Source organism: Clostridium oceanicum (assembly GCF_039521385.1).
Taxonomy (GTDB): domain Bacteria; phylum Bacillota; class Clostridia; order Clostridiales; family Clostridiaceae; genus Clostridium_F; species Clostridium_F oceanicum.
The window spans coordinates 1-115,343 of record NZ_BAAACG010000019.1; the positions used below are offsets into that span (position 1 = coordinate 1).

Here is a 115,343-nt window from a genome sequence, read left to right on the forward strand (position 1 = left end):
AAAAGAAAAAGCACCTATTATGTTAGTTAAAAATGGTATGAACACTGAAAAACAAAACCAATTAATAAATGCACATAAATATAATAATTTAATTGTATTTGGTGGCGAAGGTGTTGTATCTTCTGACTTACTAAAAAACTTAACTAAATAAAAATTATTTTAATTGTAAAATATATCTTAAAAGCTGTTGATTTTATCAACAGCTTTTATTATTTATAAGCTGGCTTTACTTTTTAAAAAATGTATATTATATATAGTGTATATGATAATTATTTTACCTCTAACAGCAATTCATAAAAATATCTATATTATCTTTAGATTATTATTTTCATGTGCTTTAACAACCTATCAAAGGAAAAGACATCTTCTTAATTAAAGAAGATGTCTTTATTAAAATATATTACTTATTTTCCATGAACATGTTCGTGGATTGTCTCTGAATGATTTTTAATTGCCCATTCATCTAATCCTTTTGATTTTCTATAGTCATTTATAGCTTTGTGTATAGCTTCTTCTGCAAGAACTGAACAATGCATTTTTACAGGTGGAAGTCCTTCTAAAGCATCTGCTACTGCTTTATTAGTTAAGTCCCAAGCTTCTTTTACAGTTTTACCTTTTATAAGTTCTGTAGCCATACTAGATGATGCTATAGCTGACGCACATCCAAAAGTTTTAAATTTAGCATCTTTTATTGTGTTATCTTCAACATCTATATAAACTTTCATTATATCTCCACATTGAGGATTACCAACTTGCCCTACTCCGCTTGCATTTTCTATTTCTCCAACATTTCTAGGATTTCTGAAATGATCCATAACTTTTTCACTGTACATCATATTATTTTTCCCCCTTGCTATTTAAGTAATCTTCCCATAAAGGTGACATTTCTCTTCTATTTTTAATTATTTTTGGAAGAACATCTAAAACATAATCTATATCTTCTTCAGAATTTTCAGCACCTAAGCTTAATCTAAGTGACCCATGAGCCACTTCATGGGCAAGCCCAATTGCTAAAAGAACATGAGATGGATCTAGGGATGCTGAAGCGCAAGCACTTCCTGTAGATGCATATATCCCTTCCATATCTAAATCTAAAAGTAAAGTTTCACCTTCTATTCCTATAAAACTAAAGTTTACATTACTAGGTAATCTTTTACTTCCATCTTTAGGTCCATTTAATTTAGTATCTGGAATTCTTTTAGGAATTTCTCTTATTAATTTATCTCTTAAATAAGTAAGCTTATCACTTTCTTCTTTCATATTAGAAATAGATAGTTCTAAAGCTTTTCCAAGACCTACTATACCAGCTATATTTTCTGTACTAGATCTTTTTCCTCTTTCTTGTCCTCCACCATGGATTAAGTTTTCTATTCTTATTCCATTTCTTATATATAAAACTCCTACACCTTTAGGTCCATAAAACTTATGAGCTGACATTGATAATAAATCTATATTCATATCTTTTACGTCTATTGGAACATGACCTACTGCTTGAACTGCATCAGTATGGAATAATATTTTATTTTCTCTACAGACTTTTCCGATTTCTTTTATAGGCTGAATACTTCCTACTTCATTATTAGCAAACATAATAGAAACTAATATTGTTTTATCAGTTATAGCATTTTTAACATCTTCTGCACTAACTAATCCTTCTTCATTTACAGGCAAATAGGTAACTTCAAAGCCGTTTTTCTCAAGAAATTGTGCAGTATGTAATATAGCATGGTGTTCTATATTAGTAGTTATTATATGGTTACCTTTATTTTTATTTGCAAAGGCTATTCCTTTTAAAGCCCAGTTATCTGATTCAGAACCACCACTTGTAAAAAATATCTCGTTTTTGTTTGAATTTATAGCTTTAGATACTCTTTCTCTACTCAAATCAATAGCTTTTTTAGTTTCATCTGATATTCTATATAAAGATGATGGATTACCAAAATAATCTTTAAAATATGGCATCATTTCATCTATGACTTCTTGTTTAGTATAAGTAGTTGCTGAATAATCCATGTAAATTTTATTACTCATCTTTTACACCCCTTTTATTTTGTTTATTCATTTTTTTATAATCAGCTAACATATCCTCTAATGTAGTTGTTTCCATAATATTATCTAAACTTTCTTTAATTCGCATCCATAATACTCTAGTTGGACAGGCTCCTTTATTGCTACAAAAACCTTCTTCTTCAACACAATCTGAGATTTCTATAGGTCCTTCTAAAACTCCCATTATGTCTGCAACAGTTATATCCTTTGGTGATTTATTTAAAACATAGCCGCCTTGTGCTCCTCTTATGCTTTTTATTAATTTAGCTTTTCTAAGAGATGCAAATAGTTGCTCTAAATAACACTCTGATATCTTCTGCCTCTCAGCTATACTTTTTATAGATATAGGGTCTTCTCCATAGTGTATAGCTAAATCTACCATAGCTTTAACTCCGTATCTACCTTTAGTTGAAAGCTTCAATTAATCACATCCTTTTAAAGTTGACTACTTTACTATGATTTATTTTTATAATAGCAAATCCGAGTAAACCTGTCAACTATAAATTCTAAAAAAAAGAATACTACTTGTAAATAGTATTCTTTTTTACTAATACATATGATTATCCTCTATTATTTTTTATAGATTCTATATAATTATACATTGATTTTTCCATTTTATTATTTGAAGGTTTATAATAAACTGCTGTCTTTATATTATCTGGTAAATATTGTTGATCAACATAATTATTATTATAATTATAAGGATACTTGTAAGAAACCATTCTTCCAAGTTTTTTTGCACCACTATAATGACCATCTCTTATATGATTTGGAATTTCTCCTACATTCTTGTTTTCTATATCTTCTAAAGCTTTCTTTATTCCTACATAAGCTGAATTAGACTTAGGTGAATTACATAAAAGAATTACTGCCTGAGAAAGTGGTATTTTAGCTTCTGGAAACCCAAGTTGCATAGCAGAATCCACACAACTTTTAACTATTGTAATAGCATTAGGGTATGCAAGTCCTATGTCTTCTGAAGCTATTACTAAAAGTCTTCTACATATAGTTATTAAGTCTCCACCTTTTATTAGTCTTGCCAAATAGTGAAGTCCTGCATTAACATCACTTCCTCTTATAGACTTTTGGAAGGCACTTATAGTATCATAATGACTATCTCCAAATTTATCATAGTTTATGTTATCTCCAATAGAGCATTCATTTATAGTCTCTTTTTTCACAACTATATTACCATCTTTATCTTTATAACTATTTAAAATTACAACTTCAAGTATATTAATAGCTTTTCTTAAATCTCCACTACTATTTTCTGATATATATTTCAAATCCATTTCATCTATTATTATATCTGTAGAATTAAGCTCTTTTTTTAATGATATTATAGCTTTTTTTAACCCTAGTATAATATCTTCTACATTTAAAGGTTTAAACTCAAATATCATACATCTACTTAAAAGTGCTTTATAAATATAAAAATTAGGATTTTCTGTAGTACTAGCAATTAATGTAATCCTACCATTTTCAGTATATTCAAGTAGTGCTTGTTGTTGTTTTTTATTAAAATTTTGTATCTCATCTAAGTATAAGAGTATACCTTTTATTCCAAGAAGGCTATTTGAATTTTCTACAATATTTTTTATATCTGAAACTGAAGCACTAGTAGCATTCAATTTATAAAGTTTTTTTTCTGTTTTTTTAGATATAATATTAGCTATTGTAGTTTTTCCAACTCCAGGAGGCCCATAAAATATCATATTGGGAACCCTTCCATTATTTACTATACTATAAAGAATCTTACCTTTACCAATTAAATGCTTCTGACCTACTACATCCTCTATAATCCTAGGTCGAATTCTTTCTGCTAATGGTTTATTCAAACTAATACACCGTCCTATAAATCTTTGATTAACCTATATTATTTGTCGTAATATATTTTTCTATTTTTATGATAAACTACTTTCAAATTACATGAATCTGCTATATATTTTGCTTTATCAAAATTTTTACCTATAGACTTCAAATCATGAGAGTCAGATCCTATTGTTACTATCTTTCCTCCTAATTCATTAAACCTTTTATATATTTTTAGTAAATTTTTAAAAGCTTTATCATCATCTAATCTTCTAGTATTTATCTCCATAGCAATTTCTCTATTTGATATAAGTTTTAATATCTCATCAATTCTTTCATAATAATCTTCATAATATAACTCTTTATCATCATAATATGCATATCTAGATATATAATCTATATGACCTAAACTATCTACAAAATCAAACTTTTTTAAAGTTTCAAACATAACTTCTAAATATCTATTAAATGCTTCTTTTTTACTTTTATCTTTATAAAAATCTTTATAATACAAATCATTTCCATCTACTAAATGAATTGATCCTAATGCATAATCAAAGGGATTATTATTTATTATTTTTCTTGCTTCTTCTAAATGCTCTTTTTCTAATCCTATTTCTATACCTAACAAAACTTTATTAATTTTATACTTATTATATTCACTAAAATATTCATCTACATCAAAACAAAAGTTTTTTTCTTCACCTTTAAGTCCTAAATCCATATGCTCTGTTACAATGATTCCTAAATTAGATTTTTGAGAAGCTTTTATTGCCTCTTCTATCTTCATTTTAGAATCTGTTGAAAATTCAGTATGTAAATGTGTATCAAACATATATAATTCTCCCCTTTTTAAAATATTTTATTAAATTCCCCTTATATGTATAATCATATAATAGATACTATTAAAGGTATAGTAAAAATAGAAATAACTGTAGTTATAAAAACACATTTCGATGCTAAGATAGGATTAGAATCATGTTGTTCTGCTAATACAGAACATAAAACAGCCACAGGCATTGCTTCTAACACAACACATATTTTAAGCAATAATCCATCTGCATGTACAACTTTTAACAAAAGATAAACTAAAAAAGGAGCTATTATAAGTCTAACAAAAGAGCAATAATAAGTAGAAAAATCAGAAAACACACTTTTAATATCAATTTCAGCTAACATTGATCCTACAATTATCATAGATAAAGGTGTAGTCATACTACCTACAGAACTTAAAGCCATATTTAAAGAACTAGGTATTTTTATTGAAAATACAAATACTATTATTCCTAAAATAGTAGCTATAACCCCCGGTTGAATAATAGCCTTTTTTAAAGTTTTAACATCTCTTTTGCCAGTATAAATCATTGTTCCAACAGAAAACATAAAGATATTATAAGGTATACCAAAAATAGATGCATAAAATATTCCAATTTTACCGTACAACGCTTCAATTATAGGGTACCCCATAAATCCATTATTAGAAAATATGGTTCCATATCTTAAAACACTTTTAACCTTACCCTCATATTTAAAATAAAGAATCTTACTTAAAATTATTAGCACTATATGTATTATTAAAGAATAAAAAATCATTAATTTTATGTTATTTAATATTTTAGGATCAAATTTATAATTAAATGAAGAAAAAATAAGACAAGGAAGTGTTACTTTAACTAATAAATCTGATAACCTTTTATTTGTTTCTTTATTTAAAATATTGGTTTTCCTAGTTATAACTCCTACAATCATTATAAAAAAAAGTACTAACACTTGATTAACAATATTACTGCTACCCAATACAAATCTCCCCCTAATTTTAAAATCTAGATTATTATATCATAAAATTATGTTTACAATAAAAAAAGTACCTATTACTAAAAAACTACTAACTTTACTAAAAACTATAAATCTAATAGCTGATTTTTATATAAAACTATTATTTAAGGCACTTATTTTTAGATCAATGAATTTATAAAAAAATTTACAATTTCCTAAACAATAAAAAAGCCTTATCTAGATCATAACTAAACAAGACTTTTATATGCTTTATATTAAATATTTTATATAATAACTATAATAATAAAAAATAATTTCTAAACTACTTACATTTTCCTATAAAACATAAAGCTAACATGCCATTACCACAATGTGTTCCCATACCAATACCTAAATCACTTATTATAAAATTTTTAACACCAAATTCTTCTTGTAGTTTATCTTTTAATTTATTTGCCTCTTCTAAAGATTGAGCATGTGTTATTGCCGCTATAGTCTCACTATGATTTACAGCGTTATCTTTAAATTTTTCTAAAAGATAATTCATAGCTTTCTTTTTACCTCTAATATTGGTAACATTTTTTAGTTTCCCATCTTCTTCTATATGAATTATAGGGCGTATATTTAATAAAGTACCAATGGTTGCACTAGTTGAAGATATTCTACCACCTTTTCTTAAATGCTTTAAATCTTCTACTATAAACCAGTGATTAACTTTATTCATCTTATCTTTTACCCAATTTATTATTTCCTCTTTAGATAATCCCTCTTTTGCCATTTTAACTGAATAATATACTAACAATCCAAGTCCAATGGATGAACACTTAGTATCTATAACTGTTATATCAGCATCTTTATTTTCTAATAATATTTCTTCTTTTGCAAGTTTAGCACTATTTACAGTACCGCTTAATCCTGATGACATACCAATATATATAATAGGTCTATTTTCTTTTAAAAGTTCTTTAAACTTTTCTATAAACCTATATTCGTTTATTTGTGATGTAGCAGCATCTTCTCCATTTTTTAATCCTTCATAAAACTCCTTATATTCTAATGTTTTTCCAAAATCATCTTCATAATCTTTCCCCTTAAAATTACACATAAGACCTAAATAAGGAACATTGTTTTCTTCTATAAAAGAACGTGGTAAATCACAACTTGCATCAGTAAATATTATAGGTTGCATTGTATCACTCCTCTATTGTGTTATATTAATAATTGCTTTGTCTTTTGTTATGTATATTATTATGTTAATAAACAACGTTATATTATAATTCTATATAATATGTATTTTTCCTCTTAAATATTTTTTTAATTACTAATTGTAACACCAAATATTATAAAAAATCAACAAATTTATTTATTACATTAATTTACTAATAACTATTATACTATAAATTTATTATAATTGATAAGTTATTATGTCACAATTAAATATTTAAAATAAAAGCTTGGATATATATGAAATTATTTACTTTTAAAAAAGTAAAATATTAATATTATTCTATACCAGTTCTTATAGTATTTATAGATTTATGAGGAAATTCTTTTTTCTCCATCATATGGCAAACTTTCTCGTAATCATATTTTACTTTAACAAAATCAAAACTAACTTTATCTTGTAAAAAATTCACTATAACATAACTACATTCTGGTGTACCCATTTTAGATTTTCCAACACTTCCTACATTAATTAATATTTTTTCATCATATTCTTTTTTATAAGGTATATGAGTATGTCCGCAAAATAATATATCTCCATCAAATTCTTTCATAGTATCCTTAGCTTCATGAGAATTTTCTTTTAAATACTCATTTATACTTCTTGTACTTCCATGAACAAATACTAATTTTTTATTTTTTATTTTTAGTTCTATGTTATCTGGTAAACTCTTTAAATAATTAATATTCTCTTCTTTTAATTCTTTTCTAGTCCAGGGAACAAAAAACTCATTTATCTCATTATGTCTTATATATTTAAAATCATCATATATAACTGCTGAATCGTAATTTCCTACAATATTTAATACTTTTTTGTTTCTTATAAATTCCACTACTCCATTTGGAGAAGGACCATATCCAACTAAATCACCTAAAGATATAACAGAATCTATATTCCTTTTTTCCATATCTTCAAAAACTGCTTTTAAAGCATCTAAATTTCCATGTACATCACTTATTACTGCTAAATTCATACTATTCATACCTCTCCTACTTAATTTTTCTATTTCTATAATTATATTTTATAAGAATATAAGACAAATAACAATCATTAGTAATACAAATAGATAAGCATTTTTGTATTACTAATCCTTATAAGTCACAATTAGTATTTATGATATAATTTAAATTGTGAATATTATAAAAAATAAGTTTAATTTAGGAGGCTATACATATGACTAAATTAATTGATTGCAAAGGATTAAAATGCCCTGCACCAGTTATAAACACAAAAAAATACTTTGATTCAATAGATAAAGGTGATGCTAATATTATAGTAGACAACGAAGTTGCTAAAAACAACATTTGTAAATTAGCTGAAAAAAGTAACCTTTTAGTAAAAGATATTAAAGAAGAGAATAATTTATTTAACATAGAACTAATAAAAGAAGACAGCTGTTCTTGCCTTGAAGAAGATTCCTCTAAAAATAAATTAGCTGTAGTTGTTTCTAAAAATGTTTTAGGTTCTGGGGATGATAAATTAGGAACTGCTTTAATGAAAAGCTATTTATACGCTTTATCTGAAAGTGATAAATTGCCAACAGATGTTGTATTTTTAAACGGTGGCGTTAAACTTACTACTGAAGGTTCTAACTGCATAGAAAGCATTCAGGCGTTAAAAGATAAAGGTGTTAACATAGTAAACTGTGGTACATGCTTAGACTTCTATGGATTAAAAGATAAACTTAAAATAGGAGAAATTTCTAATATGTATTCCATAGTAGAAATAATGAATTCTGCTGACAACACTATTTTTATATAAATTAACTCATGTATAACTTAAAGTTTAAAACCACTTAAAGATTATTTTTCTTCAATAATTTTTGACCATAAGTTTAAAAAGAGTATCTAATAGCTTAAAAGCTATTAGATACTCTTTTTATTCTATAATTCTATATTTTGTCCTATACCTTTTTCCAATGCTCTTTTATATATTTTATAAGCAGTAACTACATCTTGCACTGCTATTCCAACAGATTTAAAAAGTGTTATTTCTTCATCTGTTTCTCTTCCCTTTAAAACTTTTCCTATAACTTCTCCTAGCTCTCCATTAACTTTCTCTTTAGATATTAATCCTTTTTTAATTGGTATTATAAAATCTCCTGATTCATTAAGAACTGCTTCTTTAGAATCTACAAAAGCTTTATCACAATTAATTATTGTATGCTCATCTATCTCTTGCATATGTTCCATAAAAGATCCTACTCCATTTATATGCGCACCTTTTTTTATTTTTCTTCCATCAAATACAGGTTTAGTTGAAGTAGTAACTACTGTTATAACATCTGCATCCTCTATAGCTTCATCTGAAGTTTCTGCAGCTACTATCTTTGTATTATAAGAGGATAACTTAGCATTTGCGTTTTTAACAAAATTTAAAACTTTTTCTCTATTTCTACTATATACTTTTACAACATCTAAATCTCTAGTAACAAGTAATGCTTCTAATTGACAAAAGGCTTGTCCTCCAGTTCCTATAAGAGCTCCTATTTTAGAATCTTTTCTAGCTAGTACATCTGTAGCCGCTCCTGCAGATGCTCCTGTTCTTAGCTTAGTTAAATATGTACCATCCATTATAGAACATACATCACCAGTTTTACCATCTAATAATATCATTTTTGCTGGAACTGCCGGAAGACCTTTTTTAATATTTTCTGGAAAAACAGATACTATCTTTATTCCCAAAGAATCTATTTGTTTTACATACCCAGGCATAAAAAGACTTGAGCCATTATATTTTTCTACCTTTATATTTGTTCTAAGGGGCACCTCTGATTGACCCTTAGAATAAATTTCAAAAGCTTCTTTATCTGCCTCTATGGCATCTTTCATATTAAATACTTTTTTTATATCTTCTGCTGTTAAAATAAGCATAAAATTACCCCCATAAAATAATAATATATACAATTAATTATATATTATTAAATCATTAGGAGCAATGTAATAACAAAGATACCTGTTTTTAAAAACTATTCCCTTCACTAAGAAATCCATATTTATTTTTTAACATGTATACAAAAATATATTAACCACAAAGATTAAAAATATATTTTAAAACCATATAAAATAAATATAGATTTCTACTTTTTTTTATTTTTATGAAATATACACTTTTGAAATTTAAAATATAAAATCATATATTTTAAAAATTTATAATTCTAACTAACTTTCTTATCATCTTCTAGAAAATTTTCATTATAATCTCTTAATTCTCTTTTTACTAATTTATATAAACCTAAGATAGCTATAATATTTGGTATAACCATTATTCCATTAAAAGTATCTGCTAATTGCCATACTAAAGGTACATCTATAACAGATCCTATAACTAAAAATATTAAAAATAATATTTTATAAAAATTAACTCCTTTATCTCCAAATATAAATTTAACATTTAATTCTCCAAAGAAATACCATCCTATAATTGTTGAAAAAGCAAAGAAAAACAAACTTATAGAAATAAAAGTACTTCCAAAACCTCCAAAACCGTTTACAAAGGCTTTTTGTGTTAATTCAATACCTGTAATTTTTCCATCTAAAGCTCCAGTTGTAAGTATTACTAAAGCTGTACATGTTAAAACTATAAAAGTATCTATAAAAACACCTAACATAGCTACTAATCCTTGCTGTACTGGATGATCAACATTAGCTACTGCATGAGCATGAGGAGTTGATCCCATACCAGCCTCATTAGAAAATAGTCCTCTTGATATACCATATCTCATAGCTTCCTTTATTGTAACACCTATAACTCCACCTGTAGCTGCTCTAGGATTAAATGCTCCTTTAAATATCATTTTAAAAGCAGGGATTATATTTTGATAATTAGAAATTACTATAACTAAACTACCTATTATAAAAAACAAAGCCATAATAGGTACTATTTTTTCTGTAACAGATGCTATACGTTTTACTCCCCCTACAATAACTAGTCCTGTTAAAAGTGAAATAATAATTCCTATTGCAAATCCTGATATATGATATGACTTACTAATAGATATAGCTACAGAGTTTGTTTGAACCATATTTCCTGTAAGCCATGATGAACAAATTAATGCAAGTGCAAAAAATACACCTAATTTTCTACTTCCAAATCCTCTTTCTATATAATAAGCAGGTCCACCTAAAATTTCTCCATTTTTCTTCTCTACCCTAAATTTTTGTGCAAGAACTGCTTCTGAGAATATAGTTCCCATACCAAAAAAAGCACTTATCCACATCCAAAATATAGCTCCTGGACCTCCTGCTACTATTGCCGTTGCGGCTCCTGCTAGATTTCCTGTTCCAACTTGTGCTGCAACTGCTGTAGCTAATGCTTGAAAAGAAGTGATCCCTGAATCTTTCTTTTTAGTTTTTCTTGAAAAAGTTTGCTTAAACATAAGTTTAAATTTTTTTATCTGAACAAAACCTAATTTAATAGTTAAAAATATTCCTGCACCACACAAAAGGAAAATTAATAAATAACTCCAAAGAATATTATTTATGCCTTCTACTAAATTTAATAAATTCACCACTTTCCCCCCTTTATTTAGATGAAGCTTAACACCTATAAGAAAATTAAAACCTTACAAAAGATTATTGTATTTTACTATATATTATCACTTTTGTTTTTATTAGTAAAAACACTTTTCACCATATAATTTACATCTATAGCTTATTTTGTAATACTATTTTGAATATACTGTATATTGATATTTATTCCTTCTATTTATGCATATTATTATAATTTTTAACAATATCTTGTTAAAAATTATACACTTTTGAAATTTCACAAGAAGGATTCTTTCAACTAAATCTTTTGTAGAATTTAATTATATTTGATTTTAAAATACTAATTGATTTTAATATTAATACACATATAAGTATAATTATACATACTAAATAATACTTTTGTAACATTTTAAACCTTAACTATATATATTAATATTGTAAAAACTTTTAGAGAGGTTGTATTATGTTTAATTTGCCTTCATTTGATGAAAATCATGTTCAATTTAGAAACTTTAATGAAAAATCTTACGTAAGAATACTTCATGCTTCACCAGACGCTCCTCCAGTTGATATATATATAAATGATAAACTAGCTGTAAAAAACCTTAGTTATAAATCTTTTACTGAATATGTACCTTTAAAATCTTCGGTATATAACATAAAAGTTTTTCCTGCTAACTCTACCTCTAACCCTGTTATAAATAAGAATTTATTTATTCCACCAAATTCAATATTTACTATAGCAGCTTCTGGATTATTAGAAGATATAGAGCTTCTTCCTATTCTAGATAAAAAAGTAGATAATAAAGACCCTAGTAAAGCCTACTTAAGATTTGTTCACCTATCTCCTGATGCTCCAGCTGTAGATTTTTATATTGACGATAAACTAATTTTTAAAAACATTGCTTTTGAAGATATAACAAATTATATACCTTTAGCACCTGAAAATTATACTATAAAACTTAAGGTAGCAGGAACAGATAATACTGTTTTAATTTCTCCTAATATGAAATTAAATCCTAACAAATACTATACTGTATATGCTGTTGGTTTAGTTTCATCTGATCCACCACTTCAAGTTTTAATACCTTTAGATGGTAATAGTTATTTAGGAATGGAAAATAAATAAAAAAAGCTGTTGGCTTATAAAAGCTAACAGCTTTTTTTATTTTAAAACTATTTCACCTGTAGTTTCATCTAAATTTATATTAACATCAAAAATATCTTTTATATAACTTTCTGGTAGCATAAGTTCATCATTTATAACTCTTATATTTTCTCTTAATTTTATTGAAGTATTTGAAGATTTGTTTTCTATAGTTATATCATTTTCAAAATTTATTTTTATATTTTTATCTAGTAATTTCAATATAACTTTATGAGAAGAATCACTGCGGAAACGTTTAAAGCCTAATGAAAAAGCAACATATTTAAATGGTAAGTATATATTTTCTTCTTTATCTAGGAAAGGGGTAACATTCATATCAAATTCTTTTTTAGATTTTTTATTTTTCTTAAACTTATTATAATTTATTTTAAAAACCGCTTTACCATGTTTATTAATATAAAACATTTTAGCTATAGTTAGTACACTTCCTACAAAAGTAAAAAGTATAAATATTATAAATACATGTATTAATAACTCCAATAATATCACCTCATTATAAATATAAAATATAATTCTGGTAATCCCTTTAAAAAGTTTTTAATGCTATTTATCTTACTTAAATTATATTATTTTAGTTATTATTTTGTCAATTTTTTACCGTTGTAAATTTTAGAAATATTTTTCTTTTTTTGCATTAGATAGTTAACATATTGTTAATAAATTATTAAACTATTCAATAAAATCTAAATTTAATAACAATAATCTAATAATAGCTACATCCAATTACATTATTATGAAATGTAAATTTATACTAATAATTTTCTAATTCCTTATTCATTTCATTATAAAAAGCCAGTATGATTAATCACACTGACTTTTTAATACTATATATTATTAGTTTTAACTAATTTAAAATATAAACTTTTATTTAAAATATTGTACACCGGATTCAAATATTTTTTGATCCATATTACCTTCTATATTTTTTAATGTACCTTCTCCTATTCTTTCAGAGTGAGCCATTTTACCAAGTACTCTTCCATCAATGCTACAAATACCTTCTACAGCATAGGAAGATCCATTAGGATTATAATCTATATCAAAGGTAGGATTTCCATTTTCATCAACATATTGAGTTGCTATCTGACCATTTTTTATTAATTTTTTCATAACATCATCTTTAGCATAAAATCTACCTTCTCCATGTGATATAGGAATTGAATGAATATCTCCTAAAGAAACATTATTAAACCATGGAGACAATTTTGAAACTATTTTAGTTTTAACTATTTTAGATTGATGTCTTCCAATATTATTATAAGTTAAAGTAGGAGCATTTTCATCAATATCTCTTATTTCTCCAAAAGGTACTAATCCTAATTTTATTAGAGCTTGAAATCCGTTGCATATACCAAGCATTAATCCATCTTTATTATTTAAAAGTTCCATAACAGCTTCTTTAATTTTAGGATTTCTAAAAATAGTTGCTATAAATTTACCGGATCCTTCCGGTTCATCTCCTGCACTAAATCCACCTGGAAGCATAACTATGTTTGACTTTTTTATCTTACTTGCTAAAAGATCTATAGATTCTTTTATACTATTAGATGACATATTGTTTATAACCATAATATCTGCTTTAGCACCAGCTTTTTCAAAGGCTTTTTTAGAATCATATTCACAATTAGTCCCAGGAAATACTGGTATAATTACTCTAGGTTTAGCAATATTTATATTACTACTTTTTTTATTATTAGATGTATATAGTGGTATATTTATATTTTCACTTTTCTTTTCTTCATGGTAAACTTTAGTTTTAAATACACTTTCAAGAGGCTCTTCAAAAGCTTCAAAACATTTTTCTAAGGAGATTTCTTTTTCATTTAAATTGATTGAATATTTTTCTTGTGTTTCACCTATAACTTTATATTGAGCATTTTTCAATATATTAAAATCAAAGTCCTTTGATACTTCTAAAATTATAGATCCATAGTCTGGAGAAAAAATTTCTTTATCCTCTATATTATTTAAATTAACTCCTATCTTATTTCCAAAACACATTTTTGAAACTGCTTCTGCTATTCCTCCATGTTTAACTGTAGAACTTGATAATACTTTATGAGATTTTATAGAAGAATGTACTGCTTCAAAATTATTTCTTAATTTATGAAAGTCTGGAATGTCATTTTCATCTCTTAAACATTTTACATAAACTATTTTACTCTCTACTTTTTTAAATTCTGATGATACTACATCTTCAGTATCTATAACTCCTACTGCAAAAGAAACTAGTGTAGGGGGAACATGTATATCTTTAAATGTTCCAGACATACTATCCTTTCCACCTATTGCACCTATTTTAAATTCTCTTTGTGCTCTTAAAGCTCCAAGGAGGGCTGACATAGGTTTTCCCCACTTTTCAGGGTCTTTACCTAATTTTTCAAAATATTCTTGCATAGTAAGCTTTATATTTTTATAATCCACTCCTATTGAAACTTCTTTAGCAACAGATTCAACTACTGCATAAAGTGCTCCATGGAAAGGACTCCATTTTGATATTTTAGGATTAAATCCATATGTCATAGCTGTAGCAGTATTAGTATTACCTTCTAATACTGGTAATTTAGCAACCATTCCTTCTTGCGGTGATGATTGGTATTTTCCACCTAGTGGCATAAGAACAGTTCCAGCTCCTATAGTACTATCAAACATTTCTGTTAATCCTCTTTTACTACATACATTTAAATCTTTCATAGTTTTTATAAAAGATTCCTTTAAGTTATCTATAGAAATTTCTTTATTAAAATAATTTGCTTTTGTTGGACTTTTTATTAAAACTTTATTTTTTTGTCTCTCTCCATTAGTATCTAAAAATGCTCTACTTAAATCTACTATATTAGAATCTTTCCATTTCATTTTTAATCTTTTATTATCAGTAACTTCAGCTACTATAGTAGCTTCTAAATTTTCTTTTTTAGCATAAGCTATAAAATCTTTAGCTAACTCTTTAGAAACAACTACAGCCATACGTTCTTGGGATTCAGAAATAGCAAGTTCTGTTCCATCTAAGCCTTCGTATTTTTTAGGAACTTTATTTAAATCTATTGAAAGACCATCTGTTAACTCTCCTATAGCAACAGATACACCACCTGCTCCAAAATCATTACATCTTTTTATCATAGTACTAACTTTTTTATTTCTAAATAATCTTTGAATTTTTCTTTCTGTTGGAGCATTTCCCTTTTGAACTTCTGATCCACAAGTTTCAATAGATGTTTCTGTATGTTCCTTTGAAGAACCTGTGGCACCACCTATACCATCTCTTCCTGTTCTTCCACCAAGTAGTATAATTAAATCTCCTGGGATTGGTTCTTTTCTTACTACATTTTCCATAGGAGCTGCCCCTATAACTGCACCTATTTCCATTCTCTTTGCTACATAATCATCATCATACACTTCTGATACTTGACCTGTTGCAAGTCCTATTTGATTTCCATAAGAACTATATCCATGAGCTGCTTCTGTTGTTATTTTCTTTTGTGGAAGTTTACCTTCTATTGTATCTTCTATTTTATGAGTAGGATCTTTAGATCCTGTAACTCTCATAGCTTGATAAACATAAACTCTACCTGAAAGTGGATCTCTTATAGCTCCTCCAAGACAAGTTGCAGCCCCACCAAAAGGTTCTATTTCTGTAGGATGGTTATGGGTTTCATTTTTAAACATAACAAGCCATTTTTCAGTGTTTCCATCAATATTTGCATTTACAACTATGCTACAGGCATTTATCTCTTTAGATACATCTAAATCATCTAAAAGTCCTTTTTTTCTAAGTTCTTTAGCTGCTATAGTTGCTATATCCATAAGACATACTGGTTTATTTTCTCTTCCTATATCTTTTCTTAAATTTATATAATCATCATAAGCACTTTTTATAACATCAGAATACTTACTTTTTTCAATATCTACATCAGTTATCTCAGTCATAAAAGTGGTATGTCTACAATGATCTGACCAATATGTATCTATAACTTTTATTTCAGTAATAGTTGGATTTCTCTTTTCTTCATTTTTAAAATAATTTTGGCAAAGTTTTAAATCTTCAAAACTCATTGCAAGTCCATTTTTATTTAAAAATTCTTTTAATTCATTTTCTTTAAAATCTATAAAACCACCTAATATCTCAATATCATTAGGTTCTAATTGTTTTTCAAACAAACTATTTGATTTTTCTAAAAGTGCTTCTCTTGAATCTACAGTATTAATAGAATATTTTTTTATTTCATCTATTTCTTTTTTATTTAAATCCCCATTTATAACATATACTTTAGCAAATTTAATTAAAGATTTTTTACCTTCTGTAAGTATTTCTATACACTGCTCCGCTGAATCAGCTCTTTGATCGTATTGTCCTGGGAGATACTCCACTGCAAAAACTATTTCATTATCATCTAAAGGAAGTTTTTCTTCATAAATTTTGTCTACAGTTTTTTCAGAAAATATTATATGTTTAGCTGCCTTAAAATCTTTACAATCTATGCCTTCAATATCATACCTATTGATAATTCTTAAGTTATGTATACCATCAATATTTAAACTTAATTTTAAATCATTTAACATCTTTTTAGATTCTACAGCAAAATCTCCTTTTTTTTCTACGAATATTCTTTTTATACCGTTCCCCATTCAGACCCCTCATTTCCGAATATTTTTGTTCTTTATTAAATAATAGTTCGTATTTATATTATATCATAGATAATTATAAAATTGTACCATGAAATAAAAAAACTGCCTCACCTTATATTAATGGTGAGACAGCTTTTTATAAAATTTTATATTCTATTGATTTCCTAATGTAGCAACCATAACAGCTTTTATAGTATGCATTCTGTTTTCAGCTTCATCAAATACGATTGAATATTTGCTTTCAAATAATTCATGAGAAACTTCCATTTCTGTTAAACCATATTTTTCTTTTATTTCTTTACCAACTTTAGTTTCTTCATCATGGAATGCTGGTAAACAGTGCATAAATTTAGCTTCTGGATTTCCAGTCATTTTCATCATCTTCATATCAACTCTATATGGAGTTAATAATTTTATTTTTTCTTCCCATACTGAATCTGGTTCTCCCATTGATACCCAAACGTCTGTATATAAAACGTCACAACCTTTAACACCTTCTTCAATGTTATCAGTTATTGTAACTTTAGCTCCTGTTTCAGCTGCTATTTCTTTGCATTTAGCAACTAATGCAGCATCTGTTGGTATTTCTTTTGGTGATACTATTCTAAAGTCCATTCCCATTTTAACAGCACCTATCATAAGTGCATTTGCCATGTTATTAGCACCGTCTCCAACATAAGCAAATTTAATTTCATTTAATGGTTTATTGAAATGTTCTCTTATAGTTAAAAAGTCAGCTAAAATTTGAGTTGGATGATCTTCATCTGTTAATCCGTTCCAAACTGGTACTCCAGCATATTTAGCTAAAGTTTCAACGATTTCTTGACCAAATCCTCTATATTCTATTCCATCATACATTCTTCCTAAAACTCTTGCAGTATCTGCAGCAGATTCTTTTTTACCTATATGACTTCCTGTAGGTCCTAAATAAGTTACATGAGCACCTTGATCTTTTGCTCCTACTTCAAATGCGCATCTTGTTCTAGTTGAAGCTTTTTCAAATATCAAAGCAATATTTTTGCCTTTCATTCTTTGTACTTCAGTTCCTGTATATTTAGCTCTTTTTAAATCTCTAGCTAAGTCTAGAAAATAGTTTATTTCCTTTGGTGAAAAGTCCATTAATGTTAAAAAGTTTCTGTTTTTTAAGTTATACATAATCTCTTCCTCCTAAAACCTATTTTATATTTAAAAGATTACATTTTTAAATGTTATCCTTTGCCATCTAAATATTTTTATTCTTATAATAACACAAATTTCTAGTATTTTATTATATTAAATCATTATTTATTTACTATTCTAGTTCCTGATTCACCTTTTATAGCTTCTTTTGCTTTTGAAAGAGATGCTATTATAGAAGTTTTGTTTTTATCAAATAAAACAAATTTTTTACAAGCCTCTACTTTTGGAAGCATACTTCCTGGTGCAAATTGACCTTCTTTTATATATTCATCTAACTCTTTTACATTAACTTTATCTAAATCCTTTTGGTTAGGTTTATTAAAGTTTACAGCAACCTTATCAACAGCTGTAAGTATTAAAAGCATATCTGCATCTATAATTTCTGCTAATTTTTCTGCGGCAAAATCTTTATCTATAACTGCAGGAACTCCTTTAACCATTCCATCTTCTTCTACTACAGGTATTCCACCTCCACCACAAGAAATTACTATATTTTCACTTTCTACTAAGTGTTTTATTAAGCCTTTTTCTATTACGTCTATAGGTTTTGGTGATGCAACAACTCTTCTATATCCTCTACCTGCATCTTCTTTCATTACATAACCTTTTTCTTTTTCTAATTTTTTAGCTTGATCTTCTGAATAAAAAGAACCTATTGGCTTAGTTGGATTTTGGAATCCTTTATCATCTTTAGAAACTAAAACTTGAGTAACTATTGTACCTACTGGTCTTTCTATTTTTCTTTTTTTAAGCTCTCCTTCTATAGCATTTTGAAGATGATATCCTATATAGCCTTGAGAAAAAGATCCACAAACATCAAATGGAAATAATACATTTGAATTATTTTCCTTATATCCCCCTTCTACAGAAGCTAATATTTGACCTACTTGTGGTCCATTACCATGGACTATTGATACTGTATGACCTTCTTCTATTAAATCTACTATAGATTTTGCTGTATCTTTACAAGTTTTAAGTTGACTTCCTGGAGTTTTATCTTTTGGATCTGCTTGTAGTGCATTTCCTCCTAAAGCTAATACTATTTTCATAAAAGCACCTCCGGTATTATTCTAATTATTATTAAATTTAATATATTTTTACAATTTAAAAGCCAAGTATACGTTAACATAAGTTAAAAGAATAACAAAAACTACACATCTTTTTACATTAGATGCATAATTATTAATCTTTTTTTATATTTATTTATTTCAATAATATTCACGAATGCTAATTTATCCTCCGTTTTATACTATTCTACATATAACCAGGAAATCCTTTTGAATTTAGTTAATTTTTTTACATTCTACTAAAAAAAATTAACATATCCTTAAATACTACATCTTTATATATTTTTATCCAAAATTATTTTAACTATTAGAGAAAATTTTGTCTATACATATAATAAAAAAATGTAAAACATCATATAATAGTATATGTTGTTTTACATTTCTATAATATTTTATAGTATTTTTTTAATAGTTTAATACCTAAAACTTTTTGTATAAAGGATGTTTCTTACATAAATTTTTAACATCTTCTTTAATATTATCTAAATTTTCTTCTCTATGTTCTATAGCATAGTTTATAAAATAAGCTATTTTTTTCATTTCTTCTTCTTTAAATCCTCTTGTAGTAACAGCTGGAGTTCCTATTCTTATTCCACTTGTAACAAAGGGACTTAATTTTTCAGAAGGTATTGTATTTTTATTAACTGTTATTCCTATAGTATCTAATAATTTTTCTGCTTCTTTACCAGTTATATCTTTATTAGTTAAATCTATTAATATAAGATGGTTATCAGTTCCTCCTGATACTAATCTAAAGCCATAATTTTGAAGTTCTTCTGCTAAAACTTTAGCATTTTTAACTACACTTTTCATATAATCTTTAAAGTCATCTTTTAAAGCTTCTCCAAAACAAACAGCTTTTCCAGCTATGATATGCATCAAAGGACCCCCTTGCATACCTGGGAATATAGATTTATCTAATCCTTTAGCATATTTTTCTTTACAAATTATAGCTCCACCTCTTGGTCCTCTTAAAGTTTTATGAGTAGTAGTTGTTACAAAATCTGCATAAGGAACTGGTGATGGATGATCTCCTGTAGCTACAAGGCCTGCTATATGAGCCATATCTACCATCATATAGGCACCTACTTCATCACAAATCTCTCTTATCTTTTTAAAATCTATAATTCTAGGATAAGCACTTGCTCCTGATACTATCATTTTAGGTTTATTTTCTATTGCAAGTTCTCTAAGTTTATCATAATCAATTACTTCTTCTTCTTTGCTTACACCATAAGCTATAAAATTGTACAGCTTTCCAGAAAAATTAACTGGACTTCCATGTGTTAAATGTCCTCCTTCTGTTAAATTCATACCTAAAACTGTATCTCCCGGTTCTAATACTGTCATATATACTGCCATATTAGCTTGTGATCCAGAATGAGGTTGTACATTAACATGATCCCCACCAAATAATTTTTTCATTCTCTCTCTAGCTAAATCCTCTACTTTATCTACTACATAGCAGCCCCCATAATATCTTTTGCCAGGATATCCTTCTGCATATTTGTTAGTTAAAAGTGATCCCATAGCTTCCATAACTGATTCGCTTGTAAAATTTTCAGAAGCTATAAGTTCTATATTATATTCTTGTCTGTCCCCTTCTTCTTTTATAATGTCAAATACATCACTATCACTAACCTTTAAATTTGTAAAATTCATTTAAACACCCCTTTTATTAATGTCTCGTTTGTTAACTATTATAAATTCAAATTCTATATTAATCAATATAATATAAGATTTTACTTTACAAATGTTTATATGGTGTTATAATACTTTTGTTAAAGTTAAATACTACTTTTTTGTACAAAAAATTCAGAAATTTATTAATAATAAAAATGGTGATAGAAATGAATACAAATAGAGTGATACGTGTAGCTTTAGAAGCTGGAAAACTAATATTAGAAAACGGCGGTGAAACCTACAGAGCAGAAGAAACTATGTCAAGAATTTGCAGTGCCTATGATATACCAAATTCTGAAAATTATGTTTCTCCTACAGTAATTATAACCTCTGTTATAACTAATAAAGGCAAACCAATTTCATTAACTAAAAGAATTAAATATAGAACTGTAAACCTAGATAAAATAGATAAAATAAATAATTTATCAAGGAATATAAAAATAAACAACTTAACCTTAGATGAAGTTGAAGAATATCTTGAATATATTAACAATGAAAATAAAACCTATAGTTTTAATCTTAATATTTTATTTTCTTGTCTTATATCTTCATTTTTCACCCTGTTATTTGGAGGTAACGGAAATGATTTTGTTATTTCTTTTATTGTAGGCGCCTTACTTCAACTAAACTTAGTATTCCTTAAATATGTAAGTGCAAATGTATTTTTCACTAACCTAGTAGGAGGTTTTACTGTAGCCTTAGGTTCAATAATAGGCCACCTTATTATACCTAATACTAATATTGATAAAATAATAATAGGATCTATAATGATATTAGTTCCAGGTATTGCTATAGTGAATGCTATTCGAGATACCATATCTGGTGATTTAATATCTGGTATCATAAGAGCTGTTGAAGCTTTTTTAATAGCAATTGCAATTGCAGTAGGTACCGGTACTGTTTTAAAAGTATTTTATATGGTTTCTGGAGGAATTAACTTATGATGTTCTTATCAAATTTTGCATATTCCTTTTTAGCCTCACTAGGCTTTGCTGGAATATTTAATATACGTGGTAAAAACTTAATATATTCATCTATAGGAGGAAGTATCGGATGGCTATTTTACCTGCTATGCAAAAATAATAGTTTCCTACCTGCTATTAGCTTTTTTGTTGGTTCCTTTGCTGTTGGAATATATTCTGAAACTATGGCTAGAATACTTAAAACTCCTGTAACTACTTTTGTAATAATAGGAATAATACCTTTAGTTCCTGGTGGGGGAATGTATTATACAATGCAAAAATGTGTAGAAGGTAAAATAACAGAGTCTCTTAACATAGGCTTTGAAACTCTTTCTATTGCAGGATCTATAGCTTTAGGAGTAATTCTAGTTTCTTCTACTACTAAAATTATATATAAATTAAAATTAAAAGCTAAAGAAAAAAAATTAAATAAAACTAATAATGAAGATATATGCTTATAATTTTAAAAAGGATATGTATTCAAATTTGAATACATATCCTTTTTATCTACGCTTATAAAAACAAATAATAAATGAAAGATATTATTTTAAAAACATATTAAAAGTAGCTATAAGTTCATCTATAACTTTATCATACTGAGGGTCACAATCTTCATCTTTAACACAATTTTTAGTATAATTTTGAAGTATTAATCCTCCAACTTTATTTATTGCAGACCTTATTGCTGCAACTTGTATTAAAACCTCTCTACAGCAACTATCATTTTCAATCATTTTCTCTATTCCTTTTACTTGTCCTTCTATTCTTCTAAGCCTTGTCTGTATATCTTTTTTTTGTTGTTCTTTACTTTTTTGCATGACTTTAATCTCCTTGACATATTATAATATATCTTATATTTTATAATTATTTTCTAAACCTCTCAATTACTTCATGTACAAAAATTTTTTAAAATTCTAATTATGCTTTTAATTTTACAAAGTTAAAAACATAGAACTTTTCCGTTATACTTATATATTGTTCTAATTATAATACAAACTTTTCTATAACTTCTGCTATTCCATCATTATTGTTATCATTTTTTGTTATGTAATTACCAAATGTTTTTATAGAATCTCTAGCATTTTTCATAACTACTCCAATTCCTGCTTCTTTTATCATACTTATATCATTCTCATCGTTACCTATGGCTATACACTGATCTATAGGTATATTGTAATAATTTGCAAGTTTTTTAAGTCCTATTCCTTTGTTTATGCCTTTACTAGTTATTTCTATATTATTTATATTAGATTTAGTTATAGATACTTCAAATTTATCTTGAATATTTTTTCTAAGTTTTTTTAAATACTCCCTATCCTCATCTACAACTACTAATTTACTAATTAGCCCTACTTTTCTTTTTATATATTCTTTACTATCAGGAACAACCCTTATTTCCATTCTGTATTGTCTATCTATTTTATTATTGAATTCATAAATTTTATTAGCAGAAAACTCCATTTTTTCTGTACACATTATGTTGTCATCATAAAAATGATAATATGTATCTTTGTCTTTTCTTAAAGTATCTACAATTTTACCAAAAGTATCTTTTTTTAAGCTATCAGAAAAAATAATATCTTTTTTATCATTTAATATTATTGCCCCATTAGCGCATATCATAGGTTGACCTTTTGATATAGTTTTTTCATAAAATTTTAGTCCTCCAGGTATACGGCCAGAACATATAACAACTTTAACTCCTTTATTCTTTGCATTTTCAATCATACGTAAATTTTTATCAGTAATTATCTTGTCATCATTAAGCAAAGTACCATCCATATCAATAGCTATTAACTTATACATTTGAAACTTCCTCCTTAGATTTCTTAAAGGTTTAGGCATATGAAAATTAAAAACTTATGTAATAAATTTCTTTGTAAAATCATAACTTTAGTTATAATAATAATTTTAAGGTGATTTAATGAAAAAAACTACATATTATCTATCAATAATTTTTATTATCTTATTAACTTTTACAGGGTGTAGCACTAAGCTACCCTTAGATATGATAAATAAAAACAAACCTAATAACTTTTATTATACCAATTTACTTTCTAAAAATATATCTTTAGAAGCCTCTTTTAAATGTAATTTATTTGAAACAAATCTTTCAAAAGAAAAAGAGCTTTCAAAAAAAGACATCGAACCTGTAAAAACTTTTATGAAACTTCTTAGAAAACCTAATTTTATAAAAAAACCTAGTAATTTAAATAAAAAACCTGAATACAAAATACTTTTTGAATTTAAAAAAGATAAATATATTATAAATGTCTATAACGATAAATATGTATCTATTTATCCTTACGACGGAAAATATGCTATGGACTACATTAGTATGAAAAATATTCCTCCTGCATACAATTTATATAATTTTGCTAAATACATTATGTTTGGAGAAAATAATTTTAGTTCCTAATATTTAATTATAGTTAAAAGCAGGTGTAAAATCTACATCTGCTTTTAGTTTATTAAAATACCTCTCGTATATAATATAAAAGACTCTTATAAAACATAATAATTATATATGCTATACTAAAAACTATTTATTTGTTTTTTTCTAAAAATTAAAATAACCTATATGAAATTACTCTTATTCAAGATATAATTTTTATTAAGACCTATTAAAATAAATAATTAGTAAAGACAGTATACTTCTTAAGGAGGGTATTATGGATAATTTATTATTCAAAGATCTATATAAAAGAATAACTAAAATTTTGTTAAGCCCTAGATTAATTGAAAAACATGGATTTAAAAAAGAAAATATTAATTTACATATAAAATCTTCATATTTTACTGATACTTTATATTACATGGTAACTAAAAAAGATTATTCTTGTTTATCTACATTTAATTTATGCAAAAATATATTCTTCGATTTAGGTTATGAAAAACAGTCAGAAGATTTTCTTTCCTATGTATATAAATATTCTATACATATGTCCTTTCCTCATGCTGTTATAATTAAAAATGATATAAAATTAAATAACCTTTGCAATTTATATCTTAAAATTTTAAGTATCATATGTGAGTTTGAAAAAAAATCTAAAAGCAGTACATGGCAATATAAGTACCCTATAAATTTTCTTGATGTAAACGAAATAAATGATTTAGAAGACTCTAGAGAATACAAGAAATTTATAAAAGAATTTAAAAATAACTATGTTTACGAAATGATGAAATTAAGTTCAGAAGTTATGGGATTTAACACACTAGACCATGTATGTGGAGTCCATTATTTATCACTACATTTAGGAAGGCAATTAAAATCTATAGATATTCCAATAGATTTAGGAAGAATATCTGGATCCGCTGCAGCTCATGATATAGGCAAATATGGTTGTAGGGTAACTGAGCTTAAAAGAGTTCCTCATCTTCATTATTATTATACAGATCAATGGTTTAAAAAATTCAACTTAACCTATATTGGAAATGTAGCTGTAAACCACTCTACTTGGGACTTAGAACTAGAAAATCTTTCTTTAGAATCTCTTATACTCATATATGCAGATTTTAGAGTGAAAAATCAAATTATACAAGGTCATCCTAAAATGACTATATTTTCTCTTGAAAAATCATTTAATATTATCTTAAATAAATTAGAAAATGTAGATTATAATAAAAAAATAAGATATAAAAAAGTATACTCAAAACTAAAGGATTTTGAAGACTATTTAGTAAATCTAGGTATTGATATAAATTTAAAAAACAATACTGTTTCAAAACCTAATAAAACATATTTTTCTCTACTTAATAATAAAGAAATTACTAATAACATCAAATATATTTCCATATACCACAATATATATTTGATGTATAAACTAAGAAATGAATACTCATTAGAAAGAATTTTAGATACAGCTCGCAGTGAAAAAGATTGGAAAAACCTTAGAGAATATATAAAAGTATTTGAAGAGTATTCTGCTTATCTAACTAAAGAGCAAAAAATTAGAACTATGAAATTCTTATTTGAAAATTTGACTCACCCGGAAGATGATATAAGAATACACTGTGCTAAATTAATAGGAAAACTTATAGCAACTTTTGATGAAGATTATAGAAAAGAAATACCAAAAGATGTTGAATTAAATATGCCTAATTTAACTTCTAAGGATTTATTAAACATATATATAAAATCCATGCTATCTCCTTCATCTAATACTATACCTTTAAATAAATTTAACTTAGGCTATAATACTTCTACAATGATTAAATCTTTATTTAGATATTGTAGGAAAAATTTAATACTAACTTATAGAAAGTTAATAATTAATCATTTTGATATAAATAAATATAAAAATACAGATACCAACTTATTTATATTAGATATATCTAAAACTTTACCTTTATCTCCTTATGATAAAGATATAGATAAGATATGGTATTTTATTAAAGATATATTAAACAAGCGAAATAGTATACTTAGACTTGGTGCTTTAGAAGCATTAAATGTTATGATACCTAAACTTCCAGAAAATTATTCTATAAGATCTGAAATCAAACAATATATGTTAGACTCTAAAATATACAAAAAACTATCTACAGAGAATTTACTAAAATCTTATATATGCGAAAAACTATCTCTTAAAACTTTAAAATCTAAACTTAAAAATTTTATAAATATAGATACTAAATCTGTTACAGATATATTCTTAAGTAATTTAAAAGCTAATACAAACTGGATAAAGAAAAAAATACAAATAGAATTAATACTTAATCATTCTATAGAAAATCCATCTACTTTTGGATTACACACTGCTATTCATTTTTGTAATTTATTAAAAGTCAGTGATATAGAAAGCGTTAGAAATAAAGCCGGTGCTTCCATTTTAAAAATAATGCCTTATCTTACACTTTCTGAAAGAAACGAAGTTGCTATAGAGCTTTTAAGAGCCTTAGAAATAGAAGGCAACAGATTCACTGAATATATACCAAAATATACAGGAAAAGTGCTCTTATGGCTTCCTCCTGTGGAATTAGAAGAAATGATAACCCATATATCTTACAAAACTAAAAAATCTAATACAAACTTAAAATGTTTACTTTTAAGCACTGTAGGTATAACTATTTCTAATTATCCAAAATATAAAGAAAGATTTAAAGAAAATGAAGAAATTTATCTTAACAGATTAAAAGAAATGTTAGGAATACTTTTAAATGGATTAGGAGATTACGATATACAGGTAAAGCAAAACTCTTTTGCTGTAATTGGCAAAAATTTATTTGGCAATAATTTGCCTCTAGAAAAAAAATGTACTCTTTATAAACTTATTTCTAAAAAACTTTTAACTTTAATTACAAACTATGAAAATACTAATTTAATGATGCTAACTATATCCTCAGGACTTCATTATATTTATAGATTTATATCAGATTATAATTTTTCTGTAGGAAAAATAGATATACCTGTTTCTAAAAAAATAGCTTTTTTCCCAGGAACTTTTGATCCCTTTTCTTCAAGTCATAAAGAAATTTCTAAATCATTGCGTAATATGGGATTTGAAGTATATTTAGCTGTAGATGAATTTTCTTGGTCTAAACAAACTTTGCCTAGTCTTTTAAGACGAGATTTGATAAATATATCTATAGCTGGAGAATTAAATATTTATACCTACCCTGGTGATATGCCAATAAATATAGCTAATCCTAATGACTTAAAAAAACTTAAAGATGTATTCATAGAATCTGAAGTTTATATAGCTGTAGGTAGCGATGTTGTATTAAATGCTTCTAGCTACAAAATTAAAAATATAGAAATTCCAAACTCTATATTTGATTTTTCACACATTATATTTAAAAGAGGTTCTGTAGAAAAACTTAGCAATATAACTAAATATATAAAAGGTGAAGTTGTATACTTTTCTCTTTCATCAAAATTTTCTAATATAAGTTCTACAAGAATCAGAAAATACATTGATGAAAACAAAAGTATTTCTAGTTTAGTAGACCCTGTAACAGAAAATTATATTTACGAAAAAGGTTTTTACCAAAGAGAATCTCAGGATAAAGCTATAATTAAACCTCTTCCTATAAGAATACGACTTATAAATCCTATAGATAAATTTATAATTAATGAAATGATATATACTTTCCAAAATAAAATACCAGATATTGAAGAAAAATTAATGTATATATCATCAAAGCCATCTTGTAGAATGATAATAATAAGAAATACCCAAAATAAATTAATAGGATTTTCTATATTCCATTGGATTCGTTCTACAAATTTATATGAAGAAATGAAAGACAGTAAAATAACTAACTATATAAGAAAACGTAGCACTGGAAGAATGTTATCCTTAGATGGTTTTTATTTAAATGTTTCTGAAAAAAATAGATATTTAGAACAAATACTATTAACAGAAACACTTGCTCTTTGTATATCAAAAGATTACGAATATGCTGTTTTTAATCCTATTAGTTTAAAATTTCAATCTTCTTCAATATTAGAGCTTTTAGAACTTCAAGGGTTTATACAAGTACCAACAGATAAGAATAATAATAAGCCAATATATTCAGTTGATATGAGTACCCCTTCTATTTTAAATTTAGATATTGAAAGCGTAATTAAAAGTCCTTATAGACATAACAAAAAAATTAAAAATATAATACTAGAAACTAGGAAAAATTTAAGAAAAGCTTTAGTAGAAATATATAAAGGACAATTAATACTATCTTTTGATAACAATTTTTTACACCAATGTATGATAAATAAAATTTGCAACGAAAACAACGTACCTACAACAATTCAAACTCCTAGAGTACTTGGAGATTCTATGTGTGTACCTTATGGTAATATACTTGATAAATATATAACCCCTAATACTGTTACTAAAGCTTTACACACAGAAAAAATGTTTTTTTCTGATGTAAAACATTTTAAGATAGGTGAAGCTCCTCACTATTTAAATTTAAAAAGTCAAGTTAAAATGCTTAAATCTTTTAATAGACCAATAATACTAGCAGATAACCTTCTTCATAAAGGCTATAGAATAAAAAAATTAGATCCTATATTTAAAAAAGAAAATGTAAAAATACAAAAGATAATAGTTGGAATTATGTCTGGAAGAGGTAAAGATTTAATGGATAAACAAAATAGATCTGTTGATAGCGCTTATTTTATTCCTAGATTAAAACTTTGGTTTAATGAAGCAGATTTATATCCTTTTATAGGCGGAAACTTACTATGGAGAGGTAAATATCCAAAGAGAAACTTACTTCCTTCTGTAAACTTAATATTACCTTATACTTATCCTAAATTTATAACAAATACAGATAAAAAAAATATTTTTAATCTTTCTAAAATTTCTATAGAAAACTCTATTAAAATTTTATCTGCATTAGAAGAAGAATATCACAATACTAATGATAGAAACCTAACTTTATCTTTATTAGGCCATGTATTTAATACTCCAAGATGTCCAGATCAAGGTAATAATATATACTATAATTTAAATTTAATGGCTTCTCATTACCTTAATAACGATTATGAATCATTGTTAAGACTTGAAAATATATTTGAATAATAAACGAGGTGTAAAATTTGAAAAAATTAAATCTTTTTTACTATAAAACAAAAAATAATTTAATAATATCCTTTGAAAAAGAAAATATCTTTGGAGAATTAATTACAGAAAAAGAAGCTTCTAATAATACTAATCTTTCTATTTATTTTTTAATTAACACAGAAAATAAAATAAATAGAAGAACATTTATAGTAAATACAGTTTCTGATCTCTTTATAAAAAGAGACTCATTAAATCTTCTAAAAAAAGATACCTCAAAGGATTCATTAATACCTTCTTGGCTTCTTAATCTTATAAAAAAAGATAAAATTATAGCATTAAATAAATCTTATCCTTCATGGAAAAAAGTTTTAGAAGACAAAATTATAACTAAAAATAAAAAATGGAATATAAACATAGTTGGTTTAGGAGATGTAGGGGGAACATTAATTACAGGATTAAGACTTTTAGGTAATGACTCAATAGATAAGATAGGAATATATGATAAGAATATAAATAAAATAAAACGTTTTGAATATGAATGTAACCAAATTTGTTATCCAAGTTTAGATACTCCTACTCCAAAAATTTGTGAAATTAATGAAGACAACTTATTTGATTGTGATATGTTTGTATTTTGCGTTTCTGTAGGTGTACCTAAAATTGGTAATGAAAAGGAAGATGTTCGACTTGTACAGTTTAAAGGAAATTCTAAGATAGTAAGTTACTATGCTAAACTTGCCAGAGAAAGAAATTTCAATGGCTTATTCTGCATCGTTTCTGATCCTGTAGATTTATTATGCAAAGTAGCTTTTACAGAAAGCAATAAAGATTCTTCAGAAAAATTAGATTATAAAGGATTAGCTCCTGAACAAATACGAGGTTATGGACTAGGTGTAATGAATGCTCGAGCTTCCTACTACGCTTTAAAAGATGAAAAAACTAAAAATTATATTAAAGAAGGAAGAGCTTTTGGTCCTCATGGTGAAGGATTAATAATTGCAAACAGCATAAAAAATTATAATAAAGATCTTTCAGATTATTTAACAGATAAAACAAAAACTGCTAACTTAGAAATCAGAGATTTAGGATTTAAACCATATATTGCTCCAGCTCTCTCCTCTGGAACCTTATCTATTTTAGCAACAATAAAATCACAGTGGCACTATAGTACTACTTTCTTAAATGGAACATTTATGGGAATAAGAAATAAATTTATAAAGGGTACTACTAAACTAGAAAACTATGAAAATATGCCTGAAGATCTATTTGAAAAATTAGAAAAAACCTTTGATTACTTAAAATCTTATTAACTTTTATATTATATTCTATTTGAAATAAGGAGGAACTTTATGGATACTTTGTTTGTTGTACTACCAAAAGATAATATTTCTCCACAATTAAACAAAATGATAAACTCAATATGTGAAAACTTTGAAAAAATAGAAATAATAAAAAACTTCAATAACTTTAATGAATTTAAAGATAAAAAAATATTATTTGCTTTAGAAATAGATTTTTGTGGCACTGATATTTCTATGTTTAATATTCTAAATGATTTAGAAAATAAAAACAAAAGATTCTTTTATAATTCTACAGCTTGCTTAGTAGTTCATAGTAATAATGATCTTTATACAAAGGATGTTTCTCAACAAATTATATTCTTGGCTAATTCTCTAGGCTGTAGATTTTTAGGTCACCCTTTAGTTGAAGCTACAGGTTCTTTAAGAAATTTTTCTACATGGAAAAAAGCTACAGATAAATCTATAGACTCTATATGCTTAGATCTTTGTGACAATTTAGGTAAACGTCTTCTTAAATATAAGCCTTTAGATATTTCTAATCCTAAAATACTAGTTTTATATTCATCTCCCCACTCCTTTTCTAATACGCTAAGTTTGTGGAGAATGACATCTTTAAATTTAAAAGGATTTAATATTAAAGAAATACAAATAGAAAATGGTGATGTAAAAGATTGTAAAGGCTGCTCTTATAAAATGTGTATGCATTATGGAAAACAAAACAGTTGTTTTTATGGAGGACTTATGGTAGAAAACATACTTCCTTCCATAGAAAAAGCTGATGTAGTAGTATGGCTTTGTCCAAACTACAACGATGCTATATCTGCAAATATTTCTGCTACTATAAATAGACTTACAGTACTTTACAGAAAAATAAATTTTTATAATAAATCTTTGTTTGGAGTAGTAGTATCCGGTAACTCTGGAAGCGATTCTGTCTGTAAGCAGCTCTTAGGAGCTTTAAATATAAATAAGGGATTTACTCTTCCACCTTATTCAATGCTAATTGAAACAGCAAATGATCCTAAATCTATATATAAAGTAGATTTTATAGAAGAAAAGGCAAAGTTATTTGCTAATAATATGAAAAGTCAAATTAAATATTCTAATGAGTAAAAATATATTATACATTCAAATAAACAAAATCATATTAGATATATTAAAATATTTCTAAAATTTATTAAACAAAAAGTGCCCTAAAAAATAGATTTTTTATAGTGTCTATTTTTTAGGGTACTTTTTACTTTAATTATAATATTTTTTTAATAACTCAGAGTTATCCATCCACATTGCTATATAAGGAGTATTACTTCCTTTTCTTTTTATATATACTAAAAAAGGTTTATCAAATATAAACCATCTTTTCTTATATGAATTTTTTAAAAGGAAATTATTAGTTTTCTTCTTTATAATAAGACCATTACTTTCTATTTTTAAATCAGTATTTGTTGTAGCATTTACTATAAAGTTATATTCAAATCCCCTATTTAAAATTTTCTTATCAATTAAAGATTTATAATCTGTTTGTATATCAAATTGTATATTAGGAATAGCTAATGTCTCCCCTAATTTCATTTTACTAGAAGTATTTTCCTCTATTCTCTTCTCTACCTTATTTATAGTTTTTAAAAGAGTTTCCTCTTTAGGTATTTTAGCCATTATAATCTCATCTTCTTTATTTAAAGGATTTAATTTTATTATGAAATCTTCCATGTTCTTATAATCTAAAATACTAACTTGATTAGCTATTTTATTTTGCTCTTCATCTTCATATTTGTTTATCCCAAAACCTTTAACTCTGGTTATTTTATCTTGTGATTCAAATTCAATAGGAAATGTTAATTTTTCGAAAGTATTATTAAATTTAATATTTCTTTTTAAATAAGAATAAAGAATTAAATCTTTTGGTCCCTTTAATGTGTTTGAAACTCCTTTATAATTATCAAATTTATAAGTTAATTTTTGTTTTATTTTATTTATTATATTGTCCTTTTCATAACCTGACATAGCTATATAATATTTATCATCTATAATATTTTTATCTATAATATTGGTATTTAAAAAATTCAAATAGTCACTATCATCATTTAAAATAATTTTCCCTTCTCTTGTTGAATTTTTCAAATCATCCCATAGAAATTGAAAAGTAGGATTGAATATAACATTATCTTTTTTTATCTTTTCATTTAAATTTAAAGTAACTTTACTTTCTTTAAGTTTTCCTCCATTTATATCAGTATCTACATTTTTATCCATTTTAATAAAATATACAACAGTAAAAGTTACTACAACTAAAACTATTAATTTTAAAACATTTTTCATAATTTTTTCATAAGTAAACATATTAATAAAATATACAGCTCCTCCAGTAATTAAAATGAAAATAAATTTTATATTAATTGCATTTTTAAATATATATATTTAAGTGTATACTATATTATATACTATATCAATTGAATTTCATACTTTAATATTATCAAAATATTGCAATATTTTTTGTATGTTTTTTCAGTTATATAAAAATTTATACTATTTTACTTTATTTTCAAAATGATAACAGTTAATATAAATAGTATATTAACTTTATAACTTAAAAGGAGGTACTTAAAATTTATACTAGAGGAGATTTTCATATTCATACTACTGCATCTGACGGTAAATATTCACCTTACGATGTAGTTAAATTAGCTAAAGAAGAACATTTAGATATAATATCTATAACTGATCATGATACTATAGACGGATTAGAAGAAGCCTTATCTTCTGCTAAAAAGCATAACATAACAGTAATCCCTGGAATTGAACTATCAACTACTTATAAAAATTGTAGTATACACGTATTAGGTTATTTCAAATCTATTCCTAATAAAAATAATTTATTAAATCATTTTCTAAAAGATAAAAAATATTTTAGAAAAATAAGAGCAAAAAAAATGCTTCAAAAACTAAAAGAAATTTATAATATAAATTTAGACTTCAATAAAATATTAGAAGATTCTAAAGGAATACTTGCAAGACCACATATTGCTAAAGCAATAATAGATGAAGGATACCCCTATACTTGGAATGACATATTTAATAATTTAATTGGAGATAACTGTCCAGCTTACGTTCCTAATAAAATCCTACCTACAGAGGAAGGAATTAACCTTTTAAAAAAATCTGGTGCATTAGTAGTACTTGCTCATCCTGTACTTATAAAAAAAATAGAAATAAAAGAACTTATGAAACTAGATTTTGATGGAATAGAAGCAGTTTATTATATAAATAGTAAAAATGATACTAGAAAATTTAAATCTATAGCTTCAAAATACAATAAAATAATAACTGGAGGATCTGATTTTCACGGTATAGATACTTCAGATAATAAACACGCTCCTAAGTTAGGTACTATACATTTAGATGAAGATAACATAAAAAAATTTTTAAAGAATTTAAAATAACAAAAGCTATTAGCTTAGATTATTCTAAACTAATAGCTTTTAAATTTATTTAAATTCAAATATACCTTTTGAATTTTTAATAAAAAATTTTTACATTTATAGTTTTATTATTGTTGCTTTATTTTAATCTATACTTTTTATATTAATAATTATTATTCTTCTTCAATATTATTTTTCACATCTGAATTTTCTTCTATCTCATCTATAGCTTCTTTATCATCTTTATATCCTTTATTTTCAGTAGCAGGATTATTTATTATTCCTGCTAAAACTAATATTCCAAGAATGCCTTCTACAACTTGAGCATAGTTTTCAGGAACTATATCAATTCCAAAAGATTTCAAAAATATAGGGATAAATGCAAGAATAGAAGCCCATAATCCATAGTTTTTAAATCTATTATTCAAAATAATCCCTCCTTCTATTTATAATATTAAATAAAAGATAGGATTGTCACAATTAATTTCATTATTAAAACAAACTATTCATTTCTAGCTATAAGCTCATTTATATAAAATTTTTGTCTATTAAAAAGATAAAACCCTTGCAATATCTACTTTAAAAGTTTACAATAGATATGAACCGTTTATAGTTTTTCTATATTCAGTTCTAAAATTCTAAAGTTGTTGCATATGGAGTCGTATTTGCGACTCCACACTCTTTTAACTCTATTTTAAAATCTCGATTATTTCCACTCTAAACACTTCTCATTACATTTTATACTCTGTAATAACCCACACAATGTATTCTTTCTAATTTATACATCATAATATCTATACTAAAAAACAAATCCTGTATCATCATTAAATATTTTTTATTTTAATTTCTTTTTTAAAACACAAAATAACTATGTGATTTTCCTTTATAAAGGGAAATCACATAGTTATTTTTGTATTCTTAAGTTATAATATTTAACTTTTTATCTTTTAAGAGCCACTCTTAAATATGATACCCCTGATTCTTTAAGCTTCTGTCAAGAAAGCATGATATCCTCTCATTGTTTCATATATATCTGCTTTGCTGGCAACTTCCCAAGGTGCATGCATATTATGAAGTGCTATACCACAATCTATAACTTCCATTCCATAATTAGCAAGTATATATGCTATAGTACCGCCACCGCCTTGATCTACTTTTCCAAGTTCCGATGTTTGCCATGATACATTATGTTTTTTCATTATTCTTCTTATCTTGGCTACATATTCAGCATTTGCATCATTAGATCCGCTTTTTCCTCTAGAACCAGTATATTTGTTAAATACTATACCTTTACCAAAGTATGCTGAATTCTTCTTTTCCATTACAGTTGGATAGTTAGGATCAAAAGCTGCTGTAACATCTGAAGAAAGCATTTTTGAATTTGAAAGGCATCTTCTTAATTTTAAATCACTATATTTATGACTAGTTAAATTAATTATTTCCGATACAGTATTTTCAAAGAATCTTGAATGCATTCCTGTGGCCCCTACACTTCCTATTTCTTCTTTATCTACAAGTAGTGTTACACAAGTATTTTTAACATTTTGGAGTTTCATCATAGCTTCAAAAGAAGTATAAGCACAAATTCTATCATCATGACCATAAGCCATAATCATACTTTTATCAAGACCATAATCCCTAGCTTTTCCAGCAGGTACAATTTCAAGTTCTGCTGACACAAAATCTTCTTCTTCTATGTCATATTTTTCATTTAATATTTTAAGTATATTTTTTCTAACTCTATCCTTTGTATCTTTATCTTTTATTGGAATACTTCCAACTAATATATTTAAATTTTCTCCTTCAATAGCTTTAGCCAATTTTTTATCTTGTTGGTCTTTAGCTAAGTGAATTAACAAATCAGAAATTCCTACAACAGGATCACTTTCATCTTCCCCTATAACCATATTTATCTTAGTTCCATCTTCTTTTACTACTACTCCATGAATAGCTAATGGAAGAGTTACCCATTGGTATTTTTTTATTCCTCCATAATAATGAGTTTCTAATAAGGCTAAATCTGTATTTTCATATAAAGGATTTTGTTTTAAATCTAATCTAGGAGAATCTATATGTGCTCCTAATATATTTAATCCCTCTTCCATAGGGTTTTCACCTATTATAAATAAAGCTACTGTTTTGTCCATGTGCTCAGCATATACTTTATCTCCAGCTTTTAATTTTTTATCTTTTTTAATTATTTCTTTTAAATCTTTATATCCATTTTCCTTTGCTAATCTTACAAACTCATTTGCACATTCTCTTTCTGTTTTAAAATTTGACATAAAATTTCTGTAATTTTCTGATAAAGTAAATACCTTTTTTAATTCTTCTTCTGAATATTTATCCCAGGCATATTCATATTTCTTTGTTAAGCATTCTTTCATAAGTAATTCCCCTCCTCTTAGTACAGTATAAGATATATGATATCATATTTTGGAAATTTTTTCATAACCATTTTTTCTTTTTAAAAAACCAAATTAAAGCCATTGATGATATAACCATAAGAAACAATATATAAAAGCATCCATTTTTACAGTTCATAGGTGGTATATTGTTAAAGTTCATACCATAAAAACTAGTTATAAGATCTGCTGGTAAAAATATAGCAGCAACTATAGTAAATACTTTCATAAGTTCATTAGCTTCGTTTCCTATTTCTGATTCATAAGCTTCTCTAACTAGTGAAAGGTCTTGAACTAAAGTTTCTAGTGCCATCATTAGTTTTTCTATTTTATTGTTTAAACTCATATAATTCTTTATGTATTCTTTTTTTATTAATAAATTATCATTATTTACTAAACTATCTCCAATATATCTTAAAGGAGTTATATATTTTCTTATTCTATAAACCTGTCTTCTAAGATGAATAACTTCATGCATATATTCATGTTTAGGTTTCTTTAATATATTAATTTCTATTTTATCAGCTTTAGTTTCAAGCTGGGATATAACATCGTAATCTTTAACTATAACTCTATCCATTATGTAGTAAAGTAATATATCTGGAGAAGGTTTTTCTTTTAGCATAAAACAATTTTTAGATTCTCTTATATCCATAAGTAAATCTGTTACTATTCCTAAATCCTCTTTATATACGGTAATTATGTAATTTTCTCCTAAAAATATATTGAATTCACTACTATTTACCACTGAATCTTCATATTCCAAAACATTTAGTATAACAAAAACATACTGCTCATAAAAATTTATTTGAGCAGATTGAGAATAGTTTTTACACTCTATTATATCTTCTTCTTTTAAATTAAATTTATTTTTTAATAAATTAACTTCTTTAGAATTAATAAGTATCCAATGATGTCCTTCTTCTATATTATAGCTATCTGTTACATCTTTAAATTTATTTTCTAAATCAAGAACCCTCATATTATCACCACAAACAATAGTATTTTTACTTCATTATTATTTGTAGTTTAACCTGTTATTATTCCATCTATTAATATGTCATGCTCTTCTATCGGAACATCTTCTATAACTTGAAAATCATATGATAAAGCAATTTTGGGAGTATTATCTTTTAACTTTAAAAAAAGCCTATCATAAAAACCTCCTCCATATCCAATTCTTCCACCTTTTCTATCAAATACAAGACCTGGAACTATAACTAAGTCTATATATTTTTCATCTATTTTATTATGAAAACTTTCCGGTTCTAATATTTTATATTTTCCACAAGGTTTCAACTTAGAAAAATCCTCTATCTTAATAGCACTCATTCCTCTATCTTTAGATATAACCTTAGGAACACATATTTCTTTTCCACTATTTAATGCTTTTTTTATAAACCCGTGAGTATCAATTTCTTCATCCATACTAACATATACAAATATAATCCTACTTTTTTTATAATAACTACTATTTAAAAGTTTTTCTAATATTATCTTATCTTTATTTTGTTTTTTATCTATGCTTAAACCTTTTCTTTTTTGTTTCATGGATTTTCTTAATATAGATTTATAGCTCATTTCCCTTACTTTTTCTTTCCCCTTCTTCTTTAATTCTATCATTTATTATATCTACAGGTGATGCTTTAGATATTAAATTATATCTATAATTAGCTGCTGCAGCTTCTATAATAACTGCTAAATTTCTTCCTGGTCTTATAGGAATAGTTAATTTTCTCACTGGAATATTAAGTATATCTATGAATTCTTTATCTATTCCTAATCTATCGTAATTTCTATCTGGCCTCCATTGTTCTAAATACACTACTAAATCTATAGTCTTTTCTTTTAATATAGAACTAAGTCCATATAAGGCTGCTACATCAATTATTCCCATTCCTCTAACTTCCATCATTCCTGATGTAATATATGGTGATGTTCCCTTTAAAAGGCCATTAACTTCTTTTATATCTACAGCGTCATCTGTCACCAATCTATGACCTCTTTTAATAAGCTCTAATGCACTTTCAGTTTTCCCTATTCCACTTTCTCCAGTAATTAATATACCTATACCATATATATCTAAAAGAACCCCATGTAGCCTAGTTTCTGGCGCTAATTTTTCATCTAGATAACTCATTAAAGAACTTATAAATCTTGTTGATATTTCGTTGGTTCTTAAAACCCACTGCTTTTCTTTTCTTGCATTTTCTATAAATTCTTCATGAGGAGGTAGAGAACGTGTTATTATAGTACATGGAGTTTCAAACTTAAAAAATTTTCTTAATCGTTTAAGTCTAATCTCTTTTTTCATAGTATTTAAAAAACTCCATTCAGCTTTTCCTACTACCTGTACTCTTTCATTAGCAAAATAACTATAAAATCCTGAAAACTGAAGTCCCGGTCTATTTATATCGCTTAAATCAATTTTTTTATTTTCTTCTCCCTCTACTAGTACTTCTAAATCCATATCTTTTATGATATCTTTTACTGTAACCACCTATAATAACCCTCCTTTTAAGTATATAATTTAATATATTATTATATATATCAATATACTTTATTCTAAACTCCTACGATTTATACAATTAAACAATTTTAAGTACTATTTTACATCATATTTATAAAAATTTAAATACATTCCGTGTTAAATGTCAATATTTAATACTAATTAGCACATTCTCATATATATATTATTCGTTATATTTAATATTAACTTTTATAAAGAAAAATATTAATTTAGCCCTATTAAAATAAACTAGCATACTGAATTATTTATTTTTTTAATATAGCTTATATACATAAATATATATTTTATAAAAAAGACATATATTAAGAATAATGAGTATATAAAAATATATCTTTATTTCTTAAATATATGTCTTTATTTTAAGCTACTTCTTTTTTATTTTTCTTATCTAAAAGATATTTCCTAATGGCAAAAGCTAATGCTATTAAAGCTATTACTCCACATACAACCCAAAGTCCTAATTTAGCTACCTTACCTATATTTTGTCCTAATATAGAATATACAATAGTTGCTGGAAGCTGACCTATTCCTGTTGCCCAAAAGAAAGACCAAAATGTCATAGTAGTAAGGCCTGCTGCATAGCTTATAGCATCAAAAGATATAAAAGGTAGTAATCTAGCTATAAGTATTGCATATTCACCATACTTATCAAAAAACTTATCTGTCATATCTATAGCTTTTTTACCTATTATTTTCTCAACTACCGGTCTACCATACATTTTACTTATAAAATAACACATACAAGCTCCAAGCATAGCTCCCGTCCAAGATATAAATGCTCCAAAAGCCCATCCAAATACCCAAGCATTAGCAAATGTTATTATAAATGCTGGAAGTGGTGCTGCAATAGATTGAAACATCATAAGTAAAATTGATACAAAAGGAGCTAAAGCTCCAAAGGATTTTATGTAATTTTTCACTTCTTCAATATCTAATTTAGATAACATAATTGCTATATTATTAATTCCATCTTTAAAAGAAGGAACTAAAAAATACATTAATAAAATTAATAATAAAAACCCTATTTTAACTAATAAATTTCTTTTCTTTTTATCCATTTTTCCCCTCCTTGTTAATAAGATGCTGTTGTACTTTATTAAAACTAATTTTCTTTTTAATTATTAAAGATATAACTAGTAATCCAATAAGTAATATTAAAGATATAATAAATTCTATAGATTTAAAATTCAAAGATTTATCTCCAATATTTATAAAAATTAGTATTCCTGGTATTATTCCTATAGCTGTCCCTAAAATAAAATCCTTAAATTTTATCTTAGAAAGGCCTGCTAAATAACTTATAACATCAAAAGGTATTAGAGGAATTAGCCTTAAAATTAATATTAATATAAATCCTTTTTTCTCTACTCCTTCTTCAAAATACCTTCCTTTATTTTTAACTATCTTAGAAACTACAGATCTACCTAAAATCCTTGAAATATAAAAAGAAAGTACCGCTCCAAACAGTGCTCCTATTATTGTATACAAAGTTCCCCATATCATTCCAAAGACCATTCCGCCGGATATAGCTAATATAGAATCTGGAAACAAAGTTAAAGGAACAAAAGTAAACATAACTATATATACAATAGGTGCTACCATTCCATAGCTTTTTATATATTCTTTTAATAAAGATACACTACAGTTTTTAAAAAGAGATGATTTCTTTAAAAAACATATTAATATAGCTAGTCCTATAATTAAAAGTAAGTTTAAAATAAGTTTCTTTTTACTTTTTAACACTTAAATTCTCCAATCTTTTTTTATTTTATAAATATAATATTTTTTAAGTATAAAATTCCTTTTGAATTATAAAATAATACTAATCTTTTTATTTTAATAAAGACTTAGTTTTCAATCTATTGCTCCAAGATTTCAAAGGAGTATTAACATTAAATTTCAATTCATCTTCTTTAATTTTTCCTCCAAAAATAAGATCCAATATATGAAAACCCTTAGCTCCTCCTCTAATCATAGATTCTCTACATCCAGCACAATAAGTTATAACATACTTAGAAGGACAACTTTCAACTATATTTTCCATAATATTTTTTGAAAGTTTTGGATTTACTGTATGAACCATCCCTCCAGTGCCACAGCATACTGTATTTTCTCTTGAATTAGTTTTTTCAACTAATTTATATCCTAGTTTATCAACAATAAACCTTATACTATCTTGTATATCACTTTCATATCTTGTAGGACAAGAATCATGTATAGTAAAGATTGATTCATTTTCATTTCCTATACCAATAGCTTCTTTAGGAATTCCTATTTCTTTAAGAACATTCCATAATGATTTAACCTTAAAATCATCATTAATACTGTATCCATTTATTGTTTTATAACAGTTTTGACAAGCTACTATAACTTCTTTTGTTCCTGTTTTCTTTATATCTTTATAAGTAGTTTTAGATAATTTTTCAAACCTTTCTTCTTCCCCTAAATCTTTAGTTGGTTTACCACAACACTGTAAAAGTATACCTAAATTAGGTATCTTTGTTTTTAAGTATTCATAGGTCTTTACTACTAATTCTGGATTATAAGAACATAAACTACATCCAGGGAAAAATAACTTTTCTACTTTATCATTACAATTTATATCATTTTTATATTTAGTAAAAAAAGATGTATATGAAAATTTTTGATGCATATGTATTGATTTATGTCCTTTTAAAGGAGATTTTCCTTTGTTTTGATTAACTATATCTTTTCTAAGGTTAAAAAATATTCTTGAAGTGTCAATATCTTTAGGACATACTTTTTTACATTTACCACACATAGTACATGAATAAGGTATAATTGTCTTTACTTTTTCTTCTTTCAATATACTTTTAAATAATTTTTTAGGATTAGTTTTAAAAAACTGAAGCATTTCACAATTTTCATTACAGATATTACAATCTATACACTGCTGCAGAGCATCATTCATAGATTCTAAAAGTTTTTTATTTTTAACCTTTACATATTCCTTATTCATTTAAATCCACCTTTTTAAAAGTTTTTCCATAAAATTCTCATCTAAATATTCCTTTATTTTATTATAAGTATCCATATTTTTTATATCTTTATTAGGATTTTGATATTCTATATAAGCATATGCACACCAGCTTAAAGCTCTTAAATAAAGATATGGTTTGTACATATCTACTCTTTCTCTTATATCTTTATTTTTAAATCTCTTTTCATAATGGTTAAAGAATTCATTTATTTCATTACTGTTAAGTATAAAATTACTTTTCCACAAAGTAGTTGTAGGAGCTAAAAATTGTGTTAAATCTTGGCAAGGATCACTAATAACAGGTTTCTCCCAATCTATTAAATAATAATCATTTTTTCCTATTATAAAATTATGAGAGTTAACTTCTGTATTATTTATAACTTTCCAAGGATTATTTTTAAAGTACTCCTCTTTAAACTTATTTTCATCACACCAATTTAAAAATTTTTCAAAAAACAGTTTTATTTTTATATCTATGTACCTACTATTCCAAAATTCTTTTAGTAATCTTTTAGATTCCTCTATTCTATCTGTAAATATGTTTTTTTCAACAATAAAATTTTTTAAATCTACCTCTTTAATTTCTATAGAATGAATATTTGAAAATATGTTTGCAGCTTTTTTTAAATCTTTTTTATAATCTAAAGGCTCCCCTTCTAAATACTCCATTATTAAAATTCCATATTCGATGTATTTCTTACTATTATCTACATAATAAACTTTAGGAGTTACTCCGCTTTCTTCTAACCTTTTTATTGCGTTATATTCATACTCTATTTGATTTTTTAAATCTAATTGGCTCTTTGTGTTAATTCTAAATACATATTTATTAACTTTATCTTTTAATATAAAATTTATGTTATATTCTCCCTGTGCTAAAAATTCTACACCAAAACAGTCATCTAAATCTATATACTTACTAATATTAAGCTTTCCTATATAATTTTCTATTTTATTTTTCAGCATATTTTTTAACATTTTCATCAACCCACCAATTATTAATAAACTCTATAGTATTAAAAGGGACTTCTTTATAATAAGCTTTATTTACCATACTTCTATTTATAAGGTTATCTAAATCTTCTTTTGTATCTATATCTTCATGTTTATCTACAAAACCCACTCTTAATCCTTCTTTATTTAATATGTTCATAGTATTATAAAAAACAGAATTTTTTCCCCATTTTATATTATTTTCAAATACTAATTTATTAAGCTTTTTCATAGCTATTAAATAATATCCGCCATCCAAAGTTGGTCCAAAACAAATATCTTTTTTATCTAAAACCATAAAAGATTTTATAATATCTTGTGATTGTACTTCTGGTATATCCGATCCTATAAGTGTTACTTTTTCATATCCTAAATCCAAAACTTTTTTTATACTGTTTTTCATCTTTTCTCCTATGTTACGACCTTCTTGAGGAAAACACTTAATATATTCAGGTATTATAGGATTTATTATATTTAAATTTCCTTCATCTCCATAGGATAAATAAATATGAATATTAGAATCTATCCTTTTGCACATATTAAAAATATCTAATAAAAAACATTTATGTATATCAGCACATTGTCTTGCTGTTAATTTACCTATAAGCCTAGTTTTAGTTCTGCCAGCAACAGGTATTCTAGTCATTATGATAAGAGCATTCACTACTGTCTTACCTCCCTATACATCTTATTTAAAGTAGAATTTGAAATCCCCATAATGTGGAGAATTCTAAGTTTATGCATTAGTAAATGAGTTTTAAATTGTCCTCCTTTTTTAAATCTTCTAGCAGATGTACCTATTTTTTTACTAATTAATTTCATTTTACCTACTTTCTTAATCTTTTTACTAAACTCTAAATCTTCCATTATATATAAATTAGGATATCCACCTATTCTATTAAAAATATTTTTTTCTACAAATATTCCTTGATCTCCATAAAAAATTTTAAAAATGTAGGCTCTTATATTAGAAGTTATCCTTATATATTTCATAAATAAAGTATTAAAATCATAAAAATATAAAGAAAATCCTCCTCCTACATAACCTCTTGTTATACACTTCTCTATATATGTAATACTATTTAAATCTACTATAGAATCAGAATGAACGAACCACAAAATATCCCCTTTAGAAATAGATGCTCCTTTATTCATCTGATATGCTCTTCCTTTTTTACTTTTCACTACTTTCCCATATTTTTTTGCTATAGTTACAGTCTTATCTTTACTTCCACCATCTACAACTATAATTTCTTTACTTCCTTTTAAATTATTTAGTTTTATAAGTAAATTTTCTATAGTTTTTTCTTCATTTAATACTGGAACTATTATAGATACCACTTAAATCAAATCCTTTAAACAATAAAACTTTTATTCCTATTATAACTTTTTTTTATAAAAAAAGTCTGTATTATAGCAAAATATTATGCTTGTTTACATAGTTATAAAAAATATTTATTTTTATTAAATAATTTAACAAATAATGCTATAATTTTCGTGTAATAATTTATTAATTGGAGGTATAAAATGTTGAAAAATAGAATTAATTTTAAAAAGTTATCTTCTTTATTTTTATCATTTGCATTAATTGGTTCTTTATTCGTTGGATGTGCTAATAACAAAACTTCTAGTGACAACGATACCAAAGAAAAAAAATCAAATGCAAAATTAGAACAAAAATATACTGATAACAGCTATTTAATGAACCCAGAGAAATTATCAAAAGATTTAAAAAAGGAAAATCTTTTAATAATTGATGCCCGTTCAAAAAAAGAATATAAAAAAGGTCATATTCCAGGTGCAATAAACGTACAATGGCAATATTTCACTAACACAGAAGGAAAATCTGGTGATAAAGGTTGGGGAATGCTTCTCTCTAAAGACAAACTTTCTGAAAAATTCTCTGATTTAGGCATAGATAAGAATAAAGACATAATAGTTTATGCTAGTAACAAAAAAGGTTGGGGAGAAGACGGAAGAATAGTATGGATGCTAAGAATGGCAGGCCTTAATAAAAGCAAGATGTTAAATGGTGGTTTCGTTTATTGGGAAAATAACGATTTTGAAATTTCAAAAGATACATCCGAACCTAAAAAGAATAACTTTAAAATCGAAAACTTAGATATGAAAACTTACGCTGATACAGCTTGGACTAAAGAAAATATAAATAAAGCTGTAATATTAGACGCTAGAGAAGAAAAAGAATATAAGGGTGCTACTGATTTTGGCGAAGCTAGAGGTGGTCATCTTCCTAAAGCTAAATTATTTACTTTTAATAAAGTATTTAATGATGATGAAACTTTAAAAAGTGAAAAAGAAATTAAAGATATGTTAACTAAAGCAGGCATTAAAAAAGATGATCAAATATTAACTTACTGTACTGCAGGTATAAGATCTGCTCATCTTGCTTTAATTTTAAAAATGGTTGGATATGATAATGTTAAAAACTATGATGGATCTTACTACAGATGGGCAGCAGAAAAAGACTTAAAACTTGAAAAATAGAAAATATATTAAAGTGAAAAAATCCTATCTAAAATTTTTAGATAGGATTTTTTCACTTTAATATTTAACATAAGGATTTTAATTTATATATAATTATAATTGTAATCTAATATCAGTCACATTAAATAAATATCTAGTAAACAGCAATCCTATTTTGTTATTAAATTGCTTGTATTTAAATTATGAAGAGCTTCTATAAATCTTACAGTTCCTGTTTTTGATCTCATTATTAATGTATTAGTAGTAGCTTTATCATTTTTGTGATATACTACTCCTTTTAATAAGTCACAATTTGTTGCTGCTGTTGCTGCAAAATATACATCATCACTTTTTACTAAATCATCGATATATAATACTTTATGAACATCATCTATACCCATTTTTTTGCATCTAGCTTTTTCTTCTTCATTATGTGGTACAAGCTGAGCTTGCATTTCTCCGCCCATGCATTTTATTGCTGCAGCTGCTATAACACCTTCTGGAGCTCCACCAGTTCCAATCATTAAATCTACTCCAGTGTCTTCAAAACCACAAGCAAGTATTGCTGCAACATCACCTTCATCAAATAATTTAACTCTTGCACCAGCTTCTATTGCTGCATCTACTATGTAATCATGTCTTTCTCTTTCTTGAACTATTACTGTAAGTTCTGAAACATCTTTATTTAATGCTTTTGCAACATTTAATATGTTTTCTTTAGGTGTTTTATTTATATCAATAGCACCTTTTGCTCCTGATCCTACTGCTATTTTTTTCATATACATATCTGGAGCATGAAATAAACTTTCCTTAGGTCCCATTGCTACTACTGCTATAGCATTTGGTATTCCTTTAGCTATAAGTTCTGTTCCATCTAATGGATCTACTGCTATATCCATCTCTGGCATATCTTCGCCTTTTACTCCTAGTTCTTCTCCTATATATAACATAGGTGCCTTATCAAGTTCGCCTTCACCTATAACAACTTTACCTTTTATAGGCATCATAGAAAAAGCTTGGTGCATTCCATCAACTGCAGCTTGGTCTGCAGCCATTTTGTCGCCTCTACCCATAAGTTTTGCTGAATTTAATGCGGCTGCTTCTGTAACTCTTGCAAGCCCCATAGAAATATCTGTCTTTAGCATATATTATTCCCCCTAAAAGTTTGGTAAATATATATATATCAATATATAAAGCTTGATAAATATTTACACTTTAATATATATGGTATATAAAAGCAATTATTATGTTATACTATATCCTTTATTAATAATTATTATATCACATTAAAAAAATATGACAAGCTTATTTTAAAGTGTCCAAATTGCTACAAAATTAAAAAAACTTTACGACATTTTTTTCTTAATTATATTTTTTTGTATATAAACTTAATATCTATATTTCAATAATTTCCACACTTTTCCACATTATCTCCACATTTTTTCCACAAACTAATGCACATTTTATCAACAGTTATTATAGTTATTTGTGTAATTACGTGTATATTGTTGACTTACGAAAAATATGATATTTTTTCCATAATTTGATAGAATGAAATAGAACCATTTATTTACATATAAAAACATGGAGTTGATAAAATGGATAATAATCGTCTAAAAATTTTAAAACTAAAGATTACAAATAAAAAACAATATCTTTATAATTTGATATCATTATACGATTTAACAAATAATAAAGTAGTAAAATGTAGTAAAGAGTTGGATTCTTTAATATTAGAATATGAATCTCATGAAGATAAAGGCGATAAGTTTCATTATGCATAAATAAATATATATTATATTTTATTTTCTCTAGTATATGATGCAGAAATTATTACTATTATATAAATTAAATTGAAAAATTCATTGCACAATTTACTTATTAAAAATAAAGACCACAGAGTTTACTCTGTGATCTTATATATTTTATTTATACTGTAGATACACTACTTAACACATCGTCTATATCAACATCTTTACCTATTTCGTAAAAAGCTCCTATAAATTCAATAAAGCCTTTATCTACTTCTTCATCATAGCATATATGTTGAACTTCTATACTAAATTCTTCTTTTAAATCTTCCAATATATCAGAAACATTGTCTCTAGCTATATCATTTAAATATAACCTATAGTAGCTTTCTTTATTTGTTTCATCATCATCACTAGAATAAGTTCTAGCCTCTGAAATCTCTTCTTTTTTAAAATCATAATAAAATTTTAATACACACATATCTTCTTCATAATCTATCTCTTCTATTTCTTCTATTCCATTATCTATTAAATAATTTACGATTTCACTTTTATTCATATATCCTTCTCCTCCTAAATTCGATACTTTACTATATATTATTATTATCTTATTATGAAATTTATACATATTAAATAAAATTATATTATAGATTTAAACCTTCTTTATTTTATAAATATAGAATCTATTTTTAAAATATAAAATATATTTATAAAATCTAATATATCACTAAGGTAAAACATAGTATTATGAAATAAAGGTATATTAAAAAAGAAGCTATTCGCTTTACTAACAAATATTGATTTATTTTTGTGACTTTATACTAAAAAATTTATAAATCCATTAATAATAAAAAAATATCCTAACAAAACATTGTCAGGATACCCTTTATTTAAATTATTAATTTTTAAATCATACTAGCTATTTTTTCTACAAATTCATCTGCTTTTTTAAGTTCTTCTTTACTAGGAACTAATTTAAATCTTAGTCCTTCTTCTAATACTTTAAATTTCAATCCTTTTAATCTATCTATCATAAGAGAAACACCTTCTCCACTCCAACCATAAGATCCAAAAGCTGATGCAAATTTGTTTCTATTAGTTATAGCGCACACTAAAGATAAAAGATCCCAAACTGGTTTAACAGCATCTTGATTTATAGTAGGTGACCCCATAAGAACTCCTGTTGAATTTTCTATAAGGTTAACAGCTTCTCCTAAATCCATAGATGTTATTTCATGAGATTCTGCTTTTATACCTTTTTCATTTAATCCTTTAGATATATATTTTGCCATTTTTTCTGTATTACCATAAGCTGAAACATAAAATATTTGAATATTTTTATCTTTAGGTTTATCTTCCTGAGACCATTTTTTATAAAGATCTAAATATTTATCTATATCAGTTGTATGAACTGGTCCATGACTTGTAGCTACTAATTCTAAATCTAAATCTTTTATTTTATTTAGTCCCATTATTACAAACTTTTTAAAGGGTCCCATAATAACATCAAAATAGTACTTCATCTCTTGTAAATAATCACCGGAACAATTATCAGTAATATCTCCTTGTGGACAATAATGGCATCCTAAAAAATCACATGTAAACAATACCTTTTGATTTTCTGCATAAGTAAACATTGTATCTGGCCAGTGTAAATTAGGTGCTGGTATAAATTTAAGTGTTGTCTTTCCTAAACTTAATTCTTTAGGTGCAACTTCACAATTAAAATCTTTGTTTATTATTTCTCTACTATACATAAGTGCAGCTTTAGAACCTATAACTTTTGCTTCTGGGTATATTTCTATCAGCTTTTCTAATGATCCACTATGATCCAATTCTGTATGTTGAACAATTATATAATCAACTTTTCTATCTCCTATGATTTCTTTTACATTAGATAAGTATTGATCAAAATATCCATCTTTAACACAATCTACAAGAGCAATTTTTTCATCATCTATAAGATATGCATTATAAGTAGTTCCCCTTTTAGTTTCCATTATAATATCAAAAACTCTTAATTCTGGATTTTTAACCCCTACCCAATATATGTTTTCTCTCAACTTTACGTTTCCCATGAAATTAATAACCTCCTATGTTAAAACACTCTATAATATATTTTCTTGTATCTTAGTTAATATTTTAGCACAAAGAAAAATAATATTAAATAGTAATGATTATTTTTATCTTTATTTTCCCAATAATACATAATATTCTTGCTTTTAATTGTATTTTTAAACAAATAAACCTAGCAACTTATAGTTACTAGGCTTTACTATTAAAATATTTTATATGCATTATTTTGATGCTGACGGCATACTTTCTAAATTTATTTTTAAATTTTTAGATAATATTTTTACAAAGCTAAAAGCTATAACTCCATCTACTAAATGATGTAAAATTGTTCCTATACCAACAACCATAAGTATCTTATATAAAGTAAATCCAAATGGAATAACTGCAATTGCTTCTAATATTCCATGAATAGGTGCTGTTATCAAAACTACTTTTTTAAATGAAACACCTTTTTTTATAAAATATCCTCCTACAAGTCCTACAAAAGTATGCATAAATGCTCTAAAAGCTATAACCATTGGTGCAGTAACTAAAAAACCCATTGCTGATCCAAGACCTACCATCGCTGCTGGTACTGGACCTAAAAACATAGCAATAAATAACGGTACATGAGATGCTAAAGTTGCACTAAAAGGACCTGCTTGTATTTTTAAAAAGCCAAAAGCTAAAGGTATAACTATAGCTAATGCTGTTAATGCAGCTGCATATGTTAATGTCTTTAAATTTTTCATAATAATACCCCCATAATCTCTTAATGTATATACAGTAGTATATATTATATTTTTACATTTGTAAAGATATTTGGTTTTTCAAATAGTAATAGATTATATCTTATTGACACAAAATAAAATCTATAATATTATATAAATATACCCCTATATGGTATGGAGGTGATTAAATGATCGAACTAGATAAAAAAGCTTTTATGGATGTAAAATCCTCTAAAGGATATTTTTTATTAACACTTATGGTAACTAATTGTACTGGATGAGCTGGTAATATAGAATCTAAAAGTCTCAAGGTTGAGATAAAAAAAGATTTTCCTAATAAAAATCAGTATAATATCTTTGAATATAATGGAGTAAAAATTTTTATAGACAATAGATTAAAACTTAAGGATAATATTTATATATACAGAAAATTAAAACTCCCTTTTATAGGAGCAATATATAGTGCAAAAGGAGTTATTATAGATTAAAGCTCATTTAAATATTATATATAAATATTAAAATTTAAATACTTATAAAATAATAGTAAATCATATATTACCTTAACAATATCTACTTTTCTAAAAAATCTTTATTTATTTTTGTGATTTTATGATAAAAAAATTATTTTACTAAAAAATACTGAAAGATAAGGTATTTGATAAACACCTTATCTTTCAGTATTAATATTTATTATATTTTGAAAAACTATCTTTAATAATATTTTCTAATAAAAAATTCTCATATTTTAATAAGTAAAAATGTATTTTTTATAAATCCTTAAACATATAAATCTTTCTATTCTTTTAAACTTATATTTGCCCAGCTTTTTAAAAGAAGATCATTAAATTTGTCTAAATCCACTAAATCAGTTGCCATAGTAACTTTGTATTTATTTTTATTATTAGAATCTATATTTATTATACCTTCTTTAAGCTGAGTTTTTATAGGATTTATATAAACATTCTCTGTTTTAAATAGTTCTTTATGAACTATATATAAAGCAGCTGCTGCATCCCAATTACAAAAACCTTTCATCCCAAATTTCTCATACATAATACTATACCAATCTTTTATATTATTATATATATAGCTATAAACTTTATTATCTGAGCCTTTTAATTTATCAAGTTCCTTTTCCCCAAATAAAGCTTTTAAGCACACTTCCCCAGTAAAAAGAGTTATATTAGCTTTTGATTTTAAAACTTCATAAGCAGCCTCATAATCGCAAGAAAGGTTTAATTCTTTTATATTAACTCCACCTAAACTAAGCTTATTTAATACTCCTCCCATTATAATTATGTTCTTTACATTTTTATAAAAATTTTCATCATATAAATATGCTCCATATAAATTAGACATAGAGCCTGTAGCTAATACAGTTATTTCTCCTGGATAGGTACCACAAGCTACAGCTAAATATTTAGCAGCTTCGCTTATTCTTCCTGATTCAATATCTCCGCCTTTAAATATAGGCTTATATTCTTTATCTAAATAATTCATTAAATTTAAATTATTAGAATGAGTATCTTCTACAGAACTATTTCCATGTGTAGAGGTAACTCCAACAAGATCTACATCCTCATTTCCTAAAAGATACATAAGAGTTAATCCATCATCTACATCTTTTCCTGTCATTCCCATGGTGTTATCACAATCATAAATAACTTTATACATGGAATCTCTCCTTTTTATTACTCTTCTTCGACCTTATATATCTTTGAAGCTTTATCTATATAAACTATCCCTTGAAGATGATCACTTTCATGACAAAATGCATTTTTTAATAACCCACTTGCTTCATAAGTAACTTCTTGTCCATCTTCATTTTTTCCTTCTATGACTACTTTTTTAGGTCTTAATACTATTCCTTCATATCCTGGATAGCTTAAACAACCTTCTATACTTTTTTCTCTGCCTATTTTCTTTGTTATTTTTGGATTAATTAAAATTACAGGCTCACTTCCATCTCTTAGATCTATTAAAAAAACTTTTTTTAATACTCCTATTTGAGGAGCTGCAAGTCCTATTCCGTCTCCATCATATAAGGTATCTTTTAAGTCTTGAATTAAATTTTTTGTGTCTTTATCTAAACAATCTACTCTTTTACAAACCCTTTGTAATGTTTTATTTCCTACTTGTAATATCTCTTTAACAGCCATAAATAGTTTAAAGCATAAGTTAGCTTTAAAGTCACCCTCCTTTTAATACCATATATATTTTATAAAATAAAAAATATATAATACAAAATTATATATAGTAACATTTTAATTAATTTTTATAAAATAAGCTTTTTAACTTCAGCCTATATTGTTCTCTTCAATATACCCTATGCATAAAAAAATAAATTATTACTATAATGTAATTATACCACTATTTTCCTTTAATTCTATAAATAAATTCATAAACATATCTGCTATCACAATAAAAATCTTCTATATTAAAAGTTACCTCAAAATATAAAATAGTAAAAATAAAAATAAACAAAAGAACAACTATAAAAAGTTGTTCTTTTATTATTAACCATTCATATTTTGTTTTTCTTGCATCATGCTCTTTATTTTCATAAGTCTTGTTACTGTACTTCTTTCATTTTCATCTAATTTCATTTGTATGAATTTTATAGTCTCTTGAAGTTGAGGTATTGTCATATATTCTAATGCATTAACTCTTCTTCTAGTCTTTTCTATTTCATCTGCCATTAGTTGACATGCCTTTTCTACTTTTGCAAGTTCTAATAGCTTTGGAAGTATACTATATAGTTTTTCTATAGCTTCATCAAGTTCTGCTGAAGTATTTGCGAAACCATATGGGAAAATACTTCCTTTGTCACCTTCTAATTTTCTTTTAAAGTCAAATTCAGGTACATTAACACTCATAATATTTTGAGTTTTTACATCTACTGATATACTTTCTTTTGGATAAGCAACTGCTTCTTCTAAAAATTCTGGAGACATTACAGCACTAGCCATGAGAAAATCTTTAAAAGAACCTGAAAGCTCTTTTTCTACGCTTTTTCTTAGTTCATTGTTCTTTTTTATCATTTCTATAAATCTTCTCATTAACTCATCTTGTTTATCTTTTAAAAGCTTATGTCCTCTAGTAGCTGTTGTTAATCTCTTTTTTAACCTAGTAAGCTCCATCCTAGTAGGATTTACATTAAGTTTCATAAAAGATCACTATCCTTTAAATTTATTTACTATCTTCTTTTTTTGAATCATTGTTTAGATATTTTTCTAGATATTCATCCCTTATTCTCTTAAGCTCTGTTCTAGGTAATATATTTAGAAGTTCCCATCCAAGGTTTAATGTTTCTTCTATACTTCTATTTGAAGTAAAACCTTGAGATACATATTTTTTCTCAAAAGCTTCTGCAAATTTAGCATATTGTTTATCAGTATCTGAAAGAGCGGATTCACCTAATATTACTGCCAATTCTTTTGCTTGCTTACCTTGAGCATAGCCTGCAAACAATTGGTTCATAGTATCTGCATGATCTTCTCTTGTTTTTCCTTTACCTATACCTTTATCTTTAAGTCTAGAAAGTGAAGGTAATACATCTATAGGAGGCATTATGCCTTTTTTGTATAATTCTCTACTTAATATTATTTGACCTTCTGTTATATATCCTGTTAAGTCAGGAATTGGATGTGTTTTATCATCCTCTGGCATAGTAAGTATAGGTATTTGAGTTATAGATCCACCTCTACCTAATATTCTTCCCGCTCTTTCATATATAGTAGATAAGTCTGTATATAAGTATCCTGGATATCCACGTCTTCCTGGAACTTCTTTTCTAGCTGCTGATACTTCACGAAGAGCCTCACAATAGTTAGTAAGGTCTGTCATTATTACAAGAACGTGCATATCTTTTTCATAAGCTAAATATTCTGCACATGTAAGAGCCATTCTTGGAGTAGCTATTCTTTCTATAGCAGGGTCATTTGCTAAGTTTATGAATAGTACTGCTCTATCTATAGCTCCAGTCTTAGTAAAGTCATCAACAAAGAATTGAGCTTCTTCAAATGTAGTTCCAATAGCTGCAAATACAACCGCAAATTTAGAATCTGAATTTAAAACTTTTGCCTGTCTTGCAATTTGAGCTGCAAGTTCAGCATGTGGAAGTCCTGAACCAGAGAAAACTGGTAATTTTTGTCCTCTAACTAATGTATTAAGTCCATCAATTGCTGAAACTCCAGTTTGTATAAATTCTTCTGGGAAGTTTCTTGCAACAGGATTTATAGGAACTCCATTTATATCCATTTTAGCATCTGGAATTATTTTAGGTCCTCCATCTTTTGGATTACCAAGTCCATCAAAGACTCTTCCAAGCATATCTTCAGATACACCAAGTTCTAACGGTTTGCCTAAGAATTTAACTTTAGCACCTTTAAGATTTATACCTGATGATCCTTCAAATAATTGAACTAACGCTTTATCCTTGTTTATTTCAAGAACTTTTCCACGTCTATGTTCACCATTATGAAGCTCTATTTCAACTAGCTCATCATAACTTACATCTTTAACTTGATCTACCAGCATAAGTGGTCCAACAACTTCTTTAACTGTTCTGTATTCCTTAAGCATCCATTATACCTCCTTTGCTGATTAGTTCATCAATTTCTGAAGCTAATTCATCAAACAATGCATCAACTTTAGATATATCTTTTTCATCTATATATTTTGATCTTGCGATCTTATCTCTTACTTCTAAGTTTAAAATATCTTTTAAATATACACCTGAATCTAGTGCTCTTTTAGCTTCTTCATGGAATCTAAGAACAAGCTTTAACATCTTATATTGCTTATTTAAAGATGCATATGTATCTACTTCATGGAAAGCATTTTGTTGAAGATAATCTTCTCTTAAAGATTTAGATACTTCAAGTTTTAATCTGTCACCTTCTGATAAGGCATCAATACCTACAAGTCTAACTATTTCTTCTAAGTTAGCTTCTTCTTGAAGTAATGACATAGCTTCAGTTCTAAGCTCAGTCCAATCTTTAGCTACATTTTCATCTATCCAATTACTTACTTTATTAAGATATAGTGAATAAGAGTTTAACCAGTTTATAGCTGGGAAATGTCTCTTATATGCAAGTTGTGAATCTAGTCCCCAGAAAACTTTAACTATTCTTAAAGTAGCCTGTGTTACTGGTTCTGATAAGTCACCACCTGGAGGAGATACGGCACCTATTACTGTTAGTGCACCTTCAACTTCTTCTTCTCCTAAACAGATAACTTTACCTGCTCTTTCATAAAATTCTGCTGCTCTTGATCCTAGGTATGCTGGATATCCTTCATCACCAGGCATTTCTTCAAGTCTTCCTGACATTTCACGAAGTGCTTCTGCCCAACGAGAAGTTGAATCTGCCATTAATGCTACAGAATATCCCATATCTCTAAAGTATTCTCCTATAGTAATACCTGTATATATAGAAGCTTCTCTTGCTGCAACTGGCATATTTGAAGTATTAGCAATTAAAACTGTTCTCTTCATTAAAGGTTCCCCAGTTTTAGGGTCTTTTAATTCTGGGAACTCGTTTAGAACGTCTGTCATTTCGTTTCCACGTTCTCCACATCCAATATATACAACTATTTGAGCATCTGCCCATTTAGCAAGCTGATGTTGAACAACTGTTTTTCCGCTTCCAAAAGGTCCCGGTACACATGCTGTTCCACCTTTTGTAACTGGGAAGAATGTATCTATAACTCTTTGACCTGTTATCATAGGTTCTACTGGGTCTAATTTTTTCTTATAATGTCTACCCTTTCTAACTGGCCATTTTTGCATCATAGTTAAATCATGAGTTTTATCTCCATCTTTTAACTCAGCAATTTTTTCTGTTATAGTAAATTCCCCTTCTTTTATATCTGTTATAGTACCTTTTTTTCCATAAGGAACCATTATTTTATGTTCAACTATTGATGTTTCTTGAACTATACCAATAACGTCTCCTTCTTTAACTTCATCTCCAACTTTTTTAGTTGCAGTAAAGTTCCATTTTCTATCTCTATCTAATGAAAATACTTCTACACCTCTAGTTATAAAGTCTCCAGCTTTAGCTTTTATAGCATTAAGAGGTCTTTGTATTCCATCAAACATAGCTTCTATTAAACCAGGTCCTAATTCAACACTTAAAGGTTCTCCAGTAGTAATTACTGGATCTCCTGGAGTTAGTCCTGTTGTTTCTTCATATACTTGGATAGACGCTCTGTCTTCCCTCATTTCTATTATTTCGCCAATAAGCCTTTTATCTCCGACTTTTACAACGTCATATATATTTGCTTCATCCATTCCTTCAGCTATAACTAAAGGTCCAGATACTTTTAATACATGTCCTGTCTTCAAGTTCACCTACCTACCTTCCTTATAAAATATTAACACCAACGGCTTTTTCTACATTATCATTTATCCTTTGCATACCAATATTCAAGGAACCTTGATTGCTTGGAATAAGTATAATGGCAGGAGTTACTTTGTTGCTATATCTATCTATAGTTTCTCCTAAATCTTTTGCTATTTGCTCAGTAACAAATATAATAGCATATCCATTAGCTGCCATTCTATCTATAGCTTTTCTTCCTTCTTCTTCTCCAACCACTGGATAAACATCTATTCCAATTGCTTTAAATGCTATGATAGAATTTTTGTCTCCAACGACTCCTATTTTATACATATATATCACGCAGCCTTTCTCTTATAACTTCTGCAGATACATTGTTAAGTTTGCCTATCATTATTATTCTTATTATTTTTATTTCTGTTTCTTTTGCTAAAATATAAGCTATAATAGGCTCTGCTCCAAAAGATACAAATTTAGCTTTTTTCGCATAATCCATAAGGAAGTTATCAGATAGTTTCTCCATAAGACTTAGTTTAGAACTATCTAAATATTCTTCTAAACCTTTTTCTACTACTGTGTTATAAGATTTAGCATATAACTTTTTAGAAATATTCTCTTCTGTTTCATTTAACAATTCTAAGAGTGCTCCTCTATCTAGGTTACCACCATCTACAATAACTTCATCAAAGAAATTTCTTGATTTTTCTTGTTTTTTTACTCTTATAAGAGTCTTTATATTAGTTAAATCAATATTTAATTTGATATAATCTAAAAGAAAACTGTTATCTAGTTTTGAAGCTTTAAAAAGCATCTCAGAAAACATATATTTATCTAAAATAACATCTATTTTTTGAGGATCCTTATCTTCTTCAAATTCTTTTAATGCTTTTTCTATTCCTTCTCTCATATTAGAACTTAAGTCTCTATAATTTTCTTCATTTATAGATTCTCTTAATAGTTCTATACTAATAGATCCAGCATCTATAAGAATGTTATCAAAATTTTTATCTAATATTTTAGATTTTATTAAAACCTTTATATTATGATAATCGTATTTATAACATAATACATCAACTAATTCTTTTTCAGGAGATATACTATATATTTCTTTATACAAGTTTTTTAGTGCATCTCTTAAAACAAATTCATAGTCTTCCACTCTCTTTATTGATGCTAAACTACTAGAATATTCAGTTTCTTCAAGTACTTTTAGTGCCTCTTTAGGTGATAAGCTTTCTATCATTCTATCTATTTTAGCTTTATCTAGGAGTCTTGTCTCAAGCACTCTGAGTCTACCTACGGCATGAGCATATTTTAAGTTATCCATAGTTTTCCTCCTTGCTTAACTGAATAAAGCACTAACTATTTCCTGCTCAAGTTCATCTCTTAAAGAAAAAACTAACGCATCATATGAATTATTGATTTCAATACCATTTTTATATAGTATAAATCCACCATTTAAATCTCTTTTTTCTTGAGATAACTTAAGTTGTGATTTTTTGCCTTTATTAGCTAATTCATTATTTAATTCATTTAAAAATTTATCGTCTATTTTCTTAGCATCTTCTTTTGAGACAATTAATTCTTCATCTCCATCAATATCTAAAGAACCTATAACATCTTTAACAAATTTTAAATATTTATCCTTTGACATTTTATTAAGAGATTCAACTGCTTTATCAAAAACACTATCTACTATTTCTTGTTTTGCTCTAAGCTTTTCATTTCTAACTTTCAAATATGTATTAGAAATAACTCTTTCAGCTTTACTCTTTGCTTCTATTTGTGATTTTTTAAGAATATTTTCTGCTTCATCTTTTGCAGTTTTTACTTTTGAATCTATAATAGATTTTTTTTCATTTTCAGCTTTATCTAAAATACTTTTAACCCTTTTATTAGAGTCTTCTAGTATTTTAGAAGTTAAATTATCTAAATTACTCAATACTCACACTCCCTTACTTTATCTTTCCTAGGGAAATTATTTCATTAACATTAATATTGACATAACGAATCCAAGTAATGCATAAGTTTCAACCATAACTGATAAAATAATACCCTTTGCTACATGTTCTTGTCTCTTAGCAAGTATTGATATTGCAGATGCTGCAACTTTACCTTGAGATATAGCTGATTTCCAACCTACAAATGCAACTGGAAGACAAGCTATTAATACAGAAAATCCTGTTTGTAAATCTACTCCACCTGTCATTTTACCAAGTGCCATAAATGATATAACGAATCCATATAAACCTTGAGTACCTGGTAATAGTTCTAATACAAGAGCTTTACCAAATTTTTCTGGTTCTTCTGTTAATAATCCTGATGCTGATTGACCTACTATTCCAATACCTCTTGCTGATCCTATTCCTGATAGTAACGTTGCTAGAGCTGCTCCTAATCCTATTAATACAATTCCTCCGTTTTCTAAAAAGAAACTAAAAAAATTATTCATTATCAATTCCTCCCAAATCTGTTTTTACTTTAATAAATTTATTTTTGTGTCTAAATGGAGCAAACGCTCTTCCTCCACCTTCGTAAAATTTTCCAAAATACTCAACATACTGTAATCTTAAAGAATGCACATAAGCTCCTAATGCATTAATAAGTAAATTAAAAGTATGTGTAAGTAAGAATAATATAGCACCAACTATAATAGCTATTACTCCTGATCCTAATAAAGCTACTATGCTATTGAATGCTCCTCCTATAAAACCTGTTGCAAGTCCAAGAGCCATAAGTCTTGTATAAGAAACCATATCTCCAACATATCCTGTTATTCCATACAAACCATATAGTCCGCCACCAAGTTTTCCACCTATGCTTTTACTTTCTCTACCTTGAGTTAATACAAGTCCAACCATACCGGCTATCATTAAGTATTTAAACAAATTCACATTTGCTTTTAATGCTGGTATATCTTGGAATGCTGATACGATGAAAAGTATAGCTGATGTAACAGTTATAATCCAAAGAAGCACGTCATAAACTGCATCCATATACTTTTTATCTCTTATAAGCATGTATGCTTTAATAAACAATCCTGCATATATTTGTATAAGACCAAATACAATAGATACAATGATAAGTAAGTTAGCATTATTTTCTGGTTTCATCCATATTGCAGGTATCTTAAGAGCTCCTGTAAAGTATGAACCATAAAGTACTCCCCACACCATTGTAGAAATTCCTAAATAGCAAAATAGTTTAACCATCTTTTTCATTTCATCATCAAAAGGTATCATTTTTAGGGCAATAGTTGTAGCTAATACCATAACTAAACCATATCCTGCATCTGATAACATCATACCAAAGAATATAATATAAAACGGAAACAATAATGGTGTTGGATCTATCTCATTATACTTTGGTAAACTGTACATAGAAGTTATAGATTCAAAAGCAGAAACTACTCCATTATTTTTTAACATAATAGGAACTTCTTCTACTTCTTCCTCTGTTGGATCTTCAAATTCTAAATAGTAATATTTGCCTTCTGATTGTTTAACAATCTTTTCAAACTTATCTTTAAAATCTTTTGGAACCCAACCTTCAATTGCCACAACTTTGTCACTCTTTTTAAAGTTGTAACAAGCATTTCCTTTTGATATTTCAAGAGTTAAATATTCATATGCTATTTCAAGTTCTTCAATTTTATTTACATACTCTCTCATTTCTTCTTCTACATTTTTTTGCTTATCTTTTATGTCTTTTATATCTTTATATAAACTTTCAATTTGCTGTCTAGGGGTACTTTGACACTTTATATCTAGTTTATTAAATCCATATTTTTTAAGCATTTGAGAAAGTTCTTCTTTAAAATCATTGTGAACTATAACAAACATATAAACATCTTTTTCTGTTTCATTTACAAACTCAACATAGGAACCTTTAATATTTGAATCAATCTCTTCTCTAAATTTGTCTTTTTCTTTTAAAGGTATAGTACCTAAGTAAGAAACACAATTTTTAAGCTTTGTGTCTTCAAAATTAGTATCAAAATTAACCCAAGGTTTCAAAACTTCAATGTCAGATTTAGGTTTTGAAATTTCATTTTTCAAAAAACTAAGTTTTGTATCTTTTTCTTTTAGATAATCATAAATAGAATTAAAATCTACTTTTTCTCCTAATTCTTTAAGTTTAGAATATTCAATAGACTTTTTGTCTTTCATCATAGCTTTTAAGCCTTTTTCTTTTTCCACATATCTATTTAATATATCTAGTGAAAATTTAATCTTAGCTTTTTTGCCTTCTAACTCTGAAACAATCTCCGACTGGGAGTCATTGTCCATAAACTCCAAATTTTCTGACTTTTCATCTTGTAAGTTGATAAACTCAACCATTTGAAATTGTTGAAGATATTCAAGTAGCTTTTCCTTATGTGACTCAAGGGCTAATAAAGTAAATTTTTTCATCTTAGCTATCGCCATTAATCTTCACTATCCTCTCAATCACTAAATTTACCGCTTGATTTAACTTATCCTGAGAAATATTTTTGATGCTATCAACATCTTTTTTTCCATTTTTCAAAATACTTTCTGCTTCTTTTGTTGCCTTTTCAACGCTATCTTTTATAATACTTTTTGATTTGCTATTGGCTTTTTCAATTATTGAATCATATTCTTCATTAGCCTTTTGTTTAGCGTTTTTAATTATGTTTTTGCTTTCTTCTTTAGCATTTTCGATTAGCTTATCTGCCTTATCTTCTGCTTCCTTAATGCTTTTTATAGCTTCAAGAGCCAAAATATCACCCCCTAATTAATGGAATATTCTTTGCTTTACTTTATTAAGTAGTATTCTATACAACATTTGTGTTTGTTGTTATTAAGTATAATATTAATTGCATACAAATTTCAATTGACTAACTATATAAAATTCAATGAAAATTGCTATTTTTTTAACATTTTTTAACGAAAACTATATTATTTCTCCTTTTTTCATCAAATATTACATACATGTCCTTTTTTATAATCTTTCCAGTATCCAAAAACTGCTGTATATCTACAAAAAACTTCTCTATATGGATATTATCGGATAAATCATGATTATCCTTTAATACTTGATTTTTTAAATTTTTTTTAACTTTTTTATCCATTTCTCTATTCAAGAAATTTGGTATCCATCTTTTTTTATTATACTCAAGATAATCAAATTTAATTATTTCTTTTAAAGATTCACTATCCTCATTTATAACTTCTTCGTTAAAATCAACAAATATTTTATAATAATCTGATGATGAAATGTTTCTTGCAAAATATCCTTTTTCATCACAAAATTTTGCTAAACTATTATAAAAATTAAAATAAGTTTTAAATTTTGGTATGAAATATTTTAATATATTGTTAAATTTTCCTGAATTATAATATTTATCTACTACTGCTTCTACTTTCTTAAGTATTAACAATTCATCATAAGAAATATCTTTTGTTTTTAATATTTCATAAGGTGGATAAGGTGAATATACCATTCCCCATTTTTCTGCTTCATATCTCATAGATGATCCTTTTAAAAGTTTTAAAAACCCTAATTGTATCTCTTCTGGATATATACTATGTACATCATTAAAAGAGTTTTTAAAAGACTCTAAATTTTCTCCTGGAAGGCCTGCTATAAGGTCTAAATGTTGTTTAATATTTTTCATTTTTTCTAATTCTTCTACTTTTTCTTTTATAGATTCAAAGTTCACATATCTATTAATATTATTTAAAATTTTATTATTAGTTGTTTGTACACCAACTTCAAATTGGATTCTTCCCTTTGGAGATTTTGATAGGATTTCTATCTCGTCTTCTCTTAAAAGATCTGCTGATATTTCAAAATGAAATGTAGTATTTGTATCCAAATTTACTATATAACTCCATATTTCTTTAGCAAATTTATGATCACAATTAAAGGTTCTGTCTACAAATTTAATCAATTTTACCTTTTTATCTACAAAAAATTTAATTTCATCTTTTACTCTTTCAATCTTTTGAAATCTGACACCGTGTAAAGTTGAAGATAAGCAATATTTACAGTTGAAAGGACATCCACGAGAAGCTTCATAATAAACAATTTTGTTCTCTAATTCAGTCATATCTCTATAAGGAAAAACAATATCTTCCATAGACATATTCTCCCTTGGTCCACCATAATATATTTTCTCTTTATCTTTTACATAAAGTCCTTTTATATTTTTAACATCTTCTCTTTTTAATATTTTTTCTATAAACTCTCTATAAGTTTGCTCTCCTTCACCTTCTATAACATATTCTCCAGGAGTATTAGTTAAAAAATCTTTGCTATCATAAGTTACTTCTGGTCCTCCATATAATATTTTTATTGAAGGGTTAACTAATTTCACAAGAGTTGCTATAGCTTTAACATATTCTATATTCCATATATAGCAAGAAAAACATATAATATCAGCTTTCTCACAAACTAAGCTTTCTAATATATTTTCTTTTCTATCATTTATGGTATATTCTTTTATTATTGAGTCATATTCTAAATCCTTAGTATAATATTTTAAATATCTTACTGCTAAATTACTGTGAATAAATTTAGAATTAACCGCTGCTAACACTACTTTCATTTTTTTCTTCCTTTCTAGTTTCCTCATCTTGAAGTTTTTTATCATTTTTTAATTTTTTAGCTTTTATATAATAAATGCCATCTGAATTTTTCAAATCTTCAATTTTAAAATAAGGTTTTAAAATTGATAAAATAGTCTTTTTTGAGTTATCTTTAAATATATTTATATCTTTTATTGACAACTTCTTAAGTTTACCATTTGGCACTAATATTTTTAATTTACCATTAAAAGTTTTCCCATAATTTTTATCAATATCCCAAATATAAAGACATCCACCGGTTTTCATATATTTGTATATTTCTTTTACAAGTTTAGTTTTAGTTCTTTTAAAATATACATTTCTAAAAGAAAATAATAAAATACAGTTATCATAATAATCATCTTTTATATTTTCTTTATCTTTTTCACCATTTATATATTCTAAACTTATATCATCATTATATTTTTTGTATACATTATATATTATACCATAGTTTCTAGCCCCTATATCTAGTACGTTTCCTCTAAATATCTCTCTCTCTAAATTTATAAATATTTCTTCTTTCATAACAATCACCCACTTTTTCTAAAGTTGTTTAAAAACTCTCACTTTAAAATTTATATATTAGGCATATTCAAATCTATAACTAACTTTAAAATAATTTAGTTTCTACATTAAATAATTCTATGTAAAAAAAAAGAAATCCTCCTATATTAAGGAAGAAAAGAAATAATATCATTATAAAACAAAACCATAAATCCAGCTGTACTTTTTTGAGCTTCTGTTAATATCTTAGAAGCTATAACTTGATACCTCTGATCTGTATCATAAATATATGAACTTTTTATATATATGTTGTTAGCCATATAAGCATTGTTTTTTATAAAATCTTCTACACTCTTATATTTATTTATACCCCTATCTGCTTTAAAAGAATAATCATTAAAAAGCTTACTTATTATCCACATTTCAAATTTTCTATGACTTTTTAAAAGTCTGTTATTCACATGTTGTGGTACAGTAACATCTTGAACTAAATGGCAAGCTGCACCAAAATAAAACATAGATTTTTCTATTTCATTTCTTTTTAAAAAAGTTATAGCTTTTTTATAATACCTTTCACATTCTGTCAATGCATTTGAAAATCCAAACAAGCCTTTATTTTTGTTAAAATGATAAAAATGATTAGAACTTTTAAAATCTTGATCTGCCCAAGAAACCCCTTCATTTAAATTTCCTATATACTTTTTAAAAAACTTATACTCTTTTTCATAACCTTCTATTTTAAGAAGTTCTAACCCTCTAATATTTATATATTTATGAACAGTACAATTAGTTTTTAATAGCTTCTTTTTTAAAGGATTAACTGCATAAAAAACACCTTTTAATGCACTGCCGTAAGTTTTTTCCAATTTTCTTTTCATATGTTAAATTATACCCCTCTTTTCTTAATTATTTGAATATTATTTATCGTTATTTATAATATATATATATCCTCTATCATTGTCTAGCATTGTTATGTTATTTTTTATAATTTTTATACTTTTTATATTTCCTTTAGATAAATTACCTTCTTTATTTAAAATACCCAATTTATCTAAAGAATATATATTTTTACTCTCTTTATCATAAAAAACTATAGTATCTGGTTCTAAAACTTTACCCTCTTTGTCTACTGCTAAACTTCCTAAAGAATTTAATTTCTTATGTTGATATAAAGGTGCCGGTGGATTAGTCGATGGATGTTTATCTAAAACAAAATTTATTACAGTATTATTCTTCCCTTTAAATCTTGGGGAGTTTATAGGATCACCTCCAGAATAATCTGGAAATCCATACCAAACTCCTTTTTTTACTTTATATATATAGTCTAAATCCATTTTTACAGGTCTATAACCTCTGTTTTCCATTCCTGTAGTAGAAATAATCAAATTACCTTTTTTATTAAAATCTATGCCTTTAAAATTTCTTATTCCCCATGCATAAGTTTTAGCTTTATTATTTTTTATATTATATACAATAATACTACTATTGCCTGGAAAATGTTTAGGTATTATCTGACCTCTCATACTCTTTGTATTTTTAGTATTAAATGCACCAGCAGTATTTTTATTAAAATTTTGACCGGACAACATGATTTTGTTAGGACTTAAATCACAGAAAAAAGGATATTCTCTTACCCATTTATTATCTTCTCCAACTACTCCAGAATTAGTTGCTGCACCTATTGTTATATATAACTCATCCTCTTTGATTTTAACTAAACTTTTATTATAATCTCCTAAATTAGGAATATTATCAACTAAAACTGATGTTTTTTTGTTTTTTAAATTTAATTTATATACTTTAGTTTTTGATGCAAAATATAAAATATCTTTAGAATAATCTACACTTGTAATATTAAAATCAGCATTTTCTAATATATTATAACTTTTACCTTTATCATCTATAAATTGTATCTTATCTTTATAACATATATAATAGTTTCCTTTATCATCTACTGTAAAATCTACAGCACCTTTTAATCCTTTATGTTTAACAGAATATTTTAATTTACTATTGTTTAATTTTATATTATTTTCATAAAAAAAATTTTTACTTACAACAAAACTAATAAAAAATATTATAGATAATATAATTAAATCTTTTAATATTTTTTTCATAAAACCTCCAAAATGAAGTGCTATCTAAAAATATTACTTAAAGCATTTATTTAAAATATAAATAAATACTATTTATAAGAGCTATAGTTCCTGAGAAAAATACAACTATTAACCACTGACCTAAATTTAATGGCACTGTATGAAACACACTTTGCATAAATGGTACATATAATATACTCAAAAGCATTACTACTGATATTAAAACAGAGAATACTAAATATATATTAGTAAAAAACTTTATTTCAAATATAGAATGCTTTTCAGATCTACATTCAAAAACATGGATTAATTGAGACATTATAAGAGTACTTAAGGCCAATGTTCTAGAAGCCTCTAAGCTCATACCATAGTAACTTCCTACAATAAATGCAAGAACGGTACAAATTCCAATAAGTGAACCTCTTATAATTATTTTTTCTTTTAATCCTCTAGCAAATATACTTTCTCCCTTTGGTCTAGGTCTTTCACTCATTATATCTGTATCTGGAGGATCTACCCCTAAAGCTATAGCTGGAAGACCATCTGTTGCTAAATTTACAAATAATATTTGTATTGGTAAAAGTGGAGTAGGTAAATAAAATAATGAAGCTAAAAACATTGTAAGAACTTCTCCTAAATTACAAGAAAGGAGATATCTTATAAACTTTCTTATATTGTCATATATAACTCTACCTTCTTCTACTGCTGATACTATAGTTTTAAAATTATCATCTAAAAGTATCATAGATGAGGCTTCTTTAGTTACATCTGTTCCAGTTACTCCCATAGATATTCCAATATCCGCTTCTTTTACTGCTGGGGCATCATTTACTCCATCTCCAGTCATAGCAACTATTTTATTTTTATTTTTAAAAGCCTTAACTATTCTAAGTTTATGATTAGGACTTACTCTTGCAAATATAGTAGTATTCTTTATTCTTTTGCCAAGCTCTCTATCATTTAAGTTATTTATCTCATCACCAGTTATAACTTGATCTTGGGATTTACATATATCAAGTTCTTTTCCTATAGCATAGGCTGTATTTTTATGATCACCAGTTATCATAACTGGTCTAATTCCTGCCATTTTGCATTTAAGCACTGCACTTTTAACTTCTTTTCTTGGTGGATCTATAATTCCTGCTACCCCTAAAAAAATAAGTTTATTTTCAATTGAATAATCCTTTGATAAATTTCTTTCTCTATACGCTCCTGCAATACACCTTAATGCGCTATAAGACATTTTTTCTATAGCTCTTAAAATTCTTCTTTTATAATCTGGTGTAAACTTCTCAACTTTACCTTTTATATATATATAATCACATTTTTTTATTACTCTTTCTGGTGCTCCTTTTACATAACAGGTTTGTTTCCCATTCTCTTTCATTATTACAGACATCATTTTTCTATCTGAGTCAAAAGGATTATCATATATCCTAGTTGCTTTTGACATAAACTTTTTAACTTCATTAGTATTTTTAAAGAAGGCTTTTACAAGTGCTGTCTCTGTAGGGTCTCCAAGTATACTTTTATTAAGATTAGAAGCTTCATAATCCAAATTAAAATCATTACAATATGTAAATGCCTTCTTAAGCATTAAATTGCCATATATGCCTTCTTTATCTATATCAAAAAATTTATCATCTGCATATATTTTCTTTACAGTCATATTATTTTCTGTTAAAGTTCCGGTTTTATCTGAACATATTATAGAAGTACACCCTAATGTTTCTACTGCAGGAAGTTTTCTTATTAAAGCATTTCTTTTAAGCATCTTTGAAACTCCTAATGCCAAAGATACAGTAACTATAGCTGCAAGTCCTTCAGGTATAGCAGCTACTGCTAAACTTACCCCTAAAAGAAACATTTCATATTTGTTTTGTCCTCTCCATATACCAGTTAAAGTCACTATTATACATATTAATATACACAAAACAACTAATATCTTACCTAAATTATTAAGCTTTTCTTTTAATGGAGATTTCTCAACTTTTATATCATCTAGCATTTCAGCTATTTTACCCATTTCCGTTTTCATTCCTGTTTCTATAACTTTTCCTTTAGCTTTTCCTTTAAGTACTATAGTCCCCATGTATATATTATTATTTTTTGATTTGGAAGTCTTTTCTACTCCTACAGATTCTCCTGTTAATAAAGATTCATCAAGCATTAATCCGCTATCTTCTTTTAAAACACAATCTGCTGGAATTTTATCTCCACTTTCTAATATAACTAAATCACCAATAACTAAAGTTTCTGCATTTACAACTTTTACATTTCCATCTCTTATAACTTTAGCTGTGGGAGAGGATAACTCTTTTAAAGCTTCTAAAGACTTTTCTGTTTTAAATTCTTGTATAAAACCAAGTATTGCATTCATTATTACAATTACAAGTATTGTTATTGCATCTGCCTTTTCTCCCATTGCCCCTGAAATAATTGTAGCTACTATTAGAACCCATATAATAAAATCATTAAATTGTTCTAAAAATATTTTAATTGGAGATATTCTTTCTTTTTTCTTAAGTACATTAGGACCATATTTAGCTAATCTTTTATTAGCTTCTTTAGTTGTAAGCCCAAAACTTGACCTATCTTTAAGCTCGTATATCACTTAAATTCCCCCTATCCTTTTCCAATTATAGATATATACTTAATATATAGTTTTTTAACTAATACAATTTAAAATAAATAATTAGTTGTCATGGTATTTTGTAAACTACTCCTTATTAAAACCTACTAATAAATAACCATTATAAGAACTAAATTCATTGTATTTGAAAAATATCTATACCTCTTTTATTTGTTATTTATTTTTATATGGCTAAAACTAAAAAATAAATAATTTTTATATTGAACTATATATTGGCATTTTTATATAATAATATATGTAACATATTTTAAAGGTATGAAAAAAATAGAGATTTAATCTTTTTAATTTTTATATAAAGATTATAAAAAATAAACAACTAGTATAATAACTAGTTATTTATTTTCATATGTGTGGTCATTTATTTTATGATAAAATAGTTAATATGATAAATTTTATAAATTTAAAGACATTGGAGGAAATAATATGAATAATACTATTTACATAACAGGTCATAAAAATCCAGATACAGATTCTATCTGTTCTGCACTATGTTATGAAGACTTAAAAAAGAAATTGGGATTTAAAAATGTAAAAGCTTCTAGATTAGGAAATGTAAATAACGAAACAAAATTTGCATTAGATTACTTTGGAGTAGATGCTCCTGCTCTTATTGATACAGTAAAAACTCAAATTTCTGACTTAGACATAGATAAAATTAGCGCTATATCACAAAATTTATCTCTAAAAAAAGCTTGGAGCATAATGGAAGAAAAAAATGTTAAAACTCTTCCAGTAGCAGATGAAAATGGTAAATTAGTTGGACTTGCATCACTTTCTAATATAACTTCTACTTATATGGGAATATGGCATAATGATGTATTAACTAAATGTGGCGCTCTATTAAGCGACATTAGAGATACTTTATCTGCTGAAATAGTTTATGAAGCAAACAATAATTCTAAATTTCAAGGAAAAATAATAGTTGCTTCTATGCAACCTGAAAATATGAAAAATCACATAAAAAACGGAGATATAGTTATTTGTGGTAATAGATTTGATACTCAAGAAGCTATATTAAATTGCAGTGCATCATTAATGGTTATAACAGGTAATCATTCTATAGATGATTCTATAATAAAAAAAGCTAAAGAAGCTAACTGCTCTTTAATAGTTACACCTTATGATTCATTTACAACTTCATTACTTATAACTCAAAGTCTTCCTGTAAGTTATATAATGACTAAAGAAAATATATCTTCTTTTAAACTTACAGATTTTGTTGAAGATGTTAAAGAGGCTATGCTTAAAACAAGATTTAGAAACTATCCTGTAGTAGATGAAAATAACTGTATAGTTGGAACTATATCAAGATATCATCTAATGTCTGCTAAGAAAAAACAAGTAATACTTGTTGATCACAATGAATCTGAACAATCTGTAGACGGATTAAACGAATCAGAAATACTTGAAGTTATAGATCACCATAAAATTGGTAACATTGAAACAGATGCTCCAATATACTTTAGAAATCAACCTGTTGGATGTACTGCTACAATAATTACTAATATGTTCTTTGAAAATGGACTTACACCATCTAAAAAAATTGCAGGACTTTTATCTTCAGCTATAATATCAGATACTTTACTATTTAAATCTCCAACATCTACTGAACTTGATAAAATAACATTAAAAAAATTAGCTGAAATTGCTGAAATTGATCCTGAAAAATACTCTGTAGAAATGTTTAAAGCTGGTACTTCTTTAAAAGGAAAAACTGTAAAACAACTTTTACATGAAGATTTCAAAAACTTTAGCTTAGAAGGTCATAAAATCGGTGTTGGTCAAGTATCAACTATGGATGCTGAAAGCTTTAACCCATTAAAGGAAGATATGATAAAATTAATGGAAAAAGAAGCAGAAGAAGATTCATATGATGGACTTGTTTTAATACTAACTGATTTATTAAAAGAAGGCTCTTATGTATACGCTATAGGAAAAGATAGTGAAGTAATAGCATCTGCTTTTGGAAAAGAACTTGAAGATGGATATAGCTTATATGCTCCTGGAGTACTATCTAGAAAAAAACAAGTAGTACCTCCAATTACTAAAGCAATAAAAGATAATAACTAAATATAATAAATAAAAGCAATAGAGCTATAAAACTCTATTGCTTTTATTATGCTAAAATTATTAATATATATATTTTAAACCACATAATTATAATATATCTTATTTTCATATTATAGATGGCACACTTAATAAAGCTTTCTTAATAAATAAAGTTCAATATTACTTTATTCATATACTACAGCAGTTGTCATCCCACCTAAAGGTAAGGTCATATTATTGCTAACATGATGTGGAAAATGACAATGAAGTGGCCAACGCCCTGGATTATTAGCTAAAAATTCAACATCTCTTGTAGTTCCAGATGAAACAAGTATTGTATTCTTTTTAAGCTGGTTTTCTTTAGGAATAGAATTACCATCTACTGCCGTCTCATAAAACTGATGTCCATGAAAATGTATAGGATGATTCATCATTCCAATATTTCCAAATCTTAATCTTACACGCTCTCCTTCTTTAACCTCTAACCTAGTTGTATAAGGAAAACACCTACCATTTATAGTGAAAAAGTTTGCCATGCCTGCAAAAGGATCAATATCATAAATTCCCTTTTTTAAGACACCTTCCTTTAATCCTTGAAGTTTAAATGCATCTAACATAAGATAATAATCTCTTTGTATGTTTTCCTCTGATTCATTAGGATCAAGTATAATAAAACCACCTTGTAATCCCATCATATCTTGAAGAACAGTATGAAAATGAGAATGATACATATGTGTGCCTGGTGGGTTAGTAATTTTAAAATGATAGTCAAAATAATGTCCTGGATAAATTTTAGGTGAAGGCTCTATAGCAGGTACCCCGTCCATATCATTTGGAACATCTAAACCATGCCAATGAACGCTAGTTGGTTGTGACAACTTATTATATACTCTTATACACACATAATCACCTGGATATACACAAATAGTAGGTCCTGGGGTAATTCCATTATATCCATATGCATTCATATAAATACCAGGAAGGATTTCGCTTCTTACATAACCTGCTACTAAATTAAAATACTTAACTCCATCTTTTTTAGTATAAGGTAAATTAGGTATATTAGGGGTAATAACCATAATTAAATATCTCCTTTAAAATATTAATTTAAATGCGCCTTATATCACTAAAATGCAAGATCTGTGCCAATATATAAGCACAGATCCACTATGTTTTCACTTTATAATTTTAAATATATTAAATATAATTCTTAATATAAAAAATAATAGCTGTCTAAATTAATCTAGTATTTCTTTAATATTTACTCTCTCTATATTTATTCCCTTCATAAAACAGTTTTTGTCACTGTTTTTATTGTCATCTAAATTATACTCTGGATGACCTTCTGTGCCATTTCTAGATGAATTCATTCTTTCATAACTTGGCATAGAAGCCTGGTTATCAATTTCATTTTCTGGAGTTTTCCACTCATCTTCATTAAAGTTATCATCATAATCATACTCTTCAGCATATTCTTCTGGTTCTTCTCTTGGATTACTTCTATTCATAGGTACATTATTATAGCTATACATGCAAGGACACATAAAATATGGATTCATAGGTTGATTAGACATTCTAGCTGAATTTAACCAAACATTATTTACAGGACAATAATATAACCTATTCATATTATTATTCATTATAATTCCTCCTATAAGCATTTATAACACTACCGATTTAAACTACATATTATTAAAATATAAGTAAATCAATACTATTATATGAAGCATCATTTTATTTGTTTACAAAATACCTATTTAAAATTGTATATAAAATTTTATTAAAGTAACTCTCTTAATAAATAATACATACATTTAACTTTAATAATATAAATTTACTATATAGCTATGCTTTAAAAATTTTAAATAGAACAAAAGATATAGAGCCTCTTTAAGTAAAAATAAAATGCTTCCTTTATAGAAACAATTTTATTATTTAAACTGTTTACTATAAAGGAAGCATATCATTTAAAAACTATCTTTAAATTTCTATTTTCTCATATTATTAACCATACTCCACATTTCATCTGCTGTTGTTATTCCTTTAGAGCTTAATTGAAATGCTCTTTGAGTTAGTATCATATCAGTCATTTCTTTACCAACATCTACATTAGAATTTTCTAAAAAACCCTGTTCAATAGAAAAATCATTTTCTATATATGAATTCGCATTAGGATTTAAAGTATATAAATTATTTCCTGATGAGATAAATGCATTATCTCCTACAGCATTATATATATCTATATTACCTACTGGCATTGTTCTTCCTTCTCCTTTAAATTTAAGAGAAATAGTACCATCTTTACTTACTACAAAATTATCTTGATTAAATCCGCCATTTTGAGCTAAAAGCTGTCTACCCTGATTAGTTAAGTTTATATCTAACTTATTTCCACTTTTATCAACTAAATCTCCAGCTCCATCTACAATAAAATCTCCTGCTCTTGTAAAAGCTTTATCTCCATTTGGTAAAGTAACTCTAAAGTATCCTTTACCATCTATAGCTAAGTCTGTAGAATTCCCTGTGTTTAAAAGAGAACCGCCTGTTCTATCCTTAGTCCATCCACTAGTTTTAACACCAGTACCTGTTTGTATAGGATCTGTATTTGAAGTTGGATATCCTTGTCTTTTTAAAGTTTCATAAACTAAATCTTGAAAATTAACATCACTTCTTTTATATCCAACTGTATTAACATTAGCTAAGTTATTAGATATACAATCTAATTTTTGTTGTTGTGCCATAAGTCCTGTCTTACTATTCCACAAAGATCTTAACAAAATATCACCCTTTTCTTTTAACCATATTAAAATAAATAACACTTATACTAATTAGTTATTTGTTTTAATGTACCTTATACTATCTTACAACTCCAACTTCATTTACAGCTTTACCTAAGGTTTCATCTAAAGATTGTACCACTTTTTGGTTAGTTTCAAAGCTTCTCATAGTAGTTAACATATTAATCATTTCATTAGTCACATTAACATTAGATTTTTCAAGAGAACTTCCTCTAACAGAGGCATTAACTCTTTGAGGATTATCTCCTTGAATCAAATTGTTTCCTACTTTTTTTAGAGAATCATAATTATTGAAATCCACTGTATCCATTGTATAAGATGGCACTCCATCTAAACTTATATTCCCAGCACTATCAGTGCTTATTTTTGAATCTCCTATGTATATAGATTCTTGTCTACCAGTATTAGAATTTATACCCAATACATTATATCCACTATCATTAACTAAAAATCCGTTATTATCTACATGAAAATGTCCATCTCTTGTATAATAATTTTCTGTTCCGTTATTAACAGTAAAAAATCCTCTGCCTTCTATAGCAAAATCTGTAGATTTGCCTGTATCTTCGATAATTCCTTGAGTATAAAGGGTATCTACAGCATCAATTTTATTACCAAAACTTAAACTACCTAATATATTAGAAACATTTCTATTTCCTATTCTTTTATCATGGTTTTCTATTAAAACATCTTCAAATTTTTTAAAAGCTAAGTTGTCTGTTTTATATCCAACAGTATTAGCGTTAGCTAAATTTGAACTTATAGTATCTTGTTTAGCTTCTAAAGAAATCATCCCAGATACTGCTGTATATAAACTTCTTATCATTTTACCACTTCCCTATTTAGATTTTTTAGGCTTATTTGAATTTGCCTTATTAATAACCTTCATATCCTGTGGATATTCCATTCCTAAATTTTTAGCCTTACTTTCTATTTGACTTTTACTTAAATTGTTATCTATTTTCACAAAAGTCATTATAGAAGTAGCTAGAATTATTCCAATGCCGATTCCTATTAAAACCCTTTTATCACATACAAAATTAAATGCTTCTTTTATTTTGCATATAATTCCTTTATTAATAGTACTTCCCCCTTACCAATTTGAAGTTTATTAGCTATATGTTCTACATTACAGCCTTTTTTAAGGAGTTTATTTACTTCTTTAATTTTTTCATTTTTATCCTCTTTATTATATTCGTTACTTTCCTCATAAACATTTATATCATCTTTATTATTTTCTTCTTTTACTTTACTTATTTCATCACTAATACCACTTAATTCAATAGCTTTCTTTGAATTCTCATAAAATTTATATAGTCCCTTATCTTGCATAAGTATACTTCTTATATATTTGAATTCTTTTTCAGATTGAGATTTATATTCTTTTAATTCTTCAATCTCTTTTTGAAGTTCTAATATTGTTTCTGCAAATTCTTTTCTTAAATCTCCTATATCCTTTTTACTTTCATCTAAATTATCAATATTAAATTGAAGCTTTGAATGAAAAGAATTATTTTCTTTATTCAAAGCTTTTACATTTATAATTATAAGAACTATTGCTAGTAGTATCAAAATTAAACTTGCCATATGTAACTCCCTCTATACATTATATTTAAGCTTTTTCATAGCTTTTTTTAAATGTAGTATTGCTCTGCTATGTAATTGACACACTCTAGATTCAGATACACTTAATATCTTTCCTATTTGTTTTAAAGTTAACTCTTCATAATAATACAAAGTAAGCACTAATCTATCCTTTTCATTTAAAATATCTATTCCTTTAGCTAAATACTCTAACTGTTCTTCCTCTTCTAAATGACTTTCAGGATTAGGACTACTATCATCTTGTATAGTTCCTATAAGAGGAACATCATCTTCTGAAGAAAATATTAAATCTTCTAAAGAAACTACCGATATATAATTTATGTAGTTTTCTATAGACATAACTTGACTTATTTTTAATTCCATGTAATCTGCTATTTCTTTTATTTTAGGTTCTCTGTTTAAATTTTTCTGCAGAAACTCTACAGCTTTGTTATATCTAGTAAGCTTGTCCATTGCTCCTTTAGATATAGGACTGTTTCTTCTTAGTTCGTCTATCATAGATCCTTTTATTCTTATAGAGGCATAAGTAGAAAATTTCATTCCCTTACTCTCGTCAAATTTATTAAAAGCATCCATAAGTCCTACCATACCATAACTTACTAAATCTTCATATTCTATATATTTAGTCTTTCCTATGATGACTCTAGATGCTATATATTTAACAAGTGGTATATACTTTTTAACTATTTCTTCTTTTTTATCTAATTTATTAGCTAACGGCATGAATCTATCCTCCCTTATGATCTATGAAGTTGTTTACGCATTGTCATAAATATAAATCTTATTATTTTTTCCCTATTTCTATCATCTACTTCAATAAATTTAATCCCATATACTGTTACATTATTATCATCTTTTTCTTTTCTTACTATTTTAGATTTTAAAGTTATAGTTTCTTCATCAAAAGGTATACTCATTATAATAATTTCACCTAAAAATAATTCTCTTTTTGAAGAAAGTTTTGCTCCACCTCCACTTAAATCTAATATAGTAGCATTAAAAAATTCAATATCTAAGTTACCATTAAATTGGCCTTTTGTTATATCCTTTAATTCTTTAGTTTTATTCATACAAGCACAACATGTATCTAAAAGTACATTTATTCTTACAAAACTTCTTCTTTGAACTTTTTTATAACTTTCAGGTCTTTTTATTTTTAACATTAAAATTTTATCTATTTTTCTTCCTGTAACAATAGTTGTAAATTTTAATATATCTCTTCCATTAAAATATAACCCGGTTATTTGTTCATTTTCATGAAGTGGAAGATAACTTCCTTCACTAACAGGAATGCTTATATATAAGCTATCATCTTTTATATCCTGTATAATGCTTTTGTAATAGCCATCTTCTCTTTCTATTTCAACCCTATTATTAACTTTAAATAAGTCTTTATTATTCAACTATTCCAGCTCCCCTTACGAAAATATGCTAAATAACTTTTTAAATAATCCGTCTACCCCTAATCCGTTGTCATTTTTATTAAACCCTAACACTTTATTTGCAATATCTAAAATATCCCTACTAGGTTTACATTTAGGATATAAAATAGTAAATGGATTCTGCTTTCTTATAGATTGTGTGATTTTTCTATCTTCTGATATTGAACCTAAATAATCTAAGTCTATATCTAAAAACCTTTTTGATACTGCTCTCATGTTTTTATAAGTTTTTATTCCTTCTTTAGAATCTATTGTTCTATTTACAACTAGTTTGGCCTTTGTTTTTAATTTAAAATAAGAAACAGCTTTTATTAATCCATAGGCATCTTTTAAAGAAGTAGGTTCTGGAGTAGTTAGAACAATTAAATCATCACAGCAATTTATGAATCCTAAAACAGTCCTATTTATTCCCGCTCCTGTATCCATTATTATATAATCCCATTCTTTATAATATGTTAGTTTTTTGATAAATATCTGTATTTTTTCTTCCCCTAATTCAGAAAAATCACAAATACCACTACCTGCTGGAAGAAGCATTACACCTAATGGTCCTTTAACCATAACTTTATTTAAATCAACTTCACCTGATATAGCATCATATATATTATATTTTGATGCTATACCCATAATTACATCATCATTTCCCATACCTACATCTGCATCTAATATCAATACCTTTTTCCCTAATTTTTGAAGATGTATTGATAAGTTCACTACAAAATTACTTTTCCCTACTCCTCCCTTACCAGAAGTAACAGTTATAATTTTAACTTTATGATCGTAATCTTTATCGTTTACTTTTTTCACCAAATTTCTCAAACTAGCTGCTTGATCTAACATAAGTTTTTATCTCCTAGTATAAGTTCTATAAGTTCATCTTTTGTAGCTTCTTTTATATCATCAGGAACGTCTTGACCTATAGTAATAAAACTTATAGGCTTCTCTGAAATATCACATATATTAAGAATTGAACCATAAGTTGTTGTTTCATCTAATTTCGTCATTATTACATCATCATACTCTAAAACTTTATATCCATTTATTATAGTCTCTATATCCCTATTTTTAGTAGTAGAACTTACAACTAAATGTATATTATCTGGACTTACTTTATTAATAAAAGCCCTTAATTCTGATATTTGCATAACTTTTTTACTACTTCTACCTGTTGTATCAATTAATATAACATCACAATCTTTAAGATCTGAAACAGCTTTTTCCATTTCTTTTAAAGAAAAAACAACTCTAAATGGAATGTTCATAATATCTGCATAAGTTTTAAGTTGCTCTACAGCTCCAATTCTGTAAGTATCAATTGTTATAAGGCCTACTTTTTTCTTATCAACTAAAGATATTCTACCTGCAAGTTTTGCTATCGTAGTAGTTTTACCTACACCAGTAGGTCCTATTAGAGCTGTAATCTTTCCAATATTATCATTAGAAACTTTTATCATATTTTCCATTACTATTTTTAATTTCTCTTTTACTTCAATGTTTTCCTCTATATTTTCTACTTTTTTTGATATATTCTTTGCTAAATTTTCATTTATGTCTTTTTCTATTAACTTTTTGATTAAACTTTCTTCTTTTATTTTACCATCATTAGAAATATTTTTTAACATTTTTTTCATTTCTTTCATTTCTTTTAAAAGTTTGTGTTTTTCTATATCTTCATCCAATTCTAATTCTGGTTCAATAATAGGTTTTACATTCTCTTCATTTTTAGCTTCTAAATTACTGTTAGTTGCTTTTCTTAAAGATTTGTAAAATTCATCATGAAATACATTTTTATTATTTAAATTATTATTTAATTCTTTTATACTATTTTTTATATCTTTAAACTCTTTATTATTCTCTTCATTTTCTTCTTTAGAAGAAGCTGTTGCAGTAACTTCTATTAATTTTTTAGAAAATAATCCTAAAAAGCCACCTTTTTTTACTTTTCTTTGACTTATTATAATAGCATCTTTACCCATTTCTTCATTGATTTTCATCATTGCTTCATTCATTGTACTTACAACATATTTCTTTATAATCATTATAAAGTTACAACTCCTTCAGTTTTGATTTCAACATCATTAGGTACTTCATTTAATGAAAGTACACTTACTGCTGGGAAAACCATCTCTATAAGTCTTCTAAAGGCCGCTCTTACATTAGGTGATACTAAAATTACTGGTTGATTGTTATAAAAATAAACTTGATCTAATTTCCCTTTAAGAGCTCCTAATATATTACTTGTAGAATCTGGGTCTAATGCTGGAAAAGATCCTTGCATTGATTTTTGTATATTATTTGCTATTAAGCTTTCTATATTAGGATCTAATGTTATAACTGAAAGTTTTCCTGTTTCATCAATCAAAGGATTGCATATATTTCTAGCCAAAGAGAATCTTACATATTCTGTTAAAACTTCAATATCTTTTGTAGTTCTAGAATTATCTGCTAAGGATTCTAATATAGTTACCATATCCTTTATAGATACTCTTTCTTTTAATAAATTTTGGAGAACTTTTTGTATTTCACCTATTGTCATTAAATCTGGAATAATCTCTTCCACAACTGCGCTATATTTATCTTTCATAGAATCTATAATTAACTTAACTTCTTGTCTTCCTAAAAGTTCATAGGAATGATTTTTTATAGTTTCTGTAAGATGTGTAACCATAACTGTAGTTGGATCAACAACAGTTAAACCTTTTATTTCAGCTTCTTCCCTTTGATCTTTGTTAACCCATATAGCTGGAAGTCCAAAAGCCGGTTCTATACCTTTTATACCTTCTATATCTGATTCTCCAGTAGGATCCATACAAAGAAGCATATTAGGCATAAGATCTCCTCTAGCTGTAACAGTTCCTCTTATTTTTATTACATATTCATTAGCTTTTAACTGAAGATTATCCCTTATTCTTATAGGTTGTACAACTATCCCCATTTCAATTGCACATTGCCTTCTTACAGAAGTTATTCTTTGAAGTAAATCTCCTCCAGAAGCTTCATCTGCTAAAGGTATAAGACCATAACCTATTTCTATTTCCATAGGCTCTACAGATATTAAGCTCATTACATTTTCTGGTTCTTTACTTTCTATTTCGTTCATTTCTATCTCTTCTGCTTGAACTTTACTTTCTTCCTTTGCTCTATTTTCCTTATATAAAAGATAAGCAGATATTAATAAAGCTGCAGCTAATATAATAAATGCTAAATGTGGAAGTCCTGGTATCATAGCAAGAACCAAAAGTACTACTGATGCTATTGCTAAAACCTTTGGAAATCCTGTTAATTGCTTTCCAAGTAAAGATCCAAAATTTTGGCTACTTCCTGATCTAGTTACCAATATACCTGAAGAAGTAGATATTAAAAGTGCTGGTATTTGACCTACTAACCCATCACCTATTGTAAGTCTTGTATATGTTTGAGCTGCTGCTCCAATTTCCATTTTAAGCATTACAGTTCCTATTATTATTCCCGCTATTATATTTATAAAAGTTATTATAAGTCCTGCTATAGCATCACCTTTTACAAACTTTGAAGCACCATCCATTGCCCCATAAAAGTCTGCTTCCATTTGGAGATTTTGTCTTTTTTCTCTAGCAGTATTTTCATCTATAACGCCGGCATTTAAATCTGCATCTATGCTCATTTGCTTTCCTGGCATAGCATCTAGTGTAAATCTTGCAGAAACCTCTGAAACCCTGCTGGCACCACTTGTTATAACAACAAATTGAATAATTACTATTATAAGAAATATTATTATACCTATAACATAATTTCCACCGGTTACCACATTTCCAAAGGTCTCAATTATTTTTCCTGCATAAGCATCTCTTAAAATAAGTCTTGTAGATGAAAGATTTAAACCTAATCTAAATAACGTTGTAATTAAAAGTAATGTTGGAAATACAGAAAACTGTAGTACTTCCGTAGTAAACATAGTAATCAAAATAATTACTATGGAAAAAGTTATATTAAGTGCTAAAAGCACATCTAAAATACCTGTAGGAAGAGGAATTATTATCATAAGTATAATACCTATAACTCCAAATGCTACTATAGTATCCATATTGTTTTTTATGTTAAATCTTTTTCTAGTGCCTTCCACAAAATCACCTCACATAATTTAGTCCTATCTTATCCCGTTGACTTATAACTCTCATCTTTTATAAAAAATAAGAGTGTATCATACCTTTTAAAAAATTTTTAATTCTATATGTAATAAAAATCCCTTATCAAACTAAAAATTATAATTATAATATTAATCAAATTTACATACTACAGCTAATATTTCTGCTACTGCTTGATACATTTCTGCTGGTATTTCTGAATCTATTTCTACTTCACTATACATAAGTCTAGCTAAAGGTTTATTTTCTATTATAGGCACATCGCTATTTTTAGCTACATATTTTATCTTTAAAGCTAAGTTATCTGCTCCTTTAGCTACTACCTTTGGAGCATTATCTCCTTTTTCATATCTAATGGCTACAGATATATGAGTAGGATTTGTTACTACTACTGTAGCTTTAGGTACTTCTTGCATCATTCTTTGCATTGCCATTTCTCTTTGCTTTTGTTTTCTTTTAGATTTAATCTCTGGATCTCCTTCATCTTGTTTATACTCTTCTTTTACCTCTTGCTTTGTCATTTTTAAGTCTTTATTATGTTGGAATCTCTGGTATATATAATCTACTACACATATAAATATTAAAACTAAAGTTATCCTAAAAAATATATCAGAGGTTATCTTTATGATATTTTGAATCATTTCCCAAGGTCTTAAAGTTCCCAAGTTTAAAATCTTCATATAATTATCTTTTATAAAATTATAACCAACAAGTCCTACTACTGTTATAACAGATATATCCTTAAGAAGCTCCATAACACTTCTTAGAGAAAACATACGCTTAAATCCACTTATAGGATTAAGCTTTTTAAAATCTGGTTTTAAGGGCTCTGAAGTAAATATAACGCCGGTTTGTAGAAAACTTGCTAAAGTTCCCATAATCATTATTGGTAATACTACAGGTAATACTATTTTACTCATTCTAATTAAAGTTAGTAAAGCTATACTCTTTAAATTAACATAACTTAAAGTTGTATTTAAATAATTTCCTAAAAATCCTCCCATAGTATCTTTTAACTCATTTGCTACATAAGACCCTAAAGTTACCATAACAATGGTCGATGCTAATAGAGTAAAAGCAAGTCCAACTTCTTTACTTCTTGGTATTTGACCTTTTTTTCTAGCATCTTTCTTTTTTCTTGGAGTTGCATCTTCTGTTTTCTCTTCAGATGCAAACACAATAACTACAGGTATAAATTTATAAAAGTCCTTTATTATATCTGGCAGGTCATTGAAAGATTGTTCTATTACATTTAAAAATAAAGGTAATGCTAGACAAAAACATAAAAGTCCAACTAATATTTTAATTGGAAGACCTAATATCATTACGTTTAATTGTGGAACAGTTCTTGCAACTAATCCTAAAGTTAAATCTGTTATAAGTATTATAAGAACTATTGGTATAGCTATTTTTAAACTTATGTAAAAATACTGAACAAATCCATCTATTATAACTCTTATAGCTTCGCCTTTAAGCCAAAAACCACCTAACCTTATAATATTAAAGCTTTCTACTAGAGCTCTAATTAACATATGGTGACCATCTATAATAAAAAATATTATTACACTAAACCAGTATAACACTCTTTCAAGTAACGTAGCATTGCTGTTTGTGTTAGGATCAAACATGCTCATCATAGCAAATCCAACTTGCATGTCCATCATATTACCTGCATATCTAACACACATAAAGGAAAGATTTGTAATATATCCTAAAGTAAAACCTGCTACTATTTCATTAATACAATTTAATATAAGTGGTATAGGCGTAGTTATCGTATTTACTCCGCTAATATCTATACCTGGTATCAATATGTATGCCATAACTAATCCCAGAAAAACTTTTAATAAATTAGGCGTTCCTTTTGGAAAAAATATAGGAACCATAATAAAAAAAGCAAGTAATCTAAGAGAAATAAGAACAATAGCTGTAGCATATACTGGACTTATCAAAATTTATCTCACTCCTCTTTATCTATTGAATTATCTGGGATATATGAGCAAATATTCTTTCTGTAAAAGCTACTATTTGATGTAACATCCAATTACCTGTAAAAAGTCCTACTAAAGCCACTGCTACAAGTTTTGGAACAAATGTTAATGTTTGTTCTTGAACTTGAGTTGTAGCCTGAAGTATACTTATTATAAGTCCCACAAGTATTGCAACTACAAGTATTGGTGCTGATACTAAAAGACCTGTATAAATCGCATCTTTTATAATTCCCATTATCATATTTTCACTCATCTAAGTCACCTCTAACTAAAACTCATAACTAACGATTTTATAAGTAAATGCCATCCGTCTACCATAACAAATAATAATAATTTAAAAGGTAGTGATACCATAACCGGTGGCAACATAAACATACCCATAGACATAAGAATACTTGCTACTACTAAATCTATTATTAAAAAAGGTATGAAAAGTAAAAATCCTATTTGAAAGGCTGTTTTAAGTTCACTTATTATAAATGATGGAACAACGATGTATAAAGGAACATTATCTTTTGTAACTTCAAAATTAGGTTTTGCTATATCTACAAATAATTTTAAATCTTTTTTTCTCGTTTGTTTTAACATAAACTCACGAAGAGGCTTAGCTCCTATTTCTATAGCTTGCTCTTGAGTTATCTTTTTATCAACATATGGTTTTATAGCATTACTATTTATATTATTATAAACAGGTCTCATTATAAATATAGTAAGAAATAACGCTAATCCTATAAGCACTTGATTTGGTGGAGTTTGCTGTGTTCCCATAGCATTTCTTAAAAATCCAAAAACTACAGTTATTCTAACAAAACTTGTCATCATAACTATAAAAGATGGTAAAAGAGATATTACTGTCAAAAATATAAATAATTTAATATTATCTACATATTGACTAGGAGTAGTTGCTTTATCCACTGAAATATCTATTTTAGGTATAGGCATAGGACTATCTGGAGCAGCATAAGCTTTAACTTTAAATAAAACCAATACTATAGTAAAAGTTGTAAGCATTATTAGTATTTTTTTACTGTTTTTTCTCATACCTTTTATCTTCCTTCTTAAAACTAAGTTTTTTGTACAATCCATTTAAATTATTTTTCATGCAAAAATCTTTTAAGCTATCATACTGTGGAATGGATTCTTGTTTTGCTTTTTCTATATCTAATACTTCTTTTTCTGTAAGTTCTGTCATAATTTCCATTCTTCCATGGGTTGAAGACATTACATAACCTTTATCTCCTATTTTAGCTAATATAATTGAATTCTCTTTAGATATTGGAACTCTTTCTAATATTTTTATATATTTACCATTTTGAAATTTTTGGAGTTTACCCCCACCATATTTTAAAGATAAATATATAAGAATAACTATAAAAGGGATAAATATTACTATTTTTAAAAACATCCATAAAATTTCAAAATCCATTCTATTTGCTCCTTATAAATTTCTATTGAACTAGTAAATCATCAAAATAAACACTTTGTACTTGTCCATCTTCAAGCATTGGGTTTATCTTTGAAACAATTTCTGATTTAATTTTATCTATAGATTTAGGATTTATATCTGCAGCTTTTTTGCATCTTAAAGTAGCTATAATTGCATCTCTTAATATAGGCTTTTTAGTTTCTAATTCTTTGTCTAATTTTTTCTCTTCATATCCTAAATATATTTTTGCTTTTAAAAATCTTTTTCCATCTTCATCTGATAAATTAACTAAAAACTCATCTAAAGAATAAGTTTTTGAAGATACAATATTTTGAACTGGATATGCCCCATTTTGTGCTGGTTGATTTTGATTATAATTAACAACATTTGGTTTTTTAGGTTTACTGCTAGTAAACTTATCCTTAAAGAACATATATCCTCCAAAGCATCCACCTGCTATAACAAGTACTATTATTACTATCAATAATATTTTTTTCCCTGATCCACTACTTTGTTCTGCTTTATTTTCGCTCATCTTTCATCTTTCCTTTCTCTTTTGAGACTATTAGTATATTTACACGTCTGTTTTTTGCTCTATTAATATCTGAATTATTTGGAGCTATTGGTCTATGCTCTCCATACCCTGATGCACTAAATCTATTTGGATCTTGCTTTTTAGTTTCCACAAAGTATCTTAATACATTAGTTGCTCTGTCTGTAGATAACTCCCAGTTAGAATCATACTTATTATTTTTTATTGGAAGATTATCTGTATGACCTTCTACTATTATATCGTTTGGAAAAGTAGTTAATAATCCATTTAACTTATCAAGTATTGGCTTACTATTAGTCTTTATTTCAGCTCTCCCTGATTCAAATATTATATTATCTTTAAGCTGCATAACAACGCCTCTACTGTCTTGTGCTACTTTAACAGAACCTTTTAGCTTATTATTATTTAAATAACTATTAACTTGATCATATATATCTTTCCCATTGGAGCCTTTCTCTCTTCCCATTTTAACTGTTTCTCCAACTAAAGGTACATCTCCATCTTTCATATTATAATCAACAATAGTTTTTCCTGAATCACCAGTCATAACAGTTTGAAATGAAGCTGCTATTTGTTTAAATTTTTGAGCATCCACTGTAGAAAAAGAATATAGTAATACAAAAAAAGTTAGAAGCAATGTTATAGTATCTGAATAAGTTTGAATCCATTCATCACCGGTAAGCCCAGGTGAACTAGATTTTTTCTTTCTTCTAGACATTTTGAGCTGCTCCTTCCCTAGATACATTAGCATTAGAATAATCTAATCTTTCTTTAGGTGAAAGATATGTAACAAGCTTTTCTTCTACTATTCTAGGATTAACACCAGATTGTATTGCTAAAACTCCTTCTAATATCATCTCTCTAGTACTAACTTCTATTTCACTTTTATAAGTTAAATTTGAAGCCATAGGATTAAAAAGTAAGTTTGCAAGTAATGCTCCATAAAAAGTAGTAATTAAAGCTTTTGACATTCCAACTGCTATACCACTAGAATCTGTAAGATTACCAAGCATCTGTATAAGACCAATTAATGTACCTATCATACCAAAAGCAGGCGCATATGCTCCCCAACTTCTAAGCATATCAGCACCTTTTTTATGTCTTTCTTCCATTTCTTCTATTTCAAGTTCCATAATATCTCTAATTGTCTCAGGTTCTATGCCATCTACTACCATTCTTAAACCTTTTTTCATATACTCATCATCTAAATCATTTATAGCATCTTCTAAAGAAAGAAGTCCCTCTCTTCTAGCTTTTCTAGATAACTCTGTGAAATTTTGTATAACCTCTAAACTAGATACTTTGTTATCTTTAAAAGTTTGTGCTAAAACTTTAGCTAACTTTTTAAATTGTGAAATAGGATAGTTTACAAGCATAGCTGCAAAGGATCCACCTATTGTTATAATTATAGAAGAAATATCGATAAATGGGCCTATTCCGCCACCATCGCCAGACATCATTCCCCATCCTATTAATCCAAAACCAGCAATTATACCAATTAGCGTTAACATATCCTTCCTTTTCATCGGTTGACTCCTCCTTGTATGCCTAAAGTGATTATGTCACTTTTGTATTCTTTGATTTTTCCTATGATTTCATCTACAGATTCCATAACTATGTATTTTTTCCCATTAGATAAAGTAATTAAGCTTTCGGGAACTTGTTCAATCTTTTCAACATGCTCTGCATTTAATACAAATTTCCTATTGTTCATGCCAGTAAGTTCTATCATGTTATCCCCCCTTTAGTTTATAGAAGAATATAAAATTTTAATAATACATTAATCTAAAAATTATTTTTAATCCATACTTCTTTAAAACTAAAATTATTTAATTCATCTATAGGGATTAGATATTTAAAATTAAATACCAATCCCTATAGTTTTATTTAAATCTATCTTTTTAAGTTTACAAGATCTTGTAGTATTTCATCACCTGTTGTTATCATTTTTCCACAAGCTTGGAATGCTCTATTAGCTACAATCATTTCAGTAAATTGTTCAGCTAAATCTACATTGGACATTTCTGTTTTACCTTGAAGACAATCTCCATATCCTTTACTATTGTCATCATCTGCACCTTTTGAAGATCTTACAATAGGATCTCCTGAGTTTGCAGAACTTGTGTATAAATTTTTACCTGTTTTAGTTAAACCACCTGGGTTTTTAAAAGATGCCATAGCAATTTGTCCTATTTCTACATTGGAACCATTTGCTAATGTTGCTTTTATAACACCATTTTGTTCTATACTAAAAGATTGAACCCTTTGATCTTCACCTGAAATATTTAATTGATCTGGAATAACAAGAGGTTGTAAACTAGTTTGGTCTTTTAATTCATCAGCTGGATCTGTTACAACATGTTGATCCGGAGCACCCTTATATTCAATTGAATTACCATTAGCATATCCATATACTCTTAATCCGTCTGATGTTAAAAGACTTCCTTGTTCATCTAAAATAAAAGAACCATCTCTTGTAAACATTGTTTCTACAGATCCCTTTGAAGTTGTACTGTCAAATTCGTGCTTTGTTATACCAAGGGTATCCGGGGTACTAGTAGCAGTATCACCAGCACCTTCAACAACTTTTCCTCTACCAACTATAAAGTATCCTGGTCCATCTATAGCTACATCAAGGTTTCTTCCTGTTGTTTGCATATTACCGGTAGTTGTATCTGTAAATATTCCACCTATTTGTACACCAAGTCCTATTTGACGAGGGTTTGTACCACCAATATTTCCTTGAGGGCCGGTAGCTTCGGACATGCTTTGGCTTAACATATCTTTAAATCTTATGCTTTGAGATTTAAAAGCTGTTGTATTTGCATTTGCAATATTATTACCTATTACATCTAGTTTTGTCTGTTGTGCTTTAAGTCCTGATATTCCTGAGTACATTGATCTTAACATTCTTTAATTCCCCCTGAAATTCAAATTAGTTTATAGTCTTGCTTCTGTCATTCCACAAGACAGAGCTTCCTTCAAAGGTCCAGCTCTATAATATAATGGTACTATCTATATTTGTAAAAACATTATCCTTACTTTCATTCTCGTCCATAGCAGTAATAACTGTTCTATTTTCTATAGAAGTTACTAAAGCTACTCTTTTATATAATATTAAACAATCACGACTTCCTTTTTTATAAGCTTTATTTATAGCTTCATTTATATTTTTCATATCCACTTCATTAAAATTTATATTTCTATCTCTTAGTCTAGTTAAAGCATGATTTGATATATTAAACATATTTGAATTACTTAAATTTTTATGTACTTCATTATTTAATACATCTTTAAATTTAATATTTTTATTTAAGTTATTATTTGCTTTCTTATATGCTGAAGTATTATTTTTTAATATATTACCATTTGAAATTTTATAATCTTGTATTAACTGAAGTTTTCCGTTTATAACTTTAAATCCCATAAAATCACATCCTAAGATTAACTATTTTTAACCTTAGTTACATATTCAAATGGAACATTCATTTCTTTTTCTTCTTCATTTTCTTTTACTACAACTTTTATACTTACTCCTGCACCATTTCTACTAACTGATTTAACTATACCTGTTTTAGTTTCTTTTCCATCATACATCTCAACTTTTTTTCCAATTATTGCTACTGCTTGCAATAAATTATTATTATAATTAGATGTTTGATTTATATCATCAGTTATATTAACTACATCTTCCATACCAAAATTTTCTGTTTTCCCTGGTTCATATTCTACAGAAAGACTTATGTCATCTCCATTTTTTATTACATTTCTAACTATTCCAGCATATTGATTTCCCATTGGATCTAGTTTTCTAAGTAAAACAGCTTTTCCTATAAAGCTAGAAGCTCCTGTGAGTTTCATCATGCTATTTAAGTTTGCCATTTGCTCTAGAGAACTAAATTGTGCCATTTGAGATACATATTCTGTTCCATCTTTAGCATCTGTAGGATTTTGGTTAGAAAGCTCTGCTGAAAGTATTTTGAAAAAAGCATTTTTATCAAGACCTTCACCTTTTTTAACTATTTTTGTTCCTCTAGAAGTCTTAGTAGAAGTTGCCTCCATAGATTTTTCAATTATACCTTTTTCATCTTTAACATCATTGTCACTTTTTTTATTATCATCTTTATTTGATCCTACTTTATTATCATTTTTATTATTTTTTTTATTTGATGCTACTCTAGGACTTGTCCCAGGATTATTTACTGTTGTTATTGGCATATTTTCACCTCCAATTATGTTAGCCATATAAGATTAAATAATAAGTATCAAAATTAATCTGTTATTTACTTAAATATGACTTAAGCTAACATATTTACGTTACTATCTAAGCTAGATACATTTTCTTCTGCTTCAAGACCTTCTAAAGAATCTATTTTTGAAGAAGTTTCTTTATTTTTATTATTTTGCCTACTTGATTCATCTCCACTGTTATTTGACCCTTCTTTAAAGAAAGTTGTATCTTCGTTGTATATGTTTAAACTTATATCTTGTACTTTTAAGTTATTAGCTTGAAGTTTTTCTTGTATTTGAGATAAATTATTATTTAGTATATTATAAGCATCTTTATTTGAAGCATTTATGTGAGCTTTCATAATGCCACCTTCCATAGTAAGTTTTATAATAACTTCTCCTAATTCTTTTGGCATTATTTTTACTGATAACTCTTTTATACTATTAGTTTGCATATATTTTATAGTTTTTATCATATCAGTATTTATAGTATCTTTATTTAAAACTACATTTTGTATATCACCTTTAGAAATCAAAGATCCCGTATCTTCAGTTTTAAAACGACTCATAAAATTAACTGCTTTGTCTATTTTTTCTCCACTATCTTTTTGATCGCTGTCTACAAACTTACTTAAAAAGTCATTTTCATTTTGATTTTTTGCTTGTCCATCTAATAATGAATCTTTTGATGATTGAAAAGAACTTTTAATGGTATTACTATCAAAAATATTAGTAGGTTGTGATTTTAAATTTTCTTTTCCTTCTACTTTTGTTAAAATATTTTGGAGTTTACTTTTAAGTTCAAATTCAACCTGTGACATATTATTAACTAAAGCATCTTTTGATCCTATTTCAGATTTAAATAATTTATTATAAATGGTTTTTATTATAGATTTATCAAAATTTGATGTTTCCTTACTTTTTAAAACTGATTGTATCTTTTCTAATATTTCTTTAGAAAGTTCTTGTTTTTCAGTTGGCATTTTAGAGTTTATAAACTTTTCAAGTAATTCATTTATATTTTTCATATCCTTCAAAAAATCTTCAGTAAGATTGTTTGAAGCATTGTCTTTATTTTTATTAATAACATTTAAAACTAAGCTTATGATATTTAAAAGAGAATTTACATCGCCTTTATCTTCTGCTTTTTTTAAAAAATCTTTTAAATCATCTACATCTTCAATTTTATCTACTTCTTCTTTTGAAAAACCTTCTTTTTTTAGTTCATCTTTTATATTCTTTAAATCAGAATCTGAAATTTTTTCTAAATCACTATGCTCATTTAATTTGTTATCATTTTTAATTATATTCTTACCCTTTGCATCAAATAACAATTCATTAAATTTATCATTTGTTTTGTTATTATTAGATTTTACTGATTTTTTACTATTCACTTTAGGTACAATATTATTAATGTCTATTTTCACTTTATTCACCTCCTTTCAAATCTAATTTTGATTTCTCATATAAGCATATAAAGCTAACTCATCATTAAGCTTTTGCTCTATCATCTTTTGCTCTTTTTCAAAAGCTAATTTATCCTTTTCTTTAAGTATCTCTACTGTTTTCTTTTCTATTTGACACTTTTTTAATTCTTCTCTTTTCTTTTCAACTATATCCACTTTTTTATCTAGATTTTCAGAAGTTTCATTAATACAATAGTTTAATGATCTTAAATAATTATGTCTTATTTTTTTTTCAATAACTGAATCATTTAAATTTATATTGCTATATTTAGAATAATTATCTTTTAATTTAAAAAGTTTTTCTTCTTCAAAACGCTTCTCATTTTCAGCTTTTTTAAATTCTAGTTTACTTTGTTCTTCCTTTTTTTCTCTCATTTCTAAAAGTTTCTGTAATCTAAAAGAGTAAGATTTCATTTTAAACTTCCCTTCTAATTTCCAAACATATTTCTAAGTCTATCTACACACCCATCAAAATCACACTGTTCATTCATGCCTTGTCTTAAAAATCCTATAATAGCATCATAATATTGAATAGAAGTATCTACTTTTTTATTACTTCCCTTAACATAAGCTCCTATATTTATAAGGTCTTCCGAGTTTTTATATGTAGCTAAAAGATCTCTTAAAAATCCTGCAGCAGCTTTATGTTCATCTGAGGCTACAGAAGACATAAGTCTACTTACACTACTTAATACATCAATAGCTGGATAATGATTTTTAGACGCTAAATCCCTTGAAAGAACAATATGTCCATCTAGTATTCCTCTTACAGCATCTGCTATAGGTTCGTTAAAATCATCTCCATCTACTAAAACTGTATAAAAAGCTGTAATAGAACCTTTAATTGACATTCCTGCCCTTTCCATAAGCCTTGGAAGTTTTGCAAAAACCGAAGGGGTATATCCTTTAGTTGCTGGCGGCTCTCCTATAGCAAGCCCTATTTCTCTTTGAGCCATAGCAAATCTTGTAACTGAATCCATCATAAGTATAACTTTTTTACCTTGATCTCTAAAATATTCTGCTATAGCTGTAGCTGCATAGGCACCTTTTAATCTAACTAAAGCCGGTTTATCAGAAGTTGCACAAACAACAACTGATTTTTTCATTCCTTCCGGTCCAAGATCTTTTTCTATAAAGTCTCTTACTTCTCTTCCTCTTTCTCCAATAAGGGCAATAACATTAATATCCGCTTTAGCATATCTTGCAATCATTCCAAGAGTTGTACTTTTACCGACTCCACTTCCTGCAAATATACCTATTCTTTGTCCCTCTCCTACAGTTGTAAAACCATCTATTGCTCTTATACCTGTAGGAATAACCTCACTTATACTTCTTCTTTTAAGTGGGTCTGGAGGCTCTGTATCTAAAGAATACAGCGTACCTCCTTTCAATGTACTTTTATCCAAAGGATTACCAAGTCCATCTAAAACTTGACCTAAAATACTGTCAGAACAATTTACACTTAAAGGCCTTCCTTGAGGAACGACTTTGCATCCTGGCGATATTCCTATAAGCTCACCTAAAGGCATTAAAATAACATCATTTTCTTTAAAACCTACTACTTCACAAGGTATTTCTTTATTTTTTTCATTGTATATAATACATACCTCTCCTACAAAAGCCTTTATACCTTCCACTTCAATAGTTAACCCTACAACTTTTCTAACAGTACCTTCCATGTAATTAAAATTAGTTTCTTCTATTTTATTTTTTATATCATCAAAATCTATATCTATAAGTGCCAAAGATAGTCACATCCTACTTGTTATTTTTCATTTTAGACATATTAAAATAAATAATAATTTAATGTACCTTAATCCCACTAATATAAATACCTTGTTATTTATATCTATATTCCTAATAGCATATTTTTAAGCTTTTCTAAAGCTATATTAATATCTACTATAACTTTACCCATCTCTGTTTCTATAACTACTTTTCCATCACTTGCTAAATTGTCTTCTATAACAAAAATTTCACCTTTAAATGGTAGTTTAATTTTCCATTCCTCTATATTACCTTTTACTTCTTCTAGATAATTTTTGTTACATCTTACTACAATAGATTTTGCTTTCTTATTTTTTTCTAAAACATCATAAATTACATCATTTAAAGAATCACAGTCTTTTACTTCTCTTTTTAAAACCTGATATACAATAGATTCCACAAGTTCTCTTACTTCTTTTTCTTTATCTTTTAGATATTTGTCATACTCATTTTGTGCTTGAAGCAATATGTTATTACAGTTATCTACTGTTTTTTTATATTCTTCTTCGCCCTTTTTTAAATACTTTTCATAAGAATCCTTATAACCTTTATCTTGTCCTTCCTTGTATCCTCTCTCGTATCCTTCATCATATCCCTTTTTCACTGCATTTTCCTCTAAAGATTGAACTTCTCTATAAGAGTCAGCTACAATTTTATCTGCTTTTCTTCTAGCATTTTCTAATATATTTTTAGCTAAATTTTCATAACTATCTATATTATTTTTAGAGTTTATCTCTTCAATAGGATTCTTAGCTTTTTGTACTTTACACTCTATTTCTATTTTTTTACATCCTTCACTTACTACACTACTTTTTTTAATAACATTAAACGATGATTGCATCTTCTCCACCTCTTGAGATTACTATCTCTCCTGCTTCGTCTAATCTTCTTATTATATTCACTATTCCCTGTTGTGATTTTTCTACATCCAATATTCTTACAGGTCCTAAGAATTCTATATCTTCTTTTAAGGAAGCTGCTGCTCTCTTTGATTGATTTCTAAATATACAGTTAGCAACTTCTTCTGAAGCTCCTTTTAAAGCTAAAGCTAAATCCTTTGTATCTACTTCTCTTAAAACTCTTTGTATTGATACATCGTCTAATGTTACGATATCTTCGAATACAAACATAGATTCTTTGATTTTTTCTGCAAGTTCTGGATCTTCTCTTTCTAGTTCTTCTGTAATATTTTTCTCTGTAGTTCTATCAACTTGATTTAATATATCAACAATAGTTGGTATACCACCTATAGATGTAACATCTGATCTAACTACTGATGACAATTTACTATCTAATACTTTTTCTATTTCTTTTACAACCATTGGTGAAGTACTACTCATATTTGCTATTCTAAAAGCTACTTCTGATTGAATATCTTCAGGAAGAGCAGATAAAATTTGTCCTGCCTTATCAGCTTGAAGATAACAAAGTATAAGTGCAACTGTTTGAGGATGCTCATTGTTTATAATATTTAAAAGTTGATGAGCATCTGCTTTTCTTGCTATAGCAAATGGTCTAAATTGATGAGTAGCCTCGGTTACTTTATCTAATATCTCCATAGCCTTTTGACTACCTAAAGCTTTTGCAAGTAAACTCTTAGCATACTCTAATCCACCTTCTAAAAGATAATCTTTAGCTTTATTCATCTGAATAAATTCGCCTAATATATCTTGTTTAACTTCTGAATTTACAGAAGTAATATTTGCTATCTCATAAGTTATCTTTTGAATTTCAGCATCAGGTAATCTTTTGATTATACTAGCCGACACTTCCGGTCCTAAAGTAATAAATAATATAGCTGCCTTTTGAACTCCTGTTAACTTATCTTTTCTATCCATAGTTATCACCTCTCATCTTCTGCCAGCCATGATTTAATTATATCTACTACCTGATCTGGTTTCTCTTTAGCATATTTTCTTATCTCATTTTCAATATGAGTTTGCTCATTTTCATTTTCTAGTTCTATAGGTTTAAATTTAGGTTTAGGATTAGAGTTATCTTCTTCTTCATCACCAATTGTCACATCTAAACCTTCATCTTCATATTCTTCATCATCGTAATCTCTACGTTTTTTAAGAATTATAAATACTATTAAAGCAATCAATAAAGCCGCTCCAGCTCCAATACCACCAAATAGTTTAATTTTGTTGTTACGATCCTGCATTTTTTGCATATCCTCTAAATCTTTTTTAGCATCATCTTTAGAAGTTGTATCAAAAGGTATTCCTTCTACATTTATTGTATCTCCTCTTTTTGCATCATATCCTATAGCTGAATTAACCAAGTTTGTTACAGCAGTTTTTGTTTCTTGATCTATATTTCCATCTAATGCTACAGATGCTGTTAATCTTTTTACCGCCCCTGGTGCTTTTATTGTCTTTTGATTTGTTTTCGAATTATCATAGTTTTTAGTATTTTCATCTCTTGTAGAAGTTTCCTCACCATTATTATTAGTTACTACGTTATTAACCATATTGTTGTCTACTGCACTTCCGTTACCATTATTTTGTGATGGATTAGAAGTATTTTTCTCTTTAACACTGTGTTCACTTACAACCATACTCTTAGGACCATAAGTTGTTGAATCTGTTTTTGTTGAATCGAAATCTAAATCTGAGTTAATATTAACTTTAACTTTGTCTTTTCCATATATTGCTTCAAGCATTCCCAAAACTTTATCTTGCATATTCTTTTCATAGTTTTTCTTTAATTGTTGTTGTTTTTCTGTAGAAGTAGATCCACCAGCTTCTTCTCCATTTTCATCATATAAATTTTTACTTAAAAGTGTCATCTTGTTATCTATTACTTCTACATTTTTATTAGGTATATTTTTTACACTTCCAGATACTAAAGCTATTATAGCTTTAACTTGATCTTTTTTAAGAGTTTGTCCTTGTTTTAAATTAAGAGTTACAGAAGCTCTTCCTGGATTTGTTTCTTTTACAAAAGCAGTTTCTTCTGGAAGTACTAGATGAACTCTACAATTTTCAACTTGAGGAAAAGATTTTATAGTTCTTTCTAGTTCTCCTTGAAGCGCTCTTTGGTAATTAACTTCCATTTCTTTATCAGTTTGTCCAAACTTACCCTTATCAAGTATTTCAAAACCTTGACTTCCATTAGTAAGTTGTACTTCTGATAACATCTCCATTCTTAATTTATCAACATCCTCTTTAGGAACTAATATTTTTTCCCCTTCAACTTTTGGTTCAACCTTTTTATCTTTTAATTTTTGAAGAACTACGCCTGAATCAGTTTCTCCTAAGTTTGAAAAAAGAACAGCGTATTTTGTTTTTCCTACATAAAGAGATAAAGCTACAATAAATCCTATAATCCCAACAATAATAATGGAAGTAACTATTTTTTTAGTTTTACTAAGTCCTGTCCATTTTTCTTTTATGCCATTAAAAAAATCCTTTAGCTTATTCATTCTAAGTTCTCCTCACCTATAACTGCATTCTGTTTAATTCTTGATAAGCTTCTAATAACTTATTTCTAACTTGAACTGCAAGTTCCATAGACATTTTAGCTTCTTCAGAATTTAACATAACATTATGTACATTTTGCTCTTTACCCTTTATGAAATTTTGTGTAGTTTCTTCTGATTTTATTTGCTTTGTATTAACTTTATCTACTTCATTTTTTAAAGTTTTAAAAAAATCTATGTTATTAGGCTGTTGTACATTTTTTGTTTTATTATCATCAAAATTAAAAATACTACTATTAGGTACAAAACCATTTACTATCATAATATTCCTCCTTATCTACCTATCTCTAGTGCTTTACTAAACATTCCCTTTGAAGCATTCATAGCACTTACATTAGCTTCATATGTACGAACAGATGCAATCATATCTGCCATTTCATTTAAAATATTCACATTAGGCATAGAAACATATCCTTCGTTATCTGCATCTGGATGTGACGGGTCATAAACTTTTCTTAATGGCGATGGATCTTCTTTAATACCTGTGGCTTTAATTCCTAAGTCCTTCATATTATACTTACCTGTTTTTTTATCATATTCCCTTTGTAAGTTTTCCTCAAATACTGCTACCTTTCTTCTATAAGGCCCACCTTTTTCCGTTCTAGTAGTGCCTACATTAGCTATATTAGATGCTATAGTATCCATTCTTAATCTTTCTGCAGAAAGGCCACTAGAACTTATCCTCATAGTATTAAACGCGTTAATCATATTTTTATCACCCTATTTCTATTTTATTTATCTTCCATTAATTATGTACCTTGTTTCTGATAACTTTTTATTAGCTTCTGTTATAAGAGCATTATACATAAGTTGATTTGCAGCTTGATTAGTCTCTTCACTATCAACATCTACATTATTTCCATCTGATTTCATACTACTTGATTTATCTATCATTTCTTGGGACTCTCCAAATTCTGCTCCTTTTCCACCGTTCATATGTTTTTCATTAGTTTTTTTTAATCTTATGTTATTTACACTTTCATTTAAAGAATCTTCAAAAGTAACATAGTGTCTTTTATAACCAGGAGTATTCATGTTTGCTATATTGTTAGCTGTAACTTTTCCCCTATGAGAATAAGCATCTAGGCCTTTTTTTAACATGGAATACATTATCTGACTATTAGACGCATCACCTATTTCCATACTATCAACTCCTATTATATGATTAAAATGTGTAACTTTTTAGTTATTTATATACATTTTTACAATAAATTATATTTTTTTACATTAAATATAAGTTTTAATTTAATTTTATTTTACATTAAATAAATTTGTTTGTACATACTGTATAAATAAATTAAATACAAAATTTAAAATTATTTAAAAAAATATTATAGCTAATCCTATTTTTATATAATTTATAATTTTTATTTACAAATTATTACCATATTATTGTATATATTATAAATAGTAGTTTATTTCTTTTATTATTATATAATAACCATTCTTCTTTTTCTATATAATAACACCATTATTTTGCTTTAAATACATATTAATATATTTATTAACAACATACGCTAAATAATATAAATAAAGTATAAAACGAAATCAAAAATTGTTGTCAGAATTTTAAATTAAATTCCAAATTAAATCTGATTAAACTATTTTCAATATCAAATTACAAAAATAATACCAGTAGAATTATAAAATCTACCGGTATTTAATTTCAAATATGACCTTAATCTATCTTACATTTTCAAGTATCCTAAGAACTTCTATAGGGAAATCATTAGTCTGCTTCATTATAGCCATAGATGCTTCAGTCATTATACTTCCTCTAGCATAACCCATCATTTCTTCAGCTATATCTGCATCAACTAACCTTCCATTAGCTCCATCCATTCTATCTGCAATTTCTTTTATATTATTCATAGATTTTTCAAATCTATTTGATATTGCTCCATATTTATTTCTAACACCTAAAACTTTATTCATTGCAGCATCTACTATTTCTAAAGATTTATCTACTTCACCATTAGTTACATTTACATCATTTAAAGAAACTGATCCTCCTGGCAAATTTTTAGAATCTAGTTTATAAAAAGGTATGTCTACTACTTCTCCAACATTAGCTCCAACAGGCATTTTTCCTATCTCAGGTTCTTTTCCTTTTATATTTTTATTTAAAAGCTTAACGCCATTAAATTCAGTATTATTTGCTATGTCATCTATACCTTCTACAAGCTGATTTATCTCTTTTTGTATAACTTTTTTATCATGATCTGTATTAACTGATCCAGATTGAATTACAAGCTCTCTTACTCTTTTTATCATATCTCCAATTCCTTGAAGCCCGCCTTCTGCTGTCTGAACCATGCTCACACCATCTTGTGAGTTTCTAGCTGCCATATGTAAACTTCTAACCTGTATTTTAGTTCTTTCACTTTGAGCTATGATGTTAGGGTCATCTTTAGCAGTCATTACTTTATACCCTGTACTTATTCTATTTAAAGCTGCACTTTGATCTTTTAACGCACCTGAATATGTTCTAAATATATTTAATGATGCTAAATTATGAGGTAACCTCATTCTTATTTCTCCCTTCTTATTTTTATATAATTTTTATCGAATTAAATCATATTTTCTTTAATTTCTACAATAAGTTTATATATAATTTTTTTATATATAAATAAGGGAAAACAAACTAAATTATGAATATATTAATTTGATGTAAAAATAATCTTTTAATCTACTATTTTTTCAAAAAATTATAAATTGATTTAAAGCACATTAAAAAAAATAAAAAAGCCAGTATGCTACTTTATTTCTAAAACTACTTCTTCCTTAGAACCTACTAATAGCAAAATTATTAGAAGAACCTAAGTCATTGTATTTCACAAAATATTCGTCCCATCTTTGACTTATTATTTATTTTAATATGCCTAATAATAAAAATAGAGAAGGTATATAAGAAACTAAGTTCTTATATACCTTCATATATACTAAATTAAAACTAAAAGGAAATCTAATTTATTTTATTCTATATTTGATTTTTCTATATGTCCTTTTAAAACTTCTGCTGAATCTTTTAATTCTTTCATTTCATTTTTATCTAAAGGAACTTCTAGAACTTTTTCAACACCATGTCTATTTATTATTGTAGGTGTTCCTAAGTAAACATCATTTATACCATATTGTCCTGAAAGTAAACTTGAAACAGTTAATATAGCATTTTCATCACCTAGTATTGCTGATACAATTCTTTTTACTGCTAATCCTACAGCATAGTTTGTATATCCTTTTTTATTTATTATTTCATAAGCTGCTTTTTTTACACTTTCTAAAGTGTTATCTTTAAAGCATTCATCACAACTTTCATTTACACTTTTACAAAATTCGCTTACAGTCATACCTGCTATATTAGTTGAACTCCAAGTTGCAATTTCTGAATCTCCATGTTCTCCCATTATGTAAGTATGAACGTTTCTTGAATCTATATCAAATTTCTTTGATATTAAATATCTAAATCTTGAAGTATCTAGAACAGTACCTGATCCAATTACTCTTTCTTTTGGGAATCCTGATAATTTATATGTTATGTAAGTTAGTACATCTACAGGATTTGAAACAACTAAAAGTATAGATTCTGGGCTGTATTTAACTACTTCTGGAATTATAGATTTAAAAATATTTAAATTTTTGTTTATAAGATCAAGTCTAGTTTCTCCTGGTTTTTGACCTGCTCCTGCAGTAATTATAACTATATCTGAATCTTTTGTATCTTTATAATCTCCTGCCATTACATTTATTGGTTTTACAAAAGAAGTTCCATGAGCTAAATCCATAGCTTCACCTTCTGCTTTTGTTTTGTTTATATCAACTATTACTAAATCTGAAACTAATTCAGTTTGCATAAGTGCGTAAGCTGTTGTAGAACCAACAAAACCCGCTCCAATTACTGATACTTTTGTGCTTTTCTTTCTTATATTCATATTCTATTCCTCCTATATAACTATATAAAATATAATTTACATATATTGCATCAATTATTCTAGCCACAATCTGTTAAATCTTTAACTATTATACCACTAGATTTTTCATTTTTAAAGGCTTTTTTTATATCTTTTGGAAAAAAATATTATATTTTTATGTAAACATTTTAAGTTTAATTAACTTTTTTATATAAAACCTTTACATATTATTGTTAACGTTTTAACTTTTCAGACTAATAAAAATATATACCTTTTTATGAATTTATAGAAAATTTTGTTTAACCATTTTATGTAATTAAATTTAAAATTTCTTTATTCTATAAACAAATTTCCTATCCTTTTAATAACAAAAAAGTTAGAGATACCCTCTAACTTTTTATTAATTTCATATAAAGCATATTCAAATACAAAAACATATATTGGAAACAAAACTATTTACTTATCTAAAAAATATTAATTAAACTAAATACTTTTACCATAAGGATTATTAAAAAAAATTTATAATTTCCTTAATAATAAATAAAAGCTATCAAATTAAGAATTTTTTCTTAACCAACAGCCCTTTCCAACTAATTATATTAACTTATTTAAATATATAATCTACTATCACATTTAATATTATTATTTTAAAATCAACCATATAACAATCTATATGAAGTAATAACCTATATAAACTTTTCACTTTAACAATAAGTATATTTTTTAAGCTTACAGTCTAATTTTTCTTTCCACAAATCATAAGTAGGAACTACTTTTTTATCAATAGTTTTGCAAACAGCATTAACATCTCCTGCTTCTATTTTATCTTCAAGAGATATTAAATTTTTTAATAATTTTTCCATATTATTTTTTAGTTCAACATCCTTTATTTCTAAAAACACAGGATTTAAAGCTTTATATATAGTCTTAGTAGCTAATATGGTGTCTTTTATCATATCATCTACCTCTTCATATTCTTTTAATACAATTCTTTCTTTTATATACTCTAATCCATCATTTAAACTATCTGAAAGAACCATAGTTTTTTTTATAACATCTATATAATCATTCATATAAAATTCTCCTTAAAAAAATAAATTCTATGACATCAATTTACATTAATCACATAGAATTTATTTTAACACATTATAAAAGATAGTTAAACCTAGCTATAACTAATTATTGTAGCCTATCTCACTTTTTATACCTTTATTTATAGAATTCTTATAATCTATAAATTCATATATATCATCATTAAACAAATCACTAAATTTCTTTAAGTCTTCTAATGATAAATCTTCTATAGCAGATTGTTTTTCTTCACAATATATAACTATTTCACCTATAACTTTATGAGCATCTCTAAAAGCCATACCTTTATTAACTAAATAATCTGCAGCTTCTGTAGCATTTAAAAATCCTCTTTTTACTGATTTCATTAAATTATCTTTGTTTACTTTTAAAGTAGATATTATACCACCCATAACTTTAATACAACTTAAAACAGTATCTGCAGCATCAAAGAAGGGTTCTTTATCCTCTTGCATATCTTTATTATAAGCAAGTGGAATACCTTTCATAGTAGTTAGTATACCCATTAAATCTCCATAAACTCTTCCTGTTTTACCTCTTATAAGTTCTGCACCATCTGGATTTTTCTTTTGAGGCATTATACTACTACCTGTAGCATAAGCATCTCCCATTTCTATAAATTTAAATTCACTACTGCTCCAAAGTATAAGTTCCTCAGATAATCTACTTAAATGCATCATGATTATAGAAAAAGAACTTATAAGTTCTATGATATAATCTCTATCACTAACACCATCTAAAAAGTTATCTACAGGCTTTTCAAAACCTAGTTTTGAAGTAGTAAATTCTCTATCTAAATCATATGTTGTACCAGCTAAAGCTCCACATCCAAGTGGATTTTCATTCATTATATCTATAGCATTTTCTATTCTTTTTTTATCTCTTTTAAACATACTATAATAAGCTCTTAAATGATATCTAAAAGTAACTACTTGAGCTCTTTGAAGATGAGTATATCCTGGCATAATATAATTGTTTTCATCTCCAACTTTTATTAAAAAGTTTAAAAGTTTATTTAATTCATCTTTTACCTTTATAGCTTTATCCTTAGAGAAAAGCCTCATATCTACAGCTACTTGATCATTTCTACTTCTTCCTGTGTGAAGTTTTTTGCCTACATCCCCAATTTTCTTTATTAAATTTATTTCTACAAAACTATGAATATCTTCATAGTCTCCCTCTATTTTTAAATCCCCATTTTCTATCTCTTCTAATATTTTTTCTAAACCCATAAGTATCTTATCTTTTTCATTCTCAGATATTATATTTGATTTACAAAGCATTTTTACATGTGCTATGCTGCCTTTAATATCTTCATAATATAGTTTTTTATCAAAACTTAAGGAACTATTAAAATCTTCCATAAGTTTGCTTTCTTCATCTTTAAATCTTCCGCCCCAAAGCTTCATGTTGTCTTCATCTCCTTAAAAGTTCATTATTCATTATTTGTTATCTGTTAATTGTTATCTGTTATTTGTTATCTGTTATCTGTTATCTATTATCTGTTAATTGTTATCTGTTAATTGTTAATTATTAATTATTAATTGTTATCTGTTAATTATTAATTGTTATTTGTTCTTTGTATTAATTGAAGTATTAGGTATTCTACACCCTTTAAATTTCGCCCCAAAATATAGTATTATAATCATTATAATCACCGCTACAAGTAATGTAATAACACTTGGGAAAATCCCCGCAATTATATATGTTATAAAGCTAGCACTTCCGTTTATTATACCATAAGACATTTGAGTTTTTACATGGTCTATATGATCACAGCCTGCCCCTGTAGATGCAAGTATAGTAGTATCCGATATCGGCGAAAGTTGATCCCCAAACAATCCTCCTGATAAAACTGCCGCTATAGTCACATATAATGGTGCATTTAAAGAATTTGCCATTGGTATTGCTAAAGGCATAAGTATTGCAAATGTTCCCCAAGAAGAACCCGTTGCAAAAGATGTACATCCTCCTGCAATAAATATAATGGCAGGTATCAAAAATCCAGGTATATTTCCTTCTGCTATTTGTATCACATAATTGGCTGTACCTAAATTTTTAAGTACTAATCCAAGTGACCATGATAAAACAAGAATTATAGAAACATTCATCATCTTTTTCATTCCACCAATATATATATCAAAAGCTTCACTAAATTTCTTAACTTTATAATAAACCATCATTGCAATCAATGAAATACCAGAAAATAAATATCCTGTACTTAAAGCCACCCTAAATTCAGAACCTGCTATTTTTTTAAAAGGGAATCCCTTTGGAACTAAAAGTACTAATAATGTAGCTAAAAGTATTAATATAGGAAACCATACTAATATAGCTTTACTTTTATTGTAGTTTATTTTATCACTATAATCCTTTTGTCTTAAAGGCTTAGAATCTGGCCAAAATATTTTTCCTGTTTCTTGAGTTCTTTTTTCAGCCTTTGCCATACTGCTAAATTCAAAACCGCTAAAAGCTATTATAGGAACAATTATAAGTGCAAGTATAGAATAAAATTGGAAAGGTACCGCATGTAAAAAAGCAGACCAATCAGATTCTCCTATTTTTAGTGCATCAAATTCCTTTTGTATAAGCCCCATAACATATACTCCCCATCCTATAAATGGAACTAAAACACATACAGGAGAAGCTGTACTATCTATTATAAAAGCTAATTTTTCTCTTGAAATCTTAAGTTTATCAAATATAGGTTCAAATATAGGTCCTATAATTAAAGGAGTACCTAAATCTGAAAAGAATATCAACAAACCTCCAAGCCAAGCTGCTATTTGAGCTTTAACCCTAGTATTTATAAATTTACTAGTTTTTTCTGCAAAAGCTATTGCTCCTCCGGATTTTTCCATAAGGCTTACAAATCCACCTATAAACACTAGTAAAACTAAAACCCCTGCATTATAGCTATCCATAAGTTGAACAAAGAAATAATCTTTTATCATAGTTGTAACTGCAAAGCCTGGTAAATACCCCACAACTACAAAAACTCCAACAAATACAGATATAAATAATGACAATATAACATTTTTTGTTTTTACCGCTATTATTATAGCTATAATAGGCGGCAATAAAGATAATATACCCATATTATTCATAATAAACTTCCCCTCTCATAATCAAATTCATCATTAGTATGTAACTTTGTTTCTATTTAAATTTCCTAATTAAAATTAAGTACTATCTACTACATTTCAATCATACTTATTAGCATCTTTAATCATTCTTAAATTTCATAATTAATCATACGCACTATCTATTGTATTTTAATTACTACTTATTAATCTTTAACTTTCATCTTTTAACAAGCAATTTTTATATTTTAATTCTTACTTATGAGCTTTTTATTTTCTTATTAATTAATCTTTATTAATTTTTATCCGCTAATTCTTATATATTATTTATTACACATATTATATTAATTTTAATTATTATTTTTTAATTGTTATCTATTATTTTTTATCTGTTAATTGTTAATTGTTAATTGCTTTTCTTCATCGCCTTTATAGCACATGGAAGTGAATAAACTTTTATAAATCCACCAGCATCTTTGTGATCATAAAAATCACTATCTCCAAAAGAAGATACACTCTCATCATATAAAGCATTTTCAGTATAAACTCCTGCGTTTATCATGTTTCCTTTATATAATTTTAGTTTAACAGTCCCTGTAACAGTTTTTTGTGTTTTATCTACAAATTCATCTAAAGCCTCTCTTAATGTTGTAAACCATAATCCATCATAAACAATTTCTCCATATTTTTGTGATACGCCCTGTTTATAATGATATGTAACTTTGTCTATTGTTAATCTTTCAAGTTCTTTATGAGCTTTATATAAAATTGTTCCTGCTGGAGTTTCATATACTCCTCTTGATTTCATACCAACTAATCTATTTTCAACTAAATCAGAAACTCCAATTCCATGCTCTCCACCTATTTTATTTAAGGTATCTACAAGTTCAACGGGTTCTAAATCTTTGCCATTAACCTTTTTAGGGATACCTTTATCAAAATATATATCTAAATATTCTGCTTCATCTTTGGCTTTTTCTATAGGGGTTACCATAGAATACATTTCATTTTTGTGTTCATTTTGTGGATCTTCTAAATCTCCACCTTCATGACTTGTATGCCATATATTTTTATCTACAGAATATATTTTTTTCTTAGTAACAGGAACTTCTACTCCTTTTTCTTTTGCATAGTCTATTGCATCTTCTCTAGATTTTATATCCCACATTCTCCAAGGAGCAATAATTTCTATACTTGGATCTATAGCTTTTATTCCAACTTCAAAACGAACTTGATCATTCCCTTTTCCTGTACATCCGTGACATATGTATTTAGCTTGTTCCTTATGTGCTATATTAACAAGTATCTTAGCCATAAGAGGTCTTGCAAATGCAGTTCCAAGCATATAGTCCCCTTCATATAAGGCTTCTGATTTTATAGCTTTATATAAATATCCAGTTACAAATTCTTTTTTTACATCTTCTACATATATTTTTGTAGCTCCAGAACCTATAGCTTTTTTCTTTACAGCTTCCATGTCATCCCCTTGTCCAACATCTACACATACAGCTATAACTTCTAAATCATAATTTTCTTTAAGCCAAGGAATTATGATTGATGTATCAAGACCTCCTGAATATGCTAATACCACTTTATCTTTCATTATTTTATTTTCCATAATAACTTCCTCCCGTCCAAACTTTACTTTCATCTTTAAATAATTATACATACTTTTTAATAATTATGCAATAGTTTTTTGTATATTTATTAATTTTTATTAATATTTTTCCTTTTTTATGCATATCAAAAGACAGTTTTTCTACAAATATGTTGATATGACTTGATTATAGTCCTATATATGATTGTATATTTTTTAGTATAAAAATGCTTATATTTGTATAATAATAAAACTACCCTAAAAGCATTGCACTTTTAGGGCAGTTTTATGAGTTTTAAATTACCAAATTTCACACCAATCTATATTAAATTATTTTTTATAGATATCAGTTCCAAACCATTTTTTAGATATTTCGCTTAATTTTCCTTCATCTTTTAATTCTTTAAAAGCCTTATCTAAGCCTTCTTTTAATTCTTCATTTCCTTTTTTAACACCAATGCCTTGTGGTTCTACTGTTAATTTATCTTTTAATACTTTATATTTTGAAGCATTTTTTTTCATGTAATATCTACCCACTTGTCCATCTACAACTAAAGCATCAGATCTTCCTATAGCAAGATCTTGAAGGGCTTCTGTAACTTTATCATATTTTTTAAGTTCTTTAGTCCCTTCTATTTTTTTAGCTGCTTCTTCTCCAGTACTACCCATTTGACATGCTACTATTTTTCCTTTTAAGTCCTTTGAACTTTTTATTGTATCATTTTCTTTTTTAACAATAACTATTTGTCCACCTTCAATATAAGGACCTACAAATTCCATTTGTTTTTTTCTTTCATCTGTAATACTAACTGCTGAAATCACAGAATCAAACTTTCCAGAATTTAATGCTACAACAATACCATTAAAACTTGTAGGAACAAATTCAGCTTTTACACCTAATTTTTCTGCTAAAGCCTTAGATATATCAACATCAAAACCTACTAATTTATTTTTATCATCTCTAAACTCCATTGGAGGATAATCATCACTTAATCCTATTTTTAAAACTCCTGCCTCTTTAACTTTTTCTAAGCCCTTTGCAGCTGAATCTTTTTTAGCTCCGCATCCAACAAAAACTACTAAAGAAAGAATAGCTACTAAAACTAAACTAGTTATCTTCTTCATTTTACCGCTCTCCTCTTTTATGATCTGTTATAATTATATATTAAAATTAATAATTATGCAATATATTTTTAGAAAAACATTTATATTTTTCCATATAATTTTATTATTGAATGCTACAGTTAGCTTATTATCTATGTTTTTAAAAGAAATTCCCTTAGTATTTTGAATTTATATTTTATTCATCATAATATAAATCAATGAATAATTATGTATCTATATGCAAAATTAAAGGTACTATTATAGAATTAATTCTATAATAGTACCTTATATTCAAATAATTAATATAAATTCAATTTTATAATAATAAATAAAAATAATATGATTACCAAACCATTTTATCGAAACCTTCCATCATTATGTAGGTTTCATACATTTCTTTTGCTTCTTCTTCTGATATCTTACCTTGAGTTATCTTTCTATATAATATATATAGCTTACTGCTTAAATCTGGATTAGATATTTTAGTTTCTTTCATTTTGTCATATACTACATCTTCTAATGAAGGTTCCATTTTAATTGCGATCTCATTATTTGCCAAGTCAATTATTTTTTCTACTTTAGATTTAATACCTTTATCTGCACAAACTATCTTAATTTCATTTAACTGAGATAAGATTTTTTCTGCAGATTTTCTATCTATATCTATACACTTTTGATCTTTCATCCTAGAACTACCACCTCTTAGCAATATATTAAACTTATTCTAATTATAACAATTATATCATAATTTAATATATAAGGTATATAAAAATAAATAACTATTAAAATCTATCTATGATTAATTATTTATTCTAATGTACCTAAACTATAGAGATACTTTTATTTATTAATAAATCATTTTATCAAAAGCTTGACTTTTAATATATACATCGTACATTATTCTTGCATCTTCTTCTGAAATCTTTTTATCACTTAGTTTTCTATATAATATATAAAGTTTTGAATTTAATTCTGGATCTTTTAATCTAACTTCTCTCATTTTATTGTATATAATAGTCTCAAAAGGAATTTCATCTTTATTTTCAACTAAGTTTTCTATATATTTTATTAAAATACCTACCTTTTCTTGAAGTAATCTTTCAGAGCTTAACGTTTGAACTTCATTTAGTTCACTTAAAATTTTTTCAAGTAGCCCCTCTTTAACTGAAATCTTTTTATCTTCAATAGCCACTTTTCCACCACCCTACTATTAGGTATATTCAAATAACTAATTAGTCCATTAGTGTATTTTCATATACCTTAATAAAATATAAATAATGTGTAAACCTTGTTATATATAATTATAACATAGAATTTTTTTACAACCACATTATTTAAAATTTAAAATAAATATTCCTTATACTATTTACGAAAAAAGAAAGGAAAACTTTAATATAAATTGAATTAAATTAAATTTTATATTAAAGTTATAAGATGGAGGAAAATATTCTAGCAATCCCTTCAAATACCCTTTTTGCAAAGGATCTATTTGAAAAATCTTTTTCATATACTCTATAACTTCTTCTTAAATCCTCAAAAAATATATTTTCTAATTCTTCTGTAGTTTCTATATCATAAATAACTGCATTAATCTCATAATTTAATTCATAACTTCTTATATCCATATTAGCTGTACCAACAGAAGATATTTCTCCATCAACTGTTATAGTTTTAGCATGAACAAAGGCTTTTTCATCATAAAAATATATTTTAACTCCGTAACTTACAAGCTCTTCTAAATAAGTCTTTGATGCATAATAAACTAAAATATGATCGTATTTACCAGGAAATAATATTCTTACATCTATTCCACTTAAAGCTGCTACTTTAAGTGCATTCATTATACTACCATTAGGCACAAAATAAGGAGTAGTTATGTATATATGATCTTTAGCTAAGTTTATCATTTTAAACATAGCTTGCATTATAGCTGGGAAATCAGAATTAGGTCCACTTTTCACAAGTTGCATAATTTTGCCTTCTGACTCAGGAATTTCAGGAAAATAACTTTGAAAATCTTCCCCATAATAAAAATATTCATGATTAGCTTCTTTTATAGTTGCAAAATCATCCATAAATACAGCTTGAAGACCCATTACAAAATCTCCTTCAACCATTATGTGAGTATCTCTCCAATAACCTAATTTGCTTTTACCTAAATACTCATCCCCTATATTTACTCCTCCTAAAAACCCTACTTTCCCATCTATAATAACTATTTTTCTATGATTTCTATAATTGATTTGAGTATTTATATGCCTTAAAAGAGGAGCTAAAAAATAAGAATATTGAACTACATCTATTCCATTTTCTTTAAGTTCTTTTATGTAACTTTTTTTTATTTTAATACTTCCAACTCTATCTATAATAAATCTAACTTGAACACCTTCATTAGCTTTTTTTATTAAAATATCTTTTATTTCATTTCCTATAACATCACTTTTTACTATATAATACTCTAAATGTATATGGTTCTTAGCCTTTAAAAGTTCTTCTTTAAGCCGTTTAAATTTCTCATTTCCATCTTTAAATATCTCTATATAATTATCATTAAACAAAGGGGATTCGTTATTTTTAGATAAAAGCTCTATAAGAGAATAGTATCTACTATGTTTGATTTTAGGAACCGCTTCATGTATTAACTTTTCAATATCTATATTTGTATTTTCATGAAGTTTATGCTTTTTCCAATTTCTACCTAAAAATATGTATAAAAATATTCCAAGTGGTGGAACCACAATAAAAGTCAAAAGCCAAGCTATGGTTTTTTCTGGTTTTTTTCTTTCTACACCTATTACTATAATTGAAATTATTATATTTATTACAAAAAATATTGATAATGTACTTTTAATAGATACCAATATACACCCATCCTTTTTATTAATAATTAACAATTAACAGATAACAATTAACAGATAACAATTAACAGATAACAAATAATAAATAACAATTAAAAATTAATAAATAATAATTAACAGATGTCAAAAACAATTTAAAAATTAAAAGTTATTAATTATTGTAAGAATTTTATTTTATAAATTCTTAATATACTAATATATTAAAAATTTAATGTATTTCACACTCCGCATACCTCTAATATACCATAGAATTATTATGTTTTCTTTAAATATAATTAAAAATACAGTTATCTTTAATTATAAAAAATATATATATTTATTTTTTCCTTACTAACAAATTATAATACACTTACTAAACATATAATACTATTTTTTATATTATTTTACTAATTCCTATTTTTAAAAATAAAATAGTTAAATAATAACTACATTATATATAGTCAAAAATATATTATTTCTTTAATAACAAGAAGCCATATATAAATATGCTTATATTTTTTCATTTTATATTAGTATTAATGATATTTGCAAGTTGAGCTTCAAAAAGGTTTTATGTATAATAAACTATATAAATATAAGATTAAGTGAGGAAAAATATGAAACGTATAGGAATGAGAAATATTAAAACAGCTATGGCTGTAACTATTTCTGTATTTTTAAGCCAATCTTTTGGTTTAGATTCTCCCTTTTATGCAGCCATAGCTGCAGTAATATCCATGCAAACTTCTGTAACTGGTTCTTACACTGCTGGTAAAAATAGAATGCTTGGAACAATGACAGGAGCTACAGTAGGGCTTTGTATATCATCAATAGAACAAAACAACCCTCTCCTTTGTGGATTAGGTATTATAATAGTAATTTACATATTAAATTCATTGAAATGGAAAAAATCCGTCACTATAGGATGCATTGTATTTATTGGTATAATGGTAAATCTTACAGTAAAAACACCACTTTATTATAGTGTACATAGAGTTTTGGATACCTTTATAGGTATAACCGTAGCTGTAATTATAAATGTTACTATAAGACCGCCTCGTCATGAAGTAAAAGTAAAATCTAATTTAAATTCTATATTAAACGACTTATATAAAAGCTTAGCCAGTAAAATTTATAATCACAATAATATAAATATAAAAAAGTTAAAAAAACAAATAAATAGCTTAGAAGGCAGTTTTAATACATATGTTAAAGAATTCAACACAAAAGGAACTTTGGATTCAACTTCTATAAAAAATATAATAAGTATATTAAATAGCACACTTATACATTTATCTTTTATAAATTCTATACATTCTCAATGTAAATTAAGTAGTGCAAACTATGAAACTATTAAAACTATGTATGATTTTAAAGATAGAGACTACGAATATAAAGAAAATGAACTTAATACTGTTTATAACTATCATGTAAAAAAAGTTCTTCTATATCTAAAAGAACTTAAAAAAATTTCTATTTGAAAATAAAAGTATAAAAAAATAGAGCCATAAGGCTCTATTTTATGATTGATCTAAACTACTTGCTACGCTATCATAAAGATTTTTAACACATCTACCTGCTACAAGGTTTTTGCAGTTTTCACAACTCTTACTATCATGAGTCCCTACATTAGATTGCATTGCTGAAGATTCTGCTTGATATCCTGGACATTCATTTGCAACTTGCATCATTTCAAATTGGTTAGCCATAATAATTCCTCCTTTATTAATTTCACATTTAGTTTTTCCTTAAAGTGAAATTTTATAAGGATAAAGTAAAAAGCAGTCTATATATTTCTTAAAGGTTGTTCACTTCAATTAGAAACTCTAAATTATTTTTTCTTATATATCCTAAAAATATAAACTCGCTTTGCTCAAACATATATTTTTTTAACGTATATATAAGAAAAAATAAATAAGAGTTTCTACATTTCGTTCAAATCGTTCAAATACCTTTTAGTAAATATATAAACTGCATATTTTACATAAATATTGATTTTAAAAAAACTTGTTATTATTCCTCTAATCTAGCATTTCTCCTGCTTTATAACTTCCGTATATAATTTGAGGACTACTTGTATAAAAACCATATAAGTAATTATTAATACACTTGCCTATGTATGAATTATATACTTCTATTAAAGTTTTTGTAGTGTCGTTTCCTATATCCTCTATAAGCCTTGCAAATACAGCTCCAATAGCCCATACACTTGTTAACTCAAAATCATATTCTTCACAGTATTTATCACAATGATAATCTCCATCTTGTATGTTATATCTCTCAACTAATTCATGTGTAACTGCATCTATATTTTCACAGTGTAATACATCCGCATACTCATGTATCCAACTTATTCCTTCTTCACCTAAATAATTTACTATTACTTCTGTTTCATTAAGTGTCTTACGAGCAATATATTCTAACAAACAACAAGTAAAATATAAATTGTCGTCTTTGTTATACTTAACCATTTATATGCCCCCTATACTCTATAGATTTTAAGGCTTTTTCAGTACAAAAACACAATTGATGTGTAGGATAATCAAACTTAGCTAAAGCCCAAAATTGTTCTCTTGTTATATTACCTCCCATGTATGCATTTATAAAATTATATATTTTATCATCAGCCATTGGTCCCTCAATAATATCGTAGTCACACAATTCTCCAGAACGACATTTAACTATAAAATCTAACCATTCTTCACTTGGTTCAGAAAATTTTAACATACTTAAGTTTTCTTTAAATATATATTCTAAATTAAACTCATATTTACTTATAACGCCTGAACCAAAGCCCTTTCTTGCTGCCCATCTCTTAGCTTGTTTTAATATTGTTGTACAGTAAAATCCATATGAAAAGTCCTTTGTAAAACCTTCTTTTAATATTCTTGGAGTTTCTATAGCTTTATTACTACCGTGATATATTTCCATAGTATAAACCTCCGTTATATACTTCTTTAATCATTTTCTCTAAGTTTTTTTACTTCTTCTATTGTTAATCCTGTTTTTTCAGAAATGATTTCATCATTTAAAACATCTAACAAATTTTTAGCAATTTCTATAGCTTTATTTTTTTCTCCTTTTTCTATTCCTATTTCCAAGCCTTCTTTTCTACTCTTTTCGAAAGTTTCTTTTATTGTTTTTGAAATATTAGAAGTCATAATATTAACCTCCTACATTATCTTATTTATATTATACCCAAAACTTAAAGAAGCTGCATTAATTTTATAGGAATAAAAGAAAAGATAGCAACAAACTGGTTACTATCTTAATTATTAATTGTTATCTTTTAATTTAAAATTATTATTTGTTATCTGTTAATTGTTAATTGCTTTTGTTATTTGTTATCTTTTAATTGTTAATTGTTAATTGCTTTTGTTATTTGTTATCTTTTAATTGTTAATTGTTATTTGCTTTTATTATCTTCTATTGATTTAGTTATAGCTTGTTCTAGCTTATCTTTATATATTTTATATCCTGCCTCGTTAGGAATTATACCATCTACAGTAAGCTGCGCTGCTTTAGCTCCTACAAAGTCTTCTCTTAAATCTATTGAGTTTAATTTATATTTTTCTGCTAAATTATTTAGAGAAGTTGGAAAGTTCTTATCAGTTTGAATAGATCCTTCTACAATTATGTATATACTAGCTTTTTCATTGTTTTCTTTTATCTTTTTTATAATAGATTCATAATTTTCTATTATTTTTTCATTTGGTTCATAACCTAAATTAAATTCTCCTGTACATAAAACTACCAAATCATATTTTTTATTTTCTAGGCTATTATAATCTTCTAGTGAAGATGAAACAAAACCCTTATCAGAAGTTTTTGTAGTTTTATCTACCTTAATAGCATAAGTATCTTCTATCCATTTTTTTATGTTACTATCAATTTTATCTTCTTCATTTAAAGAAGAGGCTTTAAGTACCTTATCTCCTAGAAAAAGCATAGATATACCTTGTTTTTTATTTATCTTTTCATAAGGAGATAAATTTGAATTTTTATTTTCAGTATTTTTACTATCATCTTTTTTTTCATCTTTAGTAGCATCAGAAGTATTAGTACTTTCTTTATCTTTAGTGACTGCTACAGTAGAACTAGTAGAAGAATGTTTTTCTTTATCTTTAAGTTTACCTACTACTAAAACCCCTATAAAAATTACAAATAATAAAATTATTATAACCTTTTGGGTATTTTTTCTCATAAAATGCCCCCTCCCCCGCAATTATAAATAAATATATGTTTTCAGAAAAAGTAAATATATTTTATTTAAATACTATAAGTTTAAAAATTTAATTTACCTTGTTATATTACTTTTATGGACTTTTTTCTCTTTTAATGATTTGTATATGTAGATTATTATAAGCCCTATAATTACACCTATAGAATCTACAAAAACATCTCTTATCTTTCCTTCTCTTCCTGGTACAAATAGTTGATGGAATTCATCTGTGCATGCATATAATATTGTAATTACAGCTGACTTTAATTTTTCTTTTTTAAACTTACTCTTTTTAAAAGCATAGTATAAAAGCATAAAAAGTATAAAATACTCTGTTACATGAGCAGTTTTTCTAATTAAAAAATTCAAAAAATTATAATCCATATGCCTTACCACTTCTATCTTTAAACTATTTAAAACATTAACTATAAAATGATTGTTTTTATCAGACTCTCTTCCAATTTGACACGAAAAAGAAAAAATAATTAGCATCCATATTATAGATGGTATGAAATATTTAATCTTTTTAATAAACATATTCTTATTCACTAGTATGTCTCCTTTTTAAGTTAAATCCTTAATGGAAATTTATGAAACTCAAACTTATAACTTGTAAGTTACTAAGTTAACTCCTGCTCCATCTGTCGAAGGAGTAAGCGATTCACTCCAAATATTTGTAACTCAGCTTCATTCTTCATCTGAGTAAGTGACTCACACCAAATTGAAAATTTGGGTTCGCTACTTAATTATATCATAGGATTAAAACAAAGGCATATATTCATAGAAAACTGTTTATTTCAAAATGTAACTCCTTCTCGTTCACTCGAATGAGTAAGTGATTCACTGCAAATCATAGATTTGGGTTCACCTCTTAGGAAACTCAGATTCATTCTTCATCTGAGTAAGTGACTCACACCAAATTATAAATTTGGGTTCGCTACTTAAACTATTTTTAACCATAAATCATTTTATTTTAATTCTTACTTGCAGCAACTTGTTCTTTTGCTATATTTTCTAAATTCTCTTTTTTATTTTTAGATGCAATATCTAAACTTAAAAGATATTCCATAAAAGGCTTTTTAAGGTCTTCACGTTTAAGTGCAAAATCTACCGTAGCTTGTAAATATCCAAGTTTATTTCCAACATCATATCTTCTACCTTCAAAATCATAAGCATACATAGCTTCTTTACTAATTAATATTTTTAAAGCATCTGTTAATTGAATTTCTCCACCTTTACCAGGAGCTGTATTATCCAGAATATCAAAAATTGTTGGAGTTACAATATATCTCCCTAGTATAGCTACGTTTGAAGGAGCATCCTCTATAGCTGGTTTTTCTACTAAATCTTTTACTCTGTATACTCTATCTTCAATATTTAAGCCTTTAACTATGCCATATTTGGAAACATCTTCTTTAGGTATAGTTTGTACACCTAATACAGTTGTGTTATATTCATTAAAACAATTCATAAGTTGTTTTAGGCAAGGAACTTTACTATCTACTACATCATCTCCTAGAAGTATTGCAAATGGCTCTTTGCCTACGAAACTTCTAGCACAACTTATAGCATCTCCTAAACCTTTAGGTTCTTTTTGCCTTATAAAATAAATACTTGCCATATTAGATATATCTTTTACCATTTCAAGCATTTCATTCTTATTTTTTCTTTCTAGATCATTTTCTAATTCTACAGATTTATCAAAATGATCTTCTATTGATCTTTTATTTCTTCCTGTTATAATCAATATCTCTTCTATTCCTGAAGCTATAGCTTCTTCAATTATATATTGGATAGTAGGTTTATCTACTATTGGTAACATTTCTTTTGGCTGAGCTTTTGTAGCAGGTAAAAATCTTGTTCCAAGTCCCGCTGCAGGAATTATGGCTTTTTTTATTTTCATTGATTGTTCCTCCTTATAGTCTTAATATTTCTGTTAAAGTCTCCAACATTAATACATTCTATTTTTTATATCCATTAGGATGACTTTTATGCCAATTCCATGCTGTTTCTATGATTTTTTCTAAAGAATTATACTTAGGTTTCCATCCTAATTCTTTAATAGCTTTTTCCGAAGAAGCTATAAGAGTTGCCGGATCTCCTAACCTTCTTAGAGCTGTTTCTGATTTTATATCTATACCAGTAACCTTTCTT

General features: G+C 26.7%; 112 protein-coding genes and 1 pseudogene (1 of these 113 running past the window's edge). 15 read left to right on the plus strand and 98 right to left on the minus strand.

Translation table 11 applies throughout. The features are described from left to right. Positions 1 to 151: cell wall-binding repeat-containing protein (locus ABDZ71_RS19945; RefSeq protein WP_425544733.1), on the plus strand; the 151-nt coding region annotated here is incomplete at its 5' end. A gap of 253 nt (positions 152 to 404) precedes the next feature. Here the strand turns inward: ABDZ71_RS19945 and nifU are convergent. The 8 genes from nifU to ABDZ71_RS16560 all read right to left on the minus strand — a co-directional run bounded on the left by nifU (position 405) and on the right by ABDZ71_RS16560 (position 7,835). Then, positions 405 to 833, minus strand: coding sequence for a Fe-S cluster assembly scaffold protein NifU (nifU, locus tag ABDZ71_RS16525; protein WP_343764549.1), 429 nt, complete (start codon positions 831 to 833; stop codon positions 405 to 407). Positions 834 to 837: 4 nt separating this feature from the next. Then, the gene (gene nifS / locus ABDZ71_RS16530) at positions 838 to 2,031 is read right to left on the minus strand and encodes a cysteine desulfurase NifS (protein WP_343763385.1); all 1,194 of its coding nucleotides are present in this window, start codon (positions 2,029 to 2,031) and stop codon (positions 838 to 840) included. Further along, on the minus strand, positions 2,024 to 2,470 hold the full coding sequence (locus ABDZ71_RS16535; protein WP_343763387.1) for an RrF2 family transcriptional regulator: 447 nt from the start codon (positions 2,468 to 2,470) through the stop codon (positions 2,024 to 2,026). The genes nifS and ABDZ71_RS16535 overlap by 8 nt, the downstream gene beginning before the upstream one ends. Before the next feature lie 139 nt (positions 2,471 to 2,609). Then, complete coding sequence (locus ABDZ71_RS16540; protein WP_425544725.1) at positions 2,610 to 3,887, minus strand: replication-associated recombination protein A; 1,278 nt, start codon at positions 3,885 to 3,887, stop codon at positions 2,610 to 2,612. A 38-nt stretch (positions 3,888 to 3,925) separates the two neighbouring features. Continuing rightward, positions 3,926 to 4,696 carry a histidinol phosphate phosphatase gene (locus tag ABDZ71_RS16545; protein WP_343763389.1) on the minus strand — a complete coding sequence of 257 codons (771 nt, stop codon included), beginning with the start codon at positions 4,694 to 4,696 and terminating at the stop codon, positions 3,926 to 3,928. Positions 4,697 to 4,749: 53 nt separating this feature from the next. Continuing rightward, positions 4,750 to 5,658, minus strand: coding sequence for an AEC family transporter (locus ABDZ71_RS16550; protein WP_343763390.1), 909 nt, complete (start codon positions 5,656 to 5,658; stop codon positions 4,750 to 4,752). A 301-nt stretch (positions 5,659 to 5,959) separates the two neighbouring features. Continuing rightward, positions 5,960 to 6,826 (minus strand): DegV family protein, encoded by an 867-nt coding sequence (locus ABDZ71_RS16555; protein ID WP_343763391.1) that lies wholly within the window; start codon positions 6,824 to 6,826, stop codon positions 5,960 to 5,962. Between the two features lie 313 nt (positions 6,827 to 7,139). Next, positions 7,140 to 7,835, minus strand: a complete 696-nt coding sequence (locus ABDZ71_RS16560; protein WP_343763393.1) for a metallophosphoesterase family protein — start codon at positions 7,833 to 7,835, stop codon at positions 7,140 to 7,142. A gap of 200 nt (positions 7,836 to 8,035) precedes the next feature. Here ABDZ71_RS16560 and yedF point away from each other — a divergent pair, with 200 nt between their 5' ends. Further along, a complete protein-coding gene (gene yedF, locus ABDZ71_RS16565) occupies positions 8,036 to 8,623 on the plus strand; it encodes a sulfurtransferase-like selenium metabolism protein YedF (RefSeq protein ID WP_343763396.1) in 588 nt (195 codons plus the stop codon). Positions 8,624 to 8,745: 122 nt separating this feature from the next. On the opposite strand, the gene ABDZ71_RS16570 is transcribed toward yedF, so the two are convergent. Both ABDZ71_RS16570 and ABDZ71_RS16575 read right to left on the minus strand, forming a co-directional pair. Next, a complete protein-coding gene (locus tag ABDZ71_RS16570; protein ID WP_343763399.1) occupies positions 8,746 to 9,735 on the minus strand; it encodes an ornithine cyclodeaminase family protein in 990 nt (329 codons plus the stop codon). A 284-nt stretch (positions 9,736 to 10,019) separates the two neighbouring features. Further along, the gene (locus ABDZ71_RS16575) at positions 10,020 to 11,372 is read right to left on the minus strand and encodes an alanine/glycine:cation symporter family protein (protein ID WP_343763401.1); all 1,353 of its coding nucleotides are present in this window, start codon (positions 11,370 to 11,372) and stop codon (positions 10,020 to 10,022) included. A 443-nt stretch (positions 11,373 to 11,815) separates the two neighbouring features. Between ABDZ71_RS16575 and ABDZ71_RS16580 the strand changes: the two genes are divergently transcribed. Next, the gene (locus ABDZ71_RS16580; protein ID WP_343763403.1) at positions 11,816 to 12,481 is read left to right on the plus strand and encodes a DUF4397 domain-containing protein; all 666 of its coding nucleotides are present in this window, start codon (positions 11,816 to 11,818) and stop codon (positions 12,479 to 12,481) included. Between the two features lie 36 nt (positions 12,482 to 12,517). On the opposite strand, the gene ABDZ71_RS16585 is transcribed toward ABDZ71_RS16580, so the two are convergent. The 5 genes from ABDZ71_RS16585 to ABDZ71_RS16605 form a co-directional block, all read right to left on the minus strand. Next, the gene (locus tag ABDZ71_RS16585; RefSeq protein WP_343763406.1) at positions 12,518 to 13,009 is read right to left on the minus strand and encodes a stalk domain-containing protein; all 492 of its coding nucleotides are present in this window, start codon (positions 13,007 to 13,009) and stop codon (positions 12,518 to 12,520) included. A gap of 375 nt (positions 13,010 to 13,384) precedes the next feature. Then, positions 13,385 to 17,146, minus strand: coding sequence for a phosphoribosylformylglycinamidine synthase (locus ABDZ71_RS16590; protein WP_343763408.1), 3,762 nt, complete (start codon positions 17,144 to 17,146; stop codon positions 13,385 to 13,387). A 153-nt stretch (positions 17,147 to 17,299) separates the two neighbouring features. Further along, entirely contained in the window at positions 17,300 to 18,301 is a 1,002-nt protein-coding gene (argF, locus tag ABDZ71_RS16595; protein WP_343763410.1) for an ornithine carbamoyltransferase, read from the minus strand. Between the two features lie 125 nt (positions 18,302 to 18,426). Continuing rightward, complete coding sequence (arcC, locus tag ABDZ71_RS16600) at positions 18,427 to 19,374, minus strand: carbamate kinase (protein WP_343763412.1); 948 nt, start codon at positions 19,372 to 19,374, stop codon at positions 18,427 to 18,429. A gap of 438 nt (positions 19,375 to 19,812) precedes the next feature. Further along, positions 19,813 to 21,054 (minus strand): serine hydroxymethyltransferase, encoded by a 1,242-nt coding sequence (locus ABDZ71_RS16605; protein WP_343763415.1) that lies wholly within the window; start codon positions 21,052 to 21,054, stop codon positions 19,813 to 19,815. 188 nt (positions 21,055 to 21,242) lie between these two features. On the opposite strand from ABDZ71_RS16605, the gene ABDZ71_RS16610 reads away from it, so the two are divergent. Both ABDZ71_RS16610 and ABDZ71_RS16615 read left to right on the plus strand, forming a co-directional pair. Next, the gene (locus ABDZ71_RS16610) at positions 21,243 to 22,019 is read left to right on the plus strand and encodes a threonine/serine exporter family protein (protein ID WP_343763417.1); all 777 of its coding nucleotides are present in this window, start codon (positions 21,243 to 21,245) and stop codon (positions 22,017 to 22,019) included. Then, a complete protein-coding gene (locus ABDZ71_RS16615) occupies positions 22,016 to 22,498 on the plus strand; it encodes a threonine/serine exporter family protein (protein ID WP_343763419.1) in 483 nt (160 codons plus the stop codon). The genes ABDZ71_RS16610 and ABDZ71_RS16615 overlap by 4 nt, the downstream gene beginning before the upstream one ends. Positions 22,499 to 22,579: 81 nt before the next feature. On the opposite strand, the gene ABDZ71_RS16620 is transcribed toward ABDZ71_RS16615, so the two are convergent. Together ABDZ71_RS16620 and ABDZ71_RS16625 are read right to left on the minus strand one after the other, a co-directional pair. Further along, on the minus strand, positions 22,580 to 22,855 hold the full coding sequence (locus ABDZ71_RS16620) for a metal-sensitive transcriptional regulator (RefSeq protein ID WP_343763421.1): 276 nt from the start codon (positions 22,853 to 22,855) through the stop codon (positions 22,580 to 22,582). A 166-nt stretch (positions 22,856 to 23,021) separates the two neighbouring features. Beyond that, positions 23,022 to 23,843 (minus strand): Cof-type HAD-IIB family hydrolase, encoded by an 822-nt coding sequence (locus ABDZ71_RS16625; RefSeq protein ID WP_343763424.1) that lies wholly within the window; start codon positions 23,841 to 23,843, stop codon positions 23,022 to 23,024. Positions 23,844 to 23,961: 118 nt separating this feature from the next. Here ABDZ71_RS16625 and ABDZ71_RS16630 point away from each other — a divergent pair, with 118 nt between their 5' ends. The 4 genes from ABDZ71_RS16630 to ABDZ71_RS16645 all read left to right on the plus strand — a co-directional run bounded on the left by ABDZ71_RS16630 (position 23,962) and on the right by ABDZ71_RS16645 (position 31,962). Further along, positions 23,962 to 24,456 (plus strand): DUF4883 family protein, encoded by a 495-nt coding sequence (locus tag ABDZ71_RS16630; RefSeq protein ID WP_343763427.1) that lies wholly within the window; start codon positions 23,962 to 23,964, stop codon positions 24,454 to 24,456. A gap of 253 nt (positions 24,457 to 24,709) precedes the next feature. After that, positions 24,710 to 29,566 (plus strand): nucleotidyl transferase family protein, encoded by a 4,857-nt coding sequence (locus tag ABDZ71_RS16635; RefSeq protein ID WP_343763429.1) that lies wholly within the window; start codon positions 24,710 to 24,712, stop codon positions 29,564 to 29,566. Between the two features lie 17 nt (positions 29,567 to 29,583). Then, on the plus strand, positions 29,584 to 30,858 hold the full coding sequence (locus ABDZ71_RS16640; RefSeq protein ID WP_343763431.1) for a Rossmann-fold NAD(P)-binding domain-containing protein: 1,275 nt from the start codon (positions 29,584 to 29,586) through the stop codon (positions 30,856 to 30,858). Positions 30,859 to 30,897: 39 nt separating this feature from the next. Next, positions 30,898 to 31,962 (plus strand): flavodoxin family protein, encoded by a 1,065-nt coding sequence (locus ABDZ71_RS16645; protein WP_343763434.1) that lies wholly within the window; start codon positions 30,898 to 30,900, stop codon positions 31,960 to 31,962. A gap of 129 nt (positions 31,963 to 32,091) precedes the next feature. Here the strand turns inward: ABDZ71_RS16645 and ABDZ71_RS16650 are convergent, their stop codons facing one another. Further along, positions 32,092 to 33,168, minus strand: coding sequence for a hypothetical protein (locus ABDZ71_RS16650; RefSeq protein WP_343763436.1), 1,077 nt, complete (start codon positions 33,166 to 33,168; stop codon positions 32,092 to 32,094). A gap of 311 nt (positions 33,169 to 33,479) precedes the next feature. On the opposite strand from ABDZ71_RS16650, the pseudogene ABDZ71_RS16655 reads away from it, so the two are divergent. Next, positions 33,480 to 33,713: pseudogene (locus ABDZ71_RS16655) on the plus strand (PHP domain-containing protein); the annotation flags it as partial. Between the two features lie 66 nt (positions 33,714 to 33,779). Beyond that, positions 33,780 to 34,289, plus strand: coding sequence for a PHP domain-containing protein (locus ABDZ71_RS16660; RefSeq protein ID WP_343763438.1), 510 nt, complete (start codon positions 33,780 to 33,782; stop codon positions 34,287 to 34,289). A 152-nt stretch (positions 34,290 to 34,441) separates the two neighbouring features. Here the strand turns inward: ABDZ71_RS16660 and ABDZ71_RS16665 are convergent, their stop codons facing one another. From ABDZ71_RS16665 to ABDZ71_RS16715, 11 genes are all read right to left on the minus strand, one after another. Then, the gene (locus ABDZ71_RS16665; protein WP_425544726.1) at positions 34,442 to 34,696 is read right to left on the minus strand and encodes a phage holin; all 255 of its coding nucleotides are present in this window, start codon (positions 34,694 to 34,696) and stop codon (positions 34,442 to 34,444) included. A 555-nt stretch (positions 34,697 to 35,251) separates the two neighbouring features. Beyond that, a complete protein-coding gene (locus ABDZ71_RS16670) occupies positions 35,252 to 36,655 on the minus strand; it encodes an aminopeptidase (RefSeq protein ID WP_343763441.1) in 1,404 nt (467 codons plus the stop codon). Between the two features lie 61 nt (positions 36,656 to 36,716). Next, positions 36,717 to 37,655: a magnesium transporter CorA family protein gene (locus ABDZ71_RS16675; RefSeq protein WP_343763443.1), complete on the minus strand. Its 939-nt coding sequence runs from the start codon at positions 37,653 to 37,655 to the stop codon at positions 36,717 to 36,719. Positions 37,656 to 37,702: 47 nt separating this feature from the next. Further along, positions 37,703 to 38,254 carry a 5-formyltetrahydrofolate cyclo-ligase gene (locus ABDZ71_RS16680; protein WP_343764555.1) on the minus strand — a complete coding sequence of 184 codons (552 nt, stop codon included), beginning with the start codon at positions 38,252 to 38,254 and terminating at the stop codon, positions 37,703 to 37,705. Further along, entirely contained in the window at positions 38,244 to 39,173 is a 930-nt protein-coding gene (gene hprK / locus ABDZ71_RS16685) for an HPr(Ser) kinase/phosphatase (protein ID WP_343763447.1), read from the minus strand. The genes ABDZ71_RS16680 and hprK overlap by 11 nt, the downstream gene beginning before the upstream one ends. Positions 39,174 to 39,562: 389 nt before the next feature. After that, positions 39,563 to 40,261, minus strand: a complete 699-nt coding sequence (locus tag ABDZ71_RS16690; RefSeq protein ID WP_343763449.1) for a TVP38/TMEM64 family protein — start codon at positions 40,259 to 40,261, stop codon at positions 39,563 to 39,565. Continuing rightward, positions 40,254 to 40,946, minus strand: coding sequence for a TVP38/TMEM64 family protein (locus tag ABDZ71_RS16695; protein WP_343763451.1), 693 nt, complete (start codon positions 40,944 to 40,946; stop codon positions 40,254 to 40,256). Before ABDZ71_RS16695 ends, ABDZ71_RS16690 begins: the two co-directional genes overlap by 8 nt. A gap of 88 nt (positions 40,947 to 41,034) precedes the next feature. Then, the gene (locus tag ABDZ71_RS16700) at positions 41,035 to 42,183 is read right to left on the minus strand and encodes a (Fe-S)-binding protein (RefSeq protein ID WP_343763454.1); all 1,149 of its coding nucleotides are present in this window, start codon (positions 42,181 to 42,183) and stop codon (positions 41,035 to 41,037) included. Continuing rightward, a complete protein-coding gene (locus ABDZ71_RS16705) occupies positions 42,184 to 43,182 on the minus strand; it encodes a phosphotransferase (protein ID WP_343764556.1) in 999 nt (332 codons plus the stop codon). Beyond that, positions 43,157 to 43,861, minus strand: coding sequence for a TIGR04282 family arsenosugar biosynthesis glycosyltransferase (locus tag ABDZ71_RS16710; protein ID WP_343763456.1), 705 nt, complete (start codon positions 43,859 to 43,861; stop codon positions 43,157 to 43,159). Before ABDZ71_RS16710 ends, ABDZ71_RS16705 begins: the two co-directional genes overlap by 26 nt. After that, on the minus strand, positions 43,861 to 44,538 hold the full coding sequence (locus ABDZ71_RS16715; RefSeq protein ID WP_343763459.1) for a TIGR04283 family arsenosugar biosynthesis glycosyltransferase: 678 nt from the start codon (positions 44,536 to 44,538) through the stop codon (positions 43,861 to 43,863). Before ABDZ71_RS16715 ends, ABDZ71_RS16710 begins: the two co-directional genes overlap by 1 nt. 186 nt (positions 44,539 to 44,724) lie before the next feature. Here ABDZ71_RS16715 and ABDZ71_RS16720 point away from each other — a divergent pair, with 186 nt between their 5' ends. After that, positions 44,725 to 45,702: a sulfurtransferase gene (locus ABDZ71_RS16720; protein ID WP_343763461.1), complete on the plus strand. Its 978-nt coding sequence runs from the start codon at positions 44,725 to 44,727 to the stop codon at positions 45,700 to 45,702. Between the two features lie 149 nt (positions 45,703 to 45,851). Here the strand turns inward: ABDZ71_RS16720 and glpX are convergent, their stop codons facing one another. Beyond that, positions 45,852 to 46,826 carry a class II fructose-bisphosphatase gene (gene glpX / locus ABDZ71_RS16725; RefSeq protein ID WP_343763464.1) on the minus strand — a complete coding sequence of 325 codons (975 nt, stop codon included), beginning with the start codon at positions 46,824 to 46,826 and terminating at the stop codon, positions 45,852 to 45,854. A gap of 453 nt (positions 46,827 to 47,279) precedes the next feature. Between glpX and ABDZ71_RS16730 the strand changes: the two genes are divergently transcribed. Beyond that, positions 47,280 to 47,465 carry an aspartyl-phosphate phosphatase Spo0E family protein gene (locus ABDZ71_RS16730; protein ID WP_343763465.1) on the plus strand — a complete coding sequence of 62 codons (186 nt, stop codon included), beginning with the start codon at positions 47,280 to 47,282 and terminating at the stop codon, positions 47,463 to 47,465. A 145-nt stretch (positions 47,466 to 47,610) separates the two neighbouring features. Here ABDZ71_RS16730 and ABDZ71_RS16735 read toward each other — a convergent pair whose 3' ends face one another. The 19 genes from ABDZ71_RS16735 to ABDZ71_RS16825 all read right to left on the minus strand — a co-directional run bounded on the left by ABDZ71_RS16735 (position 47,611) and on the right by ABDZ71_RS16825 (position 68,366). Next, positions 47,611 to 47,991, minus strand: coding sequence for a hypothetical protein (locus tag ABDZ71_RS16735; protein WP_343763466.1), 381 nt, complete (start codon positions 47,989 to 47,991; stop codon positions 47,611 to 47,613). 346 nt (positions 47,992 to 48,337) lie between these two features. Then, entirely contained in the window at positions 48,338 to 49,510 is a 1,173-nt protein-coding gene (locus ABDZ71_RS16740) for an FprA family A-type flavoprotein (protein WP_343763468.1), read from the minus strand. A gap of 219 nt (positions 49,511 to 49,729) precedes the next feature. Further along, positions 49,730 to 50,239: an ECF transporter S component gene (locus ABDZ71_RS16745; RefSeq protein ID WP_343763470.1), complete on the minus strand. Its 510-nt coding sequence runs from the start codon at positions 50,237 to 50,239 to the stop codon at positions 49,730 to 49,732. Positions 50,240 to 51,013: 774 nt separating this feature from the next. Further along, the gene (locus tag ABDZ71_RS16750) at positions 51,014 to 51,892 is read right to left on the minus strand and encodes a nucleoside hydrolase (protein WP_343763472.1); all 879 of its coding nucleotides are present in this window, start codon (positions 51,890 to 51,892) and stop codon (positions 51,014 to 51,016) included. A gap of 17 nt (positions 51,893 to 51,909) precedes the next feature. After that, complete coding sequence (def, locus tag ABDZ71_RS16755; protein ID WP_343763475.1) at positions 51,910 to 52,377, minus strand: peptide deformylase; 468 nt, start codon at positions 52,375 to 52,377, stop codon at positions 51,910 to 51,912. Between the two features lie 357 nt (positions 52,378 to 52,734). Then, positions 52,735 to 53,385, minus strand: a complete 651-nt coding sequence (locus tag ABDZ71_RS16760; protein ID WP_343763476.1) for a V-type ATP synthase subunit D — start codon at positions 53,383 to 53,385, stop codon at positions 52,735 to 52,737. Between the two features lie 22 nt (positions 53,386 to 53,407). Continuing rightward, the gene (locus ABDZ71_RS16765) at positions 53,408 to 54,802 is read right to left on the minus strand and encodes a V-type ATP synthase subunit B (protein WP_343763478.1); all 1,395 of its coding nucleotides are present in this window, start codon (positions 54,800 to 54,802) and stop codon (positions 53,408 to 53,410) included. Next, on the minus strand, positions 54,795 to 56,567 hold the full coding sequence (locus tag ABDZ71_RS16770) for a V-type ATP synthase subunit A (RefSeq protein ID WP_343764558.1): 1,773 nt from the start codon (positions 56,565 to 56,567) through the stop codon (positions 54,795 to 54,797). The genes ABDZ71_RS16765 and ABDZ71_RS16770 overlap by 8 nt, the downstream gene beginning before the upstream one ends. 19 nt (positions 56,568 to 56,586) lie before the next feature. Further along, positions 56,587 to 56,895: a V-type ATP synthase subunit F gene (locus ABDZ71_RS16775; RefSeq protein ID WP_343763479.1), complete on the minus strand. Its 309-nt coding sequence runs from the start codon at positions 56,893 to 56,895 to the stop codon at positions 56,587 to 56,589. Beyond that, positions 56,888 to 57,889, minus strand: coding sequence for a V-type ATP synthase subunit C (locus tag ABDZ71_RS16780; RefSeq protein WP_343763482.1), 1,002 nt, complete (start codon positions 57,887 to 57,889; stop codon positions 56,888 to 56,890). Before ABDZ71_RS16780 ends, ABDZ71_RS16775 begins: the two co-directional genes overlap by 8 nt. Before the next feature lie 15 nt (positions 57,890 to 57,904). Beyond that, on the minus strand, positions 57,905 to 58,504 hold the full coding sequence (locus ABDZ71_RS16785) for a V-type ATP synthase subunit E (RefSeq protein WP_343763483.1): 600 nt from the start codon (positions 58,502 to 58,504) through the stop codon (positions 57,905 to 57,907). Between the two features lie 36 nt (positions 58,505 to 58,540). Then, positions 58,541 to 59,014, minus strand: a complete 474-nt coding sequence (locus ABDZ71_RS16790) for a V-type ATP synthase subunit K (RefSeq protein ID WP_343763484.1) — start codon at positions 59,012 to 59,014, stop codon at positions 58,541 to 58,543. After that, entirely contained in the window at positions 59,007 to 60,989 is a 1,983-nt protein-coding gene (locus tag ABDZ71_RS16795; RefSeq protein WP_343763486.1) for a V-type ATP synthase subunit I, read from the minus strand. Before ABDZ71_RS16795 ends, ABDZ71_RS16790 begins: the two co-directional genes overlap by 8 nt. Further along, a complete protein-coding gene (ahaH, locus tag ABDZ71_RS16800; protein WP_343763487.1) occupies positions 60,976 to 61,302 on the minus strand; it encodes an ATP synthase archaeal subunit H in 327 nt (108 codons plus the stop codon). Before ahaH ends, ABDZ71_RS16795 begins: the two co-directional genes overlap by 14 nt. Before the next feature lie 154 nt (positions 61,303 to 61,456). Continuing rightward, positions 61,457 to 63,133 (minus strand): B12-binding domain-containing radical SAM protein, encoded by a 1,677-nt coding sequence (locus tag ABDZ71_RS16805; RefSeq protein WP_343763489.1) that lies wholly within the window; start codon positions 63,131 to 63,133, stop codon positions 61,457 to 61,459. Beyond that, positions 63,108 to 63,680, minus strand: coding sequence for a class I SAM-dependent methyltransferase (locus ABDZ71_RS16810; RefSeq protein WP_425544727.1), 573 nt, complete (start codon positions 63,678 to 63,680; stop codon positions 63,108 to 63,110). Before ABDZ71_RS16810 ends, ABDZ71_RS16805 begins: the two co-directional genes overlap by 26 nt. 146 nt (positions 63,681 to 63,826) lie before the next feature. Then, the gene (locus ABDZ71_RS16815; RefSeq protein WP_343763490.1) at positions 63,827 to 64,537 is read right to left on the minus strand and encodes a zinc dependent phospholipase C family protein; all 711 of its coding nucleotides are present in this window, start codon (positions 64,535 to 64,537) and stop codon (positions 63,827 to 63,829) included. A gap of 39 nt (positions 64,538 to 64,576) precedes the next feature. Further along, on the minus strand, positions 64,577 to 65,776 hold the full coding sequence (locus ABDZ71_RS16820) for a PQQ-dependent sugar dehydrogenase family protein (protein ID WP_343763492.1): 1,200 nt from the start codon (positions 65,774 to 65,776) through the stop codon (positions 64,577 to 64,579). Positions 65,777 to 65,822: 46 nt separating this feature from the next. Then, positions 65,823 to 68,366, minus strand: coding sequence for a calcium-translocating P-type ATPase, SERCA-type (locus ABDZ71_RS16825; RefSeq protein ID WP_425544734.1), 2,544 nt, complete (start codon positions 68,364 to 68,366; stop codon positions 65,823 to 65,825). A 465-nt stretch (positions 68,367 to 68,831) separates the two neighbouring features. Here ABDZ71_RS16825 and ABDZ71_RS16830 point away from each other — a divergent pair, with 465 nt between their 5' ends. Next, complete coding sequence (locus ABDZ71_RS16830; RefSeq protein ID WP_343763495.1) at positions 68,832 to 70,478, plus strand: putative manganese-dependent inorganic diphosphatase; 1,647 nt, start codon at positions 68,832 to 68,834, stop codon at positions 70,476 to 70,478. Between the two features lie 164 nt (positions 70,479 to 70,642). Here the strand turns inward: ABDZ71_RS16830 and ABDZ71_RS16835 are convergent, their stop codons facing one another. The 41 genes from ABDZ71_RS16835 to cls all read right to left on the minus strand — a co-directional run bounded on the left by ABDZ71_RS16835 (position 70,643) and on the right by cls (position 108,982). Then, a complete protein-coding gene (locus ABDZ71_RS16835; protein WP_343763497.1) occupies positions 70,643 to 71,536 on the minus strand; it encodes a multicopper oxidase family protein in 894 nt (297 codons plus the stop codon). Between the two features lie 159 nt (positions 71,537 to 71,695). Then, positions 71,696 to 72,097, minus strand: a complete 402-nt coding sequence (locus tag ABDZ71_RS16840) for a hypothetical protein (protein WP_343763498.1) — start codon at positions 72,095 to 72,097, stop codon at positions 71,696 to 71,698. A gap of 348 nt (positions 72,098 to 72,445) precedes the next feature. Next, positions 72,446 to 73,234 carry a flagellar hook-basal body complex protein gene (locus tag ABDZ71_RS16845; protein ID WP_343763499.1) on the minus strand — a complete coding sequence of 263 codons (789 nt, stop codon included), beginning with the start codon at positions 73,232 to 73,234 and terminating at the stop codon, positions 72,446 to 72,448. Between the two features lie 79 nt (positions 73,235 to 73,313). Next, on the minus strand, positions 73,314 to 74,081 hold the full coding sequence (locus tag ABDZ71_RS16850; protein WP_343763501.1) for a flagellar hook-basal body complex protein: 768 nt from the start codon (positions 74,079 to 74,081) through the stop codon (positions 73,314 to 73,316). Between the two features lie 12 nt (positions 74,082 to 74,093). Continuing rightward, positions 74,094 to 74,231: a hypothetical protein gene (locus ABDZ71_RS16855; protein WP_343763502.1), complete on the minus strand. Its 138-nt coding sequence runs from the start codon at positions 74,229 to 74,231 to the stop codon at positions 74,094 to 74,096. Between the two features lie 77 nt (positions 74,232 to 74,308). After that, positions 74,309 to 74,842 (minus strand): hypothetical protein, encoded by a 534-nt coding sequence (locus ABDZ71_RS16860; protein WP_343763504.1) that lies wholly within the window; start codon positions 74,840 to 74,842, stop codon positions 74,309 to 74,311. Between the two features lie 12 nt (positions 74,843 to 74,854). After that, positions 74,855 to 75,583, minus strand: coding sequence for a FliA/WhiG family RNA polymerase sigma factor (locus tag ABDZ71_RS16865; RefSeq protein ID WP_343763506.1), 729 nt, complete (start codon positions 75,581 to 75,583; stop codon positions 74,855 to 74,857). Between the two features lie 14 nt (positions 75,584 to 75,597). Beyond that, on the minus strand, positions 75,598 to 76,263 hold the full coding sequence (locus ABDZ71_RS16870) for a flagellar brake protein (RefSeq protein WP_343763508.1): 666 nt from the start codon (positions 76,261 to 76,263) through the stop codon (positions 75,598 to 75,600). 15 nt (positions 76,264 to 76,278) lie between these two features. Continuing rightward, a complete protein-coding gene (locus ABDZ71_RS16875) occupies positions 76,279 to 77,142 on the minus strand; it encodes a MinD/ParA family protein (RefSeq protein WP_343763510.1) in 864 nt (287 codons plus the stop codon). Next, the gene (flhF, locus tag ABDZ71_RS16880) at positions 77,136 to 78,341 is read right to left on the minus strand and encodes a flagellar biosynthesis GTPase FlhF (RefSeq protein WP_343763512.1); all 1,206 of its coding nucleotides are present in this window, start codon (positions 78,339 to 78,341) and stop codon (positions 77,136 to 77,138) included. Before flhF ends, ABDZ71_RS16875 begins: the two co-directional genes overlap by 7 nt. Further along, positions 78,341 to 80,404 (minus strand): flagellar biosynthesis protein FlhA, encoded by a 2,064-nt coding sequence (flhA, locus tag ABDZ71_RS16885; RefSeq protein WP_343763514.1) that lies wholly within the window; start codon positions 80,402 to 80,404, stop codon positions 78,341 to 78,343. Before flhA ends, flhF begins: the two co-directional genes overlap by 1 nt. Positions 80,405 to 80,557: 153 nt before the next feature. Further along, positions 80,558 to 82,378 (minus strand): fused FliR family export protein/FlhB family type III secretion system protein, encoded by a 1,821-nt coding sequence (locus tag ABDZ71_RS16890; RefSeq protein ID WP_343763516.1) that lies wholly within the window; start codon positions 82,376 to 82,378, stop codon positions 80,558 to 80,560. Positions 82,379 to 82,400: 22 nt separating this feature from the next. Next, positions 82,401 to 82,670: a flagellar biosynthesis protein FliQ gene (gene fliQ / locus ABDZ71_RS16895; protein ID WP_343763518.1), complete on the minus strand. Its 270-nt coding sequence runs from the start codon at positions 82,668 to 82,670 to the stop codon at positions 82,401 to 82,403. An 11-nt stretch (positions 82,671 to 82,681) separates the two neighbouring features. After that, positions 82,682 to 83,428, minus strand: coding sequence for a flagellar type III secretion system pore protein FliP (gene fliP, locus ABDZ71_RS16900; protein ID WP_425544735.1), 747 nt, complete (start codon positions 83,426 to 83,428; stop codon positions 82,682 to 82,684). A gap of 13 nt (positions 83,429 to 83,441) precedes the next feature. Next, positions 83,442 to 83,843, minus strand: a complete 402-nt coding sequence (gene fliO / locus ABDZ71_RS16905) for a flagellar biosynthetic protein FliO (protein ID WP_343763521.1) — start codon at positions 83,841 to 83,843, stop codon at positions 83,442 to 83,444. Positions 83,844 to 83,865: 22 nt separating this feature from the next. Beyond that, a complete protein-coding gene (locus ABDZ71_RS16910; protein ID WP_343763524.1) occupies positions 83,866 to 84,378 on the minus strand; it encodes a flagellar basal body-associated FliL family protein in 513 nt (170 codons plus the stop codon). Beyond that, positions 84,365 to 85,114 carry a flagellar motor protein MotB gene (locus tag ABDZ71_RS16915; RefSeq protein WP_343763526.1) on the minus strand — a complete coding sequence of 250 codons (750 nt, stop codon included), beginning with the start codon at positions 85,112 to 85,114 and terminating at the stop codon, positions 84,365 to 84,367. Before ABDZ71_RS16915 ends, ABDZ71_RS16910 begins: the two co-directional genes overlap by 14 nt. Further along, complete coding sequence (locus tag ABDZ71_RS16920; protein ID WP_343763528.1) at positions 85,107 to 85,922, minus strand: motility protein A; 816 nt, start codon at positions 85,920 to 85,922, stop codon at positions 85,107 to 85,109. Before ABDZ71_RS16920 ends, ABDZ71_RS16915 begins: the two co-directional genes overlap by 8 nt. Further along, positions 85,919 to 86,128 carry a flagellar FlbD family protein gene (locus tag ABDZ71_RS16925; protein WP_343763530.1) on the minus strand — a complete coding sequence of 70 codons (210 nt, stop codon included), beginning with the start codon at positions 86,126 to 86,128 and terminating at the stop codon, positions 85,919 to 85,921. The genes ABDZ71_RS16920 and ABDZ71_RS16925 overlap by 4 nt, the downstream gene beginning before the upstream one ends. Positions 86,129 to 86,289: 161 nt before the next feature. Further along, positions 86,290 to 87,306: a flagellar hook-basal body complex protein gene (locus tag ABDZ71_RS16930; protein ID WP_343763532.1), complete on the minus strand. Its 1,017-nt coding sequence runs from the start codon at positions 87,304 to 87,306 to the stop codon at positions 86,290 to 86,292. Between the two features lie 85 nt (positions 87,307 to 87,391). Then, positions 87,392 to 87,823, minus strand: coding sequence for a TIGR02530 family flagellar biosynthesis protein (locus tag ABDZ71_RS16935; protein ID WP_343763534.1), 432 nt, complete (start codon positions 87,821 to 87,823; stop codon positions 87,392 to 87,394). Positions 87,824 to 87,840: 17 nt separating this feature from the next. After that, on the minus strand, positions 87,841 to 88,614 hold the full coding sequence (locus ABDZ71_RS16940) for a flagellar hook assembly protein FlgD (RefSeq protein WP_425544728.1): 774 nt from the start codon (positions 88,612 to 88,614) through the stop codon (positions 87,841 to 87,843). Positions 88,615 to 88,694: 80 nt separating this feature from the next. Further along, positions 88,695 to 90,053, minus strand: coding sequence for a flagellar hook-length control protein FliK (locus ABDZ71_RS16945; protein ID WP_343763536.1), 1,359 nt, complete (start codon positions 90,051 to 90,053; stop codon positions 88,695 to 88,697). Between the two features lie 21 nt (positions 90,054 to 90,074). Continuing rightward, the gene (gene fliJ / locus ABDZ71_RS16950; RefSeq protein WP_343763538.1) at positions 90,075 to 90,506 is read right to left on the minus strand and encodes a flagellar export protein FliJ; all 432 of its coding nucleotides are present in this window, start codon (positions 90,504 to 90,506) and stop codon (positions 90,075 to 90,077) included. 14 nt (positions 90,507 to 90,520) lie between these two features. Beyond that, positions 90,521 to 91,837 carry a flagellar protein export ATPase FliI gene (gene fliI / locus ABDZ71_RS16955; RefSeq protein ID WP_343763540.1) on the minus strand — a complete coding sequence of 439 codons (1,317 nt, stop codon included), beginning with the start codon at positions 91,835 to 91,837 and terminating at the stop codon, positions 90,521 to 90,523. Between the two features lie 104 nt (positions 91,838 to 91,941). Then, positions 91,942 to 92,700, minus strand: a complete 759-nt coding sequence (locus ABDZ71_RS16960) for a FliH/SctL family protein (protein WP_343763543.1) — start codon at positions 92,698 to 92,700, stop codon at positions 91,942 to 91,944. Beyond that, a complete protein-coding gene (gene fliG / locus ABDZ71_RS16965) occupies positions 92,684 to 93,697 on the minus strand; it encodes a flagellar motor switch protein FliG (RefSeq protein WP_343763545.1) in 1,014 nt (337 codons plus the stop codon). The genes ABDZ71_RS16960 and fliG overlap by 17 nt, the downstream gene beginning before the upstream one ends. A 5-nt stretch (positions 93,698 to 93,702) precedes the next feature. Continuing rightward, entirely contained in the window at positions 93,703 to 95,286 is a 1,584-nt protein-coding gene (gene fliF / locus ABDZ71_RS16970; RefSeq protein ID WP_343763547.1) for a flagellar basal-body MS-ring/collar protein FliF, read from the minus strand. A gap of 16 nt (positions 95,287 to 95,302) precedes the next feature. Continuing rightward, positions 95,303 to 95,605 (minus strand): flagellar hook-basal body complex protein FliE, encoded by a 303-nt coding sequence (fliE, locus tag ABDZ71_RS16975; RefSeq protein ID WP_343763549.1) that lies wholly within the window; start codon positions 95,603 to 95,605, stop codon positions 95,303 to 95,305. 11 nt (positions 95,606 to 95,616) lie between these two features. Beyond that, positions 95,617 to 96,051: a flagellar basal body rod protein FlgC gene (flgC, locus tag ABDZ71_RS16980; RefSeq protein WP_343763551.1), complete on the minus strand. Its 435-nt coding sequence runs from the start codon at positions 96,049 to 96,051 to the stop codon at positions 95,617 to 95,619. Between the two features lie 27 nt (positions 96,052 to 96,078). After that, the gene (gene flgB, locus ABDZ71_RS16985; RefSeq protein ID WP_343763554.1) at positions 96,079 to 96,486 is read right to left on the minus strand and encodes a flagellar basal body rod protein FlgB; all 408 of its coding nucleotides are present in this window, start codon (positions 96,484 to 96,486) and stop codon (positions 96,079 to 96,081) included. A gap of 540 nt (positions 96,487 to 97,026) precedes the next feature. Further along, positions 97,027 to 97,872 (minus strand): flagellin N-terminal helical domain-containing protein, encoded by an 846-nt coding sequence (locus ABDZ71_RS16990; protein WP_343763556.1) that lies wholly within the window; start codon positions 97,870 to 97,872, stop codon positions 97,027 to 97,029. A gap of 446 nt (positions 97,873 to 98,318) precedes the next feature. After that, a complete protein-coding gene (locus ABDZ71_RS16995; protein ID WP_343763558.1) occupies positions 98,319 to 99,275 on the minus strand; it encodes an L-lactate dehydrogenase in 957 nt (318 codons plus the stop codon). Between the two features lie 683 nt (positions 99,276 to 99,958). Continuing rightward, positions 99,959 to 100,327, minus strand: a complete 369-nt coding sequence (locus ABDZ71_RS17000; protein ID WP_343763560.1) for a DUF8042 domain-containing protein — start codon at positions 100,325 to 100,327, stop codon at positions 99,959 to 99,961. 102 nt (positions 100,328 to 100,429) lie between these two features. Continuing rightward, a complete protein-coding gene (gene argH, locus ABDZ71_RS17005) occupies positions 100,430 to 101,755 on the minus strand; it encodes an argininosuccinate lyase (RefSeq protein WP_343763563.1) in 1,326 nt (441 codons plus the stop codon). 159 nt (positions 101,756 to 101,914) lie between these two features. After that, positions 101,915 to 103,453 (minus strand): Na+/H+ antiporter NhaC family protein, encoded by a 1,539-nt coding sequence (locus tag ABDZ71_RS17010; protein ID WP_343763565.1) that lies wholly within the window; start codon positions 103,451 to 103,453, stop codon positions 101,915 to 101,917. A 382-nt stretch (positions 103,454 to 103,835) separates the two neighbouring features. After that, entirely contained in the window at positions 103,836 to 105,032 is a 1,197-nt protein-coding gene (locus ABDZ71_RS17015; RefSeq protein WP_343764564.1) for an argininosuccinate synthase, read from the minus strand. A gap of 324 nt (positions 105,033 to 105,356) precedes the next feature. Further along, positions 105,357 to 106,151 (minus strand): ABC transporter substrate-binding protein, encoded by a 795-nt coding sequence (locus ABDZ71_RS17020; protein ID WP_343763567.1) that lies wholly within the window; start codon positions 106,149 to 106,151, stop codon positions 105,357 to 105,359. A gap of 322 nt (positions 106,152 to 106,473) precedes the next feature. Then, positions 106,474 to 106,815, minus strand: a complete 342-nt coding sequence (locus tag ABDZ71_RS17025) for a hypothetical protein (RefSeq protein ID WP_343763569.1) — start codon at positions 106,813 to 106,815, stop codon at positions 106,474 to 106,476. Positions 106,816 to 106,977: 162 nt separating this feature from the next. Beyond that, entirely contained in the window at positions 106,978 to 107,322 is a 345-nt protein-coding gene (locus ABDZ71_RS17030) for a hypothetical protein (protein ID WP_343763571.1), read from the minus strand. Positions 107,323 to 107,557: 235 nt separating this feature from the next. Further along, the gene (gene cls / locus ABDZ71_RS17035) at positions 107,558 to 108,982 is read right to left on the minus strand and encodes a cardiolipin synthase (protein WP_425544736.1); all 1,425 of its coding nucleotides are present in this window, start codon (positions 108,980 to 108,982) and stop codon (positions 107,558 to 107,560) included. Between the two features lie 602 nt (positions 108,983 to 109,584). Between cls and ABDZ71_RS17040 the strand changes: the two genes are divergently transcribed. Beyond that, the gene (locus ABDZ71_RS17040; RefSeq protein ID WP_343763575.1) at positions 109,585 to 110,448 is read left to right on the plus strand and encodes an FUSC family protein; all 864 of its coding nucleotides are present in this window, start codon (positions 109,585 to 109,587) and stop codon (positions 110,446 to 110,448) included. A 39-nt stretch (positions 110,449 to 110,487) separates the two neighbouring features. Here the strand turns inward: ABDZ71_RS17040 and ABDZ71_RS17045 are convergent, their stop codons facing one another. The 8 genes from ABDZ71_RS17045 to galE form a co-directional block, all read right to left on the minus strand. After that, positions 110,488 to 110,676 (minus strand): hypothetical protein, encoded by a 189-nt coding sequence (locus ABDZ71_RS17045; RefSeq protein WP_343763576.1) that lies wholly within the window; start codon positions 110,674 to 110,676, stop codon positions 110,488 to 110,490. 312 nt (positions 110,677 to 110,988) lie between these two features. Continuing rightward, positions 110,989 to 111,438 (minus strand): hypothetical protein, encoded by a 450-nt coding sequence (locus ABDZ71_RS17050; RefSeq protein ID WP_343763579.1) that lies wholly within the window; start codon positions 111,436 to 111,438, stop codon positions 110,989 to 110,991. Then, a complete protein-coding gene (locus ABDZ71_RS17055; RefSeq protein WP_343763580.1) occupies positions 111,431 to 111,898 on the minus strand; it encodes a DUF3990 domain-containing protein in 468 nt (155 codons plus the stop codon). Before ABDZ71_RS17055 ends, ABDZ71_RS17050 begins: the two co-directional genes overlap by 8 nt. Before the next feature lie 26 nt (positions 111,899 to 111,924). Beyond that, positions 111,925 to 112,128, minus strand: coding sequence for a hypothetical protein (locus tag ABDZ71_RS17060; RefSeq protein WP_343763582.1), 204 nt, complete (start codon positions 112,126 to 112,128; stop codon positions 111,925 to 111,927). 245 nt (positions 112,129 to 112,373) lie between these two features. Beyond that, on the minus strand, positions 112,374 to 113,171 hold the full coding sequence (locus ABDZ71_RS17065) for an SGNH/GDSL hydrolase family protein (RefSeq protein ID WP_343763584.1): 798 nt from the start codon (positions 113,169 to 113,171) through the stop codon (positions 112,374 to 112,376). Between the two features lie 93 nt (positions 113,172 to 113,264). Beyond that, positions 113,265 to 113,738, minus strand: a complete 474-nt coding sequence (locus ABDZ71_RS17070) for a VanZ family protein (protein WP_343763586.1) — start codon at positions 113,736 to 113,738, stop codon at positions 113,265 to 113,267. Positions 113,739 to 114,162: 424 nt separating this feature from the next. Continuing rightward, complete coding sequence (galU, locus tag ABDZ71_RS17075; protein ID WP_343763588.1) at positions 114,163 to 115,092, minus strand: UTP--glucose-1-phosphate uridylyltransferase GalU; 930 nt, start codon at positions 115,090 to 115,092, stop codon at positions 114,163 to 114,165. 58 nt (positions 115,093 to 115,150) lie between these two features. Beyond that, a protein-coding gene (galE, locus tag ABDZ71_RS17080; protein WP_343763590.1) for a UDP-glucose 4-epimerase GalE crosses the window boundary here: on the minus strand, positions 115,151 to 115,343 show its 3' portion. It continues 794 nt past the right edge of the window; the window shows 193 of its 987 coding nt (coding positions 795-987); the start codon falls outside the window, past its right edge; the stop codon is at positions 115,151 to 115,153.

What these genes read in the sequence shown, in the direction of transcription:
- ABDZ71_RS16635 (WP_343763429.1), top strand. Translation starts at nt 24,710, where the DNA reads ATGGATAATTTATTATTCAAAGATCTATATAAAAGAATAACTAAAATT.
- ABDZ71_RS16660 (WP_343763438.1), top strand. Translation starts at nt 33,780, where the DNA reads ATGCTTCAAAAACTAAAAGAAATTTATAATATAAATTTAGACTTCAAT.
- ABDZ71_RS17040 (WP_343763575.1), top strand. Translation starts at nt 109,585, where the DNA reads ATGAAACGTATAGGAATGAGAAATATTAAAACAGCTATGGCTGTAACT.
- def (WP_343763475.1), bottom strand. Translation starts at nt 52,377, where the DNA reads ATGGCTGTTAAAGAGATATTACAAGTAGGAAATAAAACATTACAAAGG.
- ABDZ71_RS16875 (WP_343763510.1), bottom strand. Translation starts at nt 77,142, where the DNA reads ATGTTAGATCAAGCAGCTAGTTTGAGAAATTTGGTGAAAAAAGTAAAC.
- ABDZ71_RS17010 (WP_343763565.1), bottom strand. Translation starts at nt 103,453, where the DNA reads ATGAATAATATGGGTATATTATCTTTATTGCCGCCTATTATAGCTATA.
- ABDZ71_RS16700 (WP_343763454.1), bottom strand. Translation starts at nt 42,183, where the DNA reads ATGAATAAGGAATATGTAAAGGTTAAAAATAAAAAACTTTTAGAATCT.
- ABDZ71_RS16940 (WP_425544728.1), bottom strand. Translation starts at nt 88,614, where the DNA reads ATGCCAATAACAACAGTAAATAATCCTGGGACAAGTCCTAGAGTAGCA.
- ABDZ71_RS16960 (WP_343763543.1), bottom strand. Translation starts at nt 92,700, where the DNA reads ATGCAATCATCGTTTAATGTTATTAAAAAAAGTAGTGTAGTAAGTGAA.
- nifU (WP_343764549.1), bottom strand. Translation starts at nt 833, where the DNA reads ATGTACAGTGAAAAAGTTATGGATCATTTCAGAAATCCTAGAAATGTT.
- ABDZ71_RS16995 (WP_343763558.1), bottom strand. Translation starts at nt 99,275, where the DNA reads ATGAATATAAGAAAGAAAAGCACAAAAGTATCAGTAATTGGAGCGGGT.
- ABDZ71_RS17065 (WP_343763584.1), bottom strand. Translation starts at nt 113,171, where the DNA reads ATGAGAAAAAATACCCAAAAGGTTATAATAATTTTATTATTTGTAATT.
- ABDZ71_RS17025 (WP_343763569.1), bottom strand. Translation starts at nt 106,815, where the DNA reads ATGAAAGATCAAAAGTGTATAGATATAGATAGAAAATCTGCAGAAAAA.
- ABDZ71_RS16815 (WP_343763490.1), bottom strand. Translation starts at nt 64,537, where the DNA reads ATGAAAAGAAAATTGGAAAAAACTTACGGCAGTGCATTAAAAGGTGTT.
- ABDZ71_RS16705 (WP_343764556.1), bottom strand. Translation starts at nt 43,182, where the DNA reads ATGTTAAAAAATATGCTGAAAAATAAAATAGAAAATTATATAGGAAAG.
- ABDZ71_RS16630 (WP_343763427.1), top strand. Translation starts at nt 23,962, where the DNA reads ATGAAAAAAACTACATATTATCTATCAATAATTTTTATTATCTTATTA.
- ABDZ71_RS17020 (WP_343763567.1), bottom strand. Translation starts at nt 106,151, where the DNA reads ATGAAGAAGATAACTAGTTTAGTTTTAGTAGCTATTCTTTCTTTAGTA.
- ABDZ71_RS16735 (WP_343763466.1), bottom strand. Translation starts at nt 47,991, where the DNA reads ATGAATAAAAGTGAAATCGTAAATTATTTAATAGATAATGGAATAGAA.
- ABDZ71_RS16610 (WP_343763417.1), top strand. Translation starts at nt 21,243, where the DNA reads ATGAATACAAATAGAGTGATACGTGTAGCTTTAGAAGCTGGAAAACTA.
- ABDZ71_RS16795 (WP_343763486.1), bottom strand. Translation starts at nt 60,989, where the DNA reads ATGGCGATAGCTAAGATGAAAAAATTTACTTTATTAGCCCTTGAGTCA.
- ABDZ71_RS16760 (WP_343763476.1), bottom strand. Translation starts at nt 53,385, where the DNA reads ATGAAACTTAATGTAAATCCTACTAGGATGGAGCTTACTAGGTTAAAA.
- ABDZ71_RS16765 (WP_343763478.1), bottom strand. Translation starts at nt 54,802, where the DNA reads ATGCTTAAGGAATACAGAACAGTTAAAGAAGTTGTTGGACCACTTATG.
- ABDZ71_RS16730 (WP_343763465.1), top strand. Translation starts at nt 47,280, where the DNA reads ATGGATAATAATCGTCTAAAAATTTTAAAACTAAAGATTACAAATAAA.
- ABDZ71_RS16810 (WP_425544727.1), bottom strand. Translation starts at nt 63,680, where the DNA reads ATGAAAGAAGAAATATTTATAAATTTAGAGAGAGAGATATTTAGAGGA.
- ABDZ71_RS16820 (WP_343763492.1), bottom strand. Translation starts at nt 65,776, where the DNA reads ATGAAAAAAATATTAAAAGATTTAATTATATTATCTATAATATTTTTT.
- ABDZ71_RS16865 (WP_343763506.1), bottom strand. Translation starts at nt 75,583, where the DNA reads ATGCCGTTAGCTAATAAATTAGATAAAAAAGAAGAAATAGTTAAAAAG.
- ABDZ71_RS16560 (WP_343763393.1), bottom strand. Translation starts at nt 7,835, where the DNA reads ATGAATTTAGCAGTAATAAGTGATGTACATGGAAATTTAGATGCTTTA.
- fliJ (WP_343763538.1), bottom strand. Translation starts at nt 90,506, where the DNA reads ATGAAATCTTACTCTTTTAGATTACAGAAACTTTTAGAAATGAGAGAA.
- ABDZ71_RS16620 (WP_343763421.1), bottom strand. Translation starts at nt 22,855, where the DNA reads ATGCAAAAAAGTAAAGAACAACAAAAAAAAGATATACAGACAAGGCTT.
- ABDZ71_RS16925 (WP_343763530.1), bottom strand. Translation starts at nt 86,128, where the DNA reads ATGATAGAACTTACTGGCATGAACAATAGGAAATTTGTATTAAATGCA.
- argF (WP_343763410.1), bottom strand. Translation starts at nt 18,301, where the DNA reads ATGTATAACTTAAAAAACAGAAACTTTTTAACATTAATGGACTTTTCA.
- ABDZ71_RS17050 (WP_343763579.1), bottom strand. Translation starts at nt 111,438, where the DNA reads ATGGTTAAGTATAACAAAGACGACAATTTATATTTTACTTGTTGTTTG.
- ABDZ71_RS16650 (WP_343763436.1), bottom strand. Translation starts at nt 33,168, where the DNA reads ATGAAAAATGTTTTAAAATTAATAGTTTTAGTTGTAGTAACTTTTACT.
- ABDZ71_RS16910 (WP_343763524.1), bottom strand. Translation starts at nt 84,378, where the DNA reads ATGAGCGAAAATAAAGCAGAACAAAGTAGTGGATCAGGGAAAAAAATA.
- ABDZ71_RS16840 (WP_343763498.1), bottom strand. Translation starts at nt 72,097, where the DNA reads ATGAATAATAATATGAATAGGTTATATTATTGTCCTGTAAATAATGTT.
- nifS (WP_343763385.1), bottom strand. Translation starts at nt 2,031, where the DNA reads ATGAGTAATAAAATTTACATGGATTATTCAGCAACTACTTATACTAAA.
- ABDZ71_RS16915 (WP_343763526.1), bottom strand. Translation starts at nt 85,114, where the DNA reads ATGTCTAGAAGAAAGAAAAAATCTAGTTCACCTGGGCTTACCGGTGAT.
- fliP (WP_425544735.1), bottom strand. Translation starts at nt 83,428, where the DNA reads ATGCTTACAACTTTTACTATAGTATTGGTTTTATTTAAAGTTAAAGCT.
- flhF (WP_343763512.1), bottom strand. Translation starts at nt 78,341, where the DNA reads ATGATTATAAAGAAATATGTTGTAAGTACAATGAATGAAGCAATGATG.
- ABDZ71_RS17055 (WP_343763580.1), bottom strand. Translation starts at nt 111,898, where the DNA reads ATGGAAATATATCACGGTAGTAATAAAGCTATAGAAACTCCAAGAATA.
- flgB (WP_343763554.1), bottom strand. Translation starts at nt 96,486, where the DNA reads ATGGAAATAGGTGATGCGTCTAATAGTCAGATAATGTATTCCATGTTA.
- flgC (WP_343763551.1), bottom strand. Translation starts at nt 96,051, where the DNA reads ATGATTAACGCGTTTAATACTATGAGGATAAGTTCTAGTGGCCTTTCT.
- ABDZ71_RS17015 (WP_343764564.1), bottom strand. Translation starts at nt 105,032, where the DNA reads ATGAAAGATAAAGTGGTATTAGCATATTCAGGAGGTCTTGATACATCA.
- fliQ (WP_343763518.1), bottom strand. Translation starts at nt 82,670, where the DNA reads ATGAGTGAAAATATGATAATGGGAATTATAAAAGATGCGATTTATACA.
- fliE (WP_343763549.1), bottom strand. Translation starts at nt 95,605, where the DNA reads ATGATAGTAAATGGTTTTGTACCTAATAGTAGTATTTTTAATTTTGAT.
- ABDZ71_RS16720 (WP_343763461.1), top strand. Translation starts at nt 44,725, where the DNA reads ATGTTGAAAAATAGAATTAATTTTAAAAAGTTATCTTCTTTATTTTTA.
- ABDZ71_RS16690 (WP_343763449.1), bottom strand. Translation starts at nt 40,261, where the DNA reads ATGGATAAAAAGAAAAGAAATTTATTAGTTAAAATAGGGTTTTTATTA.
- ABDZ71_RS16740 (WP_343763468.1), bottom strand. Translation starts at nt 49,510, where the DNA reads ATGGGAAACGTAAAGTTGAGAGAAAACATATATTGGGTAGGGGTTAAA.
- ABDZ71_RS16805 (WP_343763489.1), bottom strand. Translation starts at nt 63,133, where the DNA reads ATGAAAGTAGTGTTAGCAGCGGTTAATTCTAAATTTATTCACAGTAAT.
- ABDZ71_RS16615 (WP_343763419.1), top strand. Translation starts at nt 22,016, where the DNA reads ATGATGTTCTTATCAAATTTTGCATATTCCTTTTTAGCCTCACTAGGC.
- glpX (WP_343763464.1), bottom strand. Translation starts at nt 46,826, where the DNA reads ATGCTAAAGACAGATATTTCTATGGGGCTTGCAAGAGTTACAGAAGCA.
- ABDZ71_RS17060 (WP_343763582.1), bottom strand. Translation starts at nt 112,128, where the DNA reads ATGACTTCTAATATTTCAAAAACAATAAAAGAAACTTTCGAAAAGAGT.
- ABDZ71_RS16930 (WP_343763532.1), bottom strand. Translation starts at nt 87,306, where the DNA reads ATGTTAAGATCAATGTACTCAGGAATATCAGGACTTAAAGCACAACAG.
- ABDZ71_RS16830 (WP_343763495.1), top strand. Translation starts at nt 68,832, where the DNA reads ATGAATAATACTATTTACATAACAGGTCATAAAAATCCAGATACAGAT.
- ABDZ71_RS16680 (WP_343764555.1), bottom strand. Translation starts at nt 38,254, where the DNA reads ATGAGCTATAAATCTATATTAAGAAAATCCATGAAACAAAAAAGAAAA.
- ABDZ71_RS16545 (WP_343763389.1), bottom strand. Translation starts at nt 4,696, where the DNA reads ATGTTTGATACACATTTACATACTGAATTTTCAACAGATTCTAAAATG.
- ABDZ71_RS16590 (WP_343763408.1), bottom strand. Translation starts at nt 17,146, where the DNA reads ATGGGGAACGGTATAAAAAGAATATTCGTAGAAAAAAAAGGAGATTTT.
- ABDZ71_RS16780 (WP_343763482.1), bottom strand. Translation starts at nt 57,889, where the DNA reads ATGGATAACTTAAAATATGCTCATGCCGTAGGTAGACTCAGAGTGCTT.
- fliG (WP_343763545.1), bottom strand. Translation starts at nt 93,697, where the DNA reads ATGGATAGAAAAGATAAGTTAACAGGAGTTCAAAAGGCAGCTATATTA.
- ABDZ71_RS17000 (WP_343763560.1), bottom strand. Translation starts at nt 100,327, where the DNA reads ATGAATGATTATATAGATGTTATAAAAAAAACTATGGTTCTTTCAGAT.
- ABDZ71_RS16850 (WP_343763501.1), bottom strand. Translation starts at nt 74,081, where the DNA reads ATGATAAGAAGTTTATATACAGCAGTATCTGGGATGATTTCTTTAGAA.
- ABDZ71_RS16855 (WP_343763502.1), bottom strand. Translation starts at nt 74,231, where the DNA reads ATGACTTTTGTGAAAATAGATAACAATTTAAGTAAAAGTCAAATAGAA.
- ABDZ71_RS16670 (WP_343763441.1), bottom strand. Translation starts at nt 36,655, where the DNA reads ATGAAAGAATGCTTAACAAAGAAATATGAATATGCCTGGGATAAATAT.
- ABDZ71_RS16605 (WP_343763415.1), bottom strand. Translation starts at nt 21,054, where the DNA reads ATGAATTTTACAAATTTAAAGGTTAGTGATAGTGATGTATTTGACATT.
- ABDZ71_RS16920 (WP_343763528.1), bottom strand. Translation starts at nt 85,922, where the DNA reads ATGAAAAGGAAGGATATGTTAACGCTAATTGGTATAATTGCTGGTTTT.
- ABDZ71_RS16745 (WP_343763470.1), bottom strand. Translation starts at nt 50,239, where the DNA reads ATGAAAAATTTAAAGACATTAACATATGCAGCTGCATTAACAGCATTA.
- ABDZ71_RS16935 (WP_343763534.1), bottom strand. Translation starts at nt 87,823, where the DNA reads ATGGGATTTAAAGTTATAAACGGAAAACTTCAGTTAATACAAGATTAT.
- argH (WP_343763563.1), bottom strand. Translation starts at nt 101,755, where the DNA reads ATGAAGCTTTGGGGCGGAAGATTTAAAGATGAAGAAAGCAAACTTATG.
- ABDZ71_RS16835 (WP_343763497.1), bottom strand. Translation starts at nt 71,536, where the DNA reads ATGGTTATTACCCCTAATATACCTAATTTACCTTATACTAAAAAAGAT.
- ABDZ71_RS16580 (WP_343763403.1), top strand. Translation starts at nt 11,816, where the DNA reads ATGTTTAATTTGCCTTCATTTGATGAAAATCATGTTCAATTTAGAAAC.
- ABDZ71_RS16625 (WP_343763424.1), bottom strand. Translation starts at nt 23,843, where the DNA reads ATGTATAAGTTAATAGCTATTGATATGGATGGTACTTTGCTTAATGAT.
- ABDZ71_RS16750 (WP_343763472.1), bottom strand. Translation starts at nt 51,892, where the DNA reads ATGTATAAAGTTATTTATGATTGTGATAACACCATGGGAATGACAGGA.
- fliF (WP_343763547.1), bottom strand. Translation starts at nt 95,286, where the DNA reads ATGAATAAGCTAAAGGATTTTTTTAATGGCATAAAAGAAAAATGGACA.
- ABDZ71_RS16775 (WP_343763479.1), bottom strand. Translation starts at nt 56,895, where the DNA reads ATGTATAAAATAGGAGTCGTTGGAGACAAAAATTCTATCATAGCATTT.
- ABDZ71_RS16860 (WP_343763504.1), bottom strand. Translation starts at nt 74,842, where the DNA reads ATGGCAAGTTTAATTTTGATACTACTAGCAATAGTTCTTATAATTATA.
- ABDZ71_RS17045 (WP_343763576.1), bottom strand. Translation starts at nt 110,676, where the DNA reads ATGGCTAACCAATTTGAAATGATGCAAGTTGCAAATGAATGTCCAGGA.
- ABDZ71_RS16790 (WP_343763484.1), bottom strand. Translation starts at nt 59,014, where the DNA reads ATGAATAATTTTTTTAGTTTCTTTTTAGAAAACGGAGGAATTGTATTA.
- fliO (WP_343763521.1), bottom strand. Translation starts at nt 83,843, where the DNA reads ATGGATTTTGAAATTTTATGGATGTTTTTAAAAATAGTAATATTTATC.
- arcC (WP_343763412.1), bottom strand. Translation starts at nt 19,374, where the DNA reads ATGAAAATAGTATTAGCTTTAGGAGGAAATGCACTACAAGCAGATCCA.
- ABDZ71_RS16990 (WP_343763556.1), bottom strand. Translation starts at nt 97,872, where the DNA reads ATGAGGTTACCTCATAATTTAGCATCATTAAATATATTTAGAACATAT.
- yedF (WP_343763396.1), top strand. Translation starts at nt 8,036, where the DNA reads ATGACTAAATTAATTGATTGCAAAGGATTAAAATGCCCTGCACCAGTT.
- galU (WP_343763588.1), bottom strand. Translation starts at nt 115,092, where the DNA reads ATGAAAATAAAAAAAGCCATAATTCCTGCAGCGGGACTTGGAACAAGA.
- ABDZ71_RS16645 (WP_343763434.1), top strand. Translation starts at nt 30,898, where the DNA reads ATGGATACTTTGTTTGTTGTACTACCAAAAGATAATATTTCTCCACAA.
- ABDZ71_RS16570 (WP_343763399.1), bottom strand. Translation starts at nt 9,735, where the DNA reads ATGCTTATTTTAACAGCAGAAGATATAAAAAAAGTATTTAATATGAAA.
- ABDZ71_RS16555 (WP_343763391.1), bottom strand. Translation starts at nt 6,826, where the DNA reads ATGCAACCTATAATATTTACTGATGCAAGTTGTGATTTACCACGTTCT.
- ABDZ71_RS16675 (WP_343763443.1), bottom strand. Translation starts at nt 37,655, where the DNA reads ATGAGGGTTCTTGATTTAGAAAATAAATTTAAAGATGTAACAGATAGC.